Origin of the sequence: Bacillus sp. 3255, from assembly GCF_031456485.1 — a bacterium.
GTDB lineage: Bacteria > Bacillota > Bacilli > Paenibacillales > NBRC-103111 > Paenibacillus_E.
Window position 1 is genome coordinate 1 of the sequence record NZ_JAVDUS010000022.1, and the last position, 115,343, is coordinate 115,343.

The following is a 115,343-nucleotide window of genomic DNA, read 5'->3' on the forward strand; positions in this document are numbered from 1 at the left end:
CGAAGTGCTCCGCTCGACTTGCATGTATTAGGCACGCCGCCAGCGTTCGTCCTGAGCCAGGATCAAACTCTCCATAATAGTTGAACGATTGCTCGTCCTTATTGAAAGCTGAATAGCTCAATTGACTTGCTAGCGAGATTGTTAATCTCATTAATGAACGATTGCTCGCTCAAGTTTACTCACTCGTTGTTCAGTTTTCAAAGATCAATGTCTTTCGTACACTGCCGCGTTTCCGAAGCAGCGAGAAGTAATATACCATGTCGAAATTTGATTTGCAAGTATTTTTTTTAATCTTTTTTGAAGAGCATTTCATGCTGCTTTCAACTTGCCTCACAACGACAGAATAGCAATATACCATGGTTCCAGCATGAAATCAACCTCGAAAAGAACAAAGCCGAAACTTTGTTCTTTCCCTAGGTATCTCGCTCTTCAATACCAGCTTGTGAAAACTGAAGAAGTCCCGTAAGCCAAAGGTATTGCTGCTCCAATCATGATAATCGGCCCCCACCACGTGAACATAGAAATCCCCAAAAACAAACTAATCAAGATAAGCGCCGGAAGCACAAGAATTGGAGTCGCCAATTGAAGAGCTCGATGCTTCTCCGTATCCTCAATTGAGAAGAGGGACAGAAACGGTGCCGTTAACTCATCTTTGCAAAACGATTTCCTCCAAAAGGACAGCAGACATGCTGCAAGAATCCAGACCGTAATTTTCAGAAATCCGGGCAAAATAAACATAACTCCGCTGATCAAGGCGGCAAACTGCAGAGACTGCTTCCACTGCGTACCGTTTCTAAAGAAGGATTTGGCGAGCAGATCGGCGATTCCGTTGCTTGCGCCCTTTCCCTTGAACAAACGCTGAGAGCTCTTGAACAACAGCGGCCGCTTCCGCTTCGGTCTTCTGTTCCGTTCCACGACGCGAATCAGCATCAGAGAGACGATCCGCATCCGCGCATCTCTTTCTCTGGCGATGTCCGCGAAGAACGTCCCCTTTTCACGCAGCCGCACTCTCCCTAAGTACACAATCAAAGCCAAGAGAGCAAGCAAAACCGCCCAAATATAACTCGTGTTATGGCTAATCGCAGCAACCAATGTTTGATACAGGAAGAAAAGCGCCGCAAAAGCCGCGATCCGCAGCAGCCAAAGCACAACACCACGAAAGCGCAGTGCCAGCAGTTGGCGAAGCAAGCCTAGATTAATTTTAAGCAAATAAGTAAGCAGCCAGAGGCTGACAGCCTGAGACACTCCAAAGGCATACGTCTTAACCAGCAGGGGCAGGAACAGAAGCATAAGCAGCAGCGTTGTGACCCCTTGCAGCACAAGCGAGTACCTGTAGCCAAGCAGCATGAGATGCTGAAACCATCCCTCGTTCTGTCTGAGAAAGAGCTGGTCCCCTTCTTCGACATAATACCGAATCGTTCCGAGCCAAGTGAACAGATAGCATACCGTGCCGACAGTGAACAGCGGGATCATGCTAAACCAGGAAGGCGGACTCATCCACCATGAGTAATATTGATAGCCTGCCACAATCAACAGCGGAATGACGAAATAAATGGCAATAATCCAATCCACCGCTGTTCGCAAAGCTTTATATTGATACAACCAATCGGACCGAACACGCCGCGCAAAAATCTGAAAGCTGTTAGTCAAGGTTCACGCCCCCTCTCACAATAAAGAGTGGAAGCAGTCGAATAACGGCGCGTCCGGCATGCCGCACTGCTGCCTGATGTCCTGCAGAGTGCCTTCCGCCACCAATCTTCCCCCCGACAGCAGCACGAACGAGCTGCAAATTCTCTCCGCCGTATCCAACACATGAGTGCTCATCAGAATACCGGCGCCGCGCTTGCGTTCCTCATCCAGCATCCCCAAGAAATCCTTGATCGCCTTCGGGTCCAAACCAATGAAAGGCTCATCGACGATATACACATCCGGTTTATTCAAAAAACCGAGAATCAGCATAATTTTCTGCTGCATCCCCTTAGAAAACTTCCCCGGCAATTGATGCTTCTCATCCAGCAGCCGAAAACGGTGCAGCAGATCGTCCGCACGCTCCAGAAATACGTTTCGATCCAGCTCATAGACGGAAGCGGCGAATTCCATATGCTCCCACAGCGTCAGCTCGTCATACAGAATCGGATGCTCCGGAATGTAGGCATAGCTTTTACGTTCCCCTCTAAAGGAAACCGTGCCCTTGAAATCCTTCAACAAGCCCAGGATGCTTTTCATCGTTGTACTTTTGCCGGCTCCGTTCGGTCCAAGCAGGCCAACAAGCTCGCCTTGCCGCACCTGAAAATGAATGTTTCGGATCGTATCCGGAGCCTCTTCGTAACCAGCCTGATCGATATGTACATCTAATACAGCCATTCGTTGTTCTTCTGGCATTCCCGGCCACATCTCCTCGCGTCGCATCCTATATATTGAATTCTTGCATGTCCGCCCTTATTTTTCAAGTTAGACATCCCTAGGCATGGTCTTATCCAGCGTCCCCAGTCATATAGTACTAAGTGAATAACTGAACCGTCCTATCCTTCGATGATGAGGAGGTGTGCATGATGTCAGGACAGCACGAGCATGGATCTGCTTATTTCGAGAAAGTGCTGAATATCATCGATGTCGGCGTTCATCTTATCGACCGCAAAGGCATCACTATTTTCTATAACGACAAAATGGCGGAAACAGACGGGCTTCAGCGGGAGGAGGTCGTCGGGAAAAATTTCTTCGAGCTCTTCCCTTCGCTCACCCACGAAACAAGTACATTCATGAAGGTGCTCCAAACCGGCGTCGAGATCCGGGAGAAAATCCAAACCTATGTCAGCGTCACCGGCAAAAGAATTACCACCATCAACAGCACATACCCGCTTCTGGATAACGGAGAGGTCATCGGTGCTCTCGAGGTGGCGAAAGACATAACGAGCATCGTTCAGCTCCACGATCAGATCCTGGATCTGCGCCATCAAATTTACGAGACCCCCTCCTCGGCCAAAGATAAAAAACATGCAGGCTCCGCCCGCTACCATTTCAGCGATCTGATCGGACATAACAAGCAGTTCCTGGAGACGGTCTCCTTCGCCAAAAAAGCATCGCGTACAAGCTCGCCCGTCCTGATCTGCGGTCCTACCGGCACTGGCAAAGAACTGTTCGCCCAGAGCATCCATAATGCCGGGGCGCGGAGAAGCCGCCTGTTTATTGCACAAAACTGCGCCGCCGTCCCCAATGAGCTGATGGAGGGTATTATGTTCGGTACCGCACGGGGCGCCTTCACGGGGGCCATCGATAGGGCGGGTTTATTCGAGCAGGCCAGCGGCGGGACGCTTTTTCTCGATGAACTGAATTCCCTGGATCTGTTCCTGCAAGCCAAACTGCTGCGCGTGCTGCAGGACGGGCTCGTTCGCCGGGTCGGGGGGACGAAGGAACAGCAGGTGGACGTCCGCATCATTACCGCCATGAACATGGATCCCCAAGAAGCCTTGGATAAAGGCCTTCTGCGCAGCGATCTTTTTTACAGGCTGAATGTCGTCAATCTCACTCTTCCCCCGCTATCGCTAAGAACGGATGATATACCGCTGCTTACCCATCATTTTATCGATAAGTTCAATGCCATGTTCGGGATGAAAATAGCGGGAATCACGCCGGCCGCCATGGAGCGCCTGCTTCACTATCCTTGGCCGGGGAATATTCGCGAGCTGAGCCATGCAATCGAATCGACCTACAATATGATGGATCTCGAATGCGAAATCATTGAGGAAGCCCATCTCCCCTCGTCGATACGCAACCACAAGTCGATAAGCATCGAGGAGGCTCCTGTCGTCAACGGGCTAACCGATAAAGTGAAGCAGTTGGAAAAGGATGCCATCACCGCCGCCCTTGCCCGGCATCAGTACAACATCACCCTGACGGCACAGGCGCTTGGAATGAAGCGGCAAGCGCTGCAATATAAGCTGAACCGTTACGGCATTGTGAGGAAGCCATAGCAGGTCGTTCGACTCCGTAGGGAGTCTTTTTTCGTTGTGACGCGGGGCTGAGTAAACGTTGGCATGCTTCTTGCATCTTCTATAACTGAGACGACATCAATACTGGAGGTGCCCATATGGAACGACGTCACTGGAAACAGATTTCGCTATGGAGCAACGTCACGGATGAGCAGTGGAACGATTGGCTTTGGCAGCTGACACATACCATTCGTTCCTTGGATGATTTAAAGAAGGTGGTCCATTTAACTCCCGAAGAAGAAGAGGGCGTGCGTATTTCGACGCAAACGATACCTTTGAATATTACCCCCTACTATGCATCCCTGATGAATCCCGACGATCCGCGCTGCCCGATTCGGATGCAGTCCGTCCCGGTCTCCGCCGAATTATTGAAAACCAAATACGACCTGGAGGACCCCCTTCATGAGGATGAGGACTCCCCCACGCCCGGTTTGACACATCGCTACCCGGACAGAGTGCTATTCCTCGTCACCAACCAATGCTCTATGTACTGCCGCTACTGCACGCGCCGCCGCTTCTCCGGCCAGGTCGGCATGGGCGTACCCAAGAAACAGTTGGACGACGCAATCGCCTATATCCGCAATACGCCGGAAGTTCGCGATGTGCTGTTATCCGGCGGTGACGGGCTGCTAATCAACGACAACATTCTGGAGTATATATTGAAAAATTTGCGGGCGATCCCCCATGTAGAAATTATTCGCATCGGCACGCGGGCGCCGGTTGTATTCCCGCAGCGGATTACGGAGCATCTGTGCACCATGATCAAAAAATACCATCCGGTCTGGCTGAATACGCATTTCAACCATCCGCTCGAAATGACGGAAGAAGCCAAACTGGCCTGCGCCATGCTCGCCGACGCCGGGGTACCGCTGGGCAATCAGTCCGTTATTTTGGCCGGCATCAACGACAGCACCTACATCATGAAGAAGCTGATGCATGACCTCGTCAAAATGCGCGTGCGCCCTTATTACATTTACCAGTGCGATTTGTCCGAGGGTATCGGCCATTTCCGCGCGCCGGTGTCGAAGGGGCTGGAGATTATCGAGTCGCTGCGCGGGCATACGTCGGGCTACGCTGTGCCTACTTTCGTCGTCGACGCCCCCGGCGGAGGCGGCAAAATAGCGCTGCAGCCGAACTATTTGATCTCGCAGAGCCAGGATAAAGTCATTTTGCGCAACTACGAGGGCGTGATCGTCGGATATCCCGAGCCCAAGAACTATGTGCCGGGCCGTGCAGACGAATATTTCAACGAGGTATACGGTTTGGAGAAGCAGCCGGAAAGCACAGGCATCATCGCGCTCATGAAAGATGAAAAATTCAACCTGGTGCCAGAAAATTTGCGCCGTATCGGCCGCCGCAAAGCGTATCTGGACTCGCCGGACCACGCCTCCTTGAAGGATCGCCGCTCCAAGCGGGATGAGATGAAGGATAAGCTGATGAAGGCGCAGCAGAAGGATAGTAAGGCGACAGGATCCGAGATGGAGAGCAAGGCGACAGGATCGGAGATGCAGAGCAAGGCGACAGGATCCGTGATGGAGAGCAAGGCGACAGGATCCGTGATGGAGAGCAAGGCGACAGGATCGGAGTTGGAGAGCAAGGCGACAGGATCGGAGATGGAGAGCAAGGCGACAGGCGAAGGGACGAATGGTGAGTAAGGCGGTAAAAAGCGGAACGAACATAAGGTGTGTGAAGAGCCGAACAGCGAGTAAGACGTGCGATGAGCCGGACGGTGAGTTAGGCAATGAGCGAAGAGCCGAACAGTGAGTAATGCAGGTGAAGAGCGGAACAGTGAGTAATGCAGGTGAAGAGCGGAACAGTGAGTAATGCAGGTGAAGAGCGGAACGGTGAGTAAGGCGGTAAGCGCTTGGCAGCTTGCGGCGGACAAAGTCATCTGCTGCTCGGGGAGAATTGAGCGAACGCCTGCGGAACCCTGCTCCTTTTAAATGACAGGCTATCTCATCCGGTCCTAGTGACCTGAATGGATAGCCTGTTTTTGCTTGCTTGTTAGACGAACGGAAATAGGATGCGCTAATCATGTTGAAAGTCCCCTTCTCGGCCGGATGAGGGAAATAGGATTCGCTATTTACCTCTTTTCCGACCACTTATAAGCATTTGAGTGCAATTAAGGAACTGTATTTCCGCTTAACCTCGAAATTCTCTTATCTTCGTTCAAATAGCGGATTGTATTTCCCCTTCCCTCCAAAGGGGACTCATTTGGGAAGGTTGCCGCTTAGGCTCCAATTATAGGCGCAAAAGCAGCGCTCCTCTACTTTTTGAAACAGACCAGCTTCAGCTCCGTCATCTCTTCTACCGCGTATTTGACGCCCTCCCGCCCGGTTCCGCTCTCCTTCACGCCTCCGTACGGCATATGGTCGACGCGGAAAGTGGGGATGTCGTTGATCATAACGCCACCCACCTCGAGCGCCTCTGCGGCGGCAAAAGCCGTTCGCAGATCAGACGTATAAACGCCCGCTTGAAGGCCATACCGGGAATCGTTGACCAGCTGTATGCCCTCTTCGACCGAGGCGATTTTGTTGATCATCACGACGGGAGCGAAAGCTTCCGAGCAGGAGATGCTGCTGTCAGGACGAACAGCAAGCAGCACCGTCGGATGCACGAGATTGCCGTCGCTGCGGTTACCGGCAGCGATGACCGCGCCCGCCTGCTCGGCTTCCGCGACCCAAGCCAATGCGCGTTGCGCATCATGGGGAGAGATGACCGCGGACAGGTCCGTCTGCGGATCGAGCGGATCGCCTAGCTGGAGCGATTCCGTCTGTTTGACAAATTTCCAGACGAACTCGTCAAACAATGCCTCATGCACGTAGATGCGCTGCAAGGAGATACATACTTGGCCGGCATAGGAAAATGCCCCGGTAACGGCCCTGGCGATCATTTCATCCACGTTCACGCCTTGATCCACGATGAGCGCCGAGTTCGATCCCAGCTCCAGGGTAACTTTCTTAAGTCCAGCCTTATTGCGGATCGCAATCCCGACCTCCGGGCTGCCGGTGAAACTCACCGCTTTGACGCGCTCATCCGTCACCAGCATGTCGCCGATCGCGCTCCCGCTTCCCGTGACGACATTGAGCGCCCCGGCAGGGAGTCCCGCCTGCTCCAGCAGCTCCGCCAAAAGCAGCGCGGACAGAGGAGTTTGACCTGCCGGCTTCAGCACGATCGTATTGCCGGCAGCGAGCGCAGGCCCTACTTTGTGGGCAACCAAGTTCATCGGGAAGTTGAACGGGGTGATTGCCGCCACGACGCCCAGCGGCTGGCGAATCGTGTAGGCGATCCGATCCTCCCCGCCGGGGGCAGCGTCCATCGGAATCGTTTCACCGTGTATCCGCTTCGCCTCTTCCGCAGCGAACTTGTATGTCGTTATGGTTCGCTCTACCTCTTGCCTTGCTGTTTTCAGAGGTTTTGCCGCTTCCAGCGCGATCAACTGCGCGCATTCTTCCGCTTTCTCGCGAATCAAGGCGCTGAGCCGCTCCAAGATCGCGGCACGCTCATGCGCCGGCATCCGCGCCATCCGCGGCTTCGCACGCTCAGCCGCTTCAATCGCGCGCTGTACGTCAGCCGGACCCGCGTATGCAATTTCGGCGATTTGTTCGCCGCTATAAGGCGAGAACAATGGGCGGTAATCATCTGCTTCGACCCATTGCCCATCAATGTATAATTTTTTTCTCATGCTGTTCTTCCTTTCAGCGTTAGAAGTAGCACCGTCAGCGCTCGATTAGGACGGGGTTAGGACAGGAGCAAGAACAGGCTAAGACGGCTAGCACCGGGGCTGGGACGAGCTGGAACGGGCTGAGTTGAGCTGAGTTGAGCTGAGTTGGGCTTAGCTGGCTGAGCTGGACTTAGCTAGGCTGAGCTGGGTGAGCTGGGTGAGCTGGGCTGAGCTAGCTCTGAGTTGGGCTTAGCTGAGGGCGGAATTGAATAGCGCGCATCTGCAGTCCGCTACTCCGCCGGCACGCAAGCCCGCAAAGCAAGCTCCAAAACATCCAACCCTTCCGCAAGCTGATCGTCCGTAATCACCAGCGGACTCAGCATGCGAATCACATTCCCGTAGATGCCCGCGCTCATCACGATAACCCCATGCCGGTGGGCCTCCTGCAGCACCCGCGCCGTCAACGCTTTATCCGGCTCCCGGCTCTCCCGGTCCTTCACCAGCTCGATCGCACTCATCGCGCCGAGCGTGCGAACGTCCCCGATGCAGCCGAATTCCTGCTGCAGCCGCAGAAACCGCTCGCTGACGGCATCCCCGATTGCCACAGCGCGATCGGCTAACCGCTCCTCCAGCAGCATGTCAATGACCTGCAGCGCAGCTGCGCAGCCAAGCGGACTGCCGCCGTACGTGCCGCCGATTTCGCCGACGCCGGGAGCGTCCATGATGTCCGCTCTGCCGGTTACGGCGCTGATCGGCAGGCCGGCCGCAATCGATTTGGACATCGTCATCAAGTCGGGCACGACGCCATGGTGCTCCATGGCGAACATTTTGCCCGTCCGCCCGAAGCCCGTCTGCACTTCGTCGGCGATCAGCAGAATGCCATATCGCTCGCATACGGCCTTAACACCCTGAATGAAGCGCGAAGACGGAATGACGAAGCCCCCTTCGCCTTGAACCGGCTCCAGGATGACGGCAGCGACCTCCTCGCCCGGCACCTCGACCAGAAAGAAGTCGTCGAATTTCTGCAGCAAGAAGGCATCCAGCTCCTCGGCGGACATGCCCTCCGGCGCTCTGTAATAGTACGGATAAGGCAGCTTATACGTATCGGGCGCGAACGGGCCGAAACCGTGTTTGTAGGGCTTCACCTTGCTGGTCAGCGACATCGCCATATAAGTGCGGCCGTGAAAGCCTCGCTCGAAGGAAATGACCGCTCTGCGCCCCGAATATTTGCGGGCGATTTTCACCGCGTTCTCGACAGCTTCCGCACCGCTGTTCAAGAAGAACGTTTTCTTCGGATGCTGCCCCGGCGTAATCTCGTTAAGTTTCTCGGCCAAAGCCACATAGGGTTCATACATCATGACATGAAAGCTGGGATGCACATAGAGATCGAGCTGTGCCTTCAGCGCTTCGACGACCTTTGGCGGGCAATGCCCGACATTCAAGGAGCCGATGGCCCCTGCGAAATCGATAAATGTATTGCCGTCGACATCGGTGAGCAGTGCTCCCGCACCCTTGGCTGCAAAGGTCGGGACCGTATTGAACGGCCCCCGCGGGATGCTAGCCAGCCGGCGCTCCAGCAGAAGCTGCGCTTGCGGTCCCGGCAGCGCAGTTCGCATCTCAATGAATTTCGTCGGCTTCCCTTGGGTTTCCATTTCCATCTCCATTTCCATTTCCATTTCCTTCTCCATCCCCATCCCCTATGACCTCCATTCTGTCAAAACCGCACCAGTGAATCAAGGTCAGCGCAATGATCTCCGCCGCCGCAAACAAGTCATCCAGCACGATGTGTTCGTTCGGATAATGCGCAGCTTGCGTGATGCCGGGGCCGAAGATGATGCAGGGCGTCTCCCCCAGCAACGTCAACAGCCCGCCGTCGGTCCCCCAAGGCGACGCCTCGATCGCAGGCTCCTCCCGTTGAACCTCCCGGTACTGCCGAATGAGCACCTCCATGAGAGGATGAGCGGGATCGACGCTGCCCGGAACCCATTGCGCCCCGAACCATTCCAATTCCGGGGGATGCTCGGCAAACCAAGGATCGGCTTGCGGCAGCCGTTCCATCCACGTTCGCATTTCCGCTTTGGCTTCTTCCAGCAGCTCCTCCGGAGCCACCCCCATGCGGCCCTCCAGCTTCACCGAATCGGGAACGGACGATGGCCAGTTCCCCCCTTGAATGACCCCCAAATTAATGGGAATCGGAATCGGATTGTTCGCGTACAGAGGATCTGTGATCCGGTCATTGCGAACACGTTCCAGCTCCCGGATATGTTCGATGACCTTCACGCTTTTCTCGATCGCGCTGACCCCTTCATACCTCGTTCCGCCATGGGCCGAGCGGCCCTTGACCGTCACGCGGAACCACATCGACCCCTGCTGCTTGGGAAAAATGCGCATGTTAGTCGGCTCCGGTATAAGCGCCCCATCGGCCCGGTAGCCTTTCACAATGGCAGCCAGCGTTCCCGCTCCGCCGCTCTCTTCCTCTACGACGCTTTGGACAATGACGTCGCCCTTCAGCTTCAGCCCCAGCCCTTGAATAGCGCCAAGCGCGAGCATAATCGCAGCGTTGCCGCCCTTCATATCCGTCGCCCCGCGTCCGTACAGCTTCCCGCCCGCGACTTGGCCGCTGTACGGATCGTGCCGCCACTGGCCGCGCTCCCCTTCCGGCACCACATCCACATGACCGTTCAGCAGAAGCGAGCGGCCTCCGCCGGCTCCCTTCCATACGCCCGCAACATTGGGGCTTCCGGCAAACCTGCTGCGCGGCGAGCAGAAATAAGGATGTCCGGCAAGCTCTTCGCCGTCCGGCTCCCACATCTCGACATCCATGCCCAATCCCCGCAACCGCTCGGCAACGAGCAGCTGAACTTCCTGTTCGTTGCCTTGCGTGCTGGCCATTCTGACCATGCGCTGCAGCAGCGCCGTTCCTTCATCCCGATGGTCTGCAATCCATGCATGCACCAGCCCCCGCAGATCGGGCGGCTCCGGTTTCGTCATCGCAATCCCTCCTCAGGTACGGCTTCCCGGCATCCCTTCAGGGGATGTAAACGATATGCTCCGGTATCACTAAAGCGGCTTCCGTGTTCCGCACAACGTCTTCAACCGTGTAGGGAGACATGATCTCTTTGAGCAGCAGTCCATGCTCCGTCACTTCCATCACAGCCATTTCCGTAATAATCAGCTTCACACAGCCCATCGCCGTCAGCGGCAAATCGCACCGCTTCTTGATCTTCGACTCGCCCTGCCGGTTGACGTGGTTCATGAGCACGATCACTTGCTTCGCTTTCTGCGCGAGTTCCATAGCGCCGCCAATGCCGGCCACCCGTTTGCCCGGCACGATCCAATTCGCCAGATCGCCCCGCTCGCTAACCTCAAGCGCCCCGAGAATCGTCATGTCGATGCGGCCGCGGCGAATCATGGCAAAGGCGATCGAGCTGTCGCAGTAAGAAGCTCCGTCGACAACGGTCACCGGGTACCCGCCGGCATTGCAGAGGAAGGCATCCTCCTCCCCCGGCTCCGGGGCTCCCCCCGCGCACAGAATTCCATTCTCTGCATGAAAAACGACGTGCACATCCTCCGGGACATAATCCGCAACTTGGGTCGGAATGCCGATGCCGAGATTGACCACCATGCCGTTTCGCAGTTCCTGTGCGGCACGCCTCGCTATTCGCTCGCGGTTTTCTTTTCCCATACCCATTGCCAGTTCACTCCTTTGCTCTGGATGACCATATCGACGAAAATGCCCGGTGTCACAATGCTCTCCGGATCCAATGTCCCCAACGGTACAATTTCGTCAACTTCAGCAATCGTAAACGCTCCGGCCATGGCGACCAATGGATTCAAATTTCTGCCGCTTTTCTCGTAAACCAGGTTGCCGAACGGGTCGGCTTTCCGCGCATGCACGATGGCAATGTCGGCCGTCAAAGCCGGCTCCACCAGATACGTTCGCCCGCCGACCTCGACCGTCTCCCGGCCCTCCCCCATCATCGTGCCGACGCCGACGTCGACCAGGATGCCGCCGAGTCCGACGCCGCCGGCCCGAATTTTTTCCGCCAGCGTACCTTGGGGGTAGAAGACGACCTCCATCCTCCCGTCCTCCATCCGCTGGCCGGCGTGCGGGTTGGAGCCGATATGAGAGGCGATGACCTTCCTCACTCTCCCTTCCGTCACCAAACGGCCAATGCCGATATGCGGGAACCCGGTATCGTTGCCGATTAACGTCAGTTCGGCGACCCCTTTGGCCAGCATACCTTCGACCAGCGTCGGCGGCGTACCGATCCCGCCAAAACCGCCGTACATCAGCGTGCAGCCGTCGTTAATCTTGTGAAGCGCCTCCTCCAGGCTCCTCACCTTGCTCCGTTCCGCTCTTTCCATCCGAGCCACCTCCTACGGGTCTATCGCGAGCTCCTCTATGACTTCCCGAACGGCTTCCTCCAAAAGCTGTACGAGCAGATCGATCTCCGCTTCCGTAATGACCAGCGGCGGGGCCACAATGATCGCATCCCCCGCGCCATCGACTGCGCCCCCGGCCGGATACACCAACAGCCCCTTGGCAAAGGCGCGGTCGATGATCCTGGAGGTGACGCCAGCCTCCGGCGGAAACATCGACCGGTCGTCGCGGCTGCGGACGAACTCGAGCCCAAGCAGCAGCCCGCGGCCTCTGACATCGCCGATCTGGGCGATGCCGTCCGCCATTTGCCGCAGCTTCGCAAGCAAATAATCGCCTTTGCTTTGCGCAGCCTCAGCCAGCCGGTGCTTCTGGGCGTACTCCAGGACGGCCAACGCCACGGCCGCCGACTGCGGGTTGGCGCTGTACGTATGGCCGGCCATGATGCTCTTGGAGCCTTGCAGGATAGGCTTCATGACATGGTCCTTGACCATCGTGGCAGCCATAGGCGTATAGCCGGCGCTCATGCCCTTGCCCAGCGCGATCAGATCGGGCTGGACGCCGTCATGCTCGATGCCGAACATCGCGCCCGTCCGGCCGATGCCGGTCATGACCTCGTCGGCGATCAACAAAATCTCATGGCGGTCGCAGATTTCCTTGATCCTGCCGAAGTAGCCTTCGGGCGGCACAAGAGCCCCTCCGGCAGCCCCGACGACAGGCTCCGCGATGAAAGCGGCGATATGCTCGGCGCCGATCCGCTTGATCGCGGTATCCAAGTCATCGGCGCAGGCCAGCTTGCATGACGGCGACGCCAGCTTAAGCGGGCAGCGGTAGCAATAAGCCGGTGCGACCACCGGGTAATCCTCCAGCAGCGGAATAAACCGCCTGCGTCTCAGCACATGTCCGGACATCGACAGCGCGCCCATGGTGATGCCGTGATAGCTCATCCGCCGGGAAATAACTTTGTTCTTGCCCGGGCGCCCGCGCTCTTGCCAGTGTTGGATGGCGATCTTCATCGCCGTTTCCGTCGCTTCGGAGCCGCTGTTCACGAAGAAGGACCAGTAGTCCCCTCCGGGCGCCAAATCGCTCAGCTTCTTCGCCAGCTTCTCGGCCGGCTCGCTTGTAAACTGGGACCGGTATACAAAGGATACCTTCGCCGCCTGCTCCATCATCGCATCGATGATTTCCTGCACGCCGTGCCCGATCCCGGCGGTGACAGCTCCCGATGACGCATCGAGATACGCCTTACCCTGCTCGTCGTAGAGGAACACCCCTTTCCCGTAATGGACAGTAGGATATTGACGATTCAAAACCGGCTTGATGACATGCTCCCGCTCCATAGGACACCCCCTTGAAGGCTTACTTCAAGAACATATTTTTGATGCGCGGAGCTTTCAGCAGCTCCTCATAACGGAATGCGCTGCCCAGCGCGGAGACATCATGCCAGTACAGCATCTCCTCAATTTGCTGGGCCGTCTCTTCGGACACATAGGTGCGGCAATTGGCGCACTCGATGGCGGGAACGTCCTTGATCTGCACCGCCATTCTGCCATCCGGCATGATCCAATAGCAGTCTTTAACACTCTCGCGGACGTCTTCTCTTTCACACCACATGCATGGCATCGGTTTCATCCTCCTTATGGCTTGCCGGGTTCCTTGCGCGCAGCTTGCTGCTGCCTATTTACGAAGCAAAATTCATGCCAACTTCAAAGCAGGCAGGACGATTAGATTCAAGGCTAATCTGACGGAACGGTGCATATAACCTTGGTAAGAAAGGGGAAATGCGAGATGCCAAGCGATCGGCCGGCTTATACGAATGAGGTTGAGACAGGCAGCGACTATACGGTAAGCTTTTGCCTCGATTACAGAAATAAGCGATTGCGGGTGGACGACTACCAGGGCAACCCCGAGGCCATATACAGACGGGTCGCCGAAGCGGCTCAAAGCCATGCGTTAACGAAGGTTTTCATCAAATCGCGGGAGCAGGACTGGCAATATTTCCTGGGAAAAGGTTGTATGCTTGAGGGCATTTACAAGGGCTACTTTCACGGCATGGATGCGTACTGCATGGCCTTTTATACCGATCTGGAGCGGAGAAGCAGCGATTATTGGATCGAGGAGGACCGCATTTTGCAGCAGGTGTTGGCGCTTGCCCGCAAACCGGACCGGCCCAAGGTGCCGGACCATCTCACCCTGCGTATCGCGCTGGCGGAGGATGCGGATCGGTTGTCAAATTTGTACGGCCGCATTTTCCAAACCTATCCCACCCCGATGAACGATCCGGCATATGTAGCCGCAACGATGCGGGAGGGAACGATTTATTATCTGGTCGAATCGCAAGATGAGCTCGTCAGCGCCGCTTCGGCAGAAGTGAATGCGGCCTACGCCAATGCGGAAATGACCGACTGCGCCACACTGCCTGCATACCGGAATCAAGGGCTGATGCGGCTTCTGATGCATGCTTTGGAGGATGAGCTGCTCACCCGCCGAATCACCTGCGCGTATTCGCTGTCCAGAGCCTTGTCGCCGGGCATGAACGCCGTTTTCTACCAGATGGGCTACGGGTATTACGGCAGGCTGACGAAAAATTGCGATATCTACGACAAGTATGAAGATATGAATTTGTGGGCCAAAGCCTTAAACGCGCCTTGACCCTCTAAGCTATCTATATGCGTTTCCTCCGCAAGGAAGAAGAAATGCCTAGTTCTTCGCGGTATTTGGTCACCGTCCGGCGCGAAACGGCAATGCCCTCCCCGGCGAGCAGATCGGCCAGCTTCTGATCGGAGTATGGCTTCGTAAGCTGCTCGCCTTGAATCAGCTCCTTGAGTCTCGCCTTCACGCGCTCGGACGACGTATCGTCTCCGCTGCCCTGCGCCAGCCCTGACGGAAAAAAATACTTCAGCTCGAAGATGCCCCACGGCGTTTGGGCGTATTTGCCAGCTGTCGCCCGGCTGACGGTCGATTCGTGCATGCCGAGCTTATCGGCGATCTGCTTCAATGTCAGCGGCCTTAGGTAGGCTGCACCCTGCTCGAAAAAGGCGCTCTGCTCCTCTGCAATCGCCGCCGCAACACGGAGAATCGTCTTGCGCCTCTGCTCCAGGCATTTCAGGAAGAACGTCGCCGCCTGCCATTTGCCGGCAAGAAACCGCGCCGCCTCGCTCGCGTCCCTTCCCTCCTTCACAATGCGCTCATAGTAGCCGTTCAAGGACAGGCGCGGGAGCCCGGCCTGGCAGACAGACAGGGCGAGACGGCCGTCCGCCTGCTCATAGATGACCTCGGGTATGACATAAGGAACGGTTTCCGTCTGAAAGGCAGCGCCGGGCTTCGGATTGAGCCCTCGAATAACGTTCATGGCCGCTTGAATATGCTGCGGTGATGCCTGCAAGACCTGCGCCAATTTGTGTACATGATAGTCCCCGACATCCTTCAGGTGGCTGCGGATCATCTCCGCGACAAGCGGGAAGCTTTCGGCCACAGGCCCGATTTGCAGCAGCAAGCATTCCCGCAGATTCCTGGCGCCTACGCCGGCCGGCTCCAAAGACTGCAAAATGGCCAACGCCTGCTCGGCACGCTCACGGTCGACCTTCAGGATGTCCGCTATTTCATCGATCGAGGATCTCAGGTAGCCGTTGCCGTCCAAATTGCCGATGAGGAACATAACGATGCGCCGCATGGCTGGCGGGAGCTCACGGGCGAAGAGCAGCTGCTCTTTCAAATGCCGCTCCAAAGAGATCTCATTCGAAGCCGCTCGATAGAGCGGGTCTGCTTCCATGTCCACCGCATCCCGGCGATTGGATATATAGCGGGATCCCCCCCATGCATGCGGCGAGGAGAATTCCAAAAGCGGATTCTCCAACATCTCCTGCTGGACAACCTCCATGAGTTCCGGCGCTGACAGCTGCAGGATCGAGATGGCTTTGCGCAGCTGCGGTGTCAGCCGCATTTTCACCGATTGCTGTTGATACATCCCGTATCCCGGGCGCATAAGCATCATTCCTTTGAGGTCGCAACTCTAGTAAATTTCGATAGATTACGTATAGAAAAATAGAAAATAGACAACTCTAGTAGCTATAACTCTATTATTTTTCTTTTGAGGAGGAGCTACGATGTTGCTAAGAATCTTATTTACGGTGTTGACCATTCCTTTGTTGTTCAGTTTATGGCTTGCAGATAAAGCCTATTCCTATCCAAGCAGTGATGATCATACAGATCTTCCCCCTTCCTACACGGTTGCGGCAAAGGTCACGGAACCGGAGCCTGACACCGGCGCGTCAACGGCTGCATCCGCTGCGGTGCCTACGACTCAGTACCAGATAAACCGGGGAGATACCCTTTTTCAAATCGCCCGTGATTTCGGGATCGACGTCAACGACTTGATGGCTGCCAACCAAATTTACAATCCGAAAAGCTTAACGATCGGCCAAACACTGACCATCCCGGCATCGGTCGGAGGCACAGACGCCCCCAGGTCGCAGCCGAAAATTATAAAAAAAGTGATCAACACCACACTGACGGCTTATACGGCCGGCTTCGAATCTACAGGCAAAAAAGCCTCTCACCCCGAGTACGGAATAACGTACAGCGGACTTAAGGCCAAAGAGGGACGAACGATCGCCGTCGACCCTAACGTCATTCCGCTGGGATCTACGGTGTTCATCGAAGGGATCGGCATTCGCAAAGCGGAGGATATCGGCTCGGCCATTCGCGGTTCGCGCATCGACGTGTTCATGAACGATCTGGGACAAGCCAAGGAATTCGGCATAAAGAAAAATGTGAAGGTGTATGTACTGGATAGGGAACTGATTTAGACGGTAAAAAAACCTAGTGCGTGAAATGCCCCCCATGGTTAAACACCATTGAAGAATTGGAGGTGCAGTTCACTGCGACTAGGTTTTCTCCGTCACTACGAATAAGAAGCCAGTTTATGAAACACGACGTTCATCTCGCGCAACCCGTCATGCAGCGCATCGATCGGCACATGCCGAATCTCGCAGGAACGGTCTACGGCAATTGATGCTGCGATGCCGGCCGCCTGACCCAGCGCATAGCAGGTCGGCTGCACGCGCATGGAAGACATGGCGACATGCGTAGCGGAGATCGCGCGTCCCGCCACCAGCAAATTGTCGATGGCAGCCGGCACCATACAGCGGTACGGAATATCGTAGCCGCTGACTTTGCGTTCGTCCGTCGTCTTCTTCCCGTCAGGACTGTGGATGTCGATCTCATAATTGGTCTGAGCCACAACATCCGGGAAGCGGCGTCCTTCCACCACGTCGTGCTCGGTGAGCGTATATAGTCCTTGAATTTGATTCGTTTCCCGCACGCCGACCTGATTGGCTACATGAGACAGCGCGTACGTCTCGAAGCCGTTCCGCTGCAAGTAATGCACAATGGAGAACACCTGTCTGAGCGCCTCGGTCTCTGCGTAATTGACATCCTTGATCGTGGCGCCGTTTCCTTTGACCCGGGTCATGTTCACGAGCAGCTGCCCGTCCTTGTTGCGCTCCCAATACAAGTGCCGTCCCTGCGGGAGGTCGGACACGTTCTCGTAATAGTAGCAGCCTTCCGGCAAAATCGGAGTTACCGGCTTCCCCGTGTTCTGCATCATGAACATAAGCGTCATCGGCTGTGTCAACCCGTCGCCTTCCCTTCCCGAGGTATGCGGCACCCCGGCATCGAGAGCGACCCTGGCATCCCCCGTGCAGTCGATAAACTGCAGCGCTTCAAATGCTTTCAGCCCTTCGCGGGTCGAAGCGACCACGGCCTCCAAGCGGCTTCCGTTCTTAACCGCACCGACGAACTCCGTGTGATAAATGACTTCGACGCCTTCTTTCTTCATTTTCTCATTCAAATAATGTCTGAGCTCAAACGGCGAATATTGCGGGGCAATGGACACATCGTGATGCTCCGGCAAATATTCGGCAAGCACCTCGGCGATCATCTCCCGATAGATTCCGGTCACATTCCCGATCGGCATGAAAATACTGACGTTCCCCAGCGTCCCCATGCCGCCGAGCTGCCCGGATTTCTCCAGCACAATCACCTTCTTGCCGCGTCTGGCTGCAGAGATCGCAGCCGCCGTTCCGGCAGGCCCTCCGCCAATGACCACTACATCGGCTCGATCGTAAGTCTCTATTTGTCTTTGAAAATCGTAAGTCCGCTTATCATTCGTCATTTGTCTTCATTCCCTTCCCGTTTGGCCCATGCCTCAAAGGCTTTCTGCCGCTCTTCAAATTCGTAATCCGCCACCTGGCGCACGTAATCGAGATCCTCGCCAAACAGCTCCGGCGTCCACTTCCTTCCGAAAGCGGCATGCGTCACTTCATCCGCCCAGTCATAATCCTGGAACCGTTCCATCAGCTTGTGCTTCGCTTCATCCCGGCAAAACTCGTATTCGGCGATTTTGCCCGGGCACCGCATCGCCTTCTCTTCGAAGCCGATGCTAAGAATCGCATAACGCTGGGCCGGGTGCTTGACGATCAGCGGGTCGTAACCGCCGACATACTGCCGGAGCGCCATCCAATCGATACCCTCCGCCTCCATCGCCGCCTGCCCGAACAGCGCATGCCGCACTTCATCCCATAGATGGCGCGCCAGGTCCTGATAAAACTCCCACGGCATATTCGCTTGATCGTAGATAACGCTCGCCACATTTTCTACCGCCGCCATTTCCTCTTGCCGGGATTTCATCATACTTAGCAGCTTCACGCGCACAGGGTCATCGGATTGACCCGGGATGGCGGTGCGGCCGAGTGCCGGCGGGCCCATGCGCTTGGCGTCGCGAACGGCCTGCCTCGGCATTTCGTAGGCCGTGCCCGAACGCCAGCGGGGCGGCAGCTTAATCGAAGCGCCTTGCTCGCCGGTCATACCGCCGGCTGCAGCCAGGAAAGAGCCGATCCGGCGCTCGAACTCTTCGGCCTGCGCCACGGACTCACCCTCGCTTTGCAGCGTCTGAATCATGCTTTCGCCCCACGCGATCGCTTCCTGCAAATCGGTACAGAGTCCCCTCAGCAGGCGAATGGTCGGATAGTCCACCAGCTGCTGCGTGTCCGCCATATGCTGCGTATACGCTTTCAGCAATGCCGGCTTCACCACTCGGTAGATGCCTACCAGCAGCTCCATGTCGCTCTCAGCATGGATAAGCTCATCGAACAGCAGCGCCAGCGAGATGTTCGGCTCTTTGTGCAGCATCATCGGAGACGTTCGCAGCTCCATCATGCGGCGGCGCAGCGATCCGACCGCTTCAGCGTCTTCATAGAGATGCTTGCCGAGCGCAGCCTTAAGGTGCCAATGGCTTCTCGCCGGAAGCTGGCCGGCGGCGCAGCGAAACAGCCGCTCATGAATATAGCTGTATCTTCGCAGCAGCTTGGAGTTCTGCTCCACGCTGTACCTGCCCGTTTCATATGGATGAAGAATGCCTACATACGCAGTTCCCGGCATCGCCTGGCAGCCTCCCTATCATGAAGTGATGTTTATGTTCGCTCTCTGGCTTCATTATAGGGGGCTAAGCGACTCTCTGGCTTTGTCAAAATGCATAGGTAATTTATCAAAACGTCTTTTTCATGATTTGCGTCTGATTTGACTTGGCGGGCATCCGAAGCGGAGTTTATACATTTTTGAAAAGTGGTGCACACTCGAGAAGCCGCAGCTGTCCGCGATGTCCTGAAGCGGTAAAGCCGTGCTTCGCAGCAGCTCCGTCGCGTAGTCGAGACGCAGCTTGAGCAAATATTGATGGGGGGCCATGCCGAATTGCGCGCGGAAATGCATGGAGAAGTAAGAACGGGACATGAGCGCCTTATGGGCCATTTCCTCCACGGTGAGCGGCTCGGCCAGCCGGTACTGCATATAGGCGGGAACCCAATTCAGCGAAGTGGAGCGGTTATGCTCGGTCGTGATGTCGGTCGTGTACTCTTTCAAAATTTCCAGCACCATCTCTGCAGCATGCACCTGCGCCTGGAGGAAATCGAGGGCGTTCTTGCGGTTCCAGTGCGCGATTGCCTGCTGCAGCGACTCCAGCATCCATTCGTGTCTGGGCAGCTTGAGCACATACGGAATCGCGATATCCGCGTAAGCTTTCAAATTTGGCTGCATCGCAACTGCATCGGGATTATAGCCTTGGTCGACCGGCACGATCATTTCGGGGCGATTCTCCGCCAAGTAGGGGAACAGCTCCAAATGCAGCGACAAAAGCGTCAACTGCGACTGGGATTCCATCTGATGCACGATGCCCGGCTGGACGAAAATGAACTGCCCCTGCTTCACCTCATATTGCTCTCCCTCTACCCGCAGGCGGAATGACCCATTCTGCACATAAAGCAGCATATAATCGGTGATGATTCTCGGCGGCGTAATCCATTGCTGGAAGTGCAGCAGGTCCGCGTAACGGATGTACGGCTGCAGCTTTTGATTGAAAATCGACTCGGCGGACATGGGGATTGGGATTCTCCGTTCTTCATAGGATCTTTCTATTCTAAAAGAATCCGGGAGGATTGGAAAGTAAGTGCTTTCAACCAGAGTTCCGCTGGCCTATCAGGCGGTGCGCAGAGGGGTGTAAGGGAGTCCGGATCGGGCTTGATCCGACACATCGTATAGATTCTTCGGTGATCACTGGAAATCGGTGATTCTATTCGAAAAATCATATAGATTCTTCGGTGATCGCGGGAAATCGGCGATTCTATTCGAAAAATCATATAGATATGCAGCAAGGAGGAGGCCGGGGCAAATCTGCAGACAGATGGTGCGTGAAGTCGAGGACATAACTCGGGGACTTGGCTGCAAGCGGATATATGATGTGTAAAGCCGGGTATCATCGAGACGATTGCTCCGCTGTTCCGTGGGCCGCAGTCAGGCTTGCCCCGGCTGGCTGCGAACTCCCCCTAACGGACACAGCAGCCCTTATTCGGCCTTTTGCGGCCGAATTCATGATCTAACGGACACACGTGCAGCTATTTGCCCAAAATCAGTGCGATACCGCACCGATCTCGGCAAATAAGGACACGGGTGTCCGTTAGATCGGCTAGCTCGCGCTCCTGGCACAAATTACGGCCGTACTGTCCGTTAAACGTGGAGGAGCGCGTCTGCTCTCCGGTGCCTCGGCATAGCCGCCGCAAGCAGGCCCGGTCGGCCCGCAGCGACCGCAACCCTCGGTCCGGCGAACGGCCCGCGGCCGACTTGCAGCCCGTACATGCAGCTAGTCTTCCGCAGATTGGCGGCGCCCTGGTTCACTAGCTGCCGCCTAGAGGGAGCGCCCATCGGCCACACCACAAAATGCTGTCTGCCCAGGCTTCGTTAAGCCTTGAGTAGACAGCCTTTTTCACGGCAGTCGTGCTGCCCGGCCCCTGCGAAGCGGATCACTCCCCCAGCTGCCAAGCATCCAAGCTCTCCAGCCGAGCCGCTCCCCTCTCGGCAAACAGCTTGATGCCGACGCTGTCCGCCGCCGGATAGATCCGGTTCGTGACGGTCTTCATCCCGTCATTGGCGAACAGCTCGACCGACGAGCGGTCGAGGAACAGGTGCAGCTTCACGCGCCCGTCCGCCAGCGGCTCCAGCTGCACCTCGCTGACGCCCGCGTCGCCGGCGCCGGCGCGCGTGCGGTCAACGCCAAGCTTGCGCTCAGCCGCCGAGTACACCACCTTGGTGTACTCAGAGCCGTCTTCCGAGCAGCGCAGCAGCAGGCCGAATTCCGCATGCTCAGCGGAATTGCTCACATCATAGACGGCGATAATCTCCAGCGAATCGCCGGCCACGCCCGGCAGCGCCACCACCGTACCGGCGCCGACGGTAAGCCCGCTCACACGCCGGTGCTCTCCGCGCAGCGCGGTCAACTCCGCTGCAGGCCGCATCCGCAGCGTGCCGTCCTCCGCCAGCGTCAGCTCGCGGGGCAGTGTGAACGCCCCCATCCAGCCCCGCTCCTGCTCCGGCATGCGGGCCCCCCAAATATTCATCCAACCGAACAGGATGCGCCGGCCGCTATCGTCGGCGAACGTTTGCGGAGCGTAGAAGTCGAACCCGTAATCCAGCCGCTCGGCATAACGGCGCTCGAAAACCCCCGTCTCGTAATTTAGCGAGCCGGTCATATACATCGTCTTCGTCGCCCCCATATTCATCGGGGAAATGATAAGGACATGGTCGTCACCTGTGCCTAAAGGAAACAAATCCGGGCATTCCCACATATCGCCCATCGTACCGTCGCTTTCGGCGGCTGCGCCCAGATAGCGCCAATTGCGCAGATTCGGCGAAGTATACAGGAGCGCTTTGCCCAAGCCGTCTTTGCCGTAACCGACGACCATGTACCAAGCCCCGTCATGACGCCATACTTTCGGATCACGGAAACCGAAGCCGCCTTCTTCCGGCGGTCCGGCAACGACCGGGTTGCCGGCCTCCTTGCGGAAGATCACCCCGTCGCCGCTTGTCGCCAGACACTGGACTTCCGTCGGTGTTCGCCCGTCGACATGTCCCGTATAGATCAGTGTCAGCACGCCGTCATCATCGACAGCGCTGCCCGACCAGCAGCCGTAGCCGCCGGTCTCTCCCGCGTCGTACGTCTCCGAAGGAGCGAGAGCAACCGGAAGGTGTTCCCAGTTCACGAGGTCTTTACTTTTGGCATGCCCCCAATGCATCGGCCCCCAAGAGGATTCGTACGGGTAGTGCTGATAGAAAGCATGATATTCATTTTGATAATAAATGAGTCCGTTCGGATCGTTCATCCAGCCTGCCGGCGGCATCAAATGATAGCGCAGTCTGTAGCTGTCGTCTCCCATCCCGGCCGCTTTACCCTCCAATACCGCACCAGCCCGCTCCACATACCGCTCATGCTTCGCGTTTTGTTCCCGTTCATCCAATCGCTCACTCATACGCCTTCTCCCTTCGACTGCATCAGTGTTTCTATCTCCGCCATCGTCCCCAGCGACGGAATCGCCCCTTTGCGGGTTGTCGCCAAGGCTCCTGCCGCATTCGCGAAAGTCAGCGCTTGCCGCATTTCATCCTCGCTCCATCCCAGCACAGGCTTGCCGGCCTGAAGCACCCGGTATAGGAAAGCGCCCAGAAAACCGTCGCCCGCCCCCGTCGTATCCACCGTCCGTACAGGAAAACTGCCGACCTTGCCCCATTTGCTGCCCAGCCGGTAATAGGAACCGGCCCGCCCGGCCGTGACCAGCACAAGCCCAATGCGATGCCGCTCCGCCAACTGATGCGAGGCTAGCTGAATATCCGCCTCCCCCGTAAGGAACGTAAGCTCCTCTTCCGATACCTTAACCAGATCGGCCAGATCCAGTCCAGCCGCTATCGCCTTCCTCGCTTGTTGACCGCTCTCCCATAAAGAAGGCCGCCAATTCGGATCATACGAGATAAGCGCTCCACTCTCCTTAGCCTTGCTTACAGCATAAACGGTCGCCGAACAGGCGGGCTCCACTGTCATCGAGATCGATCCGAAATGGCAAATGCGGGCTCCCTCCAGCAGCGCCAGGTTCACTTCATCCTCACGCAGCAGTTGATCCGCACCGGGACTTCGCGAGAAATGAAACGACCGCTCCCCTTGCGCATCCAGCTGAACGAAAGCCATCGTCGTATGCGCCTCTGCCGTGGTAACGAGCCCCTGGTCTGTGATGCCATATTCCAGCAGCGCTTGCCGCAAATATGTTCCGAACGGATCCGCGCCTACTTTGCCGATAAAACCGCTCTTCCCGCCCAGCTTTGCCGTCGCCGCCGCGACATTCACAGGCGCGCCTCCCGGATTGCGCTCGTAGACCGGCTGCCCGGCATCGGATACGCCATACGGTGTAAAGTCAATCAAGAATTCCCCTATTGCAATTACATCATAATTCATCTTAAGCTTCCTTTCACCCGGTTTATACAGTCCTTTCGACCAGCTTTAATTAGGTATGCGTGCAAACCAGTAAAGCCCTATCCTTTTATGCCCGACATCGTAATCCCCTGAATATAGTACCGCTGTAGAAAAAGGAACAACAGCAGAATCGGCGCCGTCGACAACGTATTGGCCGCAAGCACTTTGGACCAGTCCGTCCCTTCATTGGAGGAAAAGGCGGCAATGCCGACTTGAATCATCTGCATTTTCTGATCGTTAATGACAATAAGCGGCCAGAGGTACGAGTCCCAATTGCCAAGGAAGGTCATCAAACCTAATGTAATCAAAGCCGGTACTGCCGCCGGAAGCACGATCGATACGAAGGTGCGCGGCAAGCCGGCCCCGTCTATGCGCGCCGCCTCCATCATTTCACCAGGAACTTCCGCGAAAAATTGCCGCAGCATGAAAATGCCGAATACCGACAGCATCGAAGGCACGATCAGCGCCTTGTACGAATTGAGCCAGCCCAAATCATGCATGAGCAAATAATTCGGCACGAGCGTAACTTCCCCCGGAATGATCATCGCAGACATGAACAAGGCGAACAGGACGGTCTTGCAACGAAATCTAAGCTTGGCGAACGCGAAAGCCGCCATGGCGTTAATGATCAGCACGCCTGCGGTAACAACAGAAGCGACGAATAATGTATTCCACATATAGCGAAGGAACGGATTCCTGGTATTGAAAATAACATTATGGAAATTGCGCCACGTCCAGTCCACAGGAATAAGCAAATGAATGTCCAGTGACGTATATCGGAAAAGCTCCTGATAAGGCCGGAACGCCCCAGCCGCCATCCATACGATCGGAGCGACCGAAATCAGCGCGATGACGATCATGACGATGAGTCTAATGGTGTTGGCTATCGTTTTCACAGCGGTTCCCCCCTTATTTAATCCGCATCTTTATTAAACAGCTTCATCTGGATAAGCGAAATCGCCAGCACGATCGCGAACAGGACGAAGGCCGCCGCTGTCGCATACCCCATCCGCATCTGGGTAAACGCCTGCTTGTAGATATAGAAAACAACTGTCTCCGTCGAGCTGTTCGGCCCCCCGTTTGTCATGACGAACACGAGCCCTGACAGCTTAATTGCGTCGATCGTCGTCATAATGACCACGAAGGCCATCGTCCGGTTCAGCAGCGGCAGCGTAATCTTGGCAAACTGCTGTATCCGCGAAGCGCCATCGACCCGGGCAGCCTCGTACAGATCAGGGGAAATATTGTTCAATCCCGCAAGAAATATAATCATGAAAAAGCCTGCGCCCTTCCATATACCGAGCACAATAATGCCGTTCATCGCCGTATCCGGATCGGAAAGGAAGCTTGTTGCCGGCAGATGCATCGCCTTCAGCACGCTGTTGAGCAGCCCGAACTCCTTGTTGTAGATGAGCTTAAACACCGTCGCTGCGACCGCAGTGGATATAATCACGGGAATGAAATAGAGCGTGCGGAACAGAGCCGTACCGGCTGTTTTTCTCTGAATCAAAAGCGCCAGTCCCAGCGCAATGCTCGTCTGAACCGGAATAACGATAACGGCGAAATAGAACGAATGCTTCAGACTGTTTATAAAAGCTTGGTCCTTCATCAGCTGCACATAGTTGTCCCATCCGACGAACACATCGCCCGCGCCTACAAGCGAGTAGTTTTTGAAGCTGATGACGAAGGCTTGCAGCATCGGGTAGAACACGAAAACGAGCAGCAAAGCGATCGCGGGCAAAATAAACCAGAATGCGGTCGCCTGTTCATGCTTGCGGAAGGCATGCGATTTCTTCCTGGTCTGTGAGGCAGTCTGGATCACCGTATCCATGGTTCTTCTCTCCATTCATGTAAAATTAGTTATCTCCATATACGAAAACTCGAAGGGTGGAAACCGCGCTGCCGTCTTCGCTAATCGCTTTAATCTCCGCTTGCCCGGCCTGTAGGCCTTTGACGATGGCTCCGCCGGATACGGCCGCAACTGACGCTACCGAATTGTCGCTGGATTGCCACCTTAGATCCTGCGCAGCATTGTACGGCACTACAAAAGAGCGGACTTGCTCGCTCCCGTTAACCGGCACGTCCAGAGAGCTCTTGTTCAGCACGACCCGCAGCGGCTTGCCGGCAGCTGTATCCTCTTGACGCCAGACGGTCCTCAGCGGGTAGAAGTGCGCGCTCTCCAGCGAGACGCCTTCTTCTGCAGCTGTCAGCATAAGTTCGCTGCTGGTAGGGTCCGGGAAGATGAGCGAGGTAACGACAGCTTCGCCGTCATTCGCGAACACTTCTAGGCTGGATTCATCGACATACAATCTCAGCTTCAGCTTGCCGTTCTTCAGGGCGACGGGCGCCGTCATGATCTCGGCGAAGCCCTTCTCGAACGAAGCGGCTCCTGAACGCGTCCGGTCTACGGCGAGCTGCCCCGAAGCCGCATCATAGCTGACCGTCGTCCCTTGGCCGGGACCTTTGCGAAGCTCCAACGCCAGCTTGGCTCCCGGCTTGACGCCCAGCTCCGCCACGAGCTCGTAGGACGTTCCCTTGATGTCGGCAAACGGATTGCTTCCTAGGGCCACCGTTTGCGGCCCCAGCGCGATCTCCTTGCCGCGCAGCCGCTCCAGCTCTATGACCGGCAGCTGTACGAGCCGCAGTCCTTGGCCGGGGACGTCCCTTAGCCTCAGCTCCCGCGGGATGGACATGCTGCCCTTCCACGCACCGGTCGGCATCGCGAACGGATATCGCCAGTTGGACATCCAGCCGAGCCAGATGCGGCGTCCGTCTTTGGCTGGAATGTCCGAGTAGGACACCGCCGCATAGAAATCTTTTCCATAATCCGTCCAAAGCACGTCGGACGGCTTGTTATCATTCTTGAACGTCTTGCCGTCGAACGAGCCGACAAAGTACTGCGCCGTGGATCCTTTCGTCGCCCCGTTGTTGCCGATGCTGACCGCCAGCACCCATTTCTTCGCTTTGGAGCCTTCAACCGGCAGCTCGAACAAGTCCGGGCACTCCCATACGGCCGCGTGCGAGCCTTGGTCGCTGCCGAACTCGCCGGTCATCGTCCATGACTTCAAATCGGGCGATACATAGAAGCGCACCCGGTTATCGGCCGCGACTACCATTACCCACGACTTCGTCGGCGCGTGCCAGATGACTTTCGGATCGCGGAAATCTTTCAAGCCCGGATTCGGAATCACCGGGTTGCCTTCGTATTTCGTCCATGTCCTTCCTTTATCGGAGCTGTATGCAAGGCTCTGCGACTGCAAGCCGGCTTTGAAGTGGGTAAAGACGGCCACCAATCCCGCTTTCCCTCCGAAGAATCCGCTGGAATCCTTGGCATCGACCACCGCGCTCCCGGACCAAATCTCTCCGAGCGAATCGCGCGCCAGAGCGACGGGAAGATGCTCCCAATGCACAAGATCCTTGCTGACCGCATGTCCCCACTGGCCGCTGTTCTGATAGAACTGGTGGTACTCTCCATCGAAATAAACCATTCCGTTCGGATCGCTCATATTGCCGGATTCCGGTGATAAATGATATTGCGGCCGGTAGGTTTCCGTATAGTAGTCAGGATCTGCTGATAACGCAGATGCCGTTGCGCCGCTTCGCGCAGCAGAGTCCGTTAAGCCTGCGGATTCGGAATCCGCTGAAGTTCCACCGCTTCGCATCATGGCCGCTCCCCCCCATCCCAGCAATGCGGCAGCAGCTACGGCGGCAGCCAACATGCTTATCGTCTTTCGCATACTTCCCCTCCTGCACAATGTTCGGGTTATACCGTATGGTCATTGTACCGGGAACCGGCGGCGAAAGATTTCAAAATCATCGGAAATTCCCTTTCAATTTCATTGGCCATGGAAATGAGAAAAACCCCAGCACCACAGGAAACGTGGTAGTGGGGTTATATGTCGCGGGGCGGAGCAAGGCCGCAGATGCAGAACACCGGCGCAAGGCCACTGCGCCCCAAAGCTCAATTTTTACCTAGTAGTTCTTCACGGTACTCCTTAGGGCCTTTACCGTAATGCTTTTTAAACGCTGTGCTGAAATAACTCGAACTGGAGTAGCCGACCAGCGTAGCGATATCGGTTAGCTTGAGCTCATTCTCTTTCAATAGCTGAACCGCCTTGCTCAACCGAAGCTTCGTCACGTAGTCGCTGAACGTAACACCGGCGCTTTGCTTGAACAACCCGGAAAGATACGTCTCGTTCAGATGAAACATATCGGCCAGCGAAGCCAGCGTGAGCTCGTAAGAATAGTTCTCGTCCACATAGTTGCGAATCGCCTCCATCATTTGTTGGCCGCTGGAAAACCGCGTTCGGCGCACCTCATTCATAACGAGCTGCGCCATGTCGTGCAGCTGCTCCAGCACCTGTTCCCGCGACGAGTAATCCCTTACGGTCATCTGGCAGTTCCAGAGGTAGCTCTGCAGCGAGGCGCCGCCGAGTTCGAACTTTTTGGCAATCGCATTAAACAGCAGAATTATCCTCAGCGTCAAAAAGGTGAAGACGAACATCGGCGTATCGCGATCCTCAGCGAAAATCGCCTGCAGCTGTTTCGTAAAAGCCGGCATGTCGAGATTTTCCACCGTCTGCACCAGCTTCCGCTCCACTTCCGGGGAGAACGCGTGCGTCATGGCCAGCACGCTCCGGTTCGGCTCCGCCCTATCCGAGTGGACCGTGCTTTGACTCCAGGCCAGCATGCTGGATGCATACCCATCCTTCAACTGCCTCAGTCCGCTGATAGGCTCGCCGACGCCCACTACGCTCTCGACACGCAGATACCTTTGAATATTTCGCTTCAATTCGCGGACGAAATCATCCATCAACCGGGCATGGGACTCCGCGTCCTTCACCAGAATCAGGAAATGCATCATAGCCGGATGGCTGCTGGCGCCGAAAGGGTAGACCTGCTCCCGCTTCTCCGCATACTCCCGGCAGAGCATCTGGAAGGCCAAATACAGCAGATCTTTCCGCTCGCTCCAATCGTCCAGCCTGCCTTGGGGGATACGCATCTCCACAGCCGCGAACTGTGCACGCAGGTCATCTACGGCCAAGCCGGACAGATGCAGCTGCTCCATGCGCTCTTTGACCGTAGCGATGCTGAACCACTCGTCCTTCACCAGCTGCCAAATCACTTGCTCCTGCATCAATAACAGCAGCTGATTATTTTTCAGTTCCTCCTGCTCTAGCTCGCGCAGGCGGTTGCGGTCCTGCTCCAGCTCGAGGGACAGCTTGCCCAGAAGCGCTATAACTTCGCTGCGCCCGACAGGCTTGAGCAAATAGTCTTTGACTCCGAACTGTATGGCCGCCTTCATATATTCAAAGTCCGAGTAGCCCGAAAGCACGACGACGCGAAGCTCCGGATACTTCTCCTTACATGCTTTCACGAACGCGATGCCGTCCATTTGCGGCATGCGGACATCGGTAATGACGGCATCGGGCAGCGGATGCTCCTGAAGCAGGCGGAGCGCTTCCGCGCCATTGGAAGCCTCTTGGGCAATGACGAAGCCCGCGGACTCCCAATCGATTTTGGCTTTAATGCCGTTACGCACGCCAACTTCGTCATCAATGAGCATAATGGTGTACATCTGGTTGTCAGCTCCTTATAAGCGGAAAGTGCAGAATAAGTTCCGTTCCTTCGCCCAATTGGGAATGTAAATCTATCCGGAATTGCTCTCCATAATGCAAGCGGCAGCGGGACAGCACGTTGCGAAGCCCGATGCTCTGCCCTTCCGTACTAAGGATGGCCACGGAATCGCCTCCCGCCTCGAGTTCCGTCTGCAGATCCCGTACCAGCTCGGGAGACATGCCGATGCCGTTATCCTTAACGCGGATCAACAGCTCGCCGCCCTCAACGCAGGCCGTCAGATACACCTGCGCGGTGCCTTCCTTCTCCAGGCTATACTTCACGGCGTTTTCCACCAGCGGCTGAATGAGGAATTTGGCAATCACAAGATCCTTCGCTGCGGGATCTTCCTGAATGACCACCTGCAGCCGCTCCTCATGGCGCAGATGAAGAATAAACAAATAATCGCGAATGTAAGCCAATTCGTCGGCCACCTTCACCAGATCGCTATTCAAGTTAAGCGAATATCTCATCATTTTGCCCAGAGCCTCGGTCGCATCCATCACCAGATCCTCGCGCTTCATAGCCGCCAAGCCGCTTATAATTTCAAGCGTATTATTATAGAAATGCGGGTTGATCTGCAGCAGCAGCGCTTTGTATTCGGCGTTTTTCCGGCGCAAATTCGTCTCGAACTCCGTTTCGATCAAATACCGCAGCCGATGCGTCATCTGTTCGAAAACCCCGGTCACATAGCCGACCTCGCTGTGTCCTTCGCTGACTTTCGGCATGATCTGCAAAGCTTGATGGAACTCGCCGCGCTGCACGAATTTCATCGCTCTGCCCATACTGCTCAGCGGTCTCGTAATGCCCGCAGACAGCCAGAAGGCTGCGAACATGGCAAGCAGGAGCAACCCGGCCGAAACGGCGATCATCGTCTGCCGGATATGCGTGATTTTCTCGTACAGCTCCCCTTCGGGAACGGTGCCGACGATAATCCAATGCTGTGCGGGCAGCTTACGGAAAAATAACAGGTTCGTTCCGCCATTGTCTTCTATGGCAAAACTTCCGCCGGTCTCCGTCTGGAACTGAGCGTCGATCCGTGCAAGCCCCCGCTCCAGCAGATCGCGGTGCCCGGCCGTATTTTGATCCAGAACCGGCTGGCCTTCTTGCGTCAACAGAACGACTTGTCCTGTATGTCCGAACCGGATTTTCTCAATTGCGCTCTTCAACAGCGTCGAAGGGTAATTGACTTTGATAAAACCGGCATTGCGGAGCGACTGCAGCTGAACAAGAGGAAAAAGGAAAGCGTTCACTGTTCGAGCCTTCATCAGATCGTCGGGCTGATCCGGATCTTTATGGGCTGTTGTCCAGCGCCGGCCTGAGGTCGCGAATGCTTGGTACCAAGCGCTGCTCCTGTAGGTTTGGTCTTGCGTCCATACGCCTCCGGCATCCTCGGTGAACGCACTGATGGAAATGCCGCTGGCATTGTTCACCCCGTACGAGGAGAAGTATTCGCGCAGCCTCATCTTGGCCAGCACCCGCTCCTGAACCGTTAGGTCCGGATTCAAGTGCTGACTCAGCCATTCCTGGGTGATCCGCGAGCTGACCACCTGGTTGCCGGTATCCTCGACCTGCGTCAGGAGCGTTAAGACGTGCGAGGCGAACTGCTCGATCGTCTGTGCGGCCATGGACTGAGTCGATGCCTCGATGGTTGCCGCCGCTTCCTCGCTGAGTATATAAGCTAGCAGCCCAAATGGAAGGATGAGCAGAAGCGAGAAAATAGCCATCAGCCGGCTCCGCAATGAGAAAAACATAGGATCCCCCGTTTCCTAACGACAAAGAGACGATCATCGGAATGATTCGTCTCAGCTTATGTTATTGCCTTACTTTTTCTGCTGTGCTTTCACATCGGCATAAGCCTTGTCGATCGCCGCAACCGCTTCGGCTACGGAAGCGTCGATATTCCGTTTGCCGATGGTAACGTCCTCGAACATTTTGTTCACGGCATCCGCCATTTGCGGGAAAATCGGTGTTATCGGCCGCGGCCTGCCATATTTCTGATTCTGGATGACGAAAATGTTTTTCGGATATTGGCTCAATTCCGGGAAATCCTTCGCCGCCGAGTAGCGGGATGGAATATCTTTGGTCATGCCGGCATACGTTGTCTGCCCTTCATGACCGGTGACCCAATTGACGAATTTCCACGCTTCATCCGGATATTGGCTTTTGGCCGATATGCCCAGCGCCCAGCTTCCGTTCGCTACCGCTTGCGCCGTGCCTTTCGGCAGCGGAGCGATATCATAGTCTTCGCCGAGCTTGAAGTTCGGGAATTTCTCTTTGAGATTCGCGAGCGACCAGGAGCCGTCGATCGTGATGCCCAGCTTGCCGTTCGGGAACGGGTCCGGCGGATACTCCAGCGCGGACACTTTGTCCTTGTTGTACAAATCCGAGAAGAACTGGATGGCTTTCTTCGTTAGCGGCGAATCCAGATAGCCTTTGGCCGTCGTGCCGTCGGGACTCATGATTTCCCCGCCAAGCTGCCAAATGATCGGATATTTGAAGTACGCCGTTCCCCCGGCGTTGCCGAAGCCTTGTGCCGGATCGATGCCGAAGACGCCGCCGGCCGGGTCATTGATTTTTTTTGCGGCATCAAGCACTTGATCCCATGTCCATGGTTCGTCCGGATTTCTGGAAGGCAGCGGGATGCCTTTCGCTTGGAACATTTTCTTATTGTAGAACATGGCGATGGACGATTCCGTCAGCGGGGCCATGTAGATTTCATTCTGGTACGTATAAGTGGCCAGCGTTGATTTGGGGATATCCTCCATATGGCCGTCCGCCTTGAAATACGCCGTCAACGGCTTGAGTGCGCCTGCATTCGCATAAGATCCTACAGTCGGAGCGTCCAGCGCCATGATGTCCGGCGGACTGCCTGAAGCAATGGAAACTCTGAGTTTGGTGTCATAATCCGAGTATGGGATAGGTGTCATTTCTACGGAAATGTTCGGGTACTTCTCCATAAAGGATGCCACGAGCTTATCATAGGCGGCGTTCTCCGTATCATTTCCGGAGTTTCTCCAGAACGTCAGCTTGATTTTGTCTTCTTTCTTAACGGCAGGCGCCGATGAAGAAGAAGATGCGGCTGTGTTCCCGCTGCCATCCTGTGCGGAACACCCGGCGAGCAGCCCGCCGATGACGATAGCGCTTACGACTGTTTGACTCAGCTTTTTCAAAATAATATGCCCCTTTCAATCTCTATTGTTGTTCTTGTCATCATCATAGCAAAGGGGCTATCCAATTAAATTCAATTTGCTCTGCTTTGAACTTGCAAAATGCTCATGCTTATTGTACACGAATATCGCCCTTGTCCCAAGTTGGCAGCGGCCGGTCTCGGATCACAACCAGCCTGCCGATCCCGTACGGCAACCGCCTCTTTTTACCGGGGCCATCTCATCTTCACCGGAAGCAGCGCGGGGAAATCGGCGTGAGGCTCCGCCTGGTACCAATAAGCCACTGACGAAACGTCGTCGGAACGTTCGAACAGCTGCCCATGATCATGACCGATCTGCTGGATGGTCACCTTCAGATCGCGCTCGAACCGGATCGGATCAGGCAGATGCCAGCGATACATGCCGTGCATCGGCACTTGATGGCCGTACCAAGGGTCAATCCGGGTCGTGTCCTTGTAGTAGGTATAACCCAAGTATGGCGTCGAGTAGCTCTCCGGCTCCTTCGTCTCCAAATTGCTGAAGCACCAAGCGCCGCCTACATAATCCTCCGTTCCCGTCCCGCAGATGGTCGGCCACTCGTCATCGCCGTCCATATAAAACTTGATCTCCCCCTCGCCCCACCAATTGCGCTCCAGCGCGGCCCAGGCCAGGTATGTACCGACATATTGTCCCGCACCCTGAACGTTGTCCAGAATCGTGTAGTCCTTGCCGGGCTCCGTCTGACGTTCTCTGCGCCATTGGGCGTGGAAGTAGGCCGCATTGTCCGGCAGCTCGTCAACAAGCGTATAGTTGAATGTATAGAAAAATCCGCCGATATCGTGGGCATGCTGATTCTCAACTGTAATTTTGGCGGAGGTCCGAAACGGCATCGGGAAGTAACAATTCATCCCGCCCGTCGGGTTGACGGCAATCGGTAACGAATTAACAAGGCTGCGTCTGGCGAACCCGTTGCAAAAGAAGTCCCCGAGCGGCACCTCGACGGAAGGCGTCTCCTCTTCGTCCCAATACATTCGAAGAACGAGATCCCGCAGGACATAGCGCGAATCATGCCCTTTCCCGCCCGTTTCATTCGTAACCGTAATCCACATATGCTGAATAATGCCTGTCCCTTGTATATGAACAAGCGTTGCCGTCTCGCCTTGTTTCAGATCGATGCAAGGACGCCCTTTTCTGGCTGCGCCCAAGTTGCTTGCGGCTTGACCGCCCTGCCCTTTCGCCCCCGTCGGATTCTCCGCCGTAATCGAACGCGTACGTCCATTAGTTACGAGAGGAGCCGTTCCCAGACCATTGCCTAAGCCGTGCTGTTGCAGCATATCCATCACCTCATGTATCATTTATTGTGGTTCATGTATCTAATTATATTAGGTTTCCCTTGTATTTCTTTAGCATAGATTGCCGACTTGCTTACCACATATTGCTGAGGTGATGTCATGGATGTGGTTAACGTTTCACCTTATATCCGCGTTGCGTTCGACAGTGTGGTCGAAACGCCATGGACGATCGAAGAGCGCGTCATCTGGGATTATGAGATGCTTTTTCTCATGGAAGGGCACTTATTGGTGACGGTGGAGGGGGAAACGTACGAAGGGCGGCCCGGGGACGTTTTCTTCTTCAAACCGAATCAAAGGCACTCGATTCAATCGACAGGTCCGCAAGCCATTCGGCAGCCTCATGTCCATTTCGATCTACACGTTCTTCCGAATTGCGAGGAAATAACAGTGTCCTTCAAGGCCTTCGACCAGATGAGCGATAAGGAAAAAGGCTGGTTCCGGATCAACCAGCTGTCGGAGCACCCCTATTTCATCCCGAACCATTTCCGGCCCCGGGATCCCGTCTACTTGGAGAGAGTGCTGTTCGAGCTGATCCGTGAATACGAAACGAAGCCGCCCTACTACGAGCTGCGTCTCAAAAGCAATATGCTGGATATCTTGGCCTTCCTGCTGAGGGAGCAATACTATAGCAGCCTGACGGGAAAGGACGGACAGGTCGAATTTCTATCCGAAATCCGCAGCTATATCGACCGGAACGTCAATCAACCTGTCACGCTGGACGAGTTGACCGAGCAGTTCCACGTCAGCAAATTTTATCTCATCCATTTGTTCAAGAAGATGTTTCGCATGACGCCGATCCAATATCATCAGCACATTCGTATGGAAAGAGCCAAAAATATGATCCAATTCTCAACCATGCCCTTGAGCCAAATAGCCGAGCATCTCGGATTCTTGAATATTCATACGTTCAGCCGTGCATTTAAAACGGCCACAGGCCGCAGTCCGTCTTATTTCCGCACAAGGACCCCGTAACACGACAGAAACCGCTTCGTTCTTATGAACGAGGCGGTTTCCCGTTGCCGTTACTTCGTACCCTTAAGTTTATTCGATCCGCAACCGGAACTTGTGATCGCCGAACGACACTTCCTCCATATCATCCTTCCCATCCGCATACCGGACATCAGCCAGCAAGACGTTATCATGCAAAACATGATCAAACCGCTCAAGCGCCGCTTTCAGCGGTGCATCCACTTGAAGCGTCAGGATGACTCGCTGTTCGATCGGCAAATCGAGCTTTTTACGGTAATCCTGAATACCGCGGATCACTTCGCGCACGAGACCTTCCTGCTCCAGCGCCTCCGTGATCTCCGTATTCAGAGCAACGTTGATGCGATAACCGGAAGCGAAGGCAATCCCTTCCTTGCCCTGCTTCTCTACAAGCAGCTCATCGAGGGTCAGACGAATAGCTTCCCCGTCATTCGCAATTTCTGCATAGCCTCGCTCAACGGCCTGTTGGGCTTCGGCGGCGGACAGCTCCTTCAACCTCGATTGGAGGGTTCCGACAAGCTTGCCGTATTTCTTGCCGGCTGCTTTCAGGTTCAGCTTCAACCGGTAGTCGATAAAGGAGCTGTCGCTTGATTCCACCCGAATCCGCTTCACATTCATTTCGTCCTGGATGATGGCTTCGAACCGCGGCAGGTTGAACTCACGGTCCAGTGCGACGATTAGCTCGGACAGCGGTTGACGGGTCTTGATTCCCGTCTCGTTCCGGATGTTTCTTGCCAGCTCGACGATTTGGCGCGCTGTGGCCATATCGCTCTCCAACGTTTCGTCGATTGCCGATTCCTTCACGACCGGATAGTCGGACAGATGAACGCTGCCCTCCCCGCCAAGATTACCGAATAGGTCTTCCGCAATAAGCGGCATATACGGCGCGATCATTCGGGCTAATGTCAATAGCACCTCGCGCAGCGTTTGGTACGCGCAGACTTTATCTTCCGTCATCTCGCTGCCCCAGAACCGGTCGCGGGAACGACGGATGTACCAGTTGCTCAGCTCGTCGACGAAAGCCTCGATGTGCTTGGCGGGATTGAGGAAGTCGTAATCCTCCAACCCTTTGACGACATGCTGCAGCAGAGTATTCAATCTGGACAGCACCCAGCGGTCTAATTCATTGGAGGACGACCGCGGCGGATGATCCTCAGGCCGGTATTGATCGATCAACGCATAGAGCGAATAGAAGGCATGAGCGTTGTGGATCGTATCGACCACCTTGGACTTCGCTTCCGCAACGATTTGTTTCGAGAACCGTTTGCTGTTCCACGGCGCGCTGTCGGACAGCAAAGCCCAGCGAAACGCATCCGCTCCGTACTCGTCGATGATTTCCCAAGGATCGATCACGTTTCCTTTGCTTTTGGACATCTTCAAGCCGTTCTCATCCAGGACGTGACCTGTCGAAATGACCGCTTGATAAGGCAGCTTGCCGTTATACAAGGTCGATACCGCCATCAAGCTGTAGAACCAGCCGCGCGTCTGATCGATTCCTTCGCAGATCATATCGGCCGGATACTGCTCCTCGAACACCTGCTCATCGCCGAACGGATGATGGTACTGAGCGAAAGGCATTGAACCGCTGTCGAACCAGACGTCGATGACTTCCGGTGTTCTCTCCATCGTTCCGCCGCAGGAGCAGCGCAGCTTCACCTCATCTACATACGGTTTATGCAGCTCCAGATTGTCGTCGATTCCTCCCACGGATCTCTCGCGCAGATCCTTCAAGCTGCCGGGTGCGTATTCGGTCCCGCATGCCTGGCATAGCCATAAATTCAGCGGGGTCCCCCAGTATCGGTTCCGGCTAATATTCCAATCTACCAGGTCTTCGAGAAACTTGCCGAAGCGCCCTTCGCGAATATGCGACGGGTACCAGTTCACTCGGTTGTTGTTCGCAATCAGCTGATCCTTCACGGCCGTCGTTTGGATGAACCAGCTCTCCATCGCATAATAGAGAAGCGGCGACTTGCACCGCCAACAGAACGGATAGCTGTGCTCAACCTTTTCTTTGGCGAACAGCAGATCGCGCTCCGCCAGACTTTTGACAATGTCAACGTCGCAATCCTTGACGAAGCGTCCTGCATAATCGGCAACCTGCTCGATGTAGCGTCCTGCCTGATTCACTGCGTTGACGAAATCCAACCCATGCTGGCGGGCTGTCCGGTAATCGTCTTCACCGTGCGCAGGTGCGATGTGGACGATTCCTGTACCGCTCGTATCGCTCACGTAATCCGCATCGACGACGACATGCCCATGATTCACCGGGAAGTAGTCGAAAGGGGGCGTATATGCGGTACCTACGAATTCAGAACCTTTGTGCGTGGATACAATTTCATAGTTGTCTTTCAGCACTTTGTCCGCTAAGTTCTTGGCGACCACATAGATTTCGCCGTTCTTTTTGGCTTTAACGTAATCCGTATCTTTGTTGACCGCCAGCGCTACATTGGCCGGAAGCGTCCAAGGCGTCGTCGTCCAAGCCAGGAAGATGTCCTGCCCCGTTCTGCTGCGGAACTTCACCGTCGCGCTCAAATCCTTGACATCCTCATAGCCTTGCGCGACCTCATGCGAGCTAAGCGTCGTTTGGCAATCGGGACAATAGGGGCTGACGCGGTGTCCTTTGTACAGGAGCCCTTTCTTATGAATTTCGGCCAAAATGTGCCAGACGCTCTCGATATAATCATTCGTTAACGTCACATAGGGATGGTCCATATCCGTCCAATAAGCGATGGCTTCCGTAAGCTCGCGCCATTGCTTTTCATATTCGAATACGCTGTCCTTGCACTTCTGCACGAATTCGGCGATTCCATACTTCTCGATCTCTTGTTTGCCCGAGATGCCCAGCTGCTTCTCCACGCCAAGCTCGACGGGCAGCCCGTGCGTATCCCATCCGGCTTTCCGGACGACCCGGTAGCCGGCCATCGTTTTATAGCGGCCGATGAAATCTTTGATGACGCGTCCGAGCACGTGTCCGATATGCGGCTTGCCATTTGCCGTAGGAGGTCCCTCATAGAAGACAAAATTCGGCTTGCCGGCCCGATGGTTGATGGACGCTTGGAACGTCCCGTTGTGCTGCCATTGCTCTAGAATACGAAGCTCCCGATTTCTCGCTTTTTCTTTGACATCGACTTTTCTCATGGTCACTCATCCTCTCTTGTACAATACCAATGAACGCCAAAAAATCCCGTCCCCTAAGGGACGAGATTTCATTCTCGCGATACCACCCTTGTTCCGAACCATCGAATACTCGATCTTCGGCACCTCATCTGCGCACCATCATACGCGTCCTTTGTAACGGCAGGATCCCGGGGCAGCTTACCTGGACACTTCAGCTTTCCTTCTCGGAGAGGATTTTCGGCTAAATCTTGAACGTTGGCTTTCAGCGCAGGGCCAACTCTCTGGGGATCAACGGTTTAGCGTACTCGATCTCGTCAATGAATTTAATCAGAACATTCAGTTAGTTTATTTCTACACCTTCCCGCTTGAAAAGTCAAATGATTTTACAAAGAACCGAATTTCGACAAATCGTCTCAAATTCCACCCGTTTACAACGAATCGAGGTTTCTTCATAATAATTTATGGGTTCCCATCTATTTCCAAGGAGTGATACGATGTCCAAAAAAATCTTAATTCTCACCGGCGATGCGGCCGAAGTGCTCGAGGTTTACTACCCTTATTTCCGCGTATTGGAGGAAGGGTACGAAGCTGTTATTGCATCCCCGACGAAGAAAGTGCTTCGTACAGTCGTCCATGATTTTATCGAAGAATGGGAAACCTACACGGAGAAGCCGGCGCATCTGCTGCCTTCGCACGTTGCTTTCGCCGATGTAGACCCGAGTCAATATGACGGCCTCATCATTCCGGGAGGCAGAGCCCCCGAATACATTCGCTCGAACGAGCATCTCCCGGGCATTATTCGCCACTTCCTGGAAGCTGACAAGCCGGTCGGCGCCATCTGCCATGCCGCGCTGGTGTTCTCTGCACTCAAGGACAATCAATATTTCGAAGGCCGCACGATGACGGCGTATTCCGCCTGCCGGTTGGACGTCGAGCAGTTAGGCGCCAAGTATACGACGGAGACGCTGCACGTGGACGGCCGATTGGTCAGCGGACATGCATGGCCGGACTTACCGGGGTTCATGCGCGAGTTTCTGAAGCTGCTTGCCTAACAATATACATAGAGAGGTCCGAAGCCGTTCCGCTTCGGACCTCTCTTCGTTATTCGCGGGACGACCGGTTACCCTTCTACGACATCCGCTTCCAGCTCGCTTGCGACCTCCAGCATCTTCGGAATAACCGCTTCGTTCGCCCCCGAAACGTAAATATCCCCATCATAGTGACGGAACGGGATCTGAACCTCGCCATAGCTCCACATGAAAAAATCGCCCTGAATGGACATCGTAGTCGTGCCTGTCACCGTAAACACGGATGAGTATGTAAAATCAGGCTTGGACGCAAAGTAACTTTTGCACTCTTCCAAGGAGATGGCTTGGTCAGACCGGCCTTGCTCCTGTAACGTTCTCGTAATTCGAAAGCGTCTGCTCATGGCAACTCCTCCAATGTTATCTATTTATACCGCTCATCATCCCATCATAATAAAAAGCAGCTGCCTGCGGCAACTGCTTCCTTCTAAACCTCACCGTGCACTTCGTCCCTTCCAGGCCCCTTAGCCGGCATCCAACGTTTGAAAGCCAGCTTCAACAGAGGAGGAACCGCGAAGAAAATGAACCATGTCCGAAACAGCTGATAACAGGAGACGACGGCAATATTCGCGTCGATTTCCTTGGCCATGATTCCCATCTGATCCATGCCCCCCGGCGCCATAGCCAGAAAAGCCGTAGCTGCGGAGACTCCGTGCAGCCGGGTGAGCAGCGCGCTTAAGCCCAGCGCCCCCAAGATCAGCACAGCGCCGCTCAGGATCGCCAGGCAGACGACCCGCACCTTGCGCGTCAAGGTTTCCGGGCGAAGCAGCAGGCCGACGTATGTGCCGATCAGCAGCTGAGCAACGTCCAGGCAAGCGGACGGCAGCGCGGGTCCGTGCACCCCTGACAGATGAAGCGCGGCCGTCGCAAACATGGGGCCGAGCAGATAAGCCGAGGGAAAGCGGATTTTATTCCCGTAATAGCCAGCGATCACGCAAACCGCGGCAAACAATAGAATGCCGGGGAACAGATCTCCCCACTGCGGGACGGCTTCCGCGGCTTCCGTGACCGCCGAGTGGGTACTGCCAAACAGCGGACTGAAGACGAGCAGCGGAACGCAGAAAATGATCATCATCAACCGGGACACCTGGAGAAATGTCACGACCGTCAAATCGATCCCCCGGGTGTCCTCCGCAATAATAATCATCTGCGACAAGCCGCCGGGAATACTTCCCATCAATACCGTCGGAAACGGCAGCCCCGATAACTTGGAAACACCGTATGCGATCAAGGCGCTGAGCAGCAGAAGCAGCACCGTAAGCAAAATCATATTCGGCAGCTGCTGCCCCATTTCTTTCAACGTCTGTACCGTGAACGACAAGCCGATGGAGTAGCCGATGATGATGAGCGCCGTATTCCGCAGGTAACCGGGCCACAGCGGCTTTATCTTCTTCTGCAGCCGCGTTCCCAGGAAAGCGAACACCATCGGCCCCAGCAGCCACGGCAGCGGCGAATGAATCAGCGTAAACAGCGCTCCGCCCGCCAATGCGATAACGAGCGTGATCAGGAATCTCTTCACGGCTGATCGGCCAGCACGGCAATGCGCTCGTTCGCGCTGCCTTGATAGAACCCGCCGTGATAGCAAATGACGGCCGCGATGTCGTAGGCCGCGAGCTTCTTGAGCGACAACAGCGCTTGCTCCATATCGGGTGTTACGGCCGGTCTAGGCCCTTGCAATTCGCCATTCTCAACAATCATGGCATCGCCGGCAATCAGCGTCTTGCTCGGTAAATGGTACAAGCAGACATGGCCTGGCGTATGGCCCGGCGTATGAATGACTGTGAGGCCTCCGGCAATCGGCAGCGTTTCTCCGTCAGCGATGGTTCGCTCTACATTGGGGCGCGACGGATGCAGAAACGTTTGCTCGAATTGAACCCGAACCGCTTCCGGGAGCTGCTCCAGCAGACCCGCCAGCCTCTCCGGCGTCACCTTGATCATGGGCTGCGTACCGTTAATCGCGCCTTTGTCATCCTCATGGGCATAGACGGTCGGCATCTCGTCTTCCTCCGCTAGAAAAGCCGGCAGACCCCCGACATGGTCAATATCCTGGTGGGTCAAAATAATATGGCGCAGCGGTAGCTTCCCGATCCCGGCAGCGCCCGCCAGCTCCCGAATCGCCGGAGCGGAGCCCGGCATGCCCGTATCGGCCAGTGCCCAACCGTTCTCGTCGTATACGATGGTCGGATGAATCTTCATTGTCGGACTTACCTGCAATTCCAGCATTTCTATACCTTCAGCTATGCGCATTCGATTGCCGCTGCCTCGCCTGCATGAAGGACGCAGCGGCCACCTCCTTTATAATGGGATGATGAGATGAATGATGATGCCAGTGATGATGGATGCTCCAAATGTGGTCCAGCCGCGATGTTGCCGCGGCGTGAGAACTTATGAGTTCATTATAGAACTGACTGGTTTTCGCGTCAACGCGGAACATTGACGGCCACTTGCTCTCATGTCAAGATAGGGGTGGAGGGATCACGATGGTCGATTCGAAAAAAAACAAAATCCTAGACACAGCCATCGAGCTGTTCCGGACAAAAGGCTACAGCGCCGCATCCATGCAGGATATCGCCGAAGCCTGCGGCATGGCTAAAGCCAGCATCTATAAATATTTTGCCACCAAAGAAGAATTATTCACCGCTGCGTTCGTCGCCTGCCATCAAACCTTATTGGATCAAGCTGCTGCGCTCGACCGTGCAGGAACGGAGCTGGGCCTGTCTTCGAAAGAGAAGCTGCGGCGGAAGATTGAATTCCAATTGCAATATACCGTCAAAAATCATTTGTTCATGCTCGATTTCCGGGAGCTTCCCATCACGTCGAACGAACACTTCATCGCCGCCTGGAAACGCAAAAAATCCGCGCTGCACACGTGGCGCCGCGAGCTGCTGATCGAAGCTTACGGGCCGCAGATCGAGCCTTTTATTTGGGATATCGTCGCGATTTTCCGCGGCATTCATATTGAGTACTTGTCCTATGTCCAGCAGAAAGTCATCGCGCTGCCGATGTCGGAGCTGGCTGCCTTCATTGTCGACCGGCTCGATGCGCTCATCGAGGATCTCATTCGCACGTCGCCTGCTCCCGTCATTGACGGAAGCAGCGCGTACATCAACTATTTGAATCCGAGCGATGCCCCGGCCCGGCAGACGACCGTCGCGCAGCTGATGGAGCTCATGCGCTCCAAGATCGGCGAGCTGTCGAAGCCGGACGATCAGCGGGCTGAGCTGCTGAAGGTCGCGGCGATGCTCGGAACGGAATGCGGGCGCGAGGTGCCCGATCCGACGCTGATCCGCGTGCTGGCCGCTTATTTGGACGTCATTCCGGAGCTTCGTCCGTACATTCGGCAGCTGCATTATTTGTTGGCGTAGCTGCCTCGCGGGGGCAGCTCGCGCTAGCCGGCAGCTGTGCCGGCGAGGTCCCGCGGTCCGGCTAACGGACACAGCGGACCTTATTCGGCCGTTCGGGCCGAATCGAAAAATCTAACGGACACCAGTGCCGCTATTTGCCGGCATCGAGGCGTGTTTTCGCCTCGATGCCGGCAAATAAGGACCGTGGTGTCCGTTAGCCTAAGCACGGCGATGGCCTCCACATTGCTGACGCAGCGGCATTGCATATCCATCGGTGAAAAGGAAATACAGTTCGCTATTTCATCAAGGACCACCCATTCTGCGGATGAAGAGGAAATACGATTCGTTATTACGTGGTTTTTCGCAGAATTTGAAGGAACAACCGCGAAATAAGGTCTTACACTTCCGCTTCCTCCCCCAAAGCTCCCTCTTGAGGCTAAATAACGAATCGTATTTCCGTTAACTTGCTGGTGAGGGAGGTGGTGCGCCCGAAATGCTGCAGCTGTACCACCGTGCCGCTGCTGCCTGTTGGATAGCGTAAGGGAATTACTTGTGCGTTCTGTTGCTGCACTGCGCTGCGTTGAACTGCGCGAGCGGCGCAAAACTGCACCACATTAAGCTGCGCTGCACAAGCTGTACAAGTAGCCGCGCTGCAATAACTGGAAACACTCCAGTTATTCCAGTGTCCAGGCAGCCCACGGGACGGAATAAAAGGAATTTCTCCATCTAAAATTAGCGATTGACGAGCCTTATTGCGATTTCTCGTGAAATTAGCAGGAGAATTTCCAGTTATCGCCTCGGTTGAAGGGGGAAATGGATGAAATAACTGGAGAAATTCCAGTTACGCTTTATGTAGCGCCCGCCGCGCACTCCCCGGGTGCTCCCCGAGCGCTCCCCGCGTGCCCCCCCGCTCATATCCTCCGCACAGCTTCACTCCCGCCAAAACCTGCTCCTTTCGCCGGCCATGAGCTTCTTGCCTCCTTTTCCCGCATCCCGAATATTTCTCTATATCCAGACTTTACCAATACAACTCCGTCCATCCGTGTCATAATGGCTGCATATGGCCTACTATTGATACAAATGGAGGTAAACTACATGTCCAAATTTAGGATTCGACCGCTGCGGCATCCTGATGACTTCGCAGCGGTCGCTCCGCTGTTGAATACGATCTGGTCCGAGCCGACGACCGCTGAACGGCTGCAGCTCGACGAGGAGAACATTCCGCCCGGCAAGCTTCATTACAACGAAGAGGGCGAACTGATGGGCTGGGACCGTCCCAAATGGGTGGCCGAAGACGAGCGCGGACAAGTCGTCGCTTACGCGATCGCCTGGCGGGCTCCTTGGACGGAGCCGGGCACACTCAGCCACACCGTTGTCGTACACCCGGAACGACGCGGACAAGGAATCGGAAGCGCGCTGTACGACACGCTCCTGCAATGGGCCTTGGAAGTCAAGGCCTCCCGCCTCATCGACTATATGCGGGAATCGGATGAGCGTTCGCTCGATTTCGCACGCCGCCGGGGTTACGTCCAAGAACGCCATACGTTCGAGTCCGTTCTAGACTTGGCGGTATTCGATGGCGAAACGCTGTTCGACGCTATTCAACAAGCCGAGCAGAGCGGAATCCGGTTCATCACTTTGGCTGATGAACCTGGAGAAGCGAGCGAAAGAAAGCTGCACGAGCTCTACCAAGTTACGCATCCGGATATCCCGGGGTACTCGGGCAGCTTCCCCTGGTTCGAAGAATGGAAGAAATGGACGATCGGGCAGGCGGGTGTACGGCCGGAATGGATTCATATCGCCAAGGATGGCGACAAATACGTAGGCGTCGTTACGCTCCAGCAGAACGAGCAAACGCGGGCGATGTACCATGAGTACACCGGCGTGCTGCCGGAATACCGCGGAAGGCGGATCGCCCTCGCGCTCAAAATGCTCGGCGTGCGAACGGCCCGCTCCTGCGGCGTCCCTTATTTGCGCACGCATAACGATTCCATGAACGGACCGATGCTGCGAATCAACCGCGACTTGATCGGCTTCCGGGCCGAGCCCGGCAACTACAAAATGGTGCGCGAATTGAACTAAGCGCCTCCCGCAAACGAAGAAGCCCCGGCAACGAACTGCCGGGGCTTCCATCTATTTTACCACTTATACTGCGCACAAGCCTTCGTTTTCAAAGCTGCCTCGAAGCTGGTGCCCGTCTTCTTGAACAAGTTTTTGGCATTTTTCACATCCGTGCCGAAATGGTCCAACTCCAAATTCATCGACGATTCCGACGGGCTCATGAAGTCATAACCGAACGGTCCCAGCTCTCCCTTGGCCAGCAGCGAAAATTGCGGGCAATCGCCGTTCCATTTGCTCGTCAGCTTCACGCCGTCCGAGAAGGACGCCGGCCCCCATGAAGCCTTCACTGTCGCTTCAACGGCCAATTCCGTGCTCGATAGATCTTCCACCGGGCTGATTTCGAAGCCGCCGCCCACACCGACGCCAACCTCGGCGCAAGCCGACACGCCTTCGTCCGTTATGCACACCTTGCCGCCTCCGCCCAAGCCTTCATAAGCGCTCGCGCCGACGCAGAACAAGCCGCACGGATCCCGATACGAGATCGGGTTGTTATTCACATAGGCGTACAGATTGGACTGCTCGCCGTCCAGCAGGATCGGATCCTTAGCCGTCCAGCGGCCGGTATGCGGATCATAATCGCGGAAGCCGAAGCGCACCAGCTTCGTGCCCTCATCCGCCAAACCGCCGGCATAGCCGAGCGCCAATGTAAACGACGGATTGCTGTCCGCAAGCAGATTGCCGAAGGAATCATACTGCAGCTTCTTCACGACGGTACGGTCGCTTTGAAGCACAAGCTGCGGAGTCCCTACGCCATCCGTAATAACATAATAACGGACACTGCCTTTTTCCAAAGCCAGCAGCTTCCCTTGCTCGTCATAGAAATAGCTCGTAACGGATTGATCGGGGTCCACAACAGCCGTCACCATGTGCGGCGAGTTCGGATTACCGTACAAGTACTGCGTCTTCTGCCCGGATACTTCGCGGGACACCCGCCGTCCAATGGCGTCATAACCATATTTGTACGTGATGCCGCCGACGTTAGCCTCCAACAGCTCGCCTCTGGATGCATAGGTGAAGGTATCGCCGCCTCTGTTGGTCAGGTAGCCATCTTTATCGAATACATAAGATACCGAACCCGAAGATTTCAGCATATTATAGTCGCCGAACTCTGCACTCTCGGCCGATGACCCCGTAACGTCCCGGTAAATCCGGTTGCGGCTGTCATCGTAATCATAGCTCTCCGTGAACGGACCGTCCGGACCTGTCTTCGTAACGCTCGTCAGTTGCCCGTCGTCTCCATATCCATAGGAGTAAACTTCCTGCCCGGCCGATGTCGTTACGGTTTTATCCGTCAAATAGCCGCGCTTATCGAAAATGTGATCCACTTTGTAGACTTCCGTTCCGCCCAAAGTGTAAGTTAATCCTTTGACACGGCCGTTACCATCATACTCTTTGCCTACGTTCATTGCGCCGTCCGTGATAGAGCCTACCCGCTTGCCCGGCGCAGTGCGATTAAAGGTAAACGGCCCGAAACGGATCATATTCAAATCTTTATCATAGCCCAGCAAAGTCTCTTTGTTCGTCACATTGCCGGCCGTCATTTTAAAGCCTGTAAGATTGGAATACCCGTCATACGTATAGGTGAATTTACCGTTCGCCAGACCGGACAGCGTTAGCTCGGTCACAGACGATCCGTCGTATTTGTACCCCATGGATTGTTTGTAGGCCGGATCGGCCGAAATTGTGTTCTCGAGCTTGCTGACAAGGTCCGTATTTCCTTGATACGTAAACGCTCGGGAAATTTCGTCGTCGTTCAAGCTGTTCACACGCCCTGTTGCATCGTATCCGTAGGCAACTTCCCGGCCGCTAGGCAGCACCGCTTTATCGAACTTGCCGGATGCATTGTACAGGACCGTCAACGCTTCGGTTGCGCTATCCGGCGCAAAGGAGCTGAACTGATCCAAACCGTTGAAGGTTTGACGGTAAACGTCCAGACCCGCCGTCGTCACCTCGGTGAGATTGCCGGCGCCGTCGTAGCCTTTGCCAACGGTTTTGCCGCTTGGCAGCTGGATCGCAATGACCCGGTCCGCCTCGTCGTACGTATACCGCTTGGTCTGCCCCGCCGCGTCCGTCGTCTGCTCCAGCCGGTTCTTCGCATCGTACGTCTGCACGACGAACTGCTCTCCCTGCTCCGCACGCTGCAGCCTTCCCTTCGTATCGTATAGGAATAGGGTCGGCGCCAGCTTCGGATCGGAATCTTGGATTTTGACCACTCGGTCGTAGCTGTCCAGATAAGTGTGCGTTACGTAGCCTTCCGCGCTTGTTTCCGTGAACTTCTTCTCAGCAACTGTATAAAGAATCGATGAGCTCGATGTCGTCGTACGTCCTGCATTCGTCTCGGTCATCGAGTACGTCATGGTCAACGACTTCAAGCTTGACGGATCGCTTCTGTTCTCCAGCTGCGCGACGCGCTTCTCTCCGAGCGTCCATTTCCGGCCGGACGGCGAAGTCACCGTCATACTGGAAATGACCGGTGAATCGTCTCCCCAACGCGGGTCAGGCGATTTCGTCTGGATAACTTTGGTTCCGTCCGGGTAATCCGTCGTTTCCGTTCCATCGTCTTTCACCACGTAGACGGTCTTCGCAGCGGAAGGATCGGTGGTCGCCCGCTTCAACTGGCCTAATTCCCGCGTTACTTCATACGTCGTGGTCCGGTTGCCCGGTTTCGTGTAAATCACCTTATATCCGTTAACCGCACTTTCGCGTGCCAGTGTTGATACGCCTTCCAGCGGATTTTCCGCGCTGGTCAGATAACCTTGGGCATCGTATCCGTACTTGCGCACATGCCGGTTCGGATCGGCAAACTCTTTCAATAGTCCCTTGCTGTCATATGTCATGACGAACGACTCTCCCGCAGGATTCGCGATTTGCGTCAATTGTCCGTGCTCCACGGTTAGCGCCGTCCGCTGGCCGCCTGGCGCCACAATGGCCGTAGGCACCCCGCTGCTGTCCCGCTCTACGCGAACTTCATTGTTATTGCGGTCGTAGAGCTTGATTAACCGGCCTTCCCCATCGTACTCGAAACGAGTGATCGTGCCGCCGGTGAGCGCGTTTTTCGTTTCTACATGCCGACCCGAGTTCGGATCGAATAAATATCGCTCCGTGGCGCTGCCGTTCACGAAATCCGGCTTCGCCTCAGGCATCAACCGGTACAGGTAGAAGAAATCGCCGGCCGCTTTGCTGCTTTGCACTTGAATAATCAATTCATCCTGAGGTCCGGTGGACATCAATCGGATCGGCACGGTTCCTGAGTAGGCGCCGCCTTCATCCTTCACCTTCTGTTTGACGCTGGCAATGAAATCCGCCGCTACCTCTTGGAAAATTTGGTCCGTTGTGATCCGGTACAACTTGCGGTCGTCCGACGGACTCGGTACAAGTACGTAGATGTTCCCCGCCCGGTCGATTTCCATCCGCGGCCCTTCGATGTTGAAGACCGCCTCGGTTGCCGGGATGCCTTCATAGAATTGAACGAGACTAGGCGTGATATCTCCCGCATACAGAGAAATCGTGCCGTCCTCCGTCATTTTGCGGATTCGCGCATAGGTGCAGTTGCTTCCCGAGCAACCTGCTACATCCAGCAAATATAAGGAGCCGTCAGGGCCAAGCTCGATATCGTCCACGATGCCGACGTTTCTTTTCGTTACCGGACCGTTGTCTACGCCGAAATTGTCCTTACTCCTATATCCGCGTTCGCCGAGAGCAGTCAGTATGCCATCTGCGCCAATCCGGTATAACCGGCTGGAATCGGTAAAGTAAATGCTGCCGTCTGCAGCGATTTCAATATTTCTCGGATCGTACAGCTTCACTTGCGTCGCCGGAACGCCATCGCCAGGATCTTCATACTCGGCGCCAAGGAGGCCGCTACCTGCAATTGGCACCCACTCCGGGTCCGCTACGGCTTTCTTCCAAATCCGGTAAGTCCCCCAGCTGGTTCCATACAAGGTGCCTTCAGCATCCACCGCCAGCGCGTTCATCGACAGCTGACCCTTCATCCCGGCCACCTCAACAGCTGTGCCGTCTCCTTGCAGGCGGAATACATCCGTTTGTACGTTATCCGGATAGGGCAGCGGGAGTGTCTTATACGTATTAAGATATAAGTCCCCATCGGGTCCAACAGCCATCATTGTCGGAATCGTCGTTTTATTGCCGGCCGCAATCCCTGTGCCCGGAGCAGAAGGGCTCTCACGGAACACGATTTCTTGAGCGTTGCGCACGGATTTTGGCCGCTGCTCGATGAAGCCGCTGCCTTTGCCAAGCGTGCCGGTCAACTTATCGTAGCTGTGATGCGGGCTAAGGCTCCAGCCGGCTATGCCCATGTCTTGGTACGGATCGATCGGGCTTTCGATAGTGCCGTTCCATGTGCGCGAGGTCGCAATCGTCGTCGCCGCTCTTCCCCCTCCGATGACGTTTCTGGATCCTTTGGTCACGCCTGCCGCTTGGCCGAAGCTGCTTGCAAACGAGCCCGATGAAGAATAATACACAGGCATGTAATGATACTGCACCGTAACTTGATATTCATGAATACCGGTTAATTGCCGGCCATAGGCGTCTTTGCCATCCCAAACGTAACGGTAAGGCTTGCTTCCTTGCGATAATGGGATACTTGCCGTGATTCGGCGTCCTGCAATCTGAATGTCCACCGTAACGGCCACAACGGACGGCGGCAGCGGACCGTCGAGAACAGGGATTTCCAGCGCTGCTTTGCCTTGGTAGCCCTCGGCTCTGCGGCTGTAGTAATTTAACGTCATATTCGTCCCTGTCACCGGAATGACTTCCCCGAGCGTCATCTCCTGGCAGCCGATCACCGATCCCGAACTCTTGCATGGATCTTTGACATTAGGATCGTTGGAATTCGGTTTCCGGTTCGGCGGATTCGCCGCGTCCCCCGGCAGACCGTAAGGCCAGTTGAAGTCCCATGGGGTAAAATGCTCAATCGGCACGCGCCACAAGGTTTTGCCGGGTTCATACATGCCGCCGAGCTTCAACAGCTCCGCTTCCGTGAACCCGAGCGCCGCAAGCTTCGCAGCGTCGTCTTCCAAGGTGTCTGCATCCGAGTCTATGACGGCTCTACCGCCATCAACTCGCAATATTTGAATGATTTTGCCGTTCTTGGAAGGCACCCATTCTCCTGCTTCACGGTCATAATAACCGGAAGGAACGGTCTCCCCAACAGGGAACTCCAAGAAGTTATCCACATAGGTATAGATCGGTTGGCTGAAGCGAACCTCGGACGCCCTTGCAGCCACCGCTTCATCCGCCGAAAGCTCCACGGCGTACGTATAGCCTACGAATGCCGGAAGATCGCCTGGCATCGCCTGCTTGCCTTTATCTCCTACGGTATATTCCGTCGCTCGGACATTCATGCTTGGAAGCGGTACGGTCGAGCCGTCGGCAAGCTTCATATATGCCGTGGTCCCCTGCGGAATGAGCAGCGTCGCCTGTCTCGTACCGTCGGCGTCCGTGACCGGACTGCCTTGAACGACCTGGAAATCCGTGGAGCTTCCGGACAGTTCAACGGTTGTTACTTTCGTATCGAACGCTTTGAGCACGACATCAGGCAGCGTCACATAGCTCTCCCAGGATGCATGCACTTTGCGCCCAATAGCCATGTAGCCTTGCTTTTCATAATGAACAGTGACATTCGAACCGCCATTGACGGCCAAATCGAACATGCCGTCGGCACGCGTCAAGGTGTGTCCAAACTCCTCGTGGCCGACAATGGAAACCGTTATCCCAGCGAGAGGCTTCCCTTCTTCATCCAGCGCCAAGCCCCGCAGCACCGAGAGCCGTTCCGGCTCCATCGCTCCCGGCGTAACGCCGGTCTGAATCGGATTGCTTCCGCTGTAGATGAAAGCATTATTGTCGGCGAATTTCGCTGTGCCGTCAGCCGGAATCTCGGTCGCCACTTCGCCCGGATCGGGCGGAAGCTCCAACGGGAGCGTGACGGTTGCAGAAACGGCAGCCGACCGGTCGGATTCATTGCCAGCCAGATCCTTGGCCGCAACGGCGAAGAGATAGGATGTACCCGGAGTCAGTCCGCTTACCTCATATGCAGGTACGGTTCCCCCGGTCGGAATTGCTGTCCATGAGGCTCCGCCGTCCCCCGAATAATAGACGATATAACCGGCCAGATCGAGATCCGTTACGCTGCGCCACTGCAGGCTGACTTTGCCTGCAGCCGCTGTGGCGGCCAATTCCGCCGGCACCTCAGGCGCCGTATGATCGGGCTCGGCAAGCGGTACCGCCTGAACGGAGGAGGATTTCGGCGATTCATTGCCGCTCAAGTCCAGCGCTGTAACGGCAAACGTATACGTTACGCCGTAGGTTAACTGCGTCACCGAATACGTCGTTCCGGTGACTGTGACGGAAGGCGCGCCCCATGTGAGGCCATAATCCGTCGATGTATGAATGCGGTATCCGGCCAAATCCGGCTCGCTGCCTGCCAGCCATGACAGATCCACACGGCCGACGCCTGACACGGCATGCAGACCGCCGGGAGCCACCGGCGCCGTAACATCGATACCTGGAAGCGGTACGGAAGTGACGGGAGACGATTTGGCGGATTCATTCCCGCTGCCGTCCACCGCCGACACCGCGAACGTATACGGTACGCCGGCCGTAAGGTTCAGCGCGCTGTAAGTCGTTCCCGTAACGGTCGCAGGCGGAGACGACCACGTTGCGCCGAAATCATGCGAGGTATACACATAGTATCCGGCCAAATCGCTGCTGCTGACCGCCTGCCAGCTAAGACCGACGGTCTGCATCCCGGCTGCTGCCGTCAATCCGCTAGGGACGTCCGGCGGCGTCGAGTCAACAGCAGCGAGCGGCACGGCATTCGCGACGTTCGACTTCGCCGATTCGTTGCCTGCCGCATCCACCGCTGTGACGGCGAACGTGTACAGCGTACCGGGAACCAGTCCTTCCGCCGTATACTGAATCACTTTCCCTAACGGCTGGGCAGGCCCCCAAAGCAAGCCCCCATTCGTTGACGTGTATAATCGATAACCGGCTAAGTCGGCATCCGGCACCTGCTGCCAATGCAGCTCAACTGCTGCGGTTTTGGCGCTTGCCGTAAGCGTACCTGGTACGGCCGGCGGCGTCCGGTCAGGCGTGCCATCACCATTACCGTTGCCATTACCATTGCCGTTGCCATTGCCGCCTCCGCCGCCATGACCGCCACTTCCACCTCCGCCTCCATGACCTGGAGGCTTGTTGATATCCGCGAGCTCAACGGATCCCAGATCGGTGACTTGCCCCGCCTTCGCTCCCTTCAACTCCTGCTTCCATTCCTGAATGCGGCATTGGCATCCGTCAGGTTCGGACGACTTGCCGTCCAAATAACGAAGCACAGGCGGAACCTGCCCGCTATAGAGGGTCGATGCAGATCGGTCCTCCAGCACCATCCCCCGGTAATTGCGGTCAGGCAGCACATAAACTGTAAATGCGCCTTGAGCATCGGTAACTGTAAAGAAGGTAGGATTCGTAGCGAAAGCGAGCAGAACGCCTGCCGCCCCTTTTCCGTCTTCGCCCTTCAGCACTCCCTTGAATGCTGCGGCCTGCACAGCTTTCAACTCAGCGGTCTGCACGCCCTTGCGGAAATGTACCGCCTCATGAGCGGCAAGACCGTCAGCACCTGCCGTTATTTCGTATTGACCGTAAGGCAGCTGCAAGGAAAGCTGGCCCTCGGCATTCGTCATCCCCCACAAGCGGACGGAACGGTCGCCTTTGTCGTGCACCGTAACATGCGCACCGGCTAATGGTTCGCCCTGCAGCCCCTGCACGTTGACGGTCAACGCCTGCTCCTGCTTATCTTTCCAATACACCCATATCCGGTGCAAAATCACGGCAATCTCCGCGCGCGTCAGCGGTCTGTCTCCCTGAAAGGTGCCATCGGGATAACCGCCGATCATCCCGGCCTTAGACATCGCTCCGACAGCTTCCGCCGCCCAAGCCGGGATGACTGACGCATCCTTGAAAGACTCGGCCCCCTGCGCATCCAGCTTCAGCAGCCGGTTCATAATAACCGCTGCCTCGGCACGGGTCACCGGCGCGTTCGGCCGGAACTGGCCGTCGGCCGAACTCTGCACCCAGCCCAGCCGGGCAGCCTTCTGCACATCCGCCGCAAACCATTCGTCCTGAATATCCCGGAAGGTTACATTCAGGGACTGTTCATCCGTTTCCGGCTGCAAGGCGTCGTTCAGGCGAGCCGTTAACGCGATCAGCTCCGCTCTCGTTACCAATCGGTCCGGTCTAAAGCTCCCGTCCTCATACCCGGCAATAAGCCCTGCTGCGAGCAGCTCCTCAATTTCCTTCTTCGCCCAATCGGGCCATATCTCTTTCGTCACACTGTCCCCGGAGATAGCGGAGCCTTGTCCCCCATTCCCCGCTGCCGACGCTTCGGTCAGCCATAGCGACGGAAATGACGAGGTCATGATCATGCTTAAAATAAGTACCGCCGCCATAATCCTATGGCAATTCCATGTCCTGCTCATACCTGCCCACCTTTCGGCTTTCTAGCCAAATTATGTTGAACCCACTGAACGTTCTCGGCGTCGCCATGCAATCTCCAATCCTTAGCGCCTTGGCCGTCCTGCAGCTCCTGAGGCCATAACACGGTTACCCGGTTACCCTCGGGATCCGGGAAGTGAAAGGAGATCCCTTCGTCCTGTATATACAATCCCCTTGCAGGGACCCCGCCGGCTTTCACTTTCTCCCACAGCCGCTTCATCTCGGTAAGAGATCCGGTATGGAACACCATCCGCACGGCGATGGGATCGCTGACAATGCTTAGATGGCTGTAATGGGGAGCCTGCCCCATCGTCAGCAGAGACACTTCCTGATCGGCATCCGGATCCTGCAGCTGCATATCGAACGTCGACTGATAGAATGCCGCCAGTCTGCGTCTGTCGCGGGCATATAAGCCCGCACTGCCCAGCCTCAAGCAATTACTCATTGCACACCCAACCTTTCGAACTTGCTATTACATCAAAAATATCACTATTCACGGGAAGGCATAATTATCCCACTAGCTGCAAATGGGGTATCCATATGGATACCTCCGCAAATTTTGTATCTATACCGCGTGTATCCGTCCATGTAGAATGGGAAATAAAGGATACCCAATCTGATAGAGCAGGTGATGGATACGCGTGATCGATGAGCGCTATGAAGAAGAAAGCGAGTGGCTCGTAGGACGGAAGCGGGAGATAGACGAATTCCTGCAGCTGCTCGAAGCCTCCCCCAAACCATACAAAATCTTGAATGTCTTCGGCACCGCCGGCATCGGCAAAAGCTCGCTGCTCGACGAGTTTCAACGTCTGGCCAGAGCAGGAGGCACATGGACGCTCTCCATCGACAGCGAAGGCGATGTCAAAACGCCGGAAGCGTTGTGCGAGCACATCCTGCGCCTGCTGCCTGCCGGGACCGCCGGGCGGGCAACGGAAACGACGGATCTGCCCGTAACTTGCCTGCAAGCTTTGAATCAATTGGCATCAGAGCGTCAGGTCGTTTTGTTTATCGACGTCTACGAGCAGATGGAGAGCATGGACCAGTGGCTGCGGGATTATTTCCTGAAAAAGCTCGACAACAACATCCTCACGGTCATCGCCGGCCGGCATTCGCTTAGCGAAGCCTGGCATCTATCCCCTGTGTGGAGGAGGCAGCTGACGAGAATGGCTCTCTCCGAGCTCGATTACACCGCTGTCGCCCGGTTTGCTGAAAATACATACATCACCGACGAGAAAACCATCGGACGGATTTGGCGTTATTCCAAAGGTCATCCCTTGACGCTGTCCCTGATCACCTTCCTGTTCAGTCAACCGGATTATGAAGATAGAGCCGAGCATCCCGGCGGGGACGAATCGCTGCCCTATTTGATTTCCCAGTGGCTTCGCGAGGTGCCGGGTGAACATCTGCGTCCTTATATCGAGGCTGCATGCGTGCTCCGTCATTTTAATCAAGAGAGCCTCTCCTTCGTCACCGAAAGAGAGATTACGGCATCCGAGTTTTATCAATTAATCCGCTTCTCCTTCATCCGGAGGGTCGACCGCGGCTATACCGTACACAGCCTGATGCGCGACGCCGTGGCGCGTGAGCTTCTCTCCAGAACCCCTAGCCATTACGAGAAAGTGCGGGTCAGGGCGCTGCAATATTATTACAAGCGGTTGACCGATGGCAGCAAGACGGCGCCGGACCGGCGGGAGGGCTTCGAGCTGATGTATTACATCGGCGACTCCCTCATCCGGGCTTTCATGAACTGGTTCGAGCTCTCGCCCCGGCATTACGAAACCGTCGGCAGCCATCACCTCGCAGAGCTGGAAGCCTACGTCGCCAAGCGGAAAGCCACAGCCAAAGATACACGGATCGAGCTGTACGACCCGCAGACGAACGGTCATTTCAATTTCAACCTGACGGCCCAAGAAGCCAGCTTCACCGTGCACAAGCTAGACTTCAAGGCGCTCTTCTCGCTCGGCTATGACGTTGTCCGGGCCATGCGGGACGCGGATGACAGCATTATCGGAATCGCCGTCGTCATCCCGATTCACCGCGATACATTGCCTTATTTACGCAAGGCGCCGCGTTCCTCCGTTTATTTCAACAGCTTATCGCCCGAAATGAACGAACGTCTGTCGGTCCCCGCGCATACGCGAGCCGGATGGTTCATTGAGACGATCGATACGGCGGATTACGCCGATGCTTCCCAGCAGGCTGCGATCGGGCACTTGCTGCATGCGCTTATTTTTACAGGTGAATTGCTCGTCGAGTCCCCGGCACCCATCCCATATTTCATCCAAACGCACTTGAGTCTCGGCTTTGAAATTGCGCCTAACGGAAGGCATACGAACTATGACGGTGAAACGCCGACAGACACGTTCATTCTCGATATGCAGAACGAGCAGGTTGTCGCTTACATTCATCGCATGCTTGCACTCACCGGGCAGCAGATGCTGCTTCAGCAGGAAGCGGCGGCAACGCTGCAGCAAATCCCCCCTGCCGTTCAGGAGGAAGCAGCTGCCGCGCTTGACCGTATCTCGCTACGCACGGACATCACCTCCAGAGAGAAGGAAGTCGCCAAACTGCTGGAAGCGGGCTTTACGAACAAAGAAATCGCCGCAACGCTCTATATCAGCGAAGTAACGGTCAAGAAACATATGAAGTCGATGTTCGCTAAACTCGATGCGGTTAACCGGACGCAGCTGCTGAAGAAGCTGTTGGAGTGAACACTTGCAGAGTGCCAGCTGCGCTATACAAGAAGACCCCTTCGTTATCGAAGGGTGTCTTCTTTGCCTTTACTTCACGATGTCTCCCGCTTGCGTCAAAACCCGAAGCAGCATAACGGCCGTCTGTGCGCGTGTTGCCGGACTTGCCGGCGCGATGTGCGCAGCCGACATTCCCTGCAGCCAGCCTCTCGCCACAGCCGCAGCCATCGCGTCCTTCGCCCAGCCGGAGATGGCGCCTGCATCCGCGAAGGCATCCAAAGCGTCTGGCGCCGGAGCGTCCGCTGGCTTCAAACCGCGCAGCTCCGTAAAGCGCTGGAACAGCACAGCCAGCTCTTCACGCGAGACGGCGTCGTTCGGACGGAACTGACCGTCCGCCCCTTCGACAAGCCCGATCTCAGCGGCACGGGCTACATACGCTGCATACCAAGCTTCGTCGGCAACATCACTGAAGCGGGAAGCAGTACGGCTTGCATGCCGTTCGACGGGACCCAGCGCCTCCAGAAGCAGCTTCGCCGTTTCCGCTCGCGTGATCGGGCGGTCGGGCTGGAAATGCCCGGCATCCGTGCCGTTCACGATATGGCGGCTTACGAGCACGCTCACGTCCGGCAGGCTCCAATGCTCCTCGAGATCGGTAAACGCCCGATCGTACAGGAAGATGGCATATTCGCCTAATGCCGCAATATCCGCCTCGATGCGCCGGTTAGCGAGATCGGCGACACCGCCGATGTACGTCCAGCCCGCTGCCGCAGCGCTGTCCCGCTTATAGATGCCGAGACGCCGCAGGTCCATCGCCGAATCCTCGATCAAGCCCGCCGCCATCGACAGGCGCAGCGGCTTGCTCGGGTTCGTCTTGTCATCGGTGGTGAACACCACCGAATCTCCGATTGGCTTGTAGCCGGATTCGGAGGCTGCGGACACCTGGACCCGGACGGCTGTCAGCTTGCGTCCAGGCAGGAAGGCTCCGTCCGGAATCGACACCCGGACACGCCCTTCGAAACCGGACCATTCCTGCGAATGGCCCGTCAATTCGAGTTCCGCCGTCTCCTCTTTCGCCGGCACCGGAGCAGATCCGCCGCCTGACGCACCGCCTGACGCACCACCGGAACCGGTACCCGGTCCCGGACCTGGGGAACCGCCGCCGCCGTTCTTGGTCGCTGCTTGAACGGTAGCTCCGTTCGATGTATTCCTGTACGAATCCGCCGTCAGCAGCCGGATTTCATAGTCGGTTGCCGGCTCCAGCCCGTCGATGCGCCAAGACTGCACGCCCCGGTCCACATAGGTGACCGGCGAATAACGAGCTTCGCCTTTCTTCTTCCAGGCGACGAGCACTTGGTGCAGGTCGGCGTCAGCCGGATCCCGCCAAGTGACGGTCAGACTGTCCGTACTTGCAGCCGCAGCGATCTCGCCGGCCTCTTGCGGCGCTGTCGTATCCATGACAAGCTCCGTTTCTGCTAACGTAGTTCCTGACGATACTACGCCTATCGATTCCACACCGTTGCGACCGACGGTCGCTACGCGAAGCTCGTATGCCGTATTGGGACACAACGCACCAATAACGGCATTTCCGCTTCCCCGAGGAACGTTTATATCGACGGCTGCGCATGTGCTGCCAAGAGGCGAAGCGGTCAAGTGAACGTGGTCGTAATCAACAGTGTCATCCTCGGCCCACTCCGCAAGCAGCTGTCTGGAGCCTCCTGTGATGTTCACAGCACTGACAGCTTCCAGAGGGCTGGCGGTCGAAGGCTGTACCGTGAGCGTGAAGCTTTGCTCTTCATTCATGCCTACACGCGCATAGCTCTGTACGTCAGCCATTATGTGAAGACGGTACACCGCTCCTTCTGCAAGCGGGGCATCCGGTATGAACGTGAATTGCTTGGTAAGAGCAACCTCTGCGGCATCCGGCTTGGGATCCACAGCCTCTACATGCCCGGCCACGCGGAAACCATCCTCGGTTTCGGCATACACGGATAGATCGTTCACCGTATCCGCCACCATATACTTGCTGAAGCTCAGCGGAATACCGGAGCCATAAACGACCTGGCCGACGGAAGCTGTAGGCGGAGCCAGCGAAATCATCCCCACATTGACGTCAAAATGAGGCGGCAGCACCGTCAAGTCGGCGCTTTGTGCCGGCAGATAGCCTTCTTTTTCAAACATAACCCGCCATTTGCCTTCCGGCACATCCCATCCGTACCGTCCCAGCTTATCGGTGGTTAGCGGATTGCTCTGTCCGAACCATCCGGCATCCCACTCGCGCCATACCTCCGGCGAGCTGCTGTCCTGCTGCAGAACCGTAGCCGTTACTCCTCCAATCCGGTTCTCCGGCAAAGCTTCGTAGACGTAGCCGCTCGGGTCCCAGATCCAGATCGGGTCCGCTACTTTATCCGGCTTATCCGGCTTCTTAGGGGGAGGCACCTTGTCTTCATCGTCATCGTCGTCCTTCTTCTTGTTGCAGCGCTCGATCGCACCTGCTTCAGCCATATCGTCGCGCCATTTCTTTTCTTTCTCGAACTCTTCCTTCAGCTCATTGAGATCCGCCTGCCAGCTGGCGAGAATGCCGTCGCCCAATGCCGTTAAAACGGCAGCGATGGAATTGCCCACTCTGTTCGGAATTTTATCGATCACCCCAACGACGCCGCCGATGCCGGTGAGCAGATTTTTGCCCAACAGACCGTTGGCCGCATGATCGTAGAGCAGATTGATCCGTCTCATGTAATAATTCACAGTCGGTAAATTGCACTCATTGTTAATGACATAATCCTGGAATTCGAGCAGCTGATCGGCGAACGTCATGAAATCTCCGGCGTCCGAGAGAAGGCTTTTCAACGTGCCCAGAATGCCCAGAACTTCATTCGCCTTCTTGGCTTCAGGGAACGCCAGCGACAACGCAATCGTGACGTAATCCGTCGAGATGGTGTCGCCCCCCAGCGTCTGCGGGAACATCGCGCGCAGCTGCTCGGCGTCCTGCTGCGAAATGGCGGACAGCGCAACATTGCCGCTGATCCGGAAGGTCAAATCGTTCGGATTCAGCCCGTACGTGAAATCACGATAAGGCTTTGCCGTGCCGCTGTCCGTGATCTTGACCGCTTTCATACTGACTCGCAGATTCATCGCCGTGCGATTCTTATCACCCAAAACGGCGCGGTACGTAGGTGTATAAACGGTATCTCCGTCGGGTCCTTCTCTGCTCTCGTCGGCGATGCTGAACTCGGCGTTGCGCCAGGTGTCCGCCAGCTGCTGCCTGGCGGCCTGCCATTCGGCCGTTGTTGGCGGAACGGGGCGCGGAGATGGCGCTGCAGGCGCCGTATTGTACTTGACGTAGATGCCGCTGCCAAGCCCGTTCGAGCTGACAGGTAGGGAAGCTGTGTAGAGACCGGCACCCGCCGGAGTGGCCGCAACTTCCGTGTTGCCTACGCGAATGCGCACATTTTCCGCGCGCTCGGGGTTAGCCAGTTTGACCTGAAGCAGCAAGGGCTTCGAAGGAACAACGACATAAGGGAAACGCGATACGCCCTTCGAAGGGTCGAACGTAACCTCGCGCCCGTCCGGCTGCCTGAGCACGACCTCAGTCACAGCGGGCAGCGAGCGATCTGCGGTAACCTGCCGGGCTTCCGACTGGATATAAGCCCCATCGATCTCCGATTTGGCCGTAACCCGGTAATACTGCGCCGAATCGCTCCATATGCCGGGCGACTCCATCGACGGTAGTGTGACGCGCGTAAACCAGAGTCCGCCAGGTGTCGCCACCGTCCGGCCAATCAGCTCATCGTTAGCGAAGATTAGCACTTCCTTCCCCGCCGGCGCACGGCCGCTTACCGGAATCTCCAGGCCTTGCGTTCGCGACGGCACTTCCAGCGTGACAGGAGCAACGTGAATATACGTGCTGCCCAGGGGCTCAACCGTGAGAGAAGCACCCGCCGTTTTGCGGTATTCCATCGCAATGCCCGCTTCGACCTTGCTGTCTGCCGGCTGGCCGACCTGCAAGCGGTAATTCAACGTCCCTTTATTGCCCGGCTTCAAATTGCCTAACGGGATGCGGTAGGTACCGCCTTCCACTGCTCCAGGGACAATAGTAGTCCCATTAAGTACAACGCTATCCGAAAGCAGCTCAGTGCCCTCCGGCACGGTCAGCAGCAGCGCCGCATCGGTGACGGCGGGCTTCGCTCCCGGCAGCATGTAGCGCGCTTGCAGCGTGACGCTTTGCCCCGTCGATACCGTCAGTTCCGTGACGGCGAAGCCGTTATTCGGATCGCCGGTGAAGATGACCTCCCCTTTCGGAATGGCAACCGGAGGCAGCACTAACTTCTGGCCTTCAGCCACTTGCGTCACGATGCGGTAGGTCGGGGAACCGCCATAGTAGCCAATCGGCGTGCGCTTGGTTATGGCAAGCTCGTATTTCCCCGCTTTAGGCAGCGAAACGGAGAAATGGCCGTCCGTCTCCACCATCGCGTTGTATATCGCCGTGCTCTTTCCGTCCTCCTTATAGCCGGCTGTAACCTGATACTGGGAAGCATCCGCCAAATCCAGGACAGCGCCCTCGATCCGCGCTTTCTCCTCCAGCTTCACTTCGGCGACCGCATTCCACTCATCGTCGAGAACAGCCGTCGTACAGTTCGTCGTCAGTCCGGCTTCCGAGCCGTTCAGACAAACCTCGAAGCCTTCTCCCGAGGCGCCGTACACCTTCACGCTACCCGCTGCCAGCCCGCCGCCATTGTTCCATAGCATCCCTTGCGAGCTTTGCATGCCGGATGATTTGGAGCTGACCGTCAGTCTGTAATGAACGGCAGCCCGCCAATCCGATACGTCAATCGGACCGTAATCCCCGTCTACCGGCTTCAGCCAGCCTCGGATCGCTAACGTCCCGATTCCCCGGTTTACCAGCGGGACGACCAATTCCGTCGTCTCCCCGGAAACCAGCGTCACCCGCTGCGGCTGCTCGTTATGATACATAGGAGCCGCCTTCCGTTTGGCATTAATCACATAGGTGCCGGGGGATCCCCGGAACGTGAACTTCCCGTTCGCATCCGAGACGAGCTCGACCGATGTGCTGTTATTCTCGGAAACGGAGACTATGCTTACATGTGCGCCGGGGACCGCTTTGCCTCCCCCAAACGTAACGCCTTGTAGAACGCCGTCCGTCAAATCATTCAGTTGAACCGTTCGTTCATTTCTCCCCGGTTCCAAGGTAACCGTTATAACTTCCGGGGTCTCATAGGGAGGCTGCGTCTCCAATTTCACTCGGATGGTTTCCCCCGCAGAATGAACGCCTCTGAGCCTGATCGCCCCGCTCGCATCCGTCTTCCCGCTATAGTTCGGCTTCCCGTCTGCGTCCTGGAAATGAACCGTTACTCCAGGCATCTCTTCATTGCGGCTTCCCCTGACATGCAGAGTGAATTCCGCTAGAGGCGAGACGGTCTCCGCGATAGAGGTCCGCTCCGCGCGCTTAAGCGCGACGCCTCGCCGCTCGAGCAGCTTCCGGCCGGCTGCATCCGTGATTTGCACGGTGTAGTCGTCGGCCGCAGCCAGCGCAACGGACGCCTCAAGCGCCTCGCCGAACGCTGCGGAGCGGCCCGTATTGCGGCTTTCGCTCCACACGGTCACTTGACTTCCGCGCAGGTGTCCGGGATGATCCGTCACCAGCTTCACATTCAGCTCTCCGGCAACTTCCACAGGAAAGCCCGATGCGGCCTTGGCAGCTTCCGGGCTGCCCTTCGGCTGCACACGGACAGAAGCGACACGCACAGTCTCTTCTTGCAGCTTGTAGCTGCCGATATAGACTTGCGGATTGCTAGGCGACAGGCTTAACGCCACTGTGTCTTCATGTATGGACGCATCGCCGTCGAGCTCATAGGCAATAACCGCCTGCAGATTCTTCCCGGCATCCGCCGAAGCCCGGATGGACAGTACGGAGCCGATCGGAGCCTGACCATGAACAAGTTGAGGGATAGTTACGTCCGCTCTTTTCACGGTATCCTTAGAGGGGGGCGGAGTTGTGCTGCAATCATCCAAGCACACCGTAAACACGCGGTTCGTTCCGAACGACTCTCCGCCGTACTCCTCCGTGAATACACCTCTCTTGCCGTCTCCGCTCAACGAGATGCTTCCATTGTCTGCAGATAGCTTGCCGATGTACCGGTACATGGAAGTATCGGCCAAGTCGAAACGGATCGTAGCCCACTGCAGGTAAGGAGCCTGCATGTTCAGGGAATCGTAATTCTCATAGCGGAAATAAATATAATTGCCGTCTGCTGTCAAATGCGGCGCGCCGAGATCTACGCTCGAAGCGGCCGTACTCCACTGCCATTTCTCCGACCAAGCGGTCCCCGCACGCTCCAGAACGGCTATCTCCACGCCACGGTAATCCGCATAACGGATCGCCATGTAACGTCCGTCAGCCGTCAAGCTCGGAGACGTCACTTCAGTGTCGGATCCAGGCTGCCTGATATTCTGGTAGTGCAGTTGGCCTAGTAGCGTATCATAGACGAAAAGCTTGTTCTTGCCGTCGCCTGCGCCGCCATCCGGTACGAGTTCAGGCGCACGGGAGACAAAAGCCGCATACCGTCCGTCCCCGCTGAGCGCCACCTCTTCGCTGTCGGCGGTCGTTTCGGGCTTCCCTTCCGGACTGCTGATTCGCTTCACAGTGCCGCCCGACTCCCCGCTGCGGTCCACAAGGAATACATCCAATCGTCCGTTCGTATCGCCCGCCACCAGGTTGCCGGCTTCAGAGACGAAGGCCAGTTTGCTGCCGTCTTCACTCATGGACAAATGCGCAAAGTGCCCTTCTCCTGTCGTAACGACACGTTCATGCCGGTCCAGAGTTCGGTCGTATACCTCCAGAACGTTGACCTCTTCTCCCTCATCCCAAGTTTCGAAGGCCGCATACCGTCCTTCTGCGCTAAGCGCAATCATCTCTCCTTGCCGGTAGCGATTGCCCAGGTGACCGATGTTCGTCAAGCTGCCTGAGGCTGTATCATACACATAAACGCGTTCGACATCGGGATTCTCCGGATCGTAACCCGGCAGCTCATTGCTGTTCGAGATAAAAGCCGCCGTCGACCCGTCCTTGCTCATGACCGCGTCCCAGAACCCGCGATGGCGCTCCGCCGGAGACGTATTCGCAATTTCCTTCGCGTCGCTATGAAAGGTCGATCCGAAGAACAAGAGCCCATCGGAAGCATTGCCCGCTTCATCGAAAGCGAACAGCCGGTATTGCTGGAAGGCTTCCTCCGGCAGACCCGTATGAACGAATTTCAGGTCATCCTTCGTTTCCTTGAGAACCGACCACGACTCACCGTCTTTCCATTGCAGCTGATAATAATCAATCGTCTCACCCGTGATGGGATCCCATTGCAGCTCGATCTGGCTGTCGGTTGAGCCGACTGACCGCAAATTCATCCACCGGCCATAAGGCGGGAGCTGATCGAGTTCGATCCGGACCGGATCGGTTTCCGCGCTCGTTTGCTCTTCCCGTTTGGCGATTGCCCTCACCTGGTAAACCCCCGCTTCCGCCAAATGCAGCGTCATCGCGAACCGGCCCAGCCCCGGTCCGTACACCTCCGAAGCAACGGCCGTTTCTTCCGTATCCGGCATCCCATTCTCGATCAGCCCATACTTGATCGTCACTTCCGCATCCAGCGGCGCAGTCCCGGTAATCTGTACTTCGTTCTGGTTCGTCTTAGCCGGCAAGGGGTTGATCACCGGTTGCGCCAGCTCCGGAACTGCCGCAGCCTTGATGGGTCCAAGATCATACACTTGCTTGGTTACAGCCGTTTCCTCGGCCGAAAGGGCGATCAAGTCGCCGACTTTCACCGTATGCTGCTCCTTGGCGTATCGCGGAGAGGATACGGGCGGATCCGTGATCGCTGCCGCTGCTGGAACGGGCACAGGAAACAGGCCGAATAGTAAACTCATATTTAACAGAACAGCTACCCAGCGTCTCATTCTCTATGTTCCTCATTTCTTTCCAAATGTAGAAAAATGTCCGGCTACAGGGATAGGTTCAGCAGAAATGATGTACGCCCGCAATAGAAGGCTCAAGATGGAACCCTGTGCGCCTGTAGTGCTTCGGTAAAAAACTTTCAGATCCGGACGGCTCCCTCCCAGGTTGATGCCTCGTTCCCCCGCATATTCCCGAGCAGCCAGCAGGCTCTAGCCAGGCTGGTGCGCAGCAGCGCGGGAGTACGATTTGTTTTGACCATCGTCACGTGTCTCCTCTCTTGTTTCGCAAAGCCAATTATGACAGCTTACGTCCGGGAACCCTATTATCCTTAAGCATACTTTTGGGAGCCAATAGGATAGCTAGAAGCTGGCTAGTGTTCCTCCAAAATGTTGCATCGGTTGCGGCTTAAGGCTTTACATGCCTTATCATAGCGAGGCCCGATTCCCGCGGGCAAGAGCACCCTTCCTGCCCTAATCGGGAAAATGAGCCGGGAATAATTCCCAGGAGAACGGGAAAAATTTCCTGCCAATCGAAGGGAAAATGCAAAAAGGCCTACTTTCTTTTTCAAGAAAATAGGCTTTCTGTGCTGAGCCGCGATGGACTATCCCCGGGTCTAGGATAAATGAAGTTGTTTGGCCATGAATTGCACGCGATTATGAACGTTGGTTTTGCGGTAAATAGCGCTCAAATGCTTCTTGATCGTAATGACGCTGACGAACAGCATCGCAGCCATCTCTTCATTGGAGTGCCCTTGCAGCAGCATGGAGGCGACCTTGGCTTCCTGTTTGGTCAATCTCTCTGAGCTGAACGCAATCGGCTGGGCGTCGTCCCATTCCGCAAGTTTGTTCAGGAAAGCCTCTTGCCTCTCACCGCGCAAATCCAAAACATAGCAGAATGAAGGACGTTCTGCGCCATAGCCGGTATGCCGGACTTCATGGACCTGGGCAAAGCCGAGTTGAAGGAGCGCATCCTCATAAAAAGGCAGCGGCGGCGGGCAGGCTATGACGATCGTCCCAGGTTGAATATAAGACATCCTGAGCCTGAAGGAGTCGTGCCGCAGCGCTTCGTCCTCGGGATTATCGATATCGATCAGCCGGATGAACCAGCCCCCGCAACGCTTTGCCTCCTCCCACTCGGCAGTCCCGAAATAATCGCGGGTGAACGGATTGCGCTGCAAGTAGGACCTGGCGCGGTCGCTCAATGGAACAGCGGCGCTGCAGCCCGCGATCAGACCGTCATCCTTCATCACGAGCATGAGTTCGGCCCCGCAGGATGCCAGCTCGCGAAGCTCTTCCTCATCGGGCAGGCCCAGCCTGCTATCCTCTTGCGAAAGCTGGTAATGGAACAGCTGGCCGGTATCATTTTCGCCGCATGCGATCCTGTAACTGCCGCTTAGTGCTTTCCTGCGCGCCAAGTAGGACCGCAGCTCGTGCATATTGGTTGCCGTAACCCGGACTAGGGAATTCGGAGACGTTCTGGAGCAGTGATAATGGGCTCGAATCAGAGGATTTCCGGTATGGTAGAGGAGGTCCCCCAGGGCTCGGAACGGCGTCGGCTCAGAGGAAGGAGTCAGAAATTGATTCCTGTAATAGCGTGCCGCCCTTCTCTCCAGCGCCAAATATTGCTCCTGGCTTCTAGCCCGCAAAGCGAGCCGGACGCCATCGCGAATGGAGGCCTGAACCGTCCAGCCATCAGTGCATTTGGCAATGAAGGTCAGCCGAAGCAACTGGTCGAAACGCTCTATTGTTGCTTGCGGGCCAAGGAGAAACGTTAATTTATCGTAGTCAAAAGAACGCAGCACGCATGCCGCTTCCAACAGTCTCCGGGTCTCCGGGTCCGGAACTTCCTGCAGCCAAGAGGCCAGAACATGTTGAAACGTATCCATTTCGAACACATTGCCTTCGGGACGGGAAGCCAGCAACCACTCGATACTTAACGAAAGGGTCAACGGATGACCTTTGGAAATGATCCAAAGCTTCTCGATATGACGCTCTTCCGTTACGCCATGCCGTTTGGCGTATGCGGCCGTGTCACGGTAAGTGAGCGGAGCAAGCGTAAGCAGGCGTATGGAGCGCTTCCACACCGGCTGAAACTGCCAAGCGCCTTCCATCCCGCCGCGTCCGGCGATCAGAATGCGAACCGTAACCGGAAGACCGGGCAGCCATGTTTCTCTGAACCAGCTCTCCCAGTATCCGCTTTCTTCAAAATGATCGAAACATACGAGGGCGGGCGGCTCCGATTGCTGCGCCTCCAAATCCAACCGATTCAAGGCACTGCGGAGATCCGCTGCGGTCATGAAGCTTCGGCAATCGAGCGCATGCACCGCGAAGCCTTCCCGTCCCGCTTGCCTCAAGGCCGCTTGCATCAGCGAAGTTTTGCCGCTGCCTGCCGGTCCTTTGAGATGCAAAATAGGCAGCTGCTTGTATTCTTCCCGGTACCACTGAGCGATGATGGCCAGCTCCCCTTGCCTGCCCACGAAATAGGAGGCCTCCAGCCATTCTTTGCGCTCAGCCCAGGTTGCCGCAGAAGACGGAATGTCCATTGAACTCATGAAATTCACCTGCTTCATGTAAAGCTAATTTCCCTCAGTATACAACCTGAAACAACAAGCCGTATACGTCTATTATACTCCGGTATAATAGTCCTTCTTCCGCATGCTTGCTATACTTCAAACACATGAACTGCGACTGCGCTAAGGAGGATTAAAAATGAACACCCCCATTTACAAAACGCAGCGGAATTGGCGCCAAACGCTGCAGCTGCCGGAAATGCTGACAGGATCGGAGATTTTGTTGAGGTCTCTGCTGCTGGAAGAGGTCGAATGCGTGTTCGGCTATCCGGGAGGAGCCGTCCTCTATTTATATGACGCCATGCACGGCAATCCGCACTTCCGGCATGTACTGACCAGACATGAGCAAGGCGCCATTCATGCGGCGGACGGCTACGCCCGCTCCACAGGGCGAACCGGCGTATGTCTGGCAACTTCCGGCCCCGGAGCGGCCAATCTCGTCACCGGCATTGCGACGGCGCAGATGGACTCCGTGCCGCTCGTCATCATAACCGGCAATGTGCCGTCCGAGCAGCTCGGTACGGATGCCTTCCAGGAGACGGACATCATCGGCATTACGATGCCGATCGTGAAACACAGCTTCCAGGTGCGCCATGTCGAGCAGTTGGCCCGAACGATTCGCGAAGCTTTCTATATAGCGGGTTCAGGCCGCAAGGGCCCGGTCCTCATCGATATTCCCAAGGACGTCTCCGCTGCTCGGGCACCATTCGCCTACCCCGGCCAGGTTGAGTTAGAGGGATATGTTCCGAAGCCTCCCCTCCCTTGCCAAGGCATCGACGACCTGCTCGCCGCTATTGAAACAGCCTGTCGTCCTGTCATTCTGGCCGGCGGCGGTGTTGTCCACGGAGAGGCGAGCGGAGAACTGCTCGCCTTCGTCCAAAAGAGCGGGATCCCCGTCACGACAACGCTCATGGGCATCGGCGGCTTCCCTGCCGTCCATCCGTTATGGCTGGGGATGCCGGGCATGCATGGAACGGCTGCGGCGAACCGTGCGCTCATCGAAGCAGATCTGCTGATCTCGCTCGGCGCCAGGTTCGATGACCGCGTTACGATGCGGTTGGACGGCTTTGCCCCCCGAGCGACAATCGCCCATGTCGATATCGATGCCGCAGAGCTGAGCAAGAACGTAACGGCACACATGGCCATTGCCGGCCATGTGAAGGAGGTGCTTGCCCACATGCAATCCAGGATTGTTCCCCCCGCATCCGCGCATCTGGAACAGTGGGTCCGCCATCTGAGCGAGCTGAAAGCGAAACAGCCTCCCCGCTATCGGGGAGGCGGAGAGCTTCTGAAGCCGCAGTATGTCATCGAGATGCTGTCCGAGAGCACGCAAGGCGAAGCCATCGTGACGACCGACGTCGGTCAGCATCAGATGTGGACGGCACTGTTTTACCGTTTCCAGCATCCGCGGTCCTTGCTTTCCTCAGGCGGCCTGGGTACGATGGGCTTCGGTTTCCCTGCCGCCATCGGCGCACAAATCGCCCATCCCGACAGGCTGGTCATCTCCATCAACGGTGACGGCGGCATGCAGATGTGCGCTCAAGAGCTTGCCGTTTGTGCGATTCACAAGCTTCCTGTCAAGATTGTCGTCATTAATAATCAAACCCTGGGCATGATCCGGCAATGGCAGGAATTGATTTATGAGAGCCGCTTCAGCCATATCGATTTGTCCGGCAGCCCGGATTTTGTACTCCTGGCCGAGGCTTACGGCGTCAAGGGGCTAAGAGCGGCTACGGAGGCGGAAGCGCAGCAGGTGTGGAAAGAGGCGCTCGCTCATCCGGGACCGGTGCTCATTGACTTTCAAGTCGATAAGCAGGAGCTGGTGCTGCCGATGGTCCCCGTCGGCCATACGCTGAGCGAAATGATTGAGGAGGTGAACTGAACGAGATGGCTGATCCGGCACAATCTTTCCTATTATCACTGCTCGTTCATGATCGGCCGGGCGTGCTGCAGCGGGTATGCATGCTCTTGGCCAAAAGAGGCTTCAACATCGCCAGTATCTCGGTCGGCGGTTCGGAGCAAACCGGCTTCTCCCGGATGACCATTCGCACTTATGGCGATAGGAAGGTCATGCAGCAGATGGTTCAACAATTTAGTAAACTAATTGATGTGATCACGGTCCAGCCTGTCGAACAGCCTTTCGAGCGGGAGCTGGTGCTGCTTAAGCTCGCCGCCGGAGCAGGTCCGGGTCAGGAAGGGCCGGAGTATTCCGCAACCGCAATAGCCGGGCAAGTCTCCACATTCGGAGGAAAAATCGTGCAGCTTGAGGCGGGAGCTTGTCTCGTCGAGATGTCCGGGGGGACGGCGGAGGTGGAACAATTCATTGAAGCAATTGGACGCTACCCCATTGTCAATATGGTCAGGACCGGCGTTGCAGCGTTGTCTCTGCGGACGGAAGGCCTGTAAGAGCTTACGTCGGCGCACCGGATGCGCTCCCGGCGATGGCCGCCGTGACAGCAGCGTTTTCCGCCGGCTAACGGGCACAGCTGCCCTTAATCGTCACATCTGAGCCGATTACAAATCTAACGGACACCCGAGGCGCTATTCGCCCGTTTCAGGCATATTTTTGCCTCGAAAACGGCGAATAAGGCACCGGGTGTCCGTTAGATTCGGATCATGCCGCAGTCCGGGGTATTAACGGCTCCGGTGTCCGTTAACCGGCCGCCAAGGCCCTGGCAACGAGAAAGGAGTTGAGCCTCACAGAAGGCTCAACTCCTTTCTCATTCTCGGCTCGCCCGGGCTCAGCTTACGATATCGACCAGTTGGCCTTCCGAGGCCGCGGCCAAATCGTCGCCGCGCAGAAAAATTTGCAACCCCCGCCGGCCGCCGCTAATGCTGACCAACTCCATGCCTGAGATAGAGGCATGCAGGTAGAAGGGATATTTCTTCTTCATCCCGAGGGGGGACACACCGCCTCTAATATAACCTGTCAAAGCCTGAATCTCCTTGACAGGAACCATTTCCACTTTCTTGTTCCCGCTAACGGCGGCCAAGCTCTTCAGGTTCAGCTCGCGGTCTCCGGGAATGCAGGCCGCGAGCCCCCCTGTCTTGTCACCGCGCAGAATAAGCGTTTTGAATAATTGATGGGGTTGTAAGCCCACTTTCCCGGCAACGGTCCCCACATCCAGCTGATCCTCGTCCCAATCGTATTCATGCAAGGAATACGCCATGCGGAGCGAGTCGAGCTTCCGGCAGGCATTCGTTTTCATAGACATAGGTGTACGATACCTCTTTCGTATTCATCTCACAATCCATACATTGACTATATCAAAAAGCCTCCCCCTTTTCGACGGTCACTCCCCGCAGCATTGTATTGGTTTTACTATATTTGGAAATATTGTAATTATTATCGTTATAGGAGTCCTGTGAAGTTATGGTTGCAATTATTTACTCGATCCTCTGGATCCTTGCGGCAATGGCTTTCGCCGACCGGGATTGGAAGCCGTACTATCCGACACTTCTCTTTGCTGCGTTGTCCAATGCCTTATATGAAATCCTTTGCTACCAACACCAGTTATGGCAAATGGAACCGAATGGACTTCCCGCGGCTACAATCCCCATCCTTTTGCTTATTTTAATCGGCATGCCTCTATCCACCTGGGTGTTTCTATCGAAATACCCTGCGAATGCAAAGCTCCTTCCGCAAGTTTATTACATCCTGTTCTTTACGTTCGTTTTCTTGCTGCTTGAATTTGTTTCTGTCAAATGCGGATCCATTACCTACCATAACGGATGGAATTTAGGGTGGTCGCTGCTCTTTGACATTATCATGTTCATCATGCTCCGGATTCATTTCCGCCATCCTTTGTTCGGCATCGGTATTTCCGTTCTGTATACGGGGTTATTGATGTTCTTGTTCCATGTATCCCTCGATAAAATGAAGTGAAGTAGACGCGTGTTGTCGGCTGCTGGGCGTTCTATACGGCCCGGCTGTCGCCTGCGCGCACGCTTGCCTCTTACTCCGCCGGTGTAACCGACGCATGGCGGCGGTCAACCCCCGCGAGCTGCCAGCCTGCCCGCCCCACACCTGCTCGCCTACCAGCCCCATACCTGCCTGATTCTATATGAAAAATCATATACATATCGCTCAAATGGAGCAAAATCGATAAATCTATATGAAAAATAGCATACATTCCGGCTTTTCGCGTCAATTCCGATTCATGTATTCGTAAAATCAATCAGATCAACCGTAGTAGGGCTGGGATAGTAACGGTGTGAGAGAAGCGGTAATAGAATGTGCAACGGATACTGGGGAGAGCAGCTTTAACTAGGTGAGGCAACGACCCTAGGAGGAATTTTAAGCGGCGGCGGATGACGTATGGAGTGAATTGAGCGAAAAAAAAACGAGCCCTCCGGCTCGTCTTTCAAAAACCAACGAAGTAAAAGTAGATCCCTCCTGCAAGCGCGGCGGCTGCAAATAGGAGAAAATACCACTTCGAAATTCGCTTCAGGACAAATCAATTCCTCTCGACGTTGGCACCGCTAGGTTTGCTTTTTTATTGGCATAGACGTAGGAACCGGCGATCAAAATAAAACCAATCGGAAACATCAACCAGCTGCTTGCCGGATCTCCGACCGCAATACTGGAGTACATAGCTCCCGCCAAATCAAAGACAAAGCCTGCATACGCCCATTCTTTCAAACGCGGGAAGCCTGGAACAACGATCGCGATAACACCCAATATTTTGGCGATGCCGAGGAAAGGAAGCAAATAGGCCGGATAACCAAGGTGCTGAAATAGTTCAACGGCTGAGGGTACTGACATGACATCGGGGATAGATCCCATTAGCATAAGAGCGGCTAATAAACCTGTGAAAATCCAATAAATCACAATTGTTTTTCTCATAACCTCTACTCCTCCCGGATTTACAGTTTCGCCAGCTCTTGCGCCAGCCGGTCAAGCGTTTGTTTGGCTCCTTCAACAGCCCCGTAGTTCTTCACAACATATTCCAGATCTTCCGCCGACTTGAACAAAGACCGCATGGTAAGCTCCGTTCGGCCGTCGCGATCGGCGAAGTTGACGGTAACCCGGAATTGTTCGTCCTCCTCCGCATCGCCGTGGGAGTAGACAAGAGTCTCCGGACGGATCACTTCGATGTATGATATTTTGTTCTCATAATCGGTTCCGTCAGGACCGTGCATCGTGTAGCGCCATACGCCGCCTGGCTTGACATCAATGGAATGAATAGTAAGCGTGAAGCCTTGAGGGCCCCACCAGTTCGTTAAATGAGCGGGATCGGTCCATGTGCGGAATACAAGCTCTCGCGGTGCGGAGAACATTCGGGTGACGATCAGTTCCGGGCCATTCACGGTTGCTGTGGTGTCATTCGCTGCCTGGTTATTCAACATTTGTTCATTCCTCCAATTTCGGTTTGCGTACCTCTTCTTCATGGTTTAAATATACCTTATCAGGAATATTCCTGTCAAGGAATATTAGAGATATTTTACAAGGACTTTTCTTCCCGAATAAAAAAGTAAACACGAAGGAACATTAATGATTTATAACTAATATGAAAAAGACCATTTTATCAAAAAAAGGAGACGTCTTCATGCAAAAAGTAACGCCCTTCTTAATGTTCCAAGACGGACAAGCCGAGAAAGCGATAACTTTCTACACGTCGATCATCGAGGATTCAGCCATTACGGATATCGTCCGTTATGGAGCGAATGAAGCAGGTCCCGAAGGAACGATAGTGACTGCCACCTTTTCATTGAAAGGGCAAGCATTCATGTGCATAGATAGTTATGTAAAGCATGCGTTCGGCTTCACGCCTTCTTTCTCAATTTTCCTCGACTGCAGTTCGGAGGAGGAGCTCGACGCGCTCTATGCGAAGCTGGTCGAGGAAGGACAAGCCCTTATGCCGTTAGGCGACTATGGCTTCAGCAAGAGGTTCGGCTGGCTCAATGACCGTTACGGCGTCTCCTGGCAGCTCAATCTGCCGAAGAAGTAGTCTTAAAAAAAGCTATGCACTCCCTCATCGGCAGCGCATAGCATGGTGTCGTATTCCGCGGCGAAGACTTCCCCTCACCTATATATTATAAGTGCACCGGTGCGGAGCAGCAGGACCTGGATAAGATCTGCTATCTATTGGGCAACCGTTTTGAAATAGCGATATACTTTCTCCAGCTTCTGCTGCTGTTTGCCGCGCGGGCTTTCCATGCTGCCAAACTCAAAAAATTTAACCTTCTTGATGCCTACATAGTTAAACAACGCTTTCCTCATCAAAATTTTGTGCGCATTGTTCAGCCATAACAGCGGATAATGAACCGGTCCTTTCATACTCGAAATACAGACCACCGATTTCCCCTTCAGCAGCCCTTCCGGCAATAGACCGCCCTTCTCCTTATAGGCAAATCCCGAGGCAAACATCTGGTCGATATACCCCATGAGCATAGCCGGAGGGCGCCCCCACCAAATCGGATAGACGAACACGATTTTATCGGCCCATAGGAGCTGTTCCCGGTAGACGGCAAGCTTCGGGTCGGCATGCATATCCCTTCTGCGTTTATGCTCGTTAAACACCAGCAGCGGATTAAATCCTTCCTCATAAAGATCCAGTACGTTCACTTCGTCGATACTGGGATTCTCCGCGCTTCCCTGTACGACCTTCTGCAGGAAAGCATAGCTTAAGCTCTGATGATTCGGGTGCGTGTACACGATTAACGTTTTCATGTTGGCTGCTCCTTTACTTATCATTTGATAAGCAAATCGTAGCACGTCCCTATTTAGTTGTCAAACGACAATTGTTTTTTGATAATTATTTTGGTATCGTTGCAGGAAGAGGTGATCCTATGGACAAGAACGCGTTGTTTCAGAAATTTGTGGCTTTTACCACTTCCGTTCATCAAATAACGAACGATATGACCAAAGGCGTGCGAGCCGATGCGCTCACGCCCGTTCAATATAAAATTCTCGAATACATTGCCGTCAGCCAGCCTGTTACGCTCAGTGAAATCAGCGATTGCATGCATATGTCCATGCCGAACACGAGCCGCGAGCTGAGGAAAATGAGCGAGAAGCAATTGTGCGAGAAGGTCGCCGACCCCGAAGACCGCCGCAGGCAGTCGATCCGGCTGTCCCAAGAGGGAGAAGCGTTGATGAACGGCGTTTTTCAACGTGTCGGGGTTTTATTCGCTCAGCGGATCGGAGCCGTTACGGAAGAAGAACTTCGAGAGATAGAGCGCGCTCTTGATCTGCTGCAGCGGAAAGTATTTTATTAAGCAAGCCAACACCCTCATTCGCCGCTTGGGCAACGAAGTATATATGAAACTATGCGAAGAAGGATCGAGGGGATTTCATATGTTGGCCGAAGTCAAGGAAAGCCGAATCACGAATGAGGATATTACCAGGATGATTGCCGAGATGGATGAAGGTTGGAAAGAACTGAACAACATCCTGAGATCCTGTCTGACGATAAGAATGGATCTGATTAACATTTCACAATATCTGGACGAGTTGCCCACCTGCTAACCAAATGGCCAAGCAGCAGAACAACCAGCAAACTATCGTTTGCTGGTTGTTCTGCGTTCTCTATGCACGCCTCATGATTACCAAGGCAGTTCTTCATCCAAATGATAGAATTTCCCTGTCGGTCCATCCTCAGGCAAAGTCGCCAGCATAACGCTGGTTCTGCTGCCTTCTGACGAATTCAATTGCGCGAATTTGCCGCCGATCTCCGTCTTCACCCAACCCGGGTGAGCGGAATTCACTTTAATTGCCGTATCCCCAAGCTCGTGCGCAAGATGCAAGGTAAATGAATTCAAGGCAGTCTTCGAGGTGTTATACGCCAGCAGCTTCATCCCATAAATTGGCGCGTCCGGATTCGCATGCAAAGCTAATGAGCCTAGAACACTAGAAAGATTAACGATTCGGCCCGCAGGCGATTTGCGAATTAACGGGAGCAGTCCCTGTGTCAATTCAATGAGACTGAAGAAGTTCGCATCGAATGTCTCGCGCAGAACCGCTGGAGTAACCTTGCTCGTTTCGTTCATAGGGACAAGATGATTAACTTCAAGCTGTACACCGGCATTATTGATCAGAATATCCAGCTTGCCGTAGCGCTCTTCAATGAAGTCATAAGCCGTCTGATGATCTTCAGCCTGCGTAACGTCAAGCTTGATGCTCTCCGCCTTGATGCCTTCCGCACGCAGCGTCTCCGCGGCATCGCTCCCCTTCTCCCCGCTGCGCGCTCCGATAATGACGGTTGCGCCAAGCTTGCCCAGCTCACGGGCTGTTTCCAAACCGATACCGCGGTTTCCGCCTGTAATTAATGCAACTTTACCCTCAAGCATGTTCGTATTTGTGCTCATTTATCATTTCTCCTTTACACTTTACAATAATAGTTGTACAGCACCCCTTAATGAGAATGATCATTCTAATTAGAGCAAAAAAATAAGTTCGCTCTCGGTGAACTGTTACAACTACCTTACCATATTGAGAACGATCGGTAAAGAATAAAATTTGGAAGCTTCCCGTCTTGTTCATAAGTTATCCCCCTGTGACACTAAAAGGAAAGGAAGCAGCTGCCTCAGCAGACTGCCTCCTTAATGCTAAACGAACAATTGTCGAATAGCCTCATGCAGCGGTGTTGCCGAACGCCCCAGCAACCGCTCCAAATCATTGCTCTCGACGTTCAGCCCGCCTTCTCGTATCCCGCGCTGCATGGCAACCAGGAACGGAATAACACTATCGGGGACGCCGGCATCGCTCAATATTTGACCGTACGCTTCGTCGTCCACATGCATCACCTGGACCTCGCGGTTCAAGGCCTCCCCAAAGATAGCGGCAAGCTCATCCTGTGTCAGCAGCTTGTTGGACAGCTCGTAGATCGTATTCTCATGCCCTGGACCGATAAGGACATTGGCTGCTGCCTCCGCATAATCGCGGCGGGCTGCCCAACCAATTCTCCCCGCTCCCGAGGCAATGATCCATGGCGCCCCGTTCCGTACGGCTTGGAACGTGCTCATTTCATTTTCCAAATACCAGTTATTGCGCAGGATCGCATAGGGAATCCCTGATTCGATAATGGCCTTCTCGGTTTCGCGATGGTCACTGGCTAGTTCAAACTGGCTTTCGGCCGCATTCGGTGCGCTTGTATACACGATGAAGCCAACGTTGGCTTCTTTCGCAGCCTTGACGGCCGTAGCATGCTGTTCGGCCCGGTTGTGCATATCGCCGGATGAGATCATCAACAATCGGTCAATACCGGTGAAAGCCGTTACCAGCGATTCATAGTCGTGGAAGCTGCCATAACGCACATCGACCCCTAAAGCGGTTAGATGTTCGGCTTTCTTCGGGTCGCGCACGCTGACTGCCATATCCGCAGCCGGCACTTTCTTCAACAATGCTTCGACGACCAGCGCGCCGAGATTTCCTGTTGCTCCGGTTACTAAAAGTTTCATAATGGGCTCCTCCCCGTCGGATACATATCGACGATATCATTATGCCATTAATGGTGAGGTTGAAGCCAATTTTGCCTATTGCTCTCTGCTGTTCTGCTGCACAAATAGCCGCCGAATTTCTAACGGACACGACCGCCGTTATTTTCGATCCAAACGCTGCGTTTCAATTCTAACGGACACACGTGACCTTATTCACCCATAATCCGGCTAAAAACACAGTGAAATGAGCAAATAACGGCGTTGGTGTCCGTTAGCGGCTCAAATCGCCCCAAACTCAACCAATAGCGTCCTCTGTGTCCGTTATGCCAGACTATAACCTCATGCAGCAGCAAAGCGCAAGCCGCAAGTTGCGCCTGATTCAACGAATGATCGTTTCGCCATCGGCAGGCACCAAAATATGGGCTGCTAGGCCCATTTCTTCAATAAAGCCTGTCAGCTCGCGTCTTGATAAAAAGCAGTGATTGACCGCTTCCATATGGGAGACGATAATCGTTGCTTGCGGAGCCGCCGAGTGGGTCCGGCGGATGTCCTCCTTGCCCATCGTAATGGGATCTCCCTGCAGGAACTGCGCGGAGCCTCCATTGACAACGATCACTTCCGGGCGGTGTGCGAGTATGGCTTCCTCGACGTCGCCGCACCAAATCGTATCGCCCGCTACGTACAACGTCTTCTCATCCGGATGCTCAAAAACGACGCCGGACACCTTCCCCATCAACCGTCCAATTTCACCTGTACCGTGCTGACCTCGGGTCCGGGCCAAACGGACGTCGCCTATCCGGGATACGCGATCGATGGCCTGCACGCTCACAAAGCCTTCTTTCCTGATGGTCTCCGCATCCTCATCGGATTGCGCGATGACATTCGCATCTTTGGGCAGCGCCTTGATCGCCGCCGCATCGAAGTGGTCGGGGTGCAGATGGGTGATGATGACGGCGTCGAACTTCGTCGCGACGAGGTCCTCCACGGCAACCGGCAGCCCGACAGTTGGATTATTCACTGGATTCGCCGTATTTCTAACGGGCGGATAAGCCCCTTTTTCTCCTAAGTACGGATCAATGAGGAACGTTAAGCCTCCGTATTCCAACACGATCGTCGCATTCCTGATTTGTCTGATTTGCATGGTGGTGTGCCTCCCTTTCATAAATCTCCTTTTTAGGTTACCATTTAAGAAAGCATTCTTACATAAACGAAATCAAGAAATTTGGCTCTACGACTTGATTGTTGAAAGAGGTTATGACGATGTTGGATCCCACAGATCAACGTATTCTGGAGGAACTGGCCAAGGACGGCCGTATGTCGATGAAAAAGCTCGGCGAGAACGTCCATCTGACCGGTCAGGCGGCGGCCAATCGGGTCATGAGACTCGAAGAAGAGGAAGTGATCGAAGGTTATACCGTTCGCCTAAACTATAGAAAGATAGGATATTCCGTTCATGCGTTTATTACGATTTTTACGAAAAGCCCCGATCATCGGCCGTTATTATCCTTCATAGAATCACAGCGCCCTTATGTGATGAACCATTTCAAAATTAGCGGTGAAGGCTGCTACCTCATGGAAGGCAGATTTCCTTCGAACGAGGATCTCGATAAGTTTCTTAACGCATTGAACGGCTATGCCAACTATAAATTATCCATTGTGATCAAGTAAAAAGAAAACAAACGCAGAAAGGTCGATGGATCATCAAGAAATTACTCGGATTAATCGTATTATTAGCCCTCATTTCTACGGTATTCTATGTAAATAAGTCCGGATTCCTCTCAGACAAACCAACCGCCCATAACGGTTCGACGGTAACCCTCGTCTTCCCTAAGGATCGTTATCCCGAAACCGCAGCCCACATTCAGTCTGCCATTGAGCATGGGGAATCCAACATTTGTACCATCGATAGAGCCGGAGCGGAGCATAACCGGGATTTATCGTTGAAAGGAGTACCGACCAAGAAAGGGTATGACCGCGATGAATGGCCTATGGCCATGTGCGCAGAGGGCGGCGCCGGAGCGGATATCCAATATGTCGCACCGTCCGATAACCGCGGCGCAGGCTCCTGGATTTCGAACCAGCTGGAGAAGTACCCGGACGGCACGAGAGTTGAGATCATGGTGAGATGAGATAATTCCACAGCAGCAGAAGGCAGCCGGTCCGAGAGGACCGGCTGCCTTTTTCCACAAGTCTACCCCTTAACCGCCCCAACCGTCATTCCTTTAATGAAATATCGCTGCAAAAATGGATACAAGAAAATGATAGGCCCTATCGTGATGCATACGGTCGAAAGCTGAACGCCGGACGGAGAGACGGGGATATTGATATTCGTATTTAAATAATCGAGATTCTGCGCATTCGATACGATTCTTCTAAGCATCATCTGCAGCGGATGATTATGCGGATCGTCTATGAACATCAGCGCATTGAACCAGTCATTCCAATAGGACAGCGCATAGAACAGCGTAATCGTCGCGATCACAGGCATGGATATGGGCCATATGATTCGAAAGAAAATATACAGTTCATGGGCGCCGTCCATCGTCGCCGCTTCATTGAGCTCAAAGGGCAGCGTACGGAAGTAGGAGGTCATCAGGAACGCGTTGAATGCGGAAAACAATTGCGGCAAAATTAGCGCCAATAAGGAGTCCCGCAGGTGCAGCCAGTTGGAGATGAGCAAATAATAGCCGACCAGCCCCGGCGCGAACAGCATCGTAAGATAAATGTAGAAGGACAGGACATTCCGGTACTTCACCTTCAAATGAGCGGCCACATAGGAGAACATCGAGGTCATCAGCACGGCGCCGACGGTTCCCACTACGGTAACGAAAATGGATACGAAGCCGCTGCGGTACACCTGGCTGCCATCGAATAAGAACCGGTAGGAATCCAGCGTAAAGGCTGTCGGGAACATCTGGAACCCCCTGACGATCTGATGCTCCGCCGTGAAAGAGCCGATGTACACAAGCCAGAAGGGAATGAAGCAAATAAGGGCGAACAAGCCTATGAAGACATACGCGATGGCAGACACCGTCCACCCGGATGTATCTCTCTGTTTCACAATCATGTGATCTTCCTCCTAAAATAACTTCGAGTCGCCATCGACCCGGCGGACAACCCAATTGAAAAACAGGATCGTGACAAAGCCCATGACCGATTGGAACAAGGCTACGGCCGCCGCATTGCTGTAGCTGTTCATATTCGAAACGTCTCTCAAAGCCCGGTACGTATACGTATCGATGACATCCGTTGCCTTGAAGAGCAAGGAATTGTCCCCGATAATCCCATAGATCAGGCCGAAATCGCCGTAGAAGATCCGTCCCAATGCAAGCAGCGTCAAGACGATAATTGTCGGACGCAAGAGCGGCAGGGTAATGTACCAAATCTGCTGCCAGCGCTTGGCGCCGTCCATTCTGGCGCTCTCATAATATTCCTCCGAGAAGCCGGTGATCGTCGCCAAATAAATAATCGACCCCCAGCCCGCTCCCTTCCAGACGAAGATGATCGTCAGCAGCAGCGGCCAGACCGATGGCGTCTGGAACCAATCGACCGTCTGCAAACCTGCCGCCTTCAGAATGCCGTTAATCATGCCGTCCTGTCCGTTAAAGAAATTCATAACCATCAGATTGACCACAATAATGGAAATGAAATGGGGCAGGATGACGAGCGATTGCGTCAGCTTCTTGAAAAACGCTTGTTTAATCTCATTTAATAGTAATGCAATTAATAAAGAGCTCACGGTGCCTGCAACAATAAACAACAGGTTCAAAAACACCGTGTTTAAAGTAACCGCCAGCCAATCGGGACCTGTGAAGAAGAACGTCAGATTATCCAATCCGACCCACCGGCTGCCCCAAATGCCTTTCACCGGAATGAACTGCTTAAAAGCCAGCAAATGTGCGGACATCGGCATGTAAGAGAAAATGAATACATACACCACCACAGGAAGCGCCATCACGTACAGCCATCTATTTTTTCTGAGTTCCTGTATTATGCTCATGACCAAGCTCACCTTTCCTTTCGTCTGTGCTTGTATCTTACTCATTGCCGATGGCGGCGTATAGTCTTGCTTTTATCAATGAGTTCGAACGGTAACGGCTTGTAGGGGTACGAATTCTACCACACGACGCAGTACGGAGTTTACCAATTGAAAAAGCCGGCGAACCTGACATCCAGGTCGCCGGCTTGCTGGCCGTTTATTTCTTTTTGCCGGCCAAGAAAGCGTCCAGCTGCTTCTGATACTCATCTTGAATCTTCTTGATATTGGCGTACGCCTTATCCTTGAACTTCGCCAACCCTGCCTTCGGCTCGACGACCCCCATAATGATCGGATCGTACATCTCCTTGCCTACGGAACTCAGTTGAGCAATTTCGTTGGATACCGGGCTTGGGTCGAATGTAAATCCGGCCAAAATATCCGAGGTGAAATTGTTGGGATCGCGCTGCCACTTGTTCAGCTTAATGACGTCCTCCGGCAGGCTGGCATCAATGCGGTCCAGCTTGGAGTTCCAGCCCCATGCGAAGGGAACGCCGGCGTAAGGATTTTCTTTGATCGGTTTATACAAGCCTTCGCCCGCATCCTCCCAGTTCTTCCCTTTGATCCCGTAGGCGAGCAAGTCGTAATTATCCTTCTGATTCAGCCAGTTGACGAATTGAACGGCGCGTTCCTTATTTTTGCTGACGACCGGAACGGCGATGAAGTTGCCTGCTTTGAACGTGGAAGGCAGCTTCATGCTCGAATCGTATAGACTGAAGGCTTCTGCCGTTGCCCCCGGAACCGACTTTTCCAAGGAAGTCCGCGTGCTCAGCGCAACGCCGAAATCGTTGAAGGTGGATACCGCCGCTTTCCCCTTAGCGAATTCCGCATTTTTCAGAATCAGCGTATCTTTGGCGAGAATTCCGTCCTGATAGAGCTTATAGTTTTGCTCGAAATTTTTCATGATCATCGGATCCATGTTATCGAAAATATTATATGCTTTGCCGTCAGATCCTTTCGTATAAAGCCCGGGATAATTCGAAATCGGAGCGAGATTGGCTTTGGGATCCAGCATACCGGCCATCTTTATGCCCACATGCTCGGTGCCGTTCGGAATGTACGGCGTGATCTCGGGAGCTTTCTCCTTCACCGCGTACATGAATTTGACCAAATCGTCATAGCTCTTGATCGGCTCAATGCCAAGCTTCTCCCGGATGTCCTTGCGGATCACGAACGTCCACGGCCGGATGAAATTCACTTCCAGCGGAACCGCATACAATTTGCCGTTCACCTTATTGGCTTCCATCAACTGGGCGGAGCGGTTGCTCTTGATGTCCGGCCCCACTTTGTCGAGGATAGCGTCTAATGGCTCGTAGAGTCCTGCGGCAATATTCTGGTACGGATTATTATCCCAGATCAGGTCGTAATCTTCCGCAGACGACAGGGCAACCTGACGTTTCTGCAGGACATCCGCCCATGGGATGAAGACCACGTTCAACTTCACGTTCAATGTGCCGGCCAGACGGTTCTCCATCTCGCCTTTGACTTCGCTCCAGTTGGCCGGAGGATCCCCGGGGAACATAATTTTCAGCGTTACCGGACTCAACTTGGCACTGTCGGAAGCCACCGGTTTGCCCTCTGGCGATGCCGCACCGCCTGTCTCATTGGTCGAACCGCATGCGGCAAGTGTACCCGCTAATAATAGCGAGACTGCTGATAATAAAATATTTTTCCTGCTTGCTCTCATTGCTAACCCCTCCTGTGTGATGATCGATTCGTGATAGATCATACGCAGAACGATCTGTTGCCGTACAGTCCGGTATCTATCAATCAGTATGAATTGTTACAAAAGAAGGAGTTTGAATTTGCTAACACGCCGAGTACGAATTCCGACTCCCTTAATTCTTAAGCTCCAAGCGGTATTGGTTCGGCGTCATGCCGGTTGCCCGTTTGAACAGAGAGAAGAAGGTGCTCTTCGTTTGAAAACCGGATTGCACGGCGATATCCGCAACGGTCCAATCGGTCGTTGTCAGCAGATTGATCGCATATTCGATCCGCTGGTTCGTTATGTAATCCGAAATGGAGCACAGGAAACGGTCCTTGAAAATTTGTCTGGCATAGTTCACAGACATGGAGACGTGCGCCGCGATGTCATCGACGGTAAGCATCGGATTATGCAGATGATTACGCACATACTCGATCATCTCTGCTGCGACCTCATCCTTCCGGCTGGCGGTACTCTTCTTGCGATGCTGGTCCATAATCTGCAGCAGCTCTCGGTACAGCCAGGTCTTCACTTCTTCCAAGGTTGCAAATTGTTCCAGGAAAGTGTGAATCCCCTTCATCCCTTGAAACGTTGTATAGCTCTTGAAGCTTTTCATAATCGAATAAATAATGTGCGTCAACTGCAGCTTGCATTCTTCGTAGCTCAACGCCTGCATATGCATCGTAAGTTGATCCAAGTATCCTTCCAGCGCCATGTCGTTCTTAAGCTGCACGGAGTGAATCACTTGCTTCAGCAGCACTTCGTCCAGATCGCTGTTGTCTTTGCCTCGTTCATAGCGCTCCAGATCTTCTGAAGTAAACACCCTGTCCTCGTGATGGATGAATCCCAATAACGACAGTTCGTACAACTGCGTATAAATAATATGCAAATTCTCTTCCGCATCCATAACGGAGCTCATCGCGGCATGCAGTTCCAGCTTCAGCCAACGTCTGATCTGCTCCCTGACATCCTCCATCGCCCGGATGGCCAGCGCCCTCTCCTCTTCCGACCCGGAAGAGGAGAGTAAGGCGACGATGTGATCCGAATTGAAATCGACGGTTTCGGCCGAGAACCCGTGATTCGCAAGGACTTCGGCCATAATGTTCCCCATGGCGTAACGCAGCAGCTTCCGCGAAGCGAAATCGTACTGCTCTTCGAAGCGTCCGTACGACTCCAACCGCAGGACAGCCATACGAAACCAACCTGTCGCCAGGATGGCCGTTTCATTGCGAATGAATTGTTCAATCGGTTTGGAAGCTTGCGCATTCAGAATCCATTGTCGCAAGAAATCATCCTTGACCAAAGCTTGACTGCTCTTGATCGACAAGTCCAATTGCTCGAGCTGCTCCACCAACGAATGGAACCCGGTATGAATCGTCTCCATCTCATTATTCGTATTCTTCGTCTCAGAGGCGGTCTGCTTTTTGCCCAGCTTGCTCTGGATTTGCGAAGCCAAATCGCTGATGGGCTTCAAGCTTCGGTACGATTGCCAAAACAAGAATAATAAAAGAGCCAATACAAGTACGATCGAAGATCCGATAATTTCCACCCGGATTTTGGCGACCTTCGCTTGCCATAGAGAGATCGGCGACAGATGGTATACGTTCCATCCTTCGATAGGCAGCCGCTCTGTCCGAATCGACCATGTCTCGTTGCCGGACTTCCATTGCCAACTAGGTTCCGTGGTTCGGTTCGCCGCTTCCTGCAGCTCCTCGGTCAATTCTGGATCCGTATTGCCTAATATGAATTCGTGTTTCGCGCCTTCGATATAAACTTTATTCTGATCTTCCTGTGCAATCTGCAGCATGTTCTCATTCAGCAGCGGTTTACTGAACAGAATCGCGACATATCCCTGATAGCTCTGATTCGGCCCTGCTGCCGGGACGACAAGCGCCAGGAACGATTCGCCATCCGCTTCATGGTTAAAATACTGCATGTACGGCGTCTTCTGACCCCTTATGTAATTCAGCATCGTTTGATCGTAGAAATTCTTCGTCGTATAAACACTGGAGTCCGAAGTATAGATCTGATCCGTATTGAAATTGATTAAATATATGCCGTGTATGAACGGCTCGCTGCTCATAAATTCCCTGACGCTGATTGCCGCTTTGTTCAAGAATAAAGGGGAGTAATCGTCTCTTTTCATGTTCAGCCAGCTCGCAATGCTGTCGTCCGAGTACACTCTTAAAGCGAATTGGCGCAGCTTCTGCAGTGTGAATTCGGATGTCTTCACAACTTGTTTGATTTTCTCCTGATTCGACTTATCCATTTCATCCAACGCGCTCTTGGAAAACTGCTGGCTCAGGAATATCGTGAATACGAGGGTAAGCAGGCTTATAGCCAAACAGGAATACAAAAAGATGCTTAAATACATTTTCTTCGGCTTCATCCGGCTCCACATGCCCTATCATTCCTCCTGTACAATCTTAACTAACATAAGACAGGTGATGTGTATTGTACAGTATGAATCTTACCAAAAAGGTGCGGATTTTAACATGCGCCGGGACGGCGGTGGACAGCGGAAAAAGCCTGCCGCTTTCGCGGCAGGCCTGCTCTTCTCACCGGTAACCCGTCGTATCCGCCGGCTTGCCTGCCTCCTGCACTTCAACCAGATACCGCCAGCAGTCCGGCTGCGAACCGTCAAGGTCATAAAATCCGTAGACCCTCGCGAGCTCGCCGCTTGAGAGTGAGCGGCCGTTCCAACATGCGCCGGGACGGCGGTGGACAGCGGAAAAAGCCTGCCGCTTTCGCGGCAGGCCTGCTCTTCTCACCGGTAACCCGTCGTATCCGCCGGCTTGCCTGCCTCCTGCACTTCAACCAGATACCGCCAGCAGTCCGGCTGCGAACCGTCAAGGTCATAAAATCCGTAGACCCTCGCGAGCTCGCCGCTTGAGAGTGAGCGGCCGTTCCATCTGGCGGCCTTCGAATCCCCGGCCAGTGCGGCAACCGCACGCCCGACGTAACGCGTCGATTCGGAGATGCCGAAATGCGGTTCGGCCGCCGTAGCGTCCCGCCAGTTCGCTTCCTTCACGCCGAAGTGCTCGAGCATGATCTCCGAACGCATCCATCCCGGCGTTAAAGCGACGGCCGTGCATGCATGAGGAGCGAGTTCATGAGCCAATGATTTGGCCATACGATTGACGGACGTCTTCGCCAGATCGTAGAACATGGATAAACGGTAGTTGGTATCGTTATACGTCGCCGTACCGTCCGTCATCTCTACGACAAGCCCTCCCGCGTTGCGAATTAGCAAAGGAAGCGCGAAATGGTTCGTTATAATGTGCGTATCAATGGCAAGCCGCAGCAAGCGAAATCCCTTCTCCAGGGACTGCTCCCACACCGGCACGTTCCACTCGGTCAAATGCTCGCCGCCCCAGATATCGTTGACCAGGATGTCCAGTCTCCCCTGCTCCTTCTCAATGCGGGTTATTAACGCTTGCACCTGATCGGGATCCAGATGGTCCACTTGGACCGCAATCCCCTGTCCGCCCGCATCGCCAACGAGCTCTGCGGTTTCCTCAATCGTCTCCGGGCGATTGTACTCGGACGGCTGCGACCGTGTCGTGCGACCTGTCACATAGACCATGGCCCCGGCCGCTCCCAATTCGATCGCGATGCCTCTGCCTGCGCCTCGTGTCGCACCTGCCACCAAAGCTACTTTTCCTTGTAAAGGTTTCATCTAGGGTTACACTCCTTCGGTTGATCTGTTACCAAGTATAACCCTTAAGTATGTCAGTTTATGTCATGGATAGCGTGACGGGTTAGCTTCGTTGAAGCTGAATCCAGAACCGCCTGACGACATTTCCGTCCTCCTCCACGTATTCCGATTCGAAGCGGCCGCCATTTTTGACAATAGTTCTTTCCGATCCCACATTCCCCTTATCGCAAACAAGCAGCACCTTGTCCAAACCCATCTCTTGCGTCACTTGTAAAGCCAATGCCAGAAGCGCGGATGCATATCCCTTCCGTCTTTCTGACGGGCGGATGCCGTAACCGATATGTCCGCCGCTATTTAGGAGCTTCGCGTTAAGTCTGTGCCTTATGTTAACGGCCCCGACAATCCGGTTGTGCTCGTTCACAAGCCAATAGGTCGAATGCGGGACAAAGCTGTGATCCTCGATTTTATCCTCCGTATCTTGCGAGTACAGGAAATTCACCATCGCCGTAAAATCGTAGGGCTCTTTCTCCACTACCCATGGAACGATATCTTCGCCGGTCGATTTCCAGTCTTCGTAAAACGATATGTACTCCTGCTTGTAGTCTGCTGATGGCTTGATCAGTTTGACGGATTGGTGCATGGTTTGGGCCTCCGAATGAAGTCTGTTTTTATAGTAGCATAGTGCTTAAAACTAGTTCTTATACTCATAAGGGGTCGCATAGAATCCGCTTGGGAGACAAGCCGTTTCTCGGCTCTATCAGGGACGGTGAGGGCGTGGAGGATAAGCTTTGATTCTTTGTTATTATGCTGTGTTTCACAGCCAGGGCTACCTTCTATGTTAAGATACAGCGACCGTAAAATGGAAAACCACCCTTCAATGATGATTAATCGTAAGGTGGTTTAAAATCAGCCAATAAGGTCGTATAACTTATTTAATTGATTGTCAAATTCCCCTAATTCTCCAGGTATGAACTCGTAATGATTTCCATCTTGATCCCTTAATATTAGTGCTTTGTTAGTAATATGGCCAGGCCAAACAATTCCTTTCATCCAATCAGTCCAATCTTGTTTTACATCTTGATAGCTTGGTGCTTTATGCATCGGTATCGTTGTGTATTTACTACGCACGCTTTCAGGAACGTTTATTCTCATAACTCCCTTATCTTTTGGGGTATATACGCTTTTAATGTAAGGATCGAGTTCTGCTTCTACTTCATGTTCCAACCATGTCGTTAGATAGGTGTTCCTAAATGCCTTATCTGATTGTAACTTATATATTCAAATCGCACCTCTTTGTTATTCTTAGGATGAGCTGTATCGTCATAGGTTGAATTTTTAAATCTAAAATTCACGCAGTCAATCACAATTACTTGAGAAAAGTTTTCTCTAATATACGCCAATACTTTCTTTTTAAACTTATACCTTATCTATCAGGTGAGCCTTCAGTTACATAATAAACAAGCACAGCAAAAATCAGGACAACTATCGCTGCCGCTAGCAGAAAAAACTTCTTTACTGAACTCATTCTGACCCCCATTTGAGACGGACTATCCAGTCCGCCTCAATTTCAAACTAGTAGTATTTTATTTTGCAGGTTCACTGGACACAAAGAAAACCCACCTGCGCTGGTTAGTCGCAGAGTGGGTGAATAAATTTATTCTTTCTTTAAGACATATGACTTAATAAGCTCTTTCCCTTTGAAATAATAAATATTTTCACAGAATGGGCATCGCCAGACATCAAATTGTGGTTCAAAATCAAATATGTCAGCACCTTCTTTGACTTTTTCTTGGATGTTCTCCCATTCACCATCCGAAAAAATTACTAATTGTACTTCGTTTGGACTGACAGAATTAGACAAGACCTTGCCACATGAACACCTGAAATTAGCCATCTCTTCACTCCTCTCTTTTCGTAGTTTTAGGCATCTTATCTGATTCTAGTCTAATTCGTTTATCCTTAAGCCATATCTCAGTCAATTTCTTGGGAAGATTCCCTTTCCTCGCAGCTTCTTTCAATGCATTCATGGCTTGTTTTTCAGTTAACCCTGTCTTTCTGCCATCAATGATGACATTAGGTGCTTGTTCACCAGCCTCTTTAATCCTTTTGGCAATAGTACTGGAGCTCGTTGATGTAGGGGCCTTAACTTCAAAGGGTTCACCATCAACATCCATATCATGATTTTTTTCCCTATTTCCCGTTTCGGGATTTATTGGTGCATCCTCATTATCTTTGAATACTACATTTTTACCAGCACGTGCAAGTACCTCACCTACATCTTGAGGAGAGCTAAATGGCCCTTCATCGGATTGCCCTTCTATACTTCCCCCATCCTTTTCCTCATAGTGGGGTAATCCTTCAGAGTTGTCCTCAACTGCCTGATTTATTGACAACATCAAGTAAAGGGCTAGTGGTGTATGTCCACTTGGGTCAATACGAGTTAAAGGATTATTTTGAACATACGTATACAAATTCAAACTCAGCGGATTATCAATCTGCCCCTCATACGTATCCTCATTAATAAAACGCCCCATGCTGGGATCATACCAACGTGCCCTCAAATACTGCAAACTCGTGGCATCATCGAACATTTCACCACTATACTTAAACGGTTGTGGTACATTTTCCTCTTGACTGACGATATTTCCCCAAATATCATACTGGTACGTATTAAGCTTCGTCATACCCGAACGATCCATTAAATTCACCACATCGCCATGGGCATTATGAACGTAATAACCCTTACCTGCGGAATCTTCTCGGGCTACAAGGCCATTTCCACGTATATACCTTGCTTTAAGCGTTGCTACCCCACCTACTACGTTTCCCTCTGCTATAACATTGGCGCCATTGTTGTAATACCGCGTCGTTTGCCCGTTCTCTGTACGTTCCCACAGTAGTCCGTCACCGTTGTATCTATAAACTACATTTCGACCATTCTTCGTTACAACATTCGTTAAACGATTACGCTTGTCGTACGTGTAGGAGGAGTCTGGACTGTCAAACGGATTATTGGTAGTCATACTTATCCGATTGCCGCGGTTATCGTACCCAAATGTCTCCCCGAATTGGGACGAAGTCGCAATGCGATTCAACTGATCGTACGTGAATGAGGACTCAGCCCCATTCTCTACTTTTGTCAATTGATTGCCATTGTTATCATGTGAATAGTTAAAAGTATTCAAAAGCGATCCATCTGATCTTTTCTCAGTCAGGGTACTCAGCTGCATACCATCGTAAATAAATTCCGAACTAACGTTGTTCCCTTGGTTGATATGTTTGAGTAAGTTATTCTTATAGTACTCATATTGAGCGTCTACATCATGTAGAGTTGGGCCCACGCTGATTAGACGATTACGTGAGTCATAGCCGTAATACGAGTTCGAACCGAATGGATCGCTGATATTCGTAACATTCCCTTGCATATCATAGCCATATTGCAGCGTTCGTCCATCGGGATATGTCATTTTATTCAGAATACCAAGTATATTATCGTACGTGTGGCTCGTAGTTCCTGTACTGTCCGTCATGCTCGTGCGTCGTCCTGCTAGGTCATGACCGTACGAGACAGCCTCCACAGGAATAGGTACGCCTGTCTGATCTAAAATATCTGATTGACGCAAGAAGTTTCGGTTATCGTAAGTATTTTTAAAATGAGTTCCATTACGGTCCACAACCCTAGTCAGGTTCCCATTTCCGTCATAGTACATCTTCTCAGTTTTATAAGTGGCATCTACCGTCCGTATGAGTCTTCCAATCTCATCATACGTATTTGTTTTGGTTTTTCCATCAGGAAACGTTGTTCTTGTTTGCCTGCCAAGCGGGTTATATTGATACCTTGTTGTCTCGCTTTTAGCATTCCTTACACTCGTTAATCTTCCTGCAACATCATATTCAAAATTAGTCACATTCTGAGGGATCACATTCTCAGTTAATGTAATCATATTGCCAACATAATTATAATCCATCGTTGCCAGCACATTCGTTTTTGTTACGCCATTTACAACTTTCGTTTCCTCTTTTTTCGTAGTACGCCCCAAAATATCCAGGTACTCTCTAGTTATATAGCCTTCAGCATCCGTACCCGTTTTAATGTTATGAATGTCGTCATAAAGTGCAGAAACCACAGCCCCATCTTCCGTTGTTACTGTATTCTGACGGCTCCATTGATCATAGCCATAATAAGTCTTATTTCCCCGTGCATCCTGACTCCAATCCATTCGACTGTGGGCATCATACTGGTATGTCGCTTTAATAAGCTGATCATTAATACCAACAGCTTCCTTCAAACCAATCGGGTTCCACTTTGTATAGGATTGGATACCGGTTTCATCCGTTATTCTTATAAAATTGTTCAAGTCATCGTACTGAATAGACAGGTTGCTCCCATCCGGATGAGTAGCTAATGTAACTCTCCCCAAAGCATCGTATTGATACAGTGTGGAATTGGTGTTCCCATCCGTATACTTCGTCAACTTTCCGGAAGATGGATCATATTCATACTGCCTGATAATTGTAGATACGTTACTATCTGCGTCATGTACCGTTGTTGTCGTTTGTGTCGGAAATGCCCCTTGGTACAATGGAGAGTATTGAATTTGTGTTAATGTATCGTTAACCGTTCCGTTCTTTACTCGAATCTGGCCGACATTCCCGGTTGAAGCATCAATATTCTCGTAATCTGTTTGCGTAAGCAATGTACCCGATGGGCTACCATCATACACTTTCTGTGAAAGAATTTTCGTAGGATGCGCCGTATCACGCGTTATTAACGTGTATTGTGTCTGCCCGGAATTGATTGGCTTAGATATGCTTATTAATTGATGATTAGCATCATAGCCACTTGTCGTTATGATACCCGCCGGATCTGTTGATTGGGTAACGTTGCCGTAATCGTCGTAAACGTTCGATGTTTGTGATACTAATGTTTCCGTAACACCTTGCTTCGACTTCGTCAACTTCGTTGTATTCGGAACGGTTAGACGTCGAGTCTCATCATAGGTATAATCGGTAGAATTTGTGTAGATGACATTATTATTATCTTTGGCAACCGTGACAACATTGGTTTTGTAGAACACATCTGGCGTATCAACGTCTATATAATCCTTTTTATTTGTGAAAGTGGTTTTGATCAATCCATCATCAACGGTCGCTGAGAAGCTAGGGATGTCCGAATTGTGAGGGCTTCCCATGTCTCCACTGTAAGAGATATCAATATGGTTATAGACCCTTGACGACCCATCGGAGAAAAAAACTTGATTCTCACTCGACTTGACTCGGTAGAACTGATTCATGCCATCATTAATTGAAACACTACCTTTAGGTCTCGTTCTTTTTATTTGCATAAGTCGGGTAGTAGGTGCTTCTTCATACGTATATACACTTTTGGCACCTGTCGGATGTGTAACCCCTGTAAGCAGCGCATATGCGTTATCCATTTCAGGAGTAGTACCTTGTAAATTGTACTTACTACCTTTAATTGCATAATCATACGTAGTTACTCTGCCTATGGCATCAGTTACTGATGCCAGTACCCGTTTACCATTTGGCCAAGAAAACCTGTATGTAATCGTTTTATTTCCTTTTGTTATCAAAATACTGTTATCCTGGGTGTAGGTAATAGATATGGTATTTCCTATGTTATCGGATATTGTACTTAGCCGCGGGTTTATTGGATCAACGTTATCGTAAGTGAATTGTATCTGATTGTTATAGGAATCAGATATTTGAATAAGTAATCCACCTGCAGCAAAATATTGATTAATGCCACTAATGGACTTTAATACTGAACCTGATTTGAGTCCATTTACAGTTACAGTACCATTATCCGCCTCAAATTTGAGGTCTTTCCAAGGATATCCAACCAGATTGTTATTATCGTCAATTTTATACACTCCAGATCCAGCCAGGTGAAGATATTTTCTTAAGTACGTATTGCTCTCAATGTAGTACTCAATGGATGATGTATTCCAACTCCACCCCTTACCGATAGGATATCTTTTTTCGTTATAAGGTTTTTCAGGAATATTTTGATCATCCTTTATGGTCATACCTGATAAAGCTGAATCAGAAGAATTATAAGTCCTACTCAGGGTAAAAGAAAGACCATTACGCCCTGGCAACGTAAATTCATTTTCTTGAATCGTAAGCCCACCAGACAATGTTGATACGTTTTCCTGATTAATCCCTATTGAAAAAGGGGCTTCGTCAGGTTTTAAGTTTACATACGAATAGTCCGGTTCAATAGGAGTGGTAGTATCGGCAGCTTGTACCTTACTTGTTTCTAAAACACTAAAATCTTTTTCCCCTACTTCATTCTGAATCGTACTTTCCGCATACACCGAAACATTTACAGCTTGCGGTTTAACTGTTTCTAAGCTGGACTTTATATCCATATTAGAAGCAGCTTGTTTCTGGTAGGCTTGTTCAATTTCATTTAGTGAATATCCACGATTCAGTAAGTTTTGAATATCTTCTTCTGTCTCTGAATAAACTTCCGTAATTCTTTTCAAAGATTGACTCGCACCACTTAGTGTACCCTTTGTTTCACCTACCTGCTGTTGACTTTCACTAGCATAAGAAACCTCGTAGATGTTAGACAATGGAAGTGTAGCGATACACAATACAACGAGAGTCAGTAACAATATTCTTCTAAATGTTTTCAATACTGGCCCCTCCTAGTTACTATTCGTTTGCTTGCCAGTAATATTTCCATTTGCATCGTACTGGTAGCCAGTATTGTAATTGAGCGTATATTTACTTACTTTAAGCGTATAAGAATTTGATGTACTGAAATCTCCATTGGCTCCAATAATTTTCACATAATAAAGGGAACCGGCATTCACTGGGAATATGATGTTCTCCGGCACACCTGCTCCACTTGCTGCCCCAGCAACAACAAAATTCATATTCGAATCATAAATGTGTACATCATAATTTTTGTCAGCAGGCATCTTAAATGTCACCCGATCGATACCAGTCGTTGGAGCGGTATACTTAAAGAAATCCATATCTATAGCTGAGTTAATAGCCGATGTATATTCGGTATTGTAAGCAATCGCAAAAGCTTGACCATTTGTATTATTTGGCTCATAGGCATTAGGGATACCCAAATTTGAGCGTAGAGCAACAGCAGACCATTCCATTCCGTCATAGGCCGTGACTCTAAAGTTCCACGTTCCATCGGGAATCGCCGAGGTAGTGTGCGTGATGGAACCACTGTTAACAACACCTGAATCATATCCTACTGTAGCCCAATTATCTTTCGACCCTTGAATGCGGTAACCCGTTTGAGCTTGTCCATCTGCATCAACATACGTCCATCCAAAAGTAAGTACATTATCACTTAATTGTTGACCGTCTGAATAGGAGGTAAGTGTCAAAGTTGGGATTCTATTTGGTTTAAAATAATAAATTGATGAGAATGCAGATGTACCGCCCTTATTATCTCTTACAGCGACTCTCCAACCGTATGTCGTACCCCTTGTTAAAATGTTTGATGGAATCTTGTAGGAATTAGAAGTAGATGCAATCCAACCAGAGTCGCTAAGTAATGTCGTTCCTGTTGAATTGTAAATCTGAACGTCATAAGCAGATTGCGTATCCCCTGCATCAGGATCTGAAAATGACCAATTTAAGACAGGATTTATACCAGCAACAAGTGTTGGAGTGGATGTAGATAGGTTACCAGGAGTAAGGCTACCTGGAATGTTCGGAACATTGTCCACGATAATATTGCTCGTATACATGGTGCTTGCGGTTCCCCAGAATCCATCGTTTGCAGTAATAACTATATTACTGTAGGAGCCAGCCGGAATGTTGTCTGAAAGAACATTCCACTGCAACGTCCATGTTTGTGGAGATGTTGTATTTGAAACTATAGTGGATTTGGTAACCCCAGCAATTGAAGCACTAATAGTCACATTGTCATTATTCCAGTCACTGATTGTACCCGTTAAAGAAATTATATTTCCTGAAACACTTTTATAAACTATTTGACTATTATAACTAATTGAATTAAATACAGGGTTTACATCTAATCTAGCAACGATGTACTGTTCTCGTCCATCTTCATCGTTCCTAGCATAGCTAATTGAATTTACATTTTGCAGATTTGGCCAGTATTGGGTTTCATCCTTTACAACCCAGTTACCAATTGACCAATCTACATATTGCCTTACTACAGTATTGTTATTATATAGAACAATATACTGTTCACGTCCAAGGCTATCGTTTCTAATATAACTAATGGATTTAGCATTTTGCAGATTTGGCCAATACTGCGTTTCGTCCTTTACAACCCAATTACCAATTGACCAATCTACATATTTCCTAACTACTGTATTGTTGTCGTAAAGAACAACATATTGTTCACGTCCATTGCTATCGTTTCTAACATAACTGATGGATTTTGCATTTTGCAGATTCGGCCAATACTGGGTTTCGTCCTTTACAACCCATTGACCTCCAATTGACCAATCGACATATTGTCTTACAACCGTATTGTTGCTATATAGAACAATGTACTCCTCTCGTCCAGAATTATCGTTTCTAACATAGCTAATGGATTTTGCATTTTGTAAATTTGGCCAGTACTGGGTTTCGTCCTTTACAGCCCAATTACCTATTGACCAATCGACATATTGCCTAATAACTGAAGGGCCCAGTCCAGCGCTATTAACAAGCAGGTTTGAATAAACATTGTTATAAACGGAACTAGCAACAGTTGGATTCGGTAGATTGTTAACATTACTAAGTATACGAGTGGAAGCATTGAGTATAATACCAAAACCAAAAGTTGTATCTCTACCTTCACTCCCTAAATCAATAACATGTTGGTCTAAATCTGTACGCAACTGGCTAGCAGTGGACGTTGGATTTTGCTGTTTTAGTTGCGCTAATTCCCCCGTAACAAAAGCCGCTGCCATTGACGTTCCGCTCAATATTTTATATCCGTTATTTAAATAAGTACTATTTATACCCACTCCTGGAGCGACTAACTCCAGTTCGTTTCCCGTTGATGATGAAGCAGCACGCTGAGAAAACTGATCTACAGCACCTACTGAAATTACTGAGCTATATTTAGCAGGGAATTGAATCGTATCTCCACTTCCATCCGCATTACCTGCATTACCTGCAGCTGCTACGACAAGTAAACCACTTGCATATGCATGATCTACGGCTTTATGGAGTACAGGCGAGTCTACACTTGTTGTCATACTTAGATTTGCAATGTCCATTTTGTTTTCGATCGCCCAATCGATACCTGCGATTACATCGGATAAATAACCGGCCCCATGTGAATCAAGAACCTTAATCGCATAAAGGGATGTTTCTGGTGCCATGCCGACAATACCGACGTCGTTATTTTGGGATCCGATAATTCCGGCAACATGTGTACCGTGTCCATAGTCATCATCGTAAGATGTAGTGTAGTCTACAAAAGATGCCCCGCCCTCTACGACCAAGTCCTCATGGCTTAAGGAAATGCCCGAATCTAATATAGCCACCTTAATCCCTTTGCCGGTATAGCCCCTGTTCCATGCATAAGTAGCTTGGGTAGCCGTAACCCCCCAATCTACAATCTGCCCAGCCGCTTGCAATTGAATATCCGGCTCAATCGACGTAACGGAGGGGTCGCTTTTCAGTTTTTCAATTTCCCTAGATGGCATGGTAACGGTTAGCAATGGTACATTTCTGCTCTCCCTCTTTATTTTCCCCTTTCCCTTTTGAATTAGGGACTTGTTAACACTTTTCTTATCTTTAAACGTAACAATGACGCGTTGTTCACTATCGCTCACTGCAGCTGTAATCGTTCCATCCTGATCTTTTAACGTTGTTGCAGAAACACCTCCAGCTGAAGAAAAAGAAAACAACAACACACCAACCAACAGGCTTAAAAAAATAAGCTTAACCTTCGGAAAATAATCCATAAACTCACTCCCATCAACAATTTATTCCAACAATTCCTAATATAAGTCAATTCCCCCTCCGAATCATTAGGTAATTTTGTCGAATCACCTCAAATATTGATAAATGCCAAACCGGTAAACTCAACACTATCCATCCACTTCAGAAAAGTTCAGAAAAAAAAGGCCACCGATCGCCGGCAGCCATAAAACTCCCCTATTGTTTTGCTACTCCGAAAGCTCGCACCACACTACCTCGACGAAATCCTCTCGCTTCCCATACCACTCCCTGAACTCACAAGGGTTTGAAATAACCTGCCATCATATCGATATGTGCCAGCCATTTGTTGTATAGGGCAGTACCGGGTGTCTTGAGGGAATCGAAGTCCGTTTTTGAAATCAATCATTGCCGGGTATTTACCTGTCTAATTATACAAGCGGTCGGTTTCCAAATAACCGTAATTTTGTCCCTGCACATACGGGCCGGAGATGATTTGATTGTTCACCTGCACTGTAGTGGAATAATCCAATACATCCGGAAACAAGGGAGCGTCTAATTTTTCATAGTTATCTATCCTTGGTAAAAAAAACAAGGAGCCGCTGCCTAGGCAGACCCGCTCCTTATATCGGCTGCCGAGACAGCAAACTCACTCATACCTGCCCTCGTTGAATAGCATTGCAGGCACTCAACCTATTACCGTCCGGGTCTCTGAAACCAAATCCACCGTGAGTTCAATGGCGGAGATTCTTGGAATGAACTTTCTCATTTCACCCGACCTCGCTTCCGATAATCAATGGCATTAATCATTCATCAGTTAAAAAAAGCCTGCGGATATCTGATCATTTCTTACTCCCCGAACCGAACCCGATCACGTATCCATCCGGATCTTGAACCGAGAAATCCTTCCAGGTTCCCCAATCATACTCGGTTACTTGAGGCTCGGAAGCAATCATGGCGCCATTAGATTTCAGTTCTTCATATAAACAATTCAGAGCATGATGGTCTTTCACATAAGCGTATGTATTCCACGTACCTTGGTTAGGTCTGACGTCTTCTCGATTCGCTGCTTGAAGCAACTTGAAGCCTAAGCCGAAATTGTCACGAATAGCCCAGTGTTCATTCACTTCGCACCCTAAGGCGTTCTCATAATACCGCTTGGACTTCTCGAAATCGGAGACCAACAGGACGGTAAGCGAATTCTCGACTTTCGTTCTCATCACTTCCACCATTCATCACTCCTTCGAAACTGGTAAAATCACCCATCCTCAGAATAGCGAATACACGTTCGCTTGTAAAGGAAATTTTAGCCTATGCGCTTCTCGATCCTGAAGAGCGCTTCCGGGGCGGCCAACAGCAGTACAATCGAGCCGTATAAACCGATGGTGTAGCTGGTCGAGTACTCGACGCCGGCAACCTGGTTAAGTCCGAAGGTGAACAAGTGAATGAGCATATTCGTGAAACAAAAAGCATAACTCCGAATCATCCATCTACGGTGCTGGGGAATCCGCTTTTTGAAAATATGAATAAGAGCAGCTGCCGTGAAGATCAACCAGAGGATGTTCAGCAGATTGAAGCCCATGCTGCTGATTTTCCCCCCGGTGGCGAACGGTGCCATGTACCCGGAAGTAAGCACGACAGCAAGCACGGACGCCGCATAGACATACCCGTTCAGGCGGTGTAAGGTACGGTGCTTCACATAGCTGCGGGAGGCAAAGTTAACGAGTCCCGATGCCATCGCTATACAAGCGAATCCAACATGAATGTACATGACCGTTAGCCAGATTCGGGGCTTAAGTTCACGCTCCAGATCCGCTTTATGACTTAGGAACGTCTCAGCGCCAGGGTTGATGATGAAGTTGTTAATCAGAGCATACAGGATGTATAAGGTACAGACACAAGCGATGATTTTATAAAAATGCCTATTCATGCTTTCCTCCCTCATGCCATACCCGCTTCCCGGTTAATTTCGACACCGGCAAAACACCGACTTTGGCGGTACCTGTCATCCGGTCCCCGTCAACCTCTGCTTCGAATTTCAAATTCAACCGCATCGGTTTCATAATCCGCAGCGACCAGCGAAGCATCCGGCCATCCAGCTCAGGATCGAGGAATGGGCTCACCTCTTCCCCCATAGTCGCCGTGCCTTGCAGGATGCCGTTATCCGACCGAATACGGAGCTTCACCTCCAGCTTGCCGACCGGCGTCGTGATTGTCGCATCCCATTCCCCGTCGAAAGCCGGAGCCTCGCCGTTATCCGCTGCAGCTTGAGGTCTACAAGGTGCGGACGGCAGTTCTCTAACCGCTCCCCCGCTTCTCGGGACTATACCATGATTGCGCCATACCGTTCCTCTCCGCTCATACTCGAACAACCGCTCTACCGCATGTGCAATGCGAGGCCCCAGTTCCCGTTCTACCAAATGAAGGGCGACATCAAGTCCCGAGGTTACGCCTCCCCCGGTAACGAGATTGCCGTCATCGACGACGCGGGCCGTAACCGGCAGTGCCCCCGCTGCCTCAAGCAGCCCCATCCCCATATGATGCGTTACAGCAGGCCGGCCTTCCAGCAAACCTCCCATCGCCAGCACCAGAGAACCCCCGCATACGGTGGCAACCACGATATCCGGCTGCTGAAGCGCCTGCTCAAGGATGCCCGTCAACGCCGTGTTCACGGCTCTGTTCAGAATGACCGGAATAGCGTCAGGACTGTCTCCCTCCACCTCGCCGGCTGCGCCGGGTACTAGAATAATACCTTTATGATCCAGACTAAGCTTGCTCTGCGCTTCGATTTTCAATCCGTTCACCCCGCTCGTCACGAGGCCCGCTCCTTCCGCCGCAACGAATTCCACATGCAGCGTACCACGAGCGGCAGCCCCCGCAGCGCAAAATACTTCGTAAGGCGCAATCGCATCCATAAGATCAAAGCCGTCGAACAGCACGATTTGTACGGTTAACATTGAAATAACCTCCTTCTAGTCTAGTAAGAATAGCAGAGGAACCTCTCGAAATAAGCCCCATAAAAGTAACAAAACGATAAACAAACCGTCACAATATGTGAGGGGCTCGTTTGTTTTGGCGGGAGAGATGTTACACTGGGATATAGAAGAGGAAGAGCATTTCGCTCCGTCTAGTGAAGGTGGGATTAGTGTGAATGAAAGACCGACGATCCTGGTCGTGGACGATGATCAGAGCATCGTTGAATTGTTGAGGGACTTTTTGGAGAACGATCATTTTAACGTCGTAACGGTGAATCATGCGGCACAAGCTTGGACGGCGTTCCAACAGCACACGGTACATGGCATCATCCTGGACATTATGATGCCGGGCCAGAGCGGCTTCGAATTCTGCCGGAACATCCGGGCGGAGAGCAGCGTTCCGATCCTGTTCTTGAGTGCGCGCAGCGACGATGTGGACAAGATTCGCGGACTGACGCTAGGCGGCGACGATTATATCGTCAAAACCGCTTCGCCCGGCGAGATCGTGGCTCGCGTGAAGGCTGTTTTACGCCGCACGAACACGTCGCAGCCAAACTTGGCCAGAGTATTGGACTATGGCCGTATCAAGTTCGATTTATCAACACGGGAAGTGTTCGTGGACGGCCAAACCGTTTCGCTCACGCCGAAGGAATATGAGCTGCTGCGATTGTTTGCGGAGCATCCGAGACATGTGTTTACATATGACCAATTGCTGGCGAAATTCTGGGAAGGCGTCGGCGATAAGCATACGATTCGCGTTCATCTCAGCCGGCTTCGCGAGAAAATCGAGCTCGATCCGGAGCAACCGCAATATTTGACTAATGTATGGGGAATCGGCTATCGCTTCGAGGGGGGCGTCCTATGAGCAAACTTCGTGTTCGCACGTATGCCTTGCTGAGCTTGGTGCTCCTCCTGACGCTGCCATGGATTTTCTTCGTAACGGCCCACTTCATCACAACTCAGTCGCTGCGGCTCGGAGCGGACCGGCCGAACTCGTCATACGTGATTCCCATGGTTGCGGCGTTCGCAGGGCTGCTGCTCGCCTTCGTTATTGTCGCCGTAAGGATGCGAAGGCTGCTTCTCCTCCCTCTGGAGAGGATGGGCCAGGCGGCAAGGCAAATTGCCGGGGGCGATTGGAACGTAACGCTCCCCCGAACGACGATCCGGGAAATCGCCGAAGTCCGGGACGGGTTCGAAATCATGGTGGATGCACTGCAAGCCGCGAACCGGAAGCAAGCGGCGCTGGAGGAGGAGCGGCGGTTCATTATTGCGGCCGTCGCTCATGATTTGCGGACGCCTCTGTTTGCTTTGCGCGGTTATTTGGACGGGCTCGAGCAAGGGATTGCCAGATCGCCGGAGCAGATCGCGAAGTATGTCGCCGTGTGCAAAGAGAAATCGGCGCAATTGGACCGGCTGGTGGAGGATCTGTTCACCTTCACGAAGATGGCGTATCTGGAAGGCGAACGCGTGGAACACATGGAACACGTGGAAATCGCGGAACGCACAGTTAGCTTGAACGCTATCGTTCAGCAGGCGATCGACAGTCTGAGACCGCAAGCACTGCGGAAACATATTGCGATCTCTGTCCATTACGCGCCGGAGGACTGTGAGCTTCAAGCGGACGCGCACTTGCTGGAGCGAGCCTTCAGCAATGTATTGGATAATGCTGTGCGGCATACGCCCGAGCATGGCCGCATTCTTGTACACTGCCGGCAGGAGGACGGCCGAATCACGTTTACGATCCATGATTCCGGGGCAGGCTTCGCGCCGGAGGAGCTCGAACGTATCTTCGAGCCGTTGTACCGGGGGGAGCAATCGAGAAGCCGGTCAACGGGCGGCGCCGGATTGGGGCTGACCATCTCGCAGCGAATTATCCGCCAGCATGGCGGCGAGCTTGCTGCGAGCAACCATCCGGACGGAGGAGCCGTCCTCTCCGGCTGGCTGCCTGCCTAGTGGTGAGGCAGGGTTAATCCGCCCGCCCCCGACGGGATCCCGCGCTGCGGAAGTCATAGCTAACGGACACTGCAGCCGTTAACTCCGCCAATATCCTTCCGCCACAAAACTAACGGACACCAGCGACGTTATGTGCCCAAAATCGGGGCGAAATCGAGCCCCAAGCGGCAAATAGCGGTACTGGTGTCCGTTACAATCTCAAATAGGCTCGTTTTCGCCGAATAACGGCAGCTGTGTCGGTTAGCCCGCCGGGGGAGCAAACCACGCCGGGTAAACAGCCTCATATTCGCCGTTCCGCCTCAAAAACCACCGGCGGATCCCCCGCCTTCAGCTGTACCGAGTAGTACAGCTCCCCCAGCGGCGACTGCTGAACAGACGCACCGGCTATTACGCAGGAGCGTACCCATGCCGGCAGCTTGACGATGACGGCCGTCTCCCGCTCGGCTGTCAGCTCCGCGCGGAACATCCCCGACTCGGTGTCCCATTCCATGGCAACCTGTCCCGTATGAAATCTCCAGCGGGATAATCTCCCCCGCTTGAACCGTCCGGGCAGCGCAGGCAGCAGCTTAACGAAGCCCGGCGATACTTGGAGCAGCATCTCCTGGACCGCGTTCACCCAGCCCAGATTGGCATCGAGCTGAACCGGCGCCGCCGTCATGTCCATCGACACTCCCATCCCGCGCCAATCGTTGTGCAGCGTGAATAGATTGGGCAGCAGGCAGGCTCTTGACATCAAATCCAGACACTCGAGCGAGCCGTCGCCATCACCCAGCCGGGCGTAGATGGCGGCCATGTGCCCGAGCGACCAACCGGTCTGCGCCCCGATCTCGCGCTTGCTCACAGCCTTCTCGAAAGCGCGGAACAAAGCGGGGTCCGTCTCCTCGGTCACTTCATGTCCCGGGAAGAGCGGATACAGATGCGACAAATGCCTGTGCGCATACCGGTCTTCGAAATCGGGATGAATCCATTCGCTCACCGCTCCGTCGCGGTTCACCCGGTATGCGGGCAGACGCCCCAGCATATCCCGCCACGCCGCCGCATCCTTCTCGTCACGGCCAATAGCCTGGGTCGCCTCGATCAGATGCTGCAGCAATTCCTTCATGATCGCGATGTCCATCGTCGCGTTGATCGTTGTCGGCATCGGATGTGCCAGCGGCTTGCCGTCTTCCGGCATGTAATTGAGCGGCGTGTTCTCCGGCGATACGGAAGGGTACATGTTGATTTGACCGTTATCGTCCGTCACGACAAAGTCCTGATAGAACGCCAATACCTCTCTCATGAAAGGAAGCGCGCGCTCCTCCAGAAACCCGGCCTCCTCCGTGAACCTGGCGTGCGTAATATAATGCTGGGCCAGCCAGCCGGCGGCTCCGGTCCAATTCAGAATGACCGGTACGATCTGGCTGGGTACGCCGACGCCCGCCGTTGTGCCCGCCGGAATATAGATCCCCCTACAGCCATACAGCTTGCGTGCATTGGTCCGGAAGTCGTCCATCAACCTCTCGTAATAGCGGAAAAGTGTCGGAACAAGCTCGCTTAATCCGCCGACATGCGCATGCCAATACATCATCTGGATGTTCTCGTTGGCCATGTTATGACTCCAGACGAGGCGGTAGTCCCCGCCCCATAAGCCGTACAAGCCAAAGGGCTCCGCCTCCTCCGAAGCCGACGTGCCGCTGAGGAACAAATACCTCCCGTACGCCCACATGTTGCGGATAAGCTTCAGCGGAGCCTCCCCCTCATAAGCATCCAGCAGCAACCGTTCGTTGGATCGAGGTTCCGCTACATCATCGCCAAGCTCCAGCAGCGCCGAGCGATAGAGCGGCCGATGCAGCGCGGTATGCCGCTCCAGCAAACGCTCATACATAGCGCCTGGACCCGCTGCTCCAGCCGAATGCAGCGCCGCAAGCTCGCGCTTCAAGCGCGGCCAGTCCTCTTCGCGTTTGCCGCCTACGAACACTTTGGCCAACACAAGCACTCGGCTGGCGCCATTGAATCGGATGACGCCAGCCGCATCTGCACTTGCACTTGCATCCACACCTGCATCCGCCCGGACCGCAAGCCCGCCATCCCGCACAATCCGCAGCACGGCGCCATAATCCGTGCCGTCATCATTGGTTGCCGCGTACCAAGCATGCACATCGTCAGCCCCCGTTGCCACGGAACGCTCCAGTTCCTTGAACTCCGGCGTATCCGCGAAGCGGTCGCTCGGATGAAGCTGCAGACCGATTTCCCCAGTGATGCCGCTTCCGCCCTCTCCCTCTCCCTCAATTGCATAGACGACGCAATCGTCGGCACGGGAAACGAACAATGTCCGCTTATACCGGCAATTCCCGTCGTTCCAAGCGACTGTAATTTCGCCGCTGTCCATATCCAGCTCCCGGCTGTACCCGCGGAACGCGTGCCGGCAAGGCATCGTCAGCCGGATGGCGGCTAGCGGGAACCTCGATGCGAGCTTCGTCGCGTAGCCTTGCTCCTTCAGCGCATCCGCCAGCTGCCAGCTCGCTTCCAGATAACGCCGCTTGTCCATCAGCTGCCGCGTCCGCTCAAGCGTGTAGCTGACATCGGGCAGCTCATCCCGATGCCCCCAATGCCACAGCTTCGCATGATTCAGCAGCACCGTTTCCTCCTGAACGCCGCCGAATACGGACGCGCCCAGCACGCCGTTGCCGGCGGGCAGCGCCTCGCGCCACATATTCCGCCACCAGGAGGCCGGATAGCTCAGCGTCAGCTTATCCGTATCGCGGAGCCGATGGAAGATCGCCGTCTCCTCATGCCGATTGTTCACGCAGCTTCTCCATCTCCACGCTGGCCAGCAGCAGCGGGGCGACCCCCATCAGCACGTCGCTGACAACCGCTTCGCTCAAATAATACGCATAGGAGCCGTCCCGGTATTTGCGGCCGCCAAGACCCGCACCGTGACAGATGCTATGCAGGTGCACACCCTGCTCGTCTTCCGTCACGAACCGCTGAAGAATCCCCTCATAAGCCCGTTCAACGACGCTCCGGTCGATTTCCGCCAAATAGTTCAGACGGATGCCTTTTGCGATGGCATAAGTCAGCATACAGGAGCCCGACGCCTCCAGATAATTGCCTTGTTGGCCATTACAATCCATAACCTGGTACCAGAGGCCGCTGTCCTGATCCTGCGCGCGCACGACGCTGTTCGCCATCCGCTCGAAAATACCCATCAGCTGCCCCCGCTTCGCATGCCCGATCGGGAAATGCTCCAGCGCATCGACCAGCGCCATGGCGTACCAGCCCATCGCCCGGCCCCACACATGTCGCGAACGGCCCGTGCCGAAGCTGTCGCACCAGCGCTGCTCCTTCGTCTCGTCCCAGGCGTGATGCAGCAAGCCCGTCTGCGGGTTGCGCGTCCGCCGCTCGACCAATAGCAGCTGATGCGCCGTCTCGTCGAACCAGCTGCTGTCGTCGAAGGTACGGGCATATTCAGCCATGTAAGGCGACGACATATACAGGCCGTCCAGCCACATTTGGAACGGGTATATTTTTTTATGCCAGAATCCGCCTTCATCCGTTCGGGGCTGCCCGGCCAGCTGCGTGATCAGCAAACGCGCCGCCTTCTCATATTTGCTTTCGCCGGTTTCCCTCCACAGCCGAAGCAGATTTTTTCCTTTATTAATATGGTCGAGATTGTAATCTTCCAATTTATAGCCGTGAATCGATCCGTCTTCTTGAACGAACACGTCCATATGCCGTTTGACGAATTCATGATATTTGGCCTCGCCCGTCCAATCGCCGAGCTTATCGATGGCCGCCAGCGCCATTCCTGCGACGTAGCCCCACTGGTTTGCAATTTTCGGATGATAGCCATCCACGCTATGCGATAAAATGGTCTCGCCAACCTTCACGGACATGCGTTCAATCTTCGTATCCAGCATAGAAGCCTTCATAGCTTATGCCTCCTTCGGTTTGGATGTTGTTATGGCGTAAACATCGGCAGCACGGTCAAATCCTCCGGCACATCGACGAGATACAAATTACCGTATCCATTCTTATCGCTTGTAAAAAGCACACGCTTGCCCCCCGCGTCGAAGCGCGGATGCGCATGAACCTTCTGCGAGTGGAAGCTGCAGCGCAGCTCGCACAGCATGCGGGGACCGTCATAAACGCCGTCCCGTTTCCGCCAGATGCTCAGCGTTTTCACATGGCCTTTGCCGTCAACAATCGCTTGCCCCAGGCCGTCGGCATACCCATGCCACGTGTCGAAGCCGAACTCCGTCTCTTCCAGCCCTGTATTGTCATACCGGATGCTGCCGAAGAAATTCGTTCCATTCGTCCGGAACCCGTGATAACCGATGGTGACGCCGTCCGGAAAGAAAAATTCATGCCCCACCTTCTCACCCGGTTCCAGCCGTTCGCGAATTTTCCACGCTTCACCCGTGCGCAGATCCAGTCCCCAGATGCGGTGATCGACCAGATGCCAAGGCCCTTCATGGCAAAAGGTCAACAGCCAAGGCTCCGTCGGAGACGCATTGATATGCGTGATGAAGCGGTTGGCTTCGTAGACGGTCTCCGCGCCGCCGGCTCCTGCATCGATGCGAACGATCATGCTGTGAGGAGCGGCTTCCATCAGCTCCCGGTGCCCGACATACCCGTTGCCGAGATCCAGGCGAATCCGGTGTGACAAATCCTCTTGCACACAGGTATAGATGTGTTTCCCATCCGCGCTGGCGCTAACATTGCCAAGATGATAGCCCTGCGGCGCTTCATAGACGTTTTGCTCTTCCAGGCTCGCCAGATCGAGGCGCACGAGCTGTCTTCCCAGCTTCACGTAAGCTGCACTCCCGTCCGGCAGCAGACAAGCATCGAGCTGGTCGTTCCCGGCATAATCGGTCAACTGCGTGATGACACCGCTCTCCACATGCAGGCTGAACAAATTCGTACTATTCCCGCGGTCCGAGACGAAGAGCAGACGCTGCTCCCCGTCGTACCAGCCGCTCTCGGTAAAATATAAATGATGGCTGTGCGCCTTATAATCCGTCAGCTGCGTGACCTCAAGGCCAGTGAACCGGTCCGTTGCCGATTTCCGTTCCGAGGGCCATACCGTTCCTTTTCCCATGTTATCGCCTCCTGATTCCTCTCTCGTCCTGCTCGCTTACAGCCAAGGCTTCAAGCCTTCCCAACTCACCTTCCAGCTTCCATCCTGCGGGAATCCCGGATTACCGCCCTCCGGTCCGCCCTCCCAGCCCGCAGCCATTATGGCGACGGCCGCCAGCAAGCCTCCGTTGCCCGGCAAGTACGCCGACAATCCGGGACGCTGGTAATTGTGGCCGTTCGTCAAATACGTGTTCTTCGCCGCATCCAGGAGCAGGAAGTCTACGGCCAAGTCCGGCTCGCCAAGCCGGGCCGCCGTCATGGCGCACATCGGGAAGTCCCAGCCCCATGCGGAGCCCCATTTCCAGACGTCCTTCACTTTCAGCAGCGTGCTCAGCATGACTTCGCGGTCGATCATCGTGCCTGGCAGAATGCCGAGCGCGCCGAGCATCGACGGATGATCGTGATTCTTGGCTGTGAACGTATCCGGGCACAGCTCGTGGGCCAGATATACCCCCTCCAGCTGCGGCGGCTGGGCCATGTTCGCAGCAACCTCCGCCCACTTCGGATCGGGCGTTTCCTGCAAAAGCTCCGCCCAGCGCACCGCAATCGTCAAGCCGTACTTCCAGTACTCGAGCTCGTAGGGCGGATTCTTACTGCCTGCAAGCGGATGGCACTCCTGCGCCGGAATTAGCGGGGGACCCAGATCGTAAACTCGCTTCTCTTCGTCCCAATGAGCGTAAGAGACCATGAAATCGGCCGATTCATAGACAATATCGCGGAATCGCTCCAGCATCTCCCTGGTCGGCTCCGCTTTGTAGCACAGCTCCGCAAGCGCTATCGGATGCGGCTGCTGCCAGATCAGCCCGGGCGCGACCGGCGAAGGGCAAGGCTTTCCTTCGTAATCGACCATTTTCGGCCAGCGGGCGCCTTCGTACCCTTGTGACCGTGCCAGATCGCGGGCAACCGGCAGGATGCGGGTATACCAATCCATGCTTTTCAGCAAAATGCTCGCCCGCCCCCATAGCGGGAAATGCGCGCCATGCCACCAATGCATCTCCAGGTGGGATTTGCCGAACCAGCTGTTGTACATAAGTCCCGTCTCCTGCGGCGGCAGGGAGCCTCCGCTGTGCATCGCGCACAGGAACTGCGACAGAACGACGCGCCGTTCCAGCTCGTAGGCCCGCGGGTCCGAACTGCCGGAGAAATCGATGGACGCCCCGCTCAGCCAGAATTGCTCCCAATAGTCTCCGCTTGCAGCGATCGTCTCTTCTACCGGCGGCGCCGATTGAGCCGCTTGCCGATCGAAGCTGACGGAAAATTCAAACAATTCTTCTTGCTCTACCGGAGGGAACAAAGTGAACTCATGCGTTCCGGTCCGTTCGAAGCTGCCGTCCTTCCAATTCCAGCGCACCTCATACCTGTCCTCATCCATCGTTCGGACCAGCAGCGCTTCCCCATGGCCTCCTTCGCGAATCTCGGTCTTATGCCGGTCATCGTTCTCCCAGTCCGGGAATACCGCTTTGGCCCAGCCGGTATTCGTCATATCCGGCGCCGGGAAACGAATGAAAGCCTGCAGCCGCCCTTGCGTCACCAGACTCGACCGGACACGCACTCCGATGGCATCCATGGTTGGATGACAAGCCGTCGTCACCTGAACCGGCACCCCCTGAACCGTATACGAACTGTTCAGCACGCCCGTCCACAGATCGAGCTGTTGGCTGATCTCCTTCACGTCGGCCGCATCCGCGACTTCGCCCGATTCCAGCAGGAAACGGAACGAAACTCGCCCTAGCTGCAGCCGGTGCGGGTTCATCCGCAGCCAGTGATAAGCCTCCGGGGTACTGCCGGGCTTCATCGGGTAGCCGACGAGTCTGCCGTGCGTTTCGAACATTTGATATTCAACATCCTGATCGGTGAAGCGATCGCGTCCGCCTGTATAATGCCATCCCCAGTTGGATTGCGTGCCAAGCGGCACTTCGTATTGTTCCGGGAAAGTCTGCAGCCCGGTGATATCGGCACTGAAAGCGAACTCGCCGTTACCGACGGAAAAAGGGGATAACGGATCCCATTTATGCAATTCCGGATTATGCCGTGTAATGATTTGTCGTCTGTCCATGGTTCCTCCTCATCTCATTGGCCCGGCAGGACGCCGCTCTATTCCAGCATAGCGTCCGTGCGGGTTCTCATCATATCCCGGTATTTGCCCGGGGTAATATTCTTGAATTTGCGGAAGCTCCGGATGAAGCTGTTCTCGTGCTGATAACCGACCATGACCGCAATATCCGAGATCTTATATTCGCTCTTCAGCAGCAGCTCGTCCGCACGTTCCAGGCGCAGCTGCGTCAAATAATTGTAGATGGTTTCCCCTGTTTCTTGCTTGAAAATCTGGCTGGCCAGGGAGCTGCTGATCCCTACCTCGTCGGCAATCTCGGGGATGCCGATCGCCTCGCTCAAATGCTGCTTCATATAATCGATCATGCGGTGGCATGTAATGAAATCCTTGCTTTGGATAAGCCGGTGGAAGCGCTGCACGAGCGGTAGGACCCGCCTGCTGAGTTCATCCTGAATGTCGCCCAGATGCAGCGTATCGAACCTCTCGAACGCGCTTTCGGCAGCCCCCTCGTCCTCCGCCTGCGACAGCTGCCCGATGCGCTCCAGCGCTGCTCGCAGGAACGTTAAAGCCGCTGAGGGATACCCGTATTGGCTTCGCACATCGGCGATTAGACGCTCGACCGCCTCCAACGAACCGGCCTCGTCCCCCGATTCAATCAACTGCGTCAGTTCATCCAGCGTTCCTTCATCCACAACCGTCTCCTTGACCTCATGCCCCGATACTTCATGGAACGGGATGATCTGCCCGTAGCCTTGGTAAAGCCGGTAGTGCAGGGCATTCTCCGCTTCCAGCATCGTCTGGCGCAGGCGTGCAATCTCCGTCTGCGGTGTGCTTACACCGGCCGAAACACTGAACTTGAGCAAGCTGGATACGACCTCGATCGATTCCTCCAGCTTGCGCTCAAGGTGGAGGCCCGCTTCAAGCGGTTGGAGCAAGATCGCCATCTTGTCTTTGCCGAAGTCGGCGCAGACAACCCGCCACTTCTGCTCGAACAGCTCGGCGGCAATGTTGGCGATTGCGAACTTGAGCAAGGATTGATCATCGCGGCTGTAAGAGCGGGACCATTCCTCATAACGGTCGATCGATAGAACGGCTACCGTCACCGGCTCGGCCGTCCATTCTCCGAAATAGCGGCTCCACTTCTCCTCGATGTCCCGTCTGCCCGTCAAGTTCCCTGTGTACATATCGTAAAGAAGCTTGGACGACGCTTCCGACATCGTCTCGCGGACAAGCTGGGACAGATGGGCATGGTTCGTGAGCAGCTCGCCCGCCAGCTTCTCCAGGTCGATGCCTTCGGGACTGAGCGACTTGCGGTCGTAAGCGCTGAACAGCTGCCTCAGCCTGCGGACCGGGCGGAAGGCGGCGGCATTGATGTAGAAAATCGTCGCGCAGCCAAGCCCCAGTGCAGCCACGGAGACGATCAATACGGCATTGCGTACCTTCTTGGACTTGGCCAGCAAGCTGTCCTGTACGACAATCGAAACGTATTTCCATCCTGTGACTGGCGAAACAAGTTGATTCACCAGCAGTTTGCGGTTCTGATGAGTAATGTCGCCGCTGCCGTCTTCCCGCAGCTCGGTGAGCGCCTGCCGGATCGACTCCTGATCGAAATCGTAATTGGAAACGGCATACAGAATCTCGTCATGCTCGTCGATGACGTACCGCATGCGGTCCAAATTGTTTAATACAGGAGGATTCAGCTTGGCGAACAGCTCCTCATCTTTGAGATTGACCGCGACTACGCCTTTGAGCTGCCCTTGAATCATAATTTTCCGGAACAGCGTAACCTCGGACCCTTTGCGCCCCGCTCCTTCCGGCACCTGACGCTTCTTGATCACCCTCAAGCCGCTGCCGAACTCTTCCGTCACCGAGGTCCAATCGGAGTCATCGAAGTTCACCTTGTTGGAGCTGTAGCCCTGCGGAATCGCGACGAAGCTCTCTCTGACCGTGTCATACACATAGATGCTCTTGATATACTTCGAATTGCTGATTAAGGTAGACAGCAGCTGATACAGCTCCGAGATATTGCCATACGAGTTTTGTTCCTCACTCGTCAGAAACGTATAAATATTCGCGTTCAAAGCCACCTGAATGGCGACATTATCGCTTTCTTTGATCACGTCATCGATCACGTTCATATTCAATTGAAGCAACTGGCGCTGCGGCTCGCTGAGCTCTTCCTGCAGCACGGATTTGGACGTATAGTAAGAGGTCAGGCTCACTGCCAAAATGATAAGAAAAACCGAAACGGTTAAAATGAACACGAGCCGGGTCTGCGTATGGGCCAGATTGTATTTCAACCACTTCATCATGGATTGTGTCACGTTGAGGTTCCCACCTTATAACAAGATCTTATTATTATAGCGCGATCCGCTCAATCGCGACACGTTCCGCCCGGCTTCTTATGCTCATCCCGTACCCTTATCAGATTGTCATCCCTAAACTGTTCATCATGGCCTGCGTTTCGATCCCGGCAAGCAGCACGATGCCGATCCCATGCGTGTCATTCAAGTTCCAGCCGAGGTCATGCTTATAGTAGGCATTCGAATAGGACCAGCTGGAGCCTTTGCACACGCCGTACAGATTGCCGCGTTTATCGATGGCGCGCGAGCACAAGCCGATCCATCCGGCGATTACCGCCTTCGTATAGACCTGCGGCTCCGGCAGCCATCCGTGGCGTACGCCGAGCGCGAAGCCGTACATGAACATTGACGTACAGGACGCCTCCTCGTACGATTCCGGATCCGTCAGTACCTGATGCCACAAGCCGTTCTTGCCCTGCAGCCGGAGATAGCCCTCCGCCAGCTCTTGATAGAAGCGAAGAATTCCCTTGTAGTTGGCATGCCCCTTCGGCAGCGCCTGCAGCAGGACGGCGAGCGAGAAGAATACCCAGCCGTTCCCCCGCCCCCACGTTGTCAGCGACGGTTTGCCACTGCCGACGTCATAGACGTGGGACATAATTTGCCGCTGCGGCATATATAAGTACTTTTTGTACAACAGCATTTGACGGGACGCTTCCTCGACATATTGTGAATCCCCGGACAACTCGCTATAGCGGCATAGGAACGGTACGCTCATATACATGTCATCGCACCACATCGTGTTATGCATGCTTGGCGATACGCCGATGCGGCGGTACAGCGTCCCGTCCTCCAGGCGGTCTTGCACGTTCATGATGTAATCGGCGATGTCCTCCGCAACCGCGCGCGCCCCCGTCAGCTGCCGCTGCCGGTCCGCAAGAATCGCCAGCGCTCCGAAGGAGCCGCAATCATCGAGGCTGTCGATGTGCGACAGCTGATTATTCAAGCCCGCTGCTCCGAAATGCTTCCGGTCCCAGAGCGAATACGCATAGGTTGAAGTAGCGAACTCCACGTGGCGGGTTACGTATTCCGCGATATCGGCTCGTGCGAGCAGACGGCTCGTCTCGAGCAGCCCGTTCAATGTCACGCCCAACGGATAATTCCAACGGCCGAATAGCTCGTTCTCGAGGAAGGGGCGAACGTAAGCGCCCGGTTCATCCGTCGTCCAGAACACCTCGCCAGCAGGTCCGCTCGCCACCGTATCCATGCGCATATAAGTTTCTGCGCGAACTGTGCTGTCCGCGGCTAACGGTCCCAAATGCAGCCATTCCCCGGCATAGCCGTGAACCTTGACCGGCGCGAACAGCGCTGCATTCGTCAAATCCCCCAGCAGCCCGAAGCCCCAGCCTTCATCGCCGCAGGTGCTGTATGCCACCAGGCTGCCGCTTCGCCGGCACGCTTCCAGGTTGAAGCTGAACGTGCCCGCTCCGGCCGTTTCATAAACCGTATGTCCGTTCCAGACGAAGGTTACCGGACCGTAGGCGGTCCCCGAGACGGTAACGGGACCGGTCATCGCCGGATCGACCCGGACGGATGTCCAAGAGATCGCCTTCATCCCGGGAAGCAAGCCGTAGAGCCGTTCAAGGCGGCCTTCTCCGGGATTGCCGGAAGCTCGCAAGGGCAGCCAAGATCCTGTGCCTGCGGCCGCTTCCGCCTGAGCTGCAGCGGGAATCGGTACAAGCGGTCCCTCCATCGGAGCCGTATGAATCCACCCTTCCTCGCCCTCACGTTCTAAGGAAGGCGCAAGGAAGGCATACGGTTTATTTTTGCGGTTACCGGTACCGAACTCAGCTCCGCTGCTCCCGTCAGCCCGTCGGCCAAGCTCCAGCACGAAATGGTTCCAGCCCCGGACAAGACCGATCTTCAGCTTGAGCGGCTGCGCCCCTTCCGCTTCCTCCTCCAGGGCAGAGCCGAAGCGCTGCTCCCCATTGTGAAACAAGCGGACGGGACCGAAACAACGAAGAAGAAATATAAACTCATGCGGCTCCTCGATCCACAGCTTCGCCCAAGCATAAACCCGTTGATCCGCACGCATCTCCGGAAACATGCGGTCGATCGGAAACGAATACGAGTGGTTATCCAGCTTGCGGATTTCGCTCGCCCGCGTCACCCTGTATACCGGGCCGTGAGGCGGATGCTCGCCGATATAACGCTGCGCCATGATGGTCAGCACATGAGGAATGTCCGTGCCGTTCGTTTGGGCGGCCATGCTTTCTTCCGGATCTATATAACGGGTTAAGGAAGTCGTCACCTGCCGCCCCCTCCTTTGCCGCTCAGACTGCGTTCAAGCTGAGGCAAGCCTCCGCCCAGCACTTCCGCGATAGTCACCGGCCGGTGTTCCTTCACCGATCGCCACACGGCTTCGCCGGTCGCAACCGAGTAAGCGCCGTCTACGGCTCCGGACAGAATCCGGTACGGCCGCCGGCGGTCTTCGCCCATGAACAGATCCTCCAGCAGCAGCGGATCTCCCCCTCCATGCCCGCCTTCCCGGTGTACGACATGGATCGTTTCCTTGGAACCGAATAGCGGGAAGTAATCGATCGTCTGCACCGGCGTCGGGAATGGCGTCCGGCTCGGCATATGATACTCCACCGACTCGATTCGGCCCTTCGTGCCGTTAATGGCCAGCCGGTATCCCTCGTACGGCAGGGAGAAGTTGACCGAATAGCTGAGGAGAGCGCCGCCGTTGTACCGAACCGTTGCCGTGTACGTATCTTCGATATCAATCTGCGAATCGAAGATGCATTGATCCGGCCGGTAATCGGAGTAAGGAAATTTATTTTTCACCGCACCCAGCGAACCGAGATGGTCGTCCTGTACTTGCAGGTTCTTACTGCGCGCATTCCAACGCGAATAATAATCGCATTCTTCCGTCAGCTCGCAGGTGCTGCAGAACCGGCCGTCTTCCTTCTTCGGATTCGCTTCCCCTTCCGCTCCGTAATAGTTCAAGGCGCCATAGGAGAACGCCTCGACAGGCTGCTGCCCGATCCACCAGTTCACCAGATCGAAGTGGTGCGTACATTTATGAATGGATAATCCGCCGGACAGCTCTCGGACCCGATTCCAGCGTTTGAAGTAACTGGAGCCGTGATAGGTGTCGAGGTACCAATTCAGATCAATCGACGTGATCCGGCCGAGCTTGCCTTCCAGAATCATTTCCTTGATCTTCGTATGGATAGGCGCATAGCGGTAATTGAACGTAACGGTAACCTTTCCCTTGCTGGCCTGCTCGGCATCCGCCACCCGCCTTGCGTCTTCACCCGTTGTCACCATCGGCTTCTCTGTGATTACATCCAGATCATGTTCAAGGGCCGCAATGATATATCTCGCATGCGTATCGTCCCGCCCTGCGACGATGATGACGTCCGGACGCGTTTCCTTCACCATCCGGTCAAATTCGTGCTCGCTATAGGTACCGATCTCCTGCTGCTCCGGAAATCTGGACCGGAACAGCTCGAAGCGAGCCTGATCGCGATCCAACAAGCCGACCAGCTCACAGCTGCCGGAGAACGTCGATAGAATCGGCTTGGCGAACATCCCCAATGCCCGGCCGCTAACCCCGCAGATTGCATAGCGCTTTTTCATGAAATTCCATTCCTTTCCATGCCATCCGTAATGTTATCATTGCCAACGTGCTTGCAGCGCGTCAGGGCCCGCCAGAGGCCAAGCAGGCTCTGCAGCGGACCTCGCGCCGGTCTTCACACCGTTACTTCTTCACCTTCGCGTACCATTCCTGGACGCGCTGCGTGACCTTGTCGCCGCCCGCTTTATTCCAACGGTCGACGAACTCGTCGAATTTCTCCATCGGCCATTCGCCGATCACGATTTTGGTCAAGTATTCCTGGAACAGCTTGTGCGATTGAATATCCGGGAAGCCCTCGTACACGGTGTTCGGCAATCCGTCTCCCGCAATGCGGCGGGCATCGGCTGTATTGACGGTGAACATATCCTGCACCATCTTCTGCATGTTCTCCGGAATCGTTTCCTTAATCCGAATGTCCATATCCTCTTTGGTCGTCAGATTGCGCATGCCCAGGGCAAGCGGACGGCTATCCTCCGGCGGCAGCAGCACTTTCTTGCCGTTCACGACTTGGTGCTGCAGTCCTTCGATGCCGAAGCGGATGAATTCATCGTTGCTCTGATCGTAGAAGAAGTCGAGCAGCTTCAGGGACGCTTCCGCCTTGTCCTTGGCACTGGACGGGATAATCCATTCCGGCTCGCCCATCGTCTTCATCGTGACGAAGCCTTGGTAGCCCTCTACTTTCGGTATCGGCATGCCGACAATATACGCATCAGGCGCTCCCTTCAGCATCGCGGTATAACGATCGCGCACATTGGCCGGAAGGTGGTACCAGCTGCCGACCAAATTGTTGTTGATTTTGGCCTGCCAGACGTCGCCTTTATTCAGGAACGTCTCATTATCCAGCAGCTTCTCTGCATACAGCTCACGGATGAAACCGATGGCCGCCTTCATATTCGGCGTAACGCCCGCATACTGAATCTTGCCGTCGTATACGTCCCACTCCGGACTTCCTTCCCACATGGCGACTCCGTAGATCCCGAACAAGTGGTCCATCCACTTGCCGAACTCCCGGCCCGAAGTCGGCAGCTCGTCCTTCACGCCGTTGCCGTTCGGATCCTTATCGCGGAACGCCTTCAGCACTTCCTTGTATTCGGCTACCGTCTTCGGCATGGGCAATCCGACCTTATCCAACCAATCCTTCCGGATCATCGGCGCCCGCTCGGGAACGAGGAATACCTTCGGCACATAGTAGATATGGCCGTCCGGCGATGCCGAACGCACGACGTCCCACGCCTCCTTCGGCACGTTCTTCCATACATTCGGTGCGTACTTCGGCAGCAAGTCCTCCAGCGGCAGCGCGCCGCCCTGCTTGATCAGCGTCTGCTCGATCCCGCCGATCGGGCGCAGAATATCCGGCAGATCGTTCGATGCGATCATCAGATTCAGGAACTCCGTCGGTTCGGAGCCCGGAGGCGTCGTTGTCAGTTGATATTCGACCCCCGTCTTCTCCGCTACATATTTGACATGCGCGTTATTGGCATCCGGGATGGTGCCTACGCCCATATGACTTTTGAATACTTTCACTTGAACCAGCTTGTTGCCCTGCTCGCCGCCCTGCGCGGCGGGTGCCTTGTCCCCTTGCTGCGAACAGCCCGCAAGCACGGTGACCGCGAGCAGCGACGCCGCTGCTGCCGTCAGCGCAACCTTTTTACCGAATAAACGTTTCTTCATGCATGTAACCTCCCTTTTTAGTGGCACGTCAACGTAGGATTGCAATTGCTTATATGAAGCCTCTATGGCTTGATACCCGCTGCTTTGTTACTCCTTCAAGGACCCCAGCATCGAGCCTTTGACAAAGTACTTTTGCAAGTACGGATACACCAGAATGATCGGTACCGTCGCGAATAAAATAGTTGCCGCTTTCAGAGTCGTCGTATTAAAGTCGTAGTCGCCCAGGAACAAATTCACGGCTGCCAGCTCTTCCGGCGACTGCAGATAGGCGCGAAGCTTCATTTGCAGCGGCCATTTGTTCGGATCTCGGATGAACAGGACAGCCCTTTGGAACGTATTCCAATACCCGACCGCATAAAATAGGGAAACCGTCGCCAGCACGGGCTTGGACAGAGGCAGGTAAATCCGGAACAGAATGCCGGCGTCCGTACAGCCGTCGATGCGCGCGGAATCGTCCAGTTCAGCGGGAATCCCCATGAAGAACGTACGAATAATAATCATGTTAAATGTTCCGATCAATCCTGGCAAAATAAGCGACCATAGCGAGTTCATCATGCCCAGCTCCCGAAC

79 protein-coding genes, 1 rRNA gene, 1 pseudogene and 1 other annotated feature (1 of these 82 running past the window's edge) are annotated in these 115,343 nt (G+C 54.0%); of the genes and pseudogenes, 20 read left to right on the forward strand and 61 right to left on the reverse strand.

Annotation, left to right across the window (positions count from 1 at the left end):
* From J2X61_RS28295 to J2X61_RS28305, 3 genes are all read right to left on the reverse strand, one after another.
* Nucleotides 1-78 (reverse strand): 16S ribosomal RNA (locus J2X61_RS28295); the annotation flags it as partial.
* A 351-nt stretch (nt 79-429) separates the two neighbouring features.
* Nucleotides 430-1,650, reverse strand: coding sequence for an ABC transporter permease (locus tag J2X61_RS28300; RefSeq protein WP_274472810.1), 1,221 nt, complete (start codon nt 1,648-1,650; stop codon nt 430-432).
* Between the two features lie 15 nt (nt 1,651-1,665).
* A complete protein-coding gene (locus tag J2X61_RS28305; protein WP_379241115.1) occupies nt 1,666-2,364 on the reverse strand; it encodes an ABC transporter ATP-binding protein in 699 nt (232 codons plus the stop codon).
* 188 nt (nt 2,365-2,552) lie between these two features.
* Here J2X61_RS28305 and J2X61_RS28310 point away from each other — a divergent pair, with 188 nt between their 5' ends.
* Together J2X61_RS28310 and kamA are read left to right on the forward strand one after the other, a co-directional pair.
* Complete coding sequence (locus J2X61_RS28310; protein ID WP_310192757.1) at nt 2,553-3,971, forward strand: sigma-54 interaction domain-containing protein; 1,419 nt, start codon at nt 2,553-2,555, stop codon at nt 3,969-3,971.
* A 116-nt stretch (nt 3,972-4,087) separates the two neighbouring features.
* A pseudogene (gene kamA, locus J2X61_RS28315) lies at nt 4,088-5,423 on the forward strand (lysine 2,3-aminomutase); the annotation flags it as partial.
* An 832-nt stretch (nt 5,424-6,255) separates the two neighbouring features.
* Here kamA and J2X61_RS28320 read toward each other — a convergent pair.
* From J2X61_RS28320 to J2X61_RS28350, 7 genes are all read right to left on the reverse strand, one after another.
* Nucleotides 6,256-7,674: an aldehyde dehydrogenase family protein gene (locus J2X61_RS28320; RefSeq protein WP_310192760.1), complete on the reverse strand. Its 1,419-nt coding sequence runs from the start codon at nt 7,672-7,674 to the stop codon at nt 6,256-6,258.
* 269 nt (nt 7,675-7,943) lie between these two features.
* Nucleotides 7,944-9,305 (reverse strand): 4-aminobutyrate--2-oxoglutarate transaminase, encoded by a 1,362-nt coding sequence (gene gabT / locus J2X61_RS28325; RefSeq protein ID WP_274472821.1) that lies wholly within the window; start codon nt 9,303-9,305, stop codon nt 7,944-7,946.
* Nucleotides 9,271-10,644, reverse strand: a complete 1,374-nt coding sequence (locus J2X61_RS28330) for a peptidase (RefSeq protein WP_310192761.1) — start codon at nt 10,642-10,644, stop codon at nt 9,271-9,273. Before J2X61_RS28330 ends, gabT begins: the two co-directional genes overlap by 35 nt.
* 37 nt (nt 10,645-10,681) lie before the next feature.
* Complete coding sequence (locus J2X61_RS28335) at nt 10,682-11,344, reverse strand: 3-oxoacid CoA-transferase subunit B (RefSeq protein ID WP_274472805.1); 663 nt, start codon at nt 11,342-11,344, stop codon at nt 10,682-10,684.
* A complete protein-coding gene (locus J2X61_RS28340; RefSeq protein ID WP_310192763.1) occupies nt 11,311-12,021 on the reverse strand; it encodes a CoA transferase subunit A in 711 nt (236 codons plus the stop codon). The genes J2X61_RS28335 and J2X61_RS28340 overlap by 34 nt, the downstream gene beginning before the upstream one ends.
* 12 nt (nt 12,022-12,033) lie before the next feature.
* Nucleotides 12,034-13,374: an aspartate aminotransferase family protein gene (locus J2X61_RS28345; RefSeq protein WP_274472803.1), complete on the reverse strand. Its 1,341-nt coding sequence runs from the start codon at nt 13,372-13,374 to the stop codon at nt 12,034-12,036.
* Between the two features lie 19 nt (nt 13,375-13,393).
* Nucleotides 13,394-13,648 carry a YokU family protein gene (locus tag J2X61_RS28350; RefSeq protein WP_310192766.1) on the reverse strand — a complete coding sequence of 85 codons (255 nt, stop codon included), beginning with the start codon at nt 13,646-13,648 and terminating at the stop codon, nt 13,394-13,396.
* Nucleotides 13,649-13,822: 174 nt separating this feature from the next.
* On the opposite strand from J2X61_RS28350, the gene ablB reads away from it, so the two are divergent.
* Nucleotides 13,823-14,686 (forward strand): putative beta-lysine N-acetyltransferase, encoded by an 864-nt coding sequence (ablB, locus tag J2X61_RS28355; RefSeq protein WP_274472801.1) that lies wholly within the window; start codon nt 13,823-13,825, stop codon nt 14,684-14,686.
* 13 nt (nt 14,687-14,699) lie between these two features.
* Here the strand turns inward: ablB and rpoN are convergent, their stop codons facing one another.
* A complete protein-coding gene (rpoN, locus tag J2X61_RS28360) occupies nt 14,700-16,001 on the reverse strand; it encodes an RNA polymerase factor sigma-54 (protein ID WP_310192769.1) in 1,302 nt (433 codons plus the stop codon).
* 139 nt (nt 16,002-16,140) lie between these two features.
* On the opposite strand from rpoN, the gene J2X61_RS28365 reads away from it, so the two are divergent.
* Entirely contained in the window at nt 16,141-16,842 is a 702-nt protein-coding gene (locus J2X61_RS28365) for a 3D domain-containing protein (RefSeq protein ID WP_310192772.1), read from the forward strand.
* Nucleotides 16,843-16,937: 95 nt separating this feature from the next.
* On the opposite strand, the gene J2X61_RS28370 is transcribed toward J2X61_RS28365, so the two are convergent.
* From J2X61_RS28370 to J2X61_RS28380, 3 genes are all read right to left on the reverse strand, one after another.
* Nucleotides 16,938-18,209, reverse strand: coding sequence for an FAD-dependent oxidoreductase (locus J2X61_RS28370; RefSeq protein WP_274472798.1), 1,272 nt, complete (start codon nt 18,207-18,209; stop codon nt 16,938-16,940).
* Nucleotides 18,206-19,474 carry a hypothetical protein gene (locus J2X61_RS28375; protein WP_310192776.1) on the reverse strand — a complete coding sequence of 423 codons (1,269 nt, stop codon included), beginning with the start codon at nt 19,472-19,474 and terminating at the stop codon, nt 18,206-18,208. The genes J2X61_RS28370 and J2X61_RS28375 overlap by 4 nt, the downstream gene beginning before the upstream one ends.
* A gap of 120 nt (nt 19,475-19,594) precedes the next feature.
* The gene (locus tag J2X61_RS28380) at nt 19,595-20,464 is read right to left on the reverse strand and encodes a helix-turn-helix domain-containing protein (protein WP_310192779.1); all 870 of its coding nucleotides are present in this window, start codon (nt 20,462-20,464) and stop codon (nt 19,595-19,597) included.
* Between the two features lie 570 nt (nt 20,465-21,034).
* On the opposite strand from J2X61_RS28380, the gene J2X61_RS28385 reads away from it, so the two are divergent.
* A complete protein-coding gene (locus J2X61_RS28385) occupies nt 21,035-21,262 on the forward strand; it encodes a hypothetical protein (RefSeq protein WP_310192783.1) in 228 nt (75 codons plus the stop codon).
* Nucleotides 21,263-21,384: 122 nt separating this feature from the next.
* Here the strand turns inward: J2X61_RS28385 and J2X61_RS28390 are convergent, their stop codons facing one another.
* The 9 genes from J2X61_RS28390 to J2X61_RS28430 all read right to left on the reverse strand — a co-directional run bounded on the left by J2X61_RS28390 (nt 21,385) and on the right by J2X61_RS28430 (nt 33,975).
* Complete coding sequence (locus J2X61_RS28390) at nt 21,385-22,794, reverse strand: glycoside hydrolase family 32 protein (RefSeq protein WP_379241113.1); 1,410 nt, start codon at nt 22,792-22,794, stop codon at nt 21,385-21,387.
* An 89-nt stretch (nt 22,795-22,883) separates the two neighbouring features.
* Nucleotides 22,884-23,858 (reverse strand): carbohydrate kinase family protein, encoded by a 975-nt coding sequence (locus J2X61_RS28395; protein WP_310192786.1) that lies wholly within the window; start codon nt 23,856-23,858, stop codon nt 22,884-22,886.
* Between the two features lie 77 nt (nt 23,859-23,935).
* Nucleotides 23,936-24,772 carry a carbohydrate ABC transporter permease gene (locus J2X61_RS28400; RefSeq protein WP_274472793.1) on the reverse strand — a complete coding sequence of 279 codons (837 nt, stop codon included), beginning with the start codon at nt 24,770-24,772 and terminating at the stop codon, nt 23,936-23,938.
* 17 nt (nt 24,773-24,789) lie between these two features.
* A complete protein-coding gene (locus tag J2X61_RS28405; protein ID WP_274472792.1) occupies nt 24,790-25,707 on the reverse strand; it encodes a carbohydrate ABC transporter permease in 918 nt (305 codons plus the stop codon).
* 25 nt (nt 25,708-25,732) lie between these two features.
* Nucleotides 25,733-27,613, reverse strand: a complete 1,881-nt coding sequence (locus J2X61_RS28410; RefSeq protein ID WP_310192788.1) for a GH32 C-terminal domain-containing protein — start codon at nt 27,611-27,613, stop codon at nt 25,733-25,735.
* 224 nt (nt 27,614-27,837) lie between these two features.
* Nucleotides 27,838-29,454: a response regulator transcription factor gene (locus J2X61_RS28415; RefSeq protein WP_274472790.1), complete on the reverse strand. Its 1,617-nt coding sequence runs from the start codon at nt 29,452-29,454 to the stop codon at nt 27,838-27,840.
* 7 nt (nt 29,455-29,461) lie between these two features.
* Complete coding sequence (locus J2X61_RS28420; RefSeq protein WP_310192790.1) at nt 29,462-31,246, reverse strand: cache domain-containing sensor histidine kinase; 1,785 nt, start codon at nt 31,244-31,246, stop codon at nt 29,462-29,464.
* A gap of 69 nt (nt 31,247-31,315) precedes the next feature.
* Nucleotides 31,316-32,665, reverse strand: a complete 1,350-nt coding sequence (locus tag J2X61_RS28425) for an ABC transporter substrate-binding protein (RefSeq protein WP_274472788.1) — start codon at nt 32,663-32,665, stop codon at nt 31,316-31,318.
* Between the two features lie 203 nt (nt 32,666-32,868).
* A complete protein-coding gene (locus J2X61_RS28430) occupies nt 32,869-33,975 on the reverse strand; it encodes a glycoside hydrolase family 172 protein (RefSeq protein ID WP_310192792.1) in 1,107 nt (368 codons plus the stop codon).
* A gap of 117 nt (nt 33,976-34,092) precedes the next feature.
* Between J2X61_RS28430 and J2X61_RS28435 the strand changes: the two genes are divergently transcribed.
* Nucleotides 34,093-34,965, forward strand: a complete 873-nt coding sequence (locus tag J2X61_RS28435; RefSeq protein ID WP_310192793.1) for an AraC family transcriptional regulator — start codon at nt 34,093-34,095, stop codon at nt 34,963-34,965.
* A gap of 69 nt (nt 34,966-35,034) precedes the next feature.
* On the opposite strand, the gene ileS is transcribed toward J2X61_RS28435, so the two are convergent.
* Complete coding sequence (ileS, locus tag J2X61_RS28440; protein WP_310192794.1) at nt 35,035-38,118, reverse strand: isoleucine--tRNA ligase; 3,084 nt, start codon at nt 38,116-38,118, stop codon at nt 35,035-35,037.
* Between the two features lie 53 nt (nt 38,119-38,171).
* Nucleotides 38,172-38,424 (reverse strand) — a binding site (T-box leader).
* 167 nt (nt 38,425-38,591) lie between these two features.
* Here ileS and J2X61_RS28445 point away from each other — a divergent pair.
* A complete protein-coding gene (locus J2X61_RS28445) occupies nt 38,592-39,149 on the forward strand; it encodes a DJ-1/PfpI family protein (protein WP_310192797.1) in 558 nt (185 codons plus the stop codon).
* Nucleotides 39,150-39,217: 68 nt separating this feature from the next.
* Here J2X61_RS28445 and J2X61_RS28450 read toward each other — a convergent pair whose 3' ends face one another.
* The 3 genes from J2X61_RS28450 to J2X61_RS28460 form a co-directional block, all read right to left on the reverse strand.
* Nucleotides 39,218-39,526 (reverse strand): hypothetical protein, encoded by a 309-nt coding sequence (locus J2X61_RS28450; RefSeq protein ID WP_274472783.1) that lies wholly within the window; start codon nt 39,524-39,526, stop codon nt 39,218-39,220.
* 83 nt (nt 39,527-39,609) lie between these two features.
* Nucleotides 39,610-40,701: an AbrB family transcriptional regulator gene (locus J2X61_RS28455; protein WP_310192801.1), complete on the reverse strand. Its 1,092-nt coding sequence runs from the start codon at nt 40,699-40,701 to the stop codon at nt 39,610-39,612.
* A complete protein-coding gene (locus tag J2X61_RS28460; RefSeq protein ID WP_274472781.1) occupies nt 40,698-41,405 on the reverse strand; it encodes an MBL fold metallo-hydrolase in 708 nt (235 codons plus the stop codon). Before J2X61_RS28460 ends, J2X61_RS28455 begins: the two co-directional genes overlap by 4 nt.
* 257 nt (nt 41,406-41,662) lie before the next feature.
* Between J2X61_RS28460 and J2X61_RS28465 the strand changes: the two genes are divergently transcribed.
* The gene (locus tag J2X61_RS28465) at nt 41,663-42,547 is read left to right on the forward strand and encodes a TetR/AcrR family transcriptional regulator (protein ID WP_310192804.1); all 885 of its coding nucleotides are present in this window, start codon (nt 41,663-41,665) and stop codon (nt 42,545-42,547) included.
* A 1,074-nt stretch (nt 42,548-43,621) separates the two neighbouring features.
* Complete coding sequence (locus tag J2X61_RS28470; protein WP_310192807.1) at nt 43,622-44,608, forward strand: GNAT family N-acetyltransferase; 987 nt, start codon at nt 43,622-43,624, stop codon at nt 44,606-44,608.
* 56 nt (nt 44,609-44,664) lie between these two features.
* Here J2X61_RS28470 and J2X61_RS28475 read toward each other — a convergent pair whose 3' ends face one another.
* Together J2X61_RS28475 and J2X61_RS28480 are read right to left on the reverse strand one after the other, a co-directional pair.
* Nucleotides 44,665-53,139 carry an S-layer homology domain-containing protein gene (locus J2X61_RS28475; RefSeq protein ID WP_310192809.1) on the reverse strand — a complete coding sequence of 2,825 codons (8,475 nt, stop codon included), beginning with the start codon at nt 53,137-53,139 and terminating at the stop codon, nt 44,665-44,667.
* On the reverse strand, nt 53,136-53,600 hold the full coding sequence (locus J2X61_RS28480) for a VOC family protein (protein WP_274472777.1): 465 nt from the start codon (nt 53,598-53,600) through the stop codon (nt 53,136-53,138). Before J2X61_RS28480 ends, J2X61_RS28475 begins: the two co-directional genes overlap by 4 nt.
* A 196-nt stretch (nt 53,601-53,796) precedes the next feature.
* Here J2X61_RS28480 and J2X61_RS28485 point away from each other — a divergent pair, with 196 nt between their 5' ends.
* Complete coding sequence (locus J2X61_RS28485) at nt 53,797-55,866, forward strand: LuxR C-terminal-related transcriptional regulator (protein ID WP_310192811.1); 2,070 nt, start codon at nt 53,797-53,799, stop codon at nt 55,864-55,866.
* 69 nt (nt 55,867-55,935) lie between these two features.
* Here J2X61_RS28485 and J2X61_RS28490 read toward each other — a convergent pair whose 3' ends face one another.
* Both J2X61_RS28490 and J2X61_RS28495 read right to left on the reverse strand, forming a co-directional pair.
* Nucleotides 55,936-63,807, reverse strand: a complete 7,872-nt coding sequence (locus J2X61_RS28490; RefSeq protein ID WP_310192814.1) for an S-layer homology domain-containing protein — start codon at nt 63,805-63,807, stop codon at nt 55,936-55,938.
* Nucleotides 63,808-64,418: 611 nt separating this feature from the next.
* Entirely contained in the window at nt 64,419-66,356 is a 1,938-nt protein-coding gene (locus J2X61_RS28495) for a LuxR C-terminal-related transcriptional regulator (RefSeq protein WP_310192817.1), read from the reverse strand.
* Between the two features lie 157 nt (nt 66,357-66,513).
* On the opposite strand from J2X61_RS28495, the gene ilvB reads away from it, so the two are divergent.
* Nucleotides 66,514-68,256, forward strand: coding sequence for a biosynthetic-type acetolactate synthase large subunit (gene ilvB, locus J2X61_RS28500; protein WP_310192822.1), 1,743 nt, complete (start codon nt 66,514-66,516; stop codon nt 68,254-68,256).
* Between the two features lie 5 nt (nt 68,257-68,261).
* The gene (gene ilvN / locus J2X61_RS28505) at nt 68,262-68,780 is read left to right on the forward strand and encodes an acetolactate synthase small subunit (protein ID WP_310192824.1); all 519 of its coding nucleotides are present in this window, start codon (nt 68,262-68,264) and stop codon (nt 68,778-68,780) included.
* 335 nt (nt 68,781-69,115) lie between these two features.
* On the opposite strand, the gene ybaK is transcribed toward ilvN, so the two are convergent.
* Nucleotides 69,116-69,589, reverse strand: coding sequence for a Cys-tRNA(Pro) deacylase (ybaK, locus tag J2X61_RS28510; RefSeq protein ID WP_310192827.1), 474 nt, complete (start codon nt 69,587-69,589; stop codon nt 69,116-69,118).
* 158 nt (nt 69,590-69,747) lie between these two features.
* On the opposite strand from ybaK, the gene J2X61_RS28515 reads away from it, so the two are divergent.
* On the forward strand, nt 69,748-70,260 hold the full coding sequence (locus J2X61_RS28515) for a CBO0543 family protein (RefSeq protein WP_310192830.1): 513 nt from the start codon (nt 69,748-69,750) through the stop codon (nt 70,258-70,260).
* A 561-nt stretch (nt 70,261-70,821) separates the two neighbouring features.
* Here the strand turns inward: J2X61_RS28515 and J2X61_RS28520 are convergent.
* Entirely contained in the window at nt 70,822-71,220 is a 399-nt protein-coding gene (locus tag J2X61_RS28520) for a DoxX family protein (protein ID WP_274472769.1), read from the reverse strand.
* A 20-nt stretch (nt 71,221-71,240) separates the two neighbouring features.
* On the reverse strand, nt 71,241-71,723 hold the full coding sequence (locus J2X61_RS28525; RefSeq protein ID WP_310192834.1) for an SRPBCC family protein: 483 nt from the start codon (nt 71,721-71,723) through the stop codon (nt 71,241-71,243).
* Nucleotides 71,724-71,923: 200 nt separating this feature from the next.
* Between J2X61_RS28525 and J2X61_RS28530 the strand changes: the two genes are divergently transcribed.
* Nucleotides 71,924-72,325, forward strand: a complete 402-nt coding sequence (locus J2X61_RS28530) for a VOC family protein (protein WP_310192837.1) — start codon at nt 71,924-71,926, stop codon at nt 72,323-72,325.
* 134 nt (nt 72,326-72,459) lie between these two features.
* On the opposite strand, the gene J2X61_RS28535 is transcribed toward J2X61_RS28530, so the two are convergent.
* Nucleotides 72,460-73,047, reverse strand: coding sequence for an NAD(P)H-dependent oxidoreductase (locus J2X61_RS28535; protein WP_310192840.1), 588 nt, complete (start codon nt 73,045-73,047; stop codon nt 72,460-72,462).
* A gap of 119 nt (nt 73,048-73,166) precedes the next feature.
* Here J2X61_RS28535 and J2X61_RS28540 point away from each other — a divergent pair, with 119 nt between their 5' ends.
* Both J2X61_RS28540 and J2X61_RS28545 read left to right on the forward strand, forming a co-directional pair.
* Nucleotides 73,167-73,595: a MarR family winged helix-turn-helix transcriptional regulator gene (locus J2X61_RS28540; RefSeq protein WP_310192843.1), complete on the forward strand. Its 429-nt coding sequence runs from the start codon at nt 73,167-73,169 to the stop codon at nt 73,593-73,595.
* A 79-nt stretch (nt 73,596-73,674) separates the two neighbouring features.
* A complete protein-coding gene (locus J2X61_RS28545) occupies nt 73,675-73,845 on the forward strand; it encodes a hypothetical protein (protein WP_310192846.1) in 171 nt (56 codons plus the stop codon).
* A gap of 77 nt (nt 73,846-73,922) precedes the next feature.
* Here J2X61_RS28545 and J2X61_RS28550 read toward each other — a convergent pair whose 3' ends face one another.
* The 3 genes from J2X61_RS28550 to J2X61_RS28560 all read right to left on the reverse strand — a co-directional run bounded on the left by J2X61_RS28550 (nt 73,923) and on the right by J2X61_RS28560 (nt 76,896).
* Nucleotides 73,923-74,684 (reverse strand): SDR family oxidoreductase, encoded by a 762-nt coding sequence (locus tag J2X61_RS28550; protein ID WP_310192849.1) that lies wholly within the window; start codon nt 74,682-74,684, stop codon nt 73,923-73,925.
* A 240-nt stretch (nt 74,685-74,924) separates the two neighbouring features.
* Complete coding sequence (locus J2X61_RS28555) at nt 74,925-75,776, reverse strand: SDR family oxidoreductase (protein ID WP_310192852.1); 852 nt, start codon at nt 75,774-75,776, stop codon at nt 74,925-74,927.
* 358 nt (nt 75,777-76,134) lie between these two features.
* A complete protein-coding gene (locus J2X61_RS28560; protein ID WP_274472761.1) occupies nt 76,135-76,896 on the reverse strand; it encodes an MBL fold metallo-hydrolase in 762 nt (253 codons plus the stop codon).
* A 119-nt stretch (nt 76,897-77,015) separates the two neighbouring features.
* Here J2X61_RS28560 and J2X61_RS28565 point away from each other — a divergent pair, with 119 nt between their 5' ends.
* Together J2X61_RS28565 and J2X61_RS28570 are read left to right on the forward strand one after the other, a co-directional pair.
* Entirely contained in the window at nt 77,016-77,423 is a 408-nt protein-coding gene (locus tag J2X61_RS28565) for an Lrp/AsnC family transcriptional regulator (RefSeq protein ID WP_274472760.1), read from the forward strand.
* A gap of 29 nt (nt 77,424-77,452) precedes the next feature.
* Complete coding sequence (locus tag J2X61_RS28570) at nt 77,453-77,884, forward strand: NucA/NucB deoxyribonuclease domain-containing protein (RefSeq protein WP_274472820.1); 432 nt, start codon at nt 77,453-77,455, stop codon at nt 77,882-77,884.
* Nucleotides 77,885-77,946: 62 nt separating this feature from the next.
* Here the strand turns inward: J2X61_RS28570 and J2X61_RS28575 are convergent, their stop codons facing one another.
* From J2X61_RS28575 to J2X61_RS28640, 14 genes are all read right to left on the reverse strand, one after another.
* Nucleotides 77,947-78,822, reverse strand: coding sequence for a carbohydrate ABC transporter permease (locus tag J2X61_RS28575; RefSeq protein ID WP_274472759.1), 876 nt, complete (start codon nt 78,820-78,822; stop codon nt 77,947-77,949).
* A 12-nt stretch (nt 78,823-78,834) separates the two neighbouring features.
* Nucleotides 78,835-79,755, reverse strand: coding sequence for an ABC transporter permease (locus J2X61_RS28580; RefSeq protein WP_274472758.1), 921 nt, complete (start codon nt 79,753-79,755; stop codon nt 78,835-78,837).
* Between the two features lie 196 nt (nt 79,756-79,951).
* Complete coding sequence (locus J2X61_RS28585) at nt 79,952-81,478, reverse strand: DUF3502 domain-containing protein (RefSeq protein WP_274472757.1); 1,527 nt, start codon at nt 81,476-81,478, stop codon at nt 79,952-79,954.
* 151 nt (nt 81,479-81,629) lie between these two features.
* On the reverse strand, nt 81,630-83,897 hold the full coding sequence (locus J2X61_RS28590; protein ID WP_310192854.1) for a helix-turn-helix domain-containing protein: 2,268 nt from the start codon (nt 83,895-83,897) through the stop codon (nt 81,630-81,632).
* A gap of 157 nt (nt 83,898-84,054) precedes the next feature.
* Complete coding sequence (locus J2X61_RS28595) at nt 84,055-84,267, reverse strand: hypothetical protein (protein ID WP_396135521.1); 213 nt, start codon at nt 84,265-84,267, stop codon at nt 84,055-84,057.
* Nucleotides 84,264-85,175 carry an SDR family oxidoreductase gene (locus J2X61_RS28600; protein WP_310192856.1) on the reverse strand — a complete coding sequence of 304 codons (912 nt, stop codon included), beginning with the start codon at nt 85,173-85,175 and terminating at the stop codon, nt 84,264-84,266. Before J2X61_RS28600 ends, J2X61_RS28595 begins: the two co-directional genes overlap by 4 nt.
* Nucleotides 85,176-85,257: 82 nt before the next feature.
* Nucleotides 85,258-85,794: a GNAT family N-acetyltransferase gene (locus J2X61_RS28605; RefSeq protein WP_274472754.1), complete on the reverse strand. Its 537-nt coding sequence runs from the start codon at nt 85,792-85,794 to the stop codon at nt 85,258-85,260.
* Nucleotides 85,795-86,060: 266 nt separating this feature from the next.
* Nucleotides 86,061-86,378 (reverse strand): hypothetical protein, encoded by a 318-nt coding sequence (locus J2X61_RS28610; protein WP_310192857.1) that lies wholly within the window; start codon nt 86,376-86,378, stop codon nt 86,061-86,063.
* Nucleotides 86,379-86,808: 430 nt separating this feature from the next.
* Entirely contained in the window at nt 86,809-87,048 is a 240-nt protein-coding gene (locus J2X61_RS28615; protein WP_310192859.1) for a hypothetical protein, read from the reverse strand.
* A 4-nt stretch (nt 87,049-87,052) separates the two neighbouring features.
* Complete coding sequence (locus tag J2X61_RS28620) at nt 87,053-91,819, reverse strand: RHS repeat-associated core domain-containing protein (RefSeq protein ID WP_310192861.1); 4,767 nt, start codon at nt 91,817-91,819, stop codon at nt 87,053-87,055.
* A gap of 12 nt (nt 91,820-91,831) precedes the next feature.
* Nucleotides 91,832-95,086, reverse strand: coding sequence for a S8 family peptidase (locus tag J2X61_RS28625; protein ID WP_310192863.1), 3,255 nt, complete (start codon nt 95,084-95,086; stop codon nt 91,832-91,834).
* Between the two features lie 816 nt (nt 95,087-95,902).
* Nucleotides 95,903-96,292: a VOC family protein gene (locus J2X61_RS28630; RefSeq protein ID WP_310192865.1), complete on the reverse strand. Its 390-nt coding sequence runs from the start codon at nt 96,290-96,292 to the stop codon at nt 95,903-95,905.
* 74 nt (nt 96,293-96,366) lie between these two features.
* Entirely contained in the window at nt 96,367-96,990 is a 624-nt protein-coding gene (locus J2X61_RS28635) for a DUF2306 domain-containing protein (RefSeq protein ID WP_274472751.1), read from the reverse strand.
* The gene (locus J2X61_RS28640; RefSeq protein ID WP_310192866.1) at nt 96,983-98,017 is read right to left on the reverse strand and encodes a DJ-1/PfpI family protein; all 1,035 of its coding nucleotides are present in this window, start codon (nt 98,015-98,017) and stop codon (nt 96,983-96,985) included. Before J2X61_RS28640 ends, J2X61_RS28635 begins: the two co-directional genes overlap by 8 nt.
* A gap of 190 nt (nt 98,018-98,207) precedes the next feature.
* On the opposite strand from J2X61_RS28640, the gene J2X61_RS28645 reads away from it, so the two are divergent.
* Together J2X61_RS28645 and J2X61_RS28650 are read left to right on the forward strand one after the other, a co-directional pair.
* Nucleotides 98,208-98,900, forward strand: coding sequence for a response regulator transcription factor (locus J2X61_RS28645; protein ID WP_310192868.1), 693 nt, complete (start codon nt 98,208-98,210; stop codon nt 98,898-98,900).
* On the forward strand, nt 98,897-99,988 hold the full coding sequence (locus J2X61_RS28650; RefSeq protein WP_274472748.1) for a sensor histidine kinase: 1,092 nt from the start codon (nt 98,897-98,899) through the stop codon (nt 99,986-99,988). Before J2X61_RS28645 ends, J2X61_RS28650 begins: the two co-directional genes overlap by 4 nt.
* A 280-nt stretch (nt 99,989-100,268) precedes the next feature.
* Here the strand turns inward: J2X61_RS28650 and J2X61_RS28655 are convergent, their stop codons facing one another.
* From J2X61_RS28655 to J2X61_RS28695, 9 genes are all read right to left on the reverse strand, one after another.
* Nucleotides 100,269-102,773 (reverse strand): glycosyl hydrolase family 95 catalytic domain-containing protein, encoded by a 2,505-nt coding sequence (locus tag J2X61_RS28655; protein WP_310192869.1) that lies wholly within the window; start codon nt 102,771-102,773, stop codon nt 100,269-100,271.
* Nucleotides 102,757-103,899, reverse strand: a complete 1,143-nt coding sequence (locus tag J2X61_RS28660) for a glycoside hydrolase family 88/105 protein (RefSeq protein ID WP_274472746.1) — start codon at nt 103,897-103,899, stop codon at nt 102,757-102,759. Before J2X61_RS28660 ends, J2X61_RS28655 begins: the two co-directional genes overlap by 17 nt.
* A gap of 29 nt (nt 103,900-103,928) precedes the next feature.
* Entirely contained in the window at nt 103,929-105,068 is a 1,140-nt protein-coding gene (locus J2X61_RS28665; protein ID WP_274472745.1) for an oligogalacturonate lyase family protein, read from the reverse strand.
* 36 nt (nt 105,069-105,104) lie between these two features.
* A complete protein-coding gene (locus J2X61_RS28670) occupies nt 105,105-107,162 on the reverse strand; it encodes a glycoside hydrolase family 65 (protein WP_310192872.1) in 2,058 nt (685 codons plus the stop codon).
* Between the two features lie 38 nt (nt 107,163-107,200).
* On the reverse strand, nt 107,201-109,483 hold the full coding sequence (locus J2X61_RS28675) for a helix-turn-helix domain-containing protein (RefSeq protein WP_310192874.1): 2,283 nt from the start codon (nt 109,481-109,483) through the stop codon (nt 107,201-107,203).
* 100 nt (nt 109,484-109,583) lie between these two features.
* Nucleotides 109,584-111,770 carry a glycoside hydrolase family 88/105 protein gene (locus J2X61_RS28680; protein WP_310192877.1) on the reverse strand — a complete coding sequence of 729 codons (2,187 nt, stop codon included), beginning with the start codon at nt 111,768-111,770 and terminating at the stop codon, nt 109,584-109,586.
* Nucleotides 111,767-113,104, reverse strand: a complete 1,338-nt coding sequence (locus J2X61_RS28685) for a Gfo/Idh/MocA family protein (RefSeq protein ID WP_310192878.1) — start codon at nt 113,102-113,104, stop codon at nt 111,767-111,769. The genes J2X61_RS28680 and J2X61_RS28685 overlap by 4 nt, the downstream gene beginning before the upstream one ends.
* 121 nt (nt 113,105-113,225) lie before the next feature.
* Nucleotides 113,226-114,773 (reverse strand): extracellular solute-binding protein, encoded by a 1,548-nt coding sequence (locus J2X61_RS28690; RefSeq protein WP_310192881.1) that lies wholly within the window; start codon nt 114,771-114,773, stop codon nt 113,226-113,228.
* Between the two features lie 87 nt (nt 114,774-114,860).
* Nucleotides 114,861-115,343: the 3' portion of a carbohydrate ABC transporter permease gene (locus J2X61_RS28695; RefSeq protein ID WP_310192884.1), read on the reverse strand. It continues 387 nt past the right edge of the window; the window shows 483 of its 870 coding nt (coding positions 388-870); the start codon falls outside the window, past its right edge; it ends in the stop codon at nt 114,861-114,863.

Coding starts and splice junctions, on each gene's coding strand:
- J2X61_RS28305 (WP_379241115.1), bottom strand. CDS start 2,364: ATGGCTGTATTAGATGTACATATCGATCAGGCTGGTTACGAAGAGGCT.
- J2X61_RS28310 (WP_310192757.1), top strand. CDS start 2,553: ATGTCAGGACAGCACGAGCATGGATCTGCTTATTTCGAGAAAGTGCTG.
- J2X61_RS28320 (WP_310192760.1), bottom strand. CDS start 7,674: ATGAGAAAAAAATTATACATTGATGGGCAATGGGTCGAAGCAGATGAT.
- gabT (WP_274472821.1), bottom strand. CDS start 9,305: ATGGAAACCCAAGGGAAGCCGACGAAATTCATTGAGATGCGAACTGCG.
- J2X61_RS28330 (WP_310192761.1), bottom strand. CDS start 10,644: ATGACGAAACCGGAGCCGCCCGATCTGCGGGGGCTGGTGCATGCATGG.
- J2X61_RS28335 (WP_274472805.1), bottom strand. CDS start 11,344: ATGGGTATGGGAAAAGAAAACCGCGAGCGAATAGCGAGGCGTGCCGCA.
- J2X61_RS28340 (WP_310192763.1), bottom strand. CDS start 12,021: ATGGAAAGAGCGGAACGGAGCAAGGTGAGGAGCCTGGAGGAGGCGCTT.
- J2X61_RS28345 (WP_274472803.1), bottom strand. CDS start 13,374: ATGGAGCGGGAGCATGTCATCAAGCCGGTTTTGAATCGTCAATATCCT.
- J2X61_RS28350 (WP_310192766.1), bottom strand. CDS start 13,648: ATGTGGTGTGAAAGAGAAGACGTCCGCGAGAGTGTTAAAGACTGCTAT.
- ablB (WP_274472801.1), top strand. CDS start 13,823: ATGCCAAGCGATCGGCCGGCTTATACGAATGAGGTTGAGACAGGCAGC.
- rpoN (WP_310192769.1), bottom strand. CDS start 16,001: ATGTATCAACAGCAATCGGTGAAAATGCGGCTGACACCGCAGCTGCGC.
- J2X61_RS28365 (WP_310192772.1), top strand. CDS start 16,141: ATGTTGCTAAGAATCTTATTTACGGTGTTGACCATTCCTTTGTTGTTC.
- J2X61_RS28370 (WP_274472798.1), bottom strand. CDS start 18,209: ATGACGAATGATAAGCGGACTTACGATTTTCAAAGACAAATAGAGACT.
- J2X61_RS28375 (WP_310192776.1), bottom strand. CDS start 19,474: ATGCCGGGAACTGCGTATGTAGGCATTCTTCATCCATATGAAACGGGC.
- J2X61_RS28380 (WP_310192779.1), bottom strand. CDS start 20,464: ATGTCCGCCGAGTCGATTTTCAATCAAAAGCTGCAGCCGTACATCCGT.
- J2X61_RS28390 (WP_379241113.1), bottom strand. CDS start 22,794: ATGGGAGACGACAGCTACAGACTGCGCTATCATTTGATGCCGCCGGCA.
- J2X61_RS28395 (WP_310192786.1), bottom strand. CDS start 23,858: ATGAATTATGATGTAATTGCAATAGGGGAATTCTTGATTGACTTTACA.
- J2X61_RS28405 (WP_274472792.1), bottom strand. CDS start 25,707: ATGGATACGGTGATCCAGACTGCCTCACAGACCAGGAAGAAATCGCAT.
- J2X61_RS28410 (WP_310192788.1), bottom strand. CDS start 27,613: ATGCGAAAGACGATAAGCATGTTGGCTGCCGCCGTAGCTGCTGCCGCA.
- J2X61_RS28415 (WP_274472790.1), bottom strand. CDS start 29,454: ATGTACACCATTATGCTCATTGATGACGAAGTTGGCGTGCGTAACGGC.
- J2X61_RS28420 (WP_310192790.1), bottom strand. CDS start 31,246: ATGTTTTTCTCATTGCGGAGCCGGCTGATGGCTATTTTCTCGCTTCTG.
- J2X61_RS28430 (WP_310192792.1), bottom strand. CDS start 33,975: ATGCTGCAACAGCACGGCTTAGGCAATGGTCTGGGAACGGCTCCTCTC.
- J2X61_RS28435 (WP_310192793.1), top strand. CDS start 34,093: ATGGATGTGGTTAACGTTTCACCTTATATCCGCGTTGCGTTCGACAGT.
- ileS (WP_310192794.1), bottom strand. CDS start 38,118: ATGAGAAAAGTCGATGTCAAAGAAAAAGCGAGAAATCGGGAGCTTCGT.
- J2X61_RS28445 (WP_310192797.1), top strand. CDS start 38,592: ATGTCCAAAAAAATCTTAATTCTCACCGGCGATGCGGCCGAAGTGCTC.
- J2X61_RS28450 (WP_274472783.1), bottom strand. CDS start 39,526: ATGAGCAGACGCTTTCGAATTACGAGAACGTTACAGGAGCAAGGCCGG.
- J2X61_RS28460 (WP_274472781.1), bottom strand. CDS start 41,405: ATGCTGGAATTGCAGGTAAGTCCGACAATGAAGATTCATCCGACCATC.
- J2X61_RS28465 (WP_310192804.1), top strand. CDS start 41,663: ATGGTCGATTCGAAAAAAAACAAAATCCTAGACACAGCCATCGAGCTG.
- J2X61_RS28470 (WP_310192807.1), top strand. CDS start 43,622: ATGTCCAAATTTAGGATTCGACCGCTGCGGCATCCTGATGACTTCGCA.
- J2X61_RS28475 (WP_310192809.1), bottom strand. CDS start 53,139: ATGAGCAGGACATGGAATTGCCATAGGATTATGGCGGCGGTACTTATT.
- J2X61_RS28480 (WP_274472777.1), bottom strand. CDS start 53,600: ATGAGTAATTGCTTGAGGCTGGGCAGTGCGGGCTTATATGCCCGCGAC.
- J2X61_RS28490 (WP_310192814.1), bottom strand. CDS start 63,807: ATGAGACGCTGGGTAGCTGTTCTGTTAAATATGAGTTTACTATTCGGC.
- J2X61_RS28495 (WP_310192817.1), bottom strand. CDS start 66,356: ATGAGTTCAATGGACATTCCGTCTTCTGCGGCAACCTGGGCTGAGCGC.
- ilvB (WP_310192822.1), top strand. CDS start 66,514: ATGAACACCCCCATTTACAAAACGCAGCGGAATTGGCGCCAAACGCTG.
- ilvN (WP_310192824.1), top strand. CDS start 68,262: ATGGCTGATCCGGCACAATCTTTCCTATTATCACTGCTCGTTCATGAT.
- ybaK (WP_310192827.1), bottom strand. CDS start 69,589: ATGTCTATGAAAACGAATGCCTGCCGGAAGCTCGACTCGCTCCGCATG.
- J2X61_RS28515 (WP_310192830.1), top strand. CDS start 69,748: ATGGTTGCAATTATTTACTCGATCCTCTGGATCCTTGCGGCAATGGCT.
- J2X61_RS28520 (WP_274472769.1), bottom strand. CDS start 71,220: ATGAGAAAAACAATTGTGATTTATTGGATTTTCACAGGTTTATTAGCC.
- J2X61_RS28525 (WP_310192834.1), bottom strand. CDS start 71,723: ATGTTGAATAACCAGGCAGCGAATGACACCACAGCAACCGTGAATGGC.
- J2X61_RS28530 (WP_310192837.1), top strand. CDS start 71,924: ATGCAAAAAGTAACGCCCTTCTTAATGTTCCAAGACGGACAAGCCGAG.
- J2X61_RS28535 (WP_310192840.1), bottom strand. CDS start 73,047: ATGAAAACGTTAATCGTGTACACGCACCCGAATCATCAGAGCTTAAGC.
- J2X61_RS28540 (WP_310192843.1), top strand. CDS start 73,167: ATGGACAAGAACGCGTTGTTTCAGAAATTTGTGGCTTTTACCACTTCC.
- J2X61_RS28545 (WP_310192846.1), top strand. CDS start 73,675: ATGTTGGCCGAAGTCAAGGAAAGCCGAATCACGAATGAGGATATTACC.
- J2X61_RS28550 (WP_310192849.1), bottom strand. CDS start 74,684: ATGAGCACAAATACGAACATGCTTGAGGGTAAAGTTGCATTAATTACA.
- J2X61_RS28555 (WP_310192852.1), bottom strand. CDS start 75,776: ATGAAACTTTTAGTAACCGGAGCAACAGGAAATCTCGGCGCGCTGGTC.
- J2X61_RS28560 (WP_274472761.1), bottom strand. CDS start 76,896: ATGCAAATCAGACAAATCAGGAATGCGACGATCGTGTTGGAATACGGA.
- J2X61_RS28565 (WP_274472760.1), top strand. CDS start 77,016: ATGTTGGATCCCACAGATCAACGTATTCTGGAGGAACTGGCCAAGGAC.
- J2X61_RS28575 (WP_274472759.1), bottom strand. CDS start 78,822: ATGATTGTGAAACAGAGAGATACATCCGGGTGGACGGTGTCTGCCATC.
- J2X61_RS28580 (WP_274472758.1), bottom strand. CDS start 79,755: ATGAGCATAATACAGGAACTCAGAAAAAATAGATGGCTGTACGTGATG.
- J2X61_RS28585 (WP_274472757.1), bottom strand. CDS start 81,478: ATGAGAGCAAGCAGGAAAAATATTTTATTATCAGCAGTCTCGCTATTA.
- J2X61_RS28590 (WP_310192854.1), bottom strand. CDS start 83,897: ATGTGGAGCCGGATGAAGCCGAAGAAAATGTATTTAAGCATCTTTTTG.
- J2X61_RS28600 (WP_310192856.1), bottom strand. CDS start 85,175: ATGAAACCTTTACAAGGAAAAGTAGCTTTGGTGGCAGGTGCGACACGA.
- J2X61_RS28605 (WP_274472754.1), bottom strand. CDS start 85,794: ATGCACCAATCCGTCAAACTGATCAAGCCATCAGCAGACTACAAGCAG.
- J2X61_RS28615 (WP_310192859.1), bottom strand. CDS start 87,048: ATGGCTAATTTCAGGTGTTCATGTGGCAAGGTCTTGTCTAATTCTGTC.
- J2X61_RS28625 (WP_310192863.1), bottom strand. CDS start 95,086: ATGGATTATTTTCCGAAGGTTAAGCTTATTTTTTTAAGCCTGTTGGTT.
- J2X61_RS28630 (WP_310192865.1), bottom strand. CDS start 96,292: ATGGTGGAAGTGATGAGAACGAAAGTCGAGAATTCGCTTACCGTCCTG.
- J2X61_RS28635 (WP_274472751.1), bottom strand. CDS start 96,990: ATGAATAGGCATTTTTATAAAATCATCGCTTGTGTCTGTACCTTATAC.
- J2X61_RS28640 (WP_310192866.1), bottom strand. CDS start 98,017: ATGTTAACCGTACAAATCGTGCTGTTCGACGGCTTTGATCTTATGGAT.
- J2X61_RS28650 (WP_274472748.1), top strand. CDS start 98,897: ATGAGCAAACTTCGTGTTCGCACGTATGCCTTGCTGAGCTTGGTGCTC.
- J2X61_RS28660 (WP_274472746.1), bottom strand. CDS start 103,899: ATGAAGGCTTCTATGCTGGATACGAAGATTGAACGCATGTCCGTGAAG.
- J2X61_RS28665 (WP_274472745.1), bottom strand. CDS start 105,068: ATGGGAAAAGGAACGGTATGGCCCTCGGAACGGAAATCGGCAACGGAC.
- J2X61_RS28670 (WP_310192872.1), bottom strand. CDS start 107,162: ATGGACAGACGACAAATCATTACACGGCATAATCCGGAATTGCATAAA.
- J2X61_RS28685 (WP_310192878.1), bottom strand. CDS start 113,104: ATGAAAAAGCGCTATGCAATCTGCGGGGTTAGCGGCCGGGCATTGGGG.
- J2X61_RS28690 (WP_310192881.1), bottom strand. CDS start 114,773: ATGAAGAAACGTTTATTCGGTAAAAAGGTTGCGCTGACGGCAGCAGCG.